The sequence below is a fragment of the Collimonas sp. GW821-FHT02H07 genome (assembly GCF_059421505.1).
In genome coordinates this window covers 503,085-618,427 of the sequence record NZ_JBWKVC010000001.1, presented here as the reverse complement: position 1 = coordinate 618,427, position 115,343 = coordinate 503,085, and the positions used below count along the sequence as shown (strand labels likewise).

Here is a 115,343-nt window from a genome sequence, read left to right as displayed (position 1 = left end):
GAACAGCGAGGTCGGGATCCCCAGCGCGGATTGCACAATGCCGGAGTAGAAGTCGACGTTCGGATAGAGCTTGCGGGAAACGAAGTATTCGTCTTCCAGCGCCACTTTTTCCAGCGCCATCGCCAGCTTGAACAACGGGTCGTCATGCAGGCCCAGTTCGTTCAGCACTTCGTAGCAGGTTTCACGCATCAGCTTGGCGCGCGGGTCGAAGTTCTTGTAGACGCGGTGACCGAAGCCCATCAGCTTGACGCCGGAGTTCTTGTCTTTCACCTTGGCGATGAACTCAGGGATCTTGTCGACCGTACCGATTTCCTTCAGCATGTTGAGCGCCGCTTCGTTGGCGCCGCCGTGGGCAGGCCCCCACAGGCAGGCGATGCCTGCAGCGATACAGGCGAACGGATTGGCGCCGCTGGAACCGGCCAGGCGCACAGTCGAGGTCGAAGCATTCTGCTCGTGGTCGGCATGCAAGGTCAGGATGCGATCCAGCGCGCGCACCAGCACGTCGTTGACCTTGTACTCTTCGCACGGCGTCGAGAACATCATGTGCATGAAGTTGGCGCTGTACGACAGTTCGTTGCGCGGGTAGACGAAAGGCTGGCCGACGTTGTACTTGTACGCCATGGCGACCAGGGTCGGCAGCTTGGCGATCAGGCGGATCGCCGATACTTCGCGATGGCGCGGATCGGTGATGTCCAGCGAATCATGGTAGAACGACGACAAGGCGCCGACAGTGCCGACCAGCACGGCCATCGGATGCGCGTCGCGGCGGAAGCCGCGGAAGAAGAATTGCATCTGCTCGTGCACCATGGTGTGCTGGGTCACGGTGGCGTCGAACTTTTCCTTTTCGGCCGCGGTCGGCAGTTCGCCGTTCAGCAACAGGTAGCAGGTTTCCAGGAAGTCGCAGTTGACCGCCAGCTGCTCGATCGGGTAGCCGCGGTACAGCAGTTCGCCCTTGTCGCCGTCGATGTAGGTGATCGACGAATTGCATGCTGCCGTCGACATGAAACCCGGGTCGTAAGTGAATTTGCCGGTAGCGCCGTACAGCTTGCGGATATCGATGACTTCGGGGCCGACGGTGCCCTTGTAAATAGGAAATTCTACGGATGGGCTGCCATCGGAAAACGATAGCGTGGCTTTTGTATCAGCGGTGGTCATGGCTCTTCCCTCAATCAAAAGGTGACTCTAAATCAAAAAAACAAAAGACGTGTTTGCAAGCTGCGCTGCGTCTTCAGCGGCTGTCGCCGCCTGTGAAGACACAAGCTTAAGCAGTGCGTATTCTCGCTAACAGGGCATGCACTTGCGGCAAATCAAGCAGGCCGTCCGGCTCTTTGCGGACTAGTAGCAAATCCATTAGTTCATTGTCTGACAATTCCATCAAACGCGAAAAAGCGTCGACGTCATCATCCGTCATGCTGGCTTCATTTGCATCCAGGTAACGGGTCAGGATCAAATCGTTTTCAAGCAGACCGCGTCTGGCACGCCAGCGCAGTCGCGCGCGGTTAGCAGGATCGGCTTGATGGGTGATAGTCATGGCGAATGCTTATTCTATTTGATATCTCTGTTCGCCGCTGCCGACGAACAGTTCTAAAACCAGGGCGGGAGATCGCTGCGCTACGCAACAGCCTCGCCGCCCTGCTCGCTTATACCGCGCGACGTACCATCAATTCCTTGATCTTGCCAATCGCTGCATTCGGGTTGAGACCCTTAGGGCAGACATCGACGCAGTTCATGATCGAACGGCAGCGGAACAGGCGATACGGATCTTCCAGGTTGTCCAGGCGCGCGCCGGTGGCTTCGTCGCGGCTGTCGGCGATGAAGCGGTAGGCTTGCAGCAGGCCGGCCGGGCCGACGAACTTGTCCGGATTCCACCAGAACGACGGGCAGGAAGTCGAGCAGCAGGCGCACAGGATGCACTCATACAGGCCGTCCAGCTCTTCCCGCTGTTCAGGCGATTGCAGACGCTCTTTTTCCGGCGGGATGTTGTCGTTGATCAGGAACGGCTTGATCGACTCGTATTGCTTGAAGAACTGCGTCATGTCGACGATCAGGTCGCGGATCACCGGCAAGCCTGGCAACGGCTTGAGGACTATGGGTTCACTCAGTTCGTTCAGGTTGGTGGTGCAGGCCAGGCCGTTCTTGCCGTTGATGTTCATGGCGTCGGAACCGCACACGCCTTCGCGGCATGAACGGCGCAGGGCCAGCGAATCGTCGACGTCGGCCTTGATGCGTTGCAGGGCATCCAGCAGCATCTTGTCGGTTGGCAGCAGTTCCACCGTCAGGTCCTGCATGTAAGGCTTGGCATCCTTATCGGGATCGTAGCGGTAGATTTTGAATTTCAAAGTACGTGATGACATGGCTATACCTTTTTATTAATTGTGCGGCAGAGTTGCGAGTCACCATGTGGTGCGCCGCCCTGCCGCGACAAATCAGAATGTGCGTGGCTTTGGCTTGAACGTATCAACTGTCAGCGGTTTGGTCACAACTGGCTTGTAGTCGAGACGATTGCCTTCGGAATACCACAAGGTGTGCTTCATCCAGTTTTCGTCATCACGCTTTTCATAATCGCGATGCGCGTGGGCGCCGCGCGATTCCTTACGGGCTGCCGCCGAAGTAATGGTGGCCTTGGCGGTTTCGATCAGGTTATCCAGTTCCAGGGCTTCGACACGCGCAGTGTTGAAGACCTTGGACTTGTCCTTGAACGAAACATGCTTGCGCCGCTCGTCCAGCACCATGATTTCCTTGTAGCCTTGCTGCAGCAGCTCGTCGGTACGGAACACGCCGCAGTAGTGCTGCATGGTCTTGCGGATATCGCCGGCCACGTCTTGCACGCGCTCGGAACCGGTGCTGGTTTCCAGCTTGGCCAGACGCGCCAGGGCGACGTCGGCTGCATCCGCCGGCAACGGCTTGTTGCTGCGCTCCTTGAGCTTGCTGTCGACAATGTGATTGCCGGCCGCGCGGCCGAACACCACCAGGTCCAGCAGCGAGTTGGTGCCCAGACGATTGGCGCCGTGCACCGATACACAAGCGCATTCGCCGATGGCGTACAAGCCATTGACCACCGCGTTCGGGATGCCGTTCTTCGGCACCACCACCTGACCATACACATTGGTCGGGATACCGCCCATTTGATAGTGGATGGTAGGCACGACCGGGATCGGCTCTTTCAGAGCGTCAACGTTAGCGAACTTGTGGCCGATTTCCAAAATCGAAGGCAGGCGCTTCATGATGGTTTCGGCGCCGATGTGGCGCAGGTCCAGCATCACGTGATCCTTATTCGGACCGCAGCCGCGGCCTTCCTTGATTTCCTGGTCCATCGAACGCGAGACGAAGTCGCGCGGCGCCAGGTCTTTCAGGGTCGGCGCATAGCGCTCCATGAAACGTTCGCCGTTGGCGTTGATCAGAATCCCGCCTTCGCCGCGCACGCCTTCAGTGATCAGCACGCCCGCGCCGGCCACGCCGGTCGGGTGGAACTGCCAGAATTCCATGTCTTCCAGCGGCAGGCCTGCACGCGCCGCCATACCCATGCCGTCGCCGGTATTGATGAAGGCATTGGTGGAAGCCGCCCAGATGCGCCCTGCTCCGCCCGTAGCCATCACGGTGGTCTTGGCTTCCAGGATCATGACATCGCCGGTTTCCATTTCCAGCGCCACCACGCCGATGACATCGCCTTCGGCATCGCGCACCAGATCGATCGCCATCCATTCGACGAAGAAATGCGTCTTGGCGCGCACGTTGCGCTGATACAGCGTGTGCAACAGCGCATGGCCGGTACGGTCGGCAGCGGCGCAGGCGCGCGCTACCGGCTTTTCGCCGAAGTTGGCCGAGTGGCCGCCGAACGGACGCTGGTAAATGGTGCCGTCGGCGTTGCGGTCGAACGGCATGCCGAAGTGTTCCAGCTCATAGACAGCCTTAGGCGCTTCGCGACACATGAATTCGATCGCATCCTGGTCACCCAGGTAATCCGAGCCCTTGACGGTGTCGAACATGTGCCAGTACCAGCTGTCCTCGGACATGTTACCCAACGAGGCGCCAATGCCGCCCTGCGCCGCCACTGTGTGCGAACGGGTAGGAAATACCTTCGACAGCACCGCAACGTTCAAACCGGCTTCCGCCAACTGCAGCGAAGCACGCATGCCGGATCCGCCGGCGCCAACGATAACCGCATCAAAGCGGCGTGTAGGAATTGTGGATTTGATTGCTGACACGATTACACTCTCCACAAAATCTGCGCCGCCCATCCGGCACAACCGACCAGCCACAGGATTGTGGCAACTTGCAAGACCAGGCGCACGGCGACCGGCTTGACGTAATCCATCCAGATATCACGCACGCCGATCCATGCATGAAAAAACAGCGCCATCAGCGCCACGAAAGTAGCCAGCTTGAACCACTGGTGAGAAAACAGACCCGCCCAGCCTTCATAGGTGAAGTTGCTGGCGGTCAGAAAAGAAACCAGCAGAATGACGGTGTAGAGCGCCATGACCACGGCGGTGACGCGCTGCGCCAGCCAGTCGCGCAAACCGTAGTGCGCTCCTACCACCAGGCGTTTACCGCCGATATTGTTGTTATCAGCCATTAGAATGCTCCGAACAATTTCAATGCAACGATCAGGGCCAGCGGCACGCTGATGATGAGAACGCCTGCAGCCGATTTGCGCGCGCTTTCCTTGGTCAGGCCGATATGGTTGTCCATGACGAGGTGGCGGATGCCGGCGCAGAAATGATGCAGGTAAGCCCAGGACAGGGCCAGGATGACAAGCTTGACGAACCAGCCCGACGTAAAGCCTTTGAAATATTCGAAAGAGCTTTCAGACACCAGGCTTTTATCCAGCATGAACAAGATGAAAGGCAAGAGCAAAAACATCAGCAAGCCACTAATACGATGCAAAATCGAAATAATGCCTGCCAGCGGCAAGCGGTAACCGACAATTTCGGTAATGTTTATATTACGAAACTGTGGCCGATTGGGTTTCGCGGCTTCAGACATAACAGGGTTCTCCTCAGTTTAAAAATTTACTGCAAGCGCAATCCCGCAATTTTCGCCGATTTTGTGCAGCACACCAATAGTTATTATTCGTTATTGCGAATAATCGCCCTGCGGCTCTCGAACTTTGCCATTTTGCCACCTCTCGGCCGCGCTCACACGCAACCGTCAATTCCGCTACGCCTTCAGCTCAATTCGTTTTGATAATGATGGCGGTTGGTGACATACAAGCCGCGCCGCACTTCCACCGGCTTGTCGCCATAAGTGAAAGACACGCGCTCGACACACAATAAAGGCGATGATTTTTCCACGGCCAGCAATTGCGCAGCATCCGCATCGGCGCTGGCGGCACGAATCTGCTCGGTCGCGCGTATCATGCGCGTGCCGAATTCGGTTTCAAACAGACCGTACATCGGGCCTTTGTACTCAGCCAGGCGCTCCAGCGTCAACGCCTTGAACAAGGCGCCTGGCAGCCACAATTCTTCGAGTATCGTCGGCACCCCGTCGAACGCCAGCACGCGCTTGACATACACCACCGAATCGCCCGACTTCATGCCGAGCTGGCGCGCGATATCCGCCGGCGCCCGCAGGCGCTTCAGCTCTATCACTCTTTTATCGGTAACCTGAGGTTGGTCGCTGTCCGGCATCAGGCGCAGGAAGCGGAATTGCGAGCGGGCTTCGTGATGGGTGGCGACAAAAGTGCCCTTGCCCTGGCGCCGCACCAGCAGGTTTTCCGCCGCCAGTTCGTCAATCGCCTTGCGCACGGTGCCCTGGCTCACCTTGAAACGGTTGCCAAGTTCGACTTCGCTGGGGATCAATTCGCCGGATTTCCACTCGCCGGACTGCAGGCGCTGCATGATCAGCGCCTTGATTTGCTGATAGAGCGGACTGAATGTCGGGGAGCTTGCCGCGGAAGCAGTCGGCGACGCTCCCGGGGCTGCCGCGCTCGGGCTGGCAGGGTCACTACTCGGATTGGACGGGATGGAGCTCATAACCTCGGATTTCACCATAAAACCCCCATTGTCGTCCAGCAAAAATTGCGCAATGATATGTCTTATATAAGACATAAGATATTGATTGACATACCATGTTGCCAAGCCTAAACTCGCGGGCATTAGGACTATTTGATGGCCTGCGCCGCGCGCCAACCGGCTTTCCCGGCTGAACCAGCCGAAGCCCCTGAAGTTGCGTGCTGCAATCCTGGCGACAATTTCAAGCCGCCGGATCAACGCGAAACAAACTGACGGTTGCGCTTTTCGCCGGTATCATTAGAGGTTGCATATAGAGTCGCCGCTTTTTATCTGGCTGGGACTTTTGTAATTTAACCGTCTTGTTTTTATTGAGATCAGACGGCCAGGGACAAGACCGTACGGAAGCGTAATCCGCCATGCTCTGCAGGCCCTTGAACGTATCCGCGCGACGCTGTTCCGCAAATATTTTTATCACCTCTCTGGAGATTCAACATGGCTAAGTCCCCTCTGCGTGTTGCCGTTACCGGCGCCGCTGGTCAAATCGGTTACTCACTGTTGTTCCGCATCGCCAATGGCGACCTGCTCGGCAAAGACCAACCGGTCATTCTGCAATTGCTGGAAATCCCTGACGAAAAAGCACAAAAGGCGCTGAAAGGCGTGATCATGGAAGTCGACGATTGCGCCTTCCCGCTGCTGGCCGGCATCACTGCCCACAGCGATCCAATGACTGCATTCAAGGATGCCGACATCGCCCTGCTGGTCGGCGCCCGCCCACGCGGCCCAGGCATGGAGCGCAAGGACCTGCTGGAAGCCAATGCCCAGATCTTCACGGTGCAAGGCAAGGCGCTGGACGCCGTCGCGTCGCGCAATGTCAAGGTGCTGGTGGTCGGCAATCCAGCCAACACCAACGCTTACATCGCCATGAAATCGGCGCCTAGCCTGCCAGCCAAGAACTTCACCGCCATGCTGCGCCTGGACCACAACCGCGCCCTGTCGCAAGTTGCGGCCAAGATCGGCAAGCCGGTTTCCGCTATCGAAAAGCTGTGCGTATGGGGCAACCACTCGCCAACCATGTACGCCGACTATCGCTACGCGACAGCCGACGGCGCATCGGTCAAGGACCTGATCAACGACCAGGTCTGGAACAAAGACGTGTTCCTGCCGACAGTCGGCAAGCGCGGCGCCGCCATCATCGAAGCGCGCGGCCTGTCGTCGGCAGCATCGGCAGCCAACGCAGCGATCGACCACGTGCGCGACTGGGTATTGGGCACCAACGGCAAGTGGACCACCATGGGCGTGCCATCGGACGGCTCCTACGGCATCCCTGAAGGCACCATGTTCGGCTTCCCAGTCACCACCGAAAACGGCGAATACAAAATCGTCCAGGGCCTGGAAATCGACGCCTTCTCGCAAGAGCGCATCAACCTCACACTGAAAGAACTGCAAGAAGAGCGTGACGGCGTGAAACACCTGGTCGGCTAAACGCCGCCGGGCAGTACCTGCATGGCAACACAGCCATTGCCATGCAGCGCTTGACCTTGTTTGCTTTTCCCTGTTTTCGTTTGTTCTGCATTTTTTTAAAAAACTTCGCAATGCACCCTACCCAGGTCTTATTCCTAGGCAAGCAACAACCGGTCTCGCTACCGGTCTGCGATCATTACGCCGGCGCTGAAAAGCTCATGCGCAAGTCGATCGCCCTGCAGCAGGAAATGGGCCCGGTCTTCGACATCACCCTGGATTGCGAAGACGGCGCCAGCGCGGGTAATGAAGCAGCACATGCAAAACTGGTTGCCGGCATCGTCGCCGGCGACGATAACCGCTTCGAACGCATCGGCGCCCGCGTGCACGACAGCGGCAGCGCTTTTTTCGAACAAGACATCAAATTCATCTGCGGCAACGGCGGCGCCGTCAGCCGGCTGGCCTACCTGATGCTGCCCAAGGCCGAAAGCCTGGCAGAAGTGCGCACCGCCATCGACCTGATCGAACACCACAGCAAGCACGCCGGCCGCATAGACCTGCCGATCCATGTCTTGATAGAAACCCACGGCGCGCTGGCCGATGTCTTCGCCATCGCCGCGCTACCACAGGTGCAGTCGCTGTCGTTCGGCATCATGGATTTCGTGTCCGCCCATTTTGGTGCGATTCCCAGTGCAGCGATGCACTCGCCGGGCCAGTTCAGCCATCCGCTGGTAGCCCGCGCCAAGCTGGAAATCGCCGCTGCCTGCCATGCGCACGGCAAGGTGCCGTCGCATAACGTCACCACCGACATCAAGGACAGCGCCAGCGTTGCTGCCGATGCCGCCCGCGCCAGGGCGGAATTCGGCTATACCCGGATGTGGAGCATCCATCCGCAGCAGATCAAGCCGATCCTGAACGCATTTACCCCGCCGCAGTCCGAGATAGCGACTGCGGCACAGATTCTGCTTGCGGCCCAGCAGGCGGATTGGGGACCGATACAACACGAGGGCACGCTGCATGACCGCGCCAGTTACCGTTATTACTGGAGCGTTCTGCAGCGGGCAAAAAATAGCGGCGCCGCACTACCTGAAAACACCAGTACCTTGTTATAACCGCGCCCTGCCGCTTACTCAAAAACAGTAGCGGGACGCACTACGGAGCAATAGAAATGAGAAAGATTCTGTCCACGAGCTTGTCAACCTTGGTCTTGCTGTGCGCCAGCCTGGCGGTTACAGCACCGCAGGCGCAAGCACAGACCACTACCAAGAAAACCACCAAGAAGGCGGCCAAGAAACCGGCAGCAAAAGCTGCTCCGGCCGAAGTGGACGACGGTGAAGACGAAGGCACGCCGGATGTCAAGGCTTCGGTTACTGTCGATTACAAATGCGAACTGGGCAACAGCCTGACAATTTTCACCAATGCAGAAGACGACAAGCACATCGCACTGCGCTGGGGCAAAACCCTGCGCCGCCTGACCCGCGTGCCGACCACTACCGGCGCCAACCGTTTTGAAAACCGCAAGTACGGCCTGCTCTGGATCGGCATCCCGGCCAAGGGCATTTTGCTCGATTCAAAAACCGGACACCAGCTGGCGAACGAATGCAAATCGGCAGCGCAGGAAGAAATGCCGGCGCCAGCGCCAGTTGACCCGGCACACAGTTTATAAAATTGCGGGACAGAGTTTAAGAGCCGCCGTAGCGCGGCGAATTACTCTGTACCCAACAAATTAACTTAGTTGAAATCTCAGGAGATATCATGTCCCGTAATACATTGAACACACTCAAGGAATTCAAGATTTCCGATTCCAAGAAAGGCAAGTTCTACTCCTTGCCTGCCCTGGAGAAAAAACTCGGCGTCAACATCTCGCGCTTGCCGGTATCGATCCGCGTCGTGCTGGAGTCCGTGCTGCGCAACTGCGACGGCAAGAAAGTCACTGAAGAGCACGTCAAGCAGCTCGCGAACTGGGGCGCAACCGCCGCCCGCACCGACGAAATCCCATTCGTCGTGGCCCGCGTAGTGCTGCAAGACTTCACCGGCGTGCCACTGCTGGCCGACCTGGCCGCGATGCGCAACGTCGCCGCCAGCCTGGGCAAGAACGCCAAGAACATCGAGCCGCTGGTGCCGGTCGACCTAGTGGTCGACCACTCGGTGCAGATCGACCATTTCCGTGAAAAGAAAGCGCTCGACCTCAACATGAAACTGGAATTCCAGCGCAACAACGAGCGCTACCAGTTCATGAAATGGGGCATGCAGGCATTCGACACTTTCGGCGTTGTTCCACCAGGCTTTGGCATCGTCCACCAGGTCAACCTGGAATACCTGGCGCGCGGCGTCCACAAGAAGGATTCGGTTTATTATCCGGACACCCTGGTCGGCACTGACTCGCACACCACCATGATCAACGGCATCGGCGTAGTCGGCTGGGGCGTGGGCGGCATCGAGGCGGAAGCCGGCATGCTGGGCCAGCCGGTCTACTTCCTGACGCCTGACGTCGTCGGCGTCAACCTGACCGGCCAGTTGCGTGAAGGCGTTACCGCAACCGATCTGGTGCTGACCATTACCGAACTGCTGCGCAAAGCCAAAGTGGTTGGCAAGTTTGTCGAATTCTTCGGCGAAGGCACCGCCTCGCTGAGCCTGACCGACCGCGCCACCATCGCCAACATGGCGCCTGAATACGGCGCCACCATGGGCTTCTTCCCGGTTGACGATGCGACTATCGAATACTTCGAAGGCACTGGCCGCAGCAAAGCGGAAATCGACGCCTTCGCAGGTTACTTCAAGGCGCAGAACCTGTACGGCATTCCAAAGGCTGGCGACATCGACTACACCACTGTCGTCGAACTCGACCTGGCTACCGTTGCACCGTCGCTGGCTGGTCCGAAGCGTCCGCAAGACCGTATCGAAATCGGCAACGTCAAAGCCAACTTCGCCGAATTGTTCAGCAAGCCGATCGCAGAAAACGGCTTCAACAAGAAAGTGGAAGACCTGGACGCGACTTACACCAACGCTGACGGCGTCAAGCTGCAAAACGGCGACGTCCTGATTGCTGCCATCACTTCTTGCACCAACACGTCCAACCCGAGCGTCATGCTGGCGGCTGGCTTGCTGGCCAAGAAAGCGGTCGAAGCCGGCCTCAAGGTGCCTGCGCACATCAAGACTTCGCTGGCCCCTGGCTCGCGCGTCGTCACCGAATACCTGGAAGCGGCCGGCCTGCTGCCGTACCTGGAAAAGCTCGGCTTCGGCGTCACTGCCTACGGCTGCACCACCTGTATCGGCAATGCCGGCGACCTGACGCCAGCCATGAACGAAGCCATCGTCAAGAACGACGTAGTGGCATCGGCTGTCCTGTCCGGCAACCGTAACTTCGAAGCGCGGATCCATCCGAACATCCGTTCCAACTTCCTGGCTTCGCCACCGTTGGTCGTTGCTTACGCAATCGCCGGCAACATGACGCGCGACCTGATGACTGAACCTGTCGGCAAGGGCAAGGGCGGCAAAGACATTTATCTGGGCGACATCTGGCCGACTTCGCAGGAAGTCGCCAAGCTGATGAAGTTTGCGATGAACGCCAAGACCTTCAAAGCCAACTACGCTGACGTCAAGGGCGCACCAGGCAAGCTGTGGGAAGCCATCAAGGGCGTTGCCGGCGGCGAAGTCTACAACTGGCCTAAATCGACTTACATCGCCGAGCCACCGTTCTTCCAAGACTTCACCATGGTGCCGAAGGCAGCTGCGACCGGCATCACCGGCGCGCGTGCATTGGGCGTGTTCGGCGATTCGATCACTACCGACCACATTTCGCCAGCCGGCTCCATCAAGGAATCCAGCCCGGCCGGTAAATGGCTGATCGCCAACGGCGTGTTGAAGGCGGACTTCAACTCCTACGGTTCGCGTCGCGGCAATCACGAAATCATGATGCGCGGCACATTCGCCAACGTTCGCATCAAGAACCTGATGATCCCGGCGACACCGGACGGTTCGCGGGTTGAAGGCGGCATCACCCTGTTCCAGCCGACCGGCGAAGAAACCTCGATCTATGACGCAGCGATGCAGTACGTCAAGGACGGCGTGCCAACCATGGTGTTTGCCGGTGAAGAATACGGTACAGGCTCGTCGCGCGACTGGGCAGCCAAAGGTACCCAGCTGCTGGGCGTGAAGGCCGTGTTTGCGCGTTCGTTCGAGCGTATCCACCGTTCCAACCTGGTCGGCATGGGTGTCTTGCCATTGCAATTCATCGGTACCGACAGCGTGCACACCCTGGGCATCACCGGCAACGAAACGTTCGACCTGAAGGGCATCGAGGGCGAAATCAAGCCACAGCAAGACGCTACCCTGGTGATCCATCGTGCCGACGGCGAAACCAAGGAAGTCAAGGTTCTGCTGCGCATCGATACGCCTATCGAAGTCGACTACTACAAGCACGGCGGTATCCTGCCGTTCGTGCTGCGTCAGTTGCTGGCAGCATAAGCAACGCAGATAGCAAGAAACAATAGCAGGCAGCAGTTTGCCTGAATGACAAACGCCGGCATTGCCGGCGTTTGCCGTTTCTGCAACCCGCATCGCCTGCTTGGCTGCCTTGAAACAGTTTTATTCCATAACCAATTAAATCCACTACAATAGGATCTTGCAGTCTTCCTGCCTCTGAGTCCCAGAAAAACTCACAGCAAACGGTCGTAGGCCAGAAGGCAGCGCAGAACAGCGGAGCATGTCCGGCAAGGATATGTGAGCATCTCGGTTGCCGGGCATTGGATGCAAGCATCCGCTACGGTCGCGCAGTAAGACATTGACCCTATGTTGTCAGCCCTTACTTTAATCACTATGCGCCGCCCGTCAAAAAAACCTTCCCGTAAATTTTCCGCCGACAGCCACCGCCTGGCCGAGCTGGCGCAAGCATTGATTCAAGCCTCCAGCCGCCTTGAGGAGCGCGCTTGGGAGCGCGAGATTGAAGTGTTGCTCAACAAGCATTTCAAGGCCCAGCACCAGGAACCCATCGACAGCGCCCTGGAACAGCTGTTCCCGGCCCAGCCAGACGCTTACGACGCCCTGATGGACGTGGTCGAAGCCTGCAGCGAATCCTGCAGCATCGACTACCAGGGCAAGCCGTACGACTGCCTGCTGATTGGCATTCCGCTGCTGGCATGGACCCGCTTTTCGATCGGCTCGGGACCGGTTGCGGCCGACACCATGACCGCCATCAGCGCCCACCTGCACGCCCACATCCTGGCGCCCGAGGTACTGACCGGCATCGTGCCCTCGCTGTACGCCATCGACCAGCTGCCGCGCAGCCATGCCGACACCTTCGCCCTGCTGCAGCAGCTGTCGCATGCAGCGCTCAGCGCCGCGCCGGTACGCAGCCCGGCCAATCCGCCGCAGACAGCGCCCTACCTGGCCGACACCCGCTACCTGCTGGCGGCCCTGGTGGTGCCAAGCGGCATGCCGCTGTTCCGCTGGCAGATGACGCGCGGACAAGCCGGCCACATCGCCACCGATAAGGAACTGGCGCTGGAACAATGGCGCAAGCAGGTAACGCCTAATGTGACGCGCCTGCTGCCGGGCTGCGGCGTCCAGCTGTTGCTGCCGGAAGCCTACTACGCCGCCTGCCGCGAAGCCGACCTGCAAATCCGCCCTGCCTCGCTGCGCGCCGCCAGCTACTACCTGTCGCACACGCTGGACATCGCTTCCAAGGACCTGCACGCCAGCATCGGCCGCTTCAGCGAGCAGCCGGAAAGCGGCCGCGTCGATGAATACCGCATCGGCTTCTCGCTTGGCCAGACCAACGAAATCATCTACGGCGTGGTATGGCCGCTGTACGGCCCGGAAGAAGCCAACGAAGAAATCATCACCCGCTCCAGCGACAGCGACGCCGCCGCGGCCGAACCGGAAACCCCGCTGGAACAGATCCTGAGCCTGCTGCGCGAGTGCGGCATCGACGATATCCAGCGCCACACCGACCTGTTCGCGATGGAATTCTGCGACGACTGCGGCACGCCGTTCTATCCGGACCGTGAAGGCGATCTGGTGCATCCGGAGACGCCGGAAGATACGCCGAGCGGGTCGGCGCACTTTCACTAAGCACTATTGAGAGTTTCATGAAACGCGACGCAACCAAACCCGGTTTTCGTCGCGTTTCACATATGCAGCTAACTGGGGTCGGAGTGAGGTTTTTGCGCGCTTTTTCCAGAAACTTCACTCCGACCCCACTTCGCGGGTTACGGAGTACATGCCGAAAAATAGCGTGAATTCAGCGCCGCGCCACCAGCAACATCATCGGACGGTCGCGCTCCTCCTCCAGCTCCGGCCGCGCCAGCAGCTGTTCGGCGCTCGGCCCCCATTCCTCGACATGGCAGATGGTGAAACCGCCAGCGATCAGCAGATTGAGCAAAGTACCGATGGTGCGATGCTGCTTGATCACGCCCTCGGCCAGCCAGTTGGTGCTGCGCGGCCCTTCGACCTGGTCGCGCAACGGCGGCAGCATTGCCTGCAGCGCCGGCCACTCAGGCGCGCCTGCCAAGCCCTGCAGCGAACGTCCGAGCCGGCTATAGCCTTCAAAGAAGGCCGGATCGTCGTAGATATTTTGCGTCATCGAAAAAACAATGCCTTCTTGAACCGCATTGCACCTGCATCATGAAAACGGCAGCCTTGGCTGCCGTTCATTACCGCATGATTATTCAAAGGCACGCAAAATTGGCTGCAGCACTACCTCGCCCAGCCGGGCGCTGCGCGCACCATCCCAACCCACCTGCGCATCCGGCAGGTTGGCGTTGTCCTTGAACGGCAATTCCAGCGTCAGCGAGACGCACTTGAAGGTGTGGCCGATATATTTGGACGCCAAGGTCAACACATCGCTGCTGTATTTGCTGGCCGAATAGCCGAACTCGGTCTGGAAATCCGGGCTGGCGCGCTGGAAGTCGTCGATGAACTTCTGCTGTTCCTGCGCCTGCTGCGGACTGAAGTCTTCCAGCATTTCCGAACCCGCCACGAAAATGTACGGCAAGGCTTCATCGCCATGCACATCGAGGAACAGATCGCAGCCGATTTCGTGGATCTTGTTTTTCACCGCGAACACTTCCGGGCTGCGCTCCAGCGACGGCGTCATCCATTCACGGTTCAGGTTGGCGCCTGCCGCATTGGTGCGCAGGTTGCCGCGCACCGAACCGTCCGGATTCATGTTCGGCACGATGTAGAACACCGCGTGCTGCAGCACTTTGGTGGCCAGCGGATTGGCGCTGTCCAGCAAGGCGTCGACCATGCCTTCGACGAACCATTCCGCCATGGTTTCACCCGGATGCTGGCGGGCGATGACCCAGACCTTCTTGGCCGCCTCGGGATTGCCGATCACCAGCACATTCATGTCGCGGCCATCGACCGTGCTGCCGATATCCAGCACCCGCGCCAGCGGCGATTGCTCAGCCTGCCCCAGCAACGCCAAGTGACGCTCCCAGGAATACGGCTCGAAGTAAGCGTAGTAGACGCTGTCGTAGTCCGGCGTGTGGCTGATGGTCATGACCTGACCGTCAAAGCTGGTCGGCACGCGGAACCAGTTTTCCCGATCGTAGCTGGCCACCGCCTGGTAATTTTCCCAGCCCTTCGGATAGGTCGTGGCGCCGGCGTTCAGGAAACGGATGCTGCAATCCTCATCGCGCGCGCCCTGCAGGCGGAAATAAAACCACTGCGTGAAATCGGCATGCGAATCGCTGCGGATTTTCAATTCGATTTGCTGAGGACTATCCGCGCGCACGACTTCAATCGCGGCGGCGTCGAACTGCTGGCTAATTTTTATTGACATAAGATTATTGGATGAGGATCATCGGCAAGATGTGCTGGCCAATCAAGCTGAATAATGACGCAAGGATCGGCAGCAACACAGGCCGGATAATCGGTGGAAAAATTTTTTAGATTCTTTGCATTCCGTTGGGAACAAAGCAACTAGGCCTGATATAATAACAGGCTTGTCGGGGCGTAGCGCAGCCTGGTAGCGTACTTGCATGGGGTGCAAGGGGTCGGAAGTTCGAATCTTCTCGCCCCGACCAATTGAATCAATGACTTAGGCCAATCTTCGGATTGGCCTTTTTCATTTTTCCGGATTTCCCCCCAACTTTGCCCCCAACGAAATGAGATGCTGCTGCACTGAATCTTCTCACTTTGCGGTCAAGTCAATAACGCCATCAGAAGAATTTTCGCTAAAAACGGACCACGCTTGGGAAGTAAACCTTCAATGCGCTACTGGCGGGTTTTAGTGCTCTTCGTTTTAACGGCATGCATGTGCAGTAGAGTTTCCCCTCGTGCCTCACCTAGGAACAATTCGTATCAAACCGACTGCGAGTGATGCTTCCTGCGGCCTCGGTCAATGCTCTCAAATTGCGACTGTTTGGAATCAACCCTCGCGAACGTGGCAATCAATTGCCGCTGCGTTCGCCAGCTTTCCCGAGTTGCTTAGGCTCTTGAGTGCTCGGTTGACCGAAGGAATGAGTCGTCGCGGATACGAGCTTCCCTTGTAGGTAAAATCTTGGAACTGCAGAGTAAATTGCTCTCGGTTTCTGTCTGTTATATCCAGCCACAATGCTGGCTTGATGGGGCTTCGATGTTTGCTATGATTGGCCAAAGCATTGAGGTAAGCGAAGTCGTCGCCTGTAGCGAGATTCTTTAAGCCTTGAGCGATATTATTATGCTCCGCTGTTTGCCCCAGTTTTTTCGTGACGCTTGTAAGGGTAATGTTTTGCTCTGGCATCTACTACAGTAACACCATTGATCATCGGAGTAGATCCGGCGGTACTATTTGTAGCATTACTCGAAGATGATGTCCCATTGCCACCAATATTCCCAGAATTCCCAGAATTATATATAACGCTTGGTCCTTGAGGTTGTGCGGATGGATTCACCAGCACGTTATTGCCTCCAGACTGGTCAACTGGGGTAGTTATCGGATTGCTAGCTTGCGGACCGGGGTTCGGCGTGAATATCGGCCCGCCTTTCACCAGAACACTGCTACTCGCCGGAGCGAAACGCTTCGAACCTGCACCATTGTGGAAAATCACCTGTAAAAATAAAAAAATCGTCAATATAAACAAGCCCATTTTTTTCAAGAGATCTCATGCAATCGTCAGCAGCATCTCCACCAAAAAATGGGCCAAGTGAAATAAAATTTTCGGACTCATCAAAATACCGATCAAAATGAAACTCGGTAAGTATCAGAGACAGATTTACAGATTTTTCTTTTAGCGCCTCTCGGCGAATGACGATCCCGAAATCAGAAGATATTCGCATATTCATGCTCCTATTTGGCCTTGGGGAGAACTACCCCATTTGGCACATTGATCTTTACGTTATAAGTCGGCGTACTCGAAGACGGCTGCAATATTTGAAAATTATTTGACGCATTCCCGGGCTGCAGCATGGCACCAGGCACAGCAAAGTCGATACGTATGGTCCCATTTGCTCCTGGTGGATATGCAGCACCAGCTGTCGTTACATACACCTGAGGAGTGCCGTTTTGCGGCACTGCTGACGGTATAGCCGTTCCTTGATTCTGCACCCAAAGTGCGGCCTCTGCCGGAGATACCCAACGTGAAACGGTGACATACCCGGGAGGTAATGGTCCGTTCGCAGCACCAGGACCGAGTGGATAAACTGTATAGGTATTAGGCGGTGCCGGTATATTATTTGCACCATTTGATCCGCCATTCGAACTACCAGAATTAAATATGACATTCGCCCCTTGACCTTGAGGCTGCGGTGCCGGATTCACCAGCACATTATTGCCCCCCCCAGACTGGTCACCTGGATTAAACAGCGGGCCGCTGGCTTGCGGATCGGGGTTCGGAGTGAATATCGGCCCGCCAGCTTGTGGCGTGGGATTCGGAGCGCCGCTAATAACCGTCGATCCTTGCGGAGCGGAAATCGGTTTTCCATTAACGCCGCTTGGCCCTAAAAGACTATTGGAGAGGTCGTTTAGCAAGCCAGAAGTGTTATCCACAAAATTACCAACTAAATTGCCAACCGCTGCCCCGCCTAGCCCCCCGAGCAATCCTCCAAGAGCCGTTCCCCCGGCGACTTCAGGCGCTATAAAAAAAGCATTTCCACCGGAGGTAAGAACAGTGGCTCCTGCTGCAGCCCCACTGGAAAGCACGGCGCCAACACCCATTCCCACAACGGTACCGACAGCACCGACGGCCTTGGCGTAAGCATTACCGCAGTTGGGATTTTCCGATCCACACGAATTATTCAGCGTCTCGTTTTGTGCGGCCGTCGCTGCCACCGTTGCGTTTTGTCCCAATGCGGCGGCCACACCACCACCAGCCAGCATTGAGAGCGCCGTGATCGCAGCAAGTTGGACGCTATCTTGCTTGCCATTGGCATCAAGAACACCTTGACCTCCTGTCACAAGATTTGCCATGAGCGGTGCAACCAATGCACTAGTTGCACCACCAATTGCCCCCGAAGCGCAGCTATTTCCGCCCAAGGCAGCAGCTGCACAACCCAGCAATGCATGTTCACTAACGTTTTGGAGCGAATAAGTATCAGTTGTGACACCAATAAAATTCGCTCCAGCCGCCGCTCCAGCCTGAATCAGGCTATTTTTGAACGCACTACCAAAGCTGCCGCCACCAATAATAGTTTGTACCCCGGCACTAATCGCGCTATCGGCGACGACAGCACCAATGCGTGTTCCTAGCGTAGTCGCAGTCGAAGCACCGGCTTGTGTCACCGTACTGCCGGTCAGTCCATTCCCTACGCTTTGCGCACCGCCCAGGTTAGCGAGACTGTTCGGATCCGTCAGACTGTTGGTCATACCTAAGCTGCCGCTGTCGTAGGTAATCCCCTGCGTTAATCCCGCCGTAATACCACCAATCGCGCCGGCCTCGAAGGTTGTGCCGAGATCCAAGCTACCGGTCGTAGCAAGCTGAGTAAAGGCACTGCTCGCCATTGCCCCAACCGCTGCAGCTACCGCTGAGCCGGTAACACCAGTTGCTCCGATAGCGCCGGCAAGGGCAACTCCGGCTGTGCCAGCAGTGACAATGCTCAATGCAATCGCTGCTGCAATGATTACGATGGTTGTCGTCGGATCGGCTTTCTTCGTTTGCACCCATTCCTGCTGAATATGGTTTGTCGCCGTCGATTGCGTGAAGTCGCCGCCGAGCTGCTGTTTCAGCCCGTCCAGCAACGCCTGGCTTCCGGCCTGGTTGACAGTACCATCGGCATTGAGCTGCTGGAACTGTCCACTAATGCTGTTGACGCGATCGACATTGAGCTGATAGTTGGCCGCCGACAGGAAGCCGCCCGGCTGGACTTCGTCGCCGGTGACCTTGGTATAGCCCTGCTTGTCGGTGCGGTAGGTCTGTACGCCAATATCGGCGTTGCGCGCCTCGTTGTTGAGCTGTTGCGCGTTGATGATCAGTTGCTGGGCGCTGATGAAACCGGTATTGGTCACCGTGCCGTTCGGATGGTCGGCGTCGCCGGTGCCGGTGGCCGTCAGGGTGACCTGATTACCCTGGATCACGCCACCTGCCAGCGCGCCTTGCGTGGCTTGCGGCAGATAGACCTGCGGCATCAACGCATTGATGGTGCCGCACTGGAAGGTGCCCGTGGCTTTGCAATTCGGATCCGGCACGGCCTGTTCGACGTACCACAGCATCGGCGCGGTCAGCGCATTGATCTGCTGTTGCGACAGCGCTTGTCCCAGCTGGATATTGTTTTCGGTCGCGTAGTTGATCGCGTTGCTGTACAAGACCGCCTTTTGCTGATCAGCCAGGCTCACTTGATTCTTGCTGTCCCACTGCACGCCGCTGACGAAGCTGGCGTTGCCGGTCTGCGCCAATGCGGCTTGCTGCAACTGCTGGTCTTCCGTAAATGGATCAAAGTAGAACGGTACTGAGCCGTTCGGCTGCAATGCCGCCGGCAGATTGTTCAGTAGGACTTGCGGCGTCAACCCACCCAGCACATTGCTGGCAGGATTGGTGATCACATATTTTGGATCGTTCTTGGTGCTCTGAGTCGGCAAGCCACCCTGCCCTGCTGGCGTGCCGGCAGTAAAGTGGAAATTGCCGTTACCCACAGTCGAGGTCAGCGCCGTCGCGAAACCCTGGCTGCCGATGGCCGCGGTGGATGTGGCACCGCTACCGTTGCTGGCAGTGGCAATCTGATCCGGTATCAATGCCTGCGGCCCCACATTCGGATTGGCGTTCACCTGACCTGTAGCACCACCCGCGCCGGCAGCCTGATTGGCGCCGTTCTGGGCGTTCGTCGCTGCAGTCGGCACACCAATCGGTCCCAGCGGAATGATGTTTTTCGGGGCAGAACCCGCCGGCGTCATGACTTGCGGATTGGTATAACCGTTAGTGATGTTGCTGCCGGTCAGGTTGACCTGGTAGCCAGTAATGGTACCGGTGTTCTGCAGGGAGGCGTACTGACCGCCCTGGCCGTTGACGTTCAGGCTTCCGGCTGCCTGAATGATGCTGTTGGATTGGTTCGGCGTATTGTTGTTGACCGGATCGTTCTCGCGCACGTGGTCGCACGAACCCAGGCTGCAATGGTTTTCGACATGGCTGTGGTAGCTGGTGACCGCCAGTACATCCGCATTGTTGTTCAGTGCGCTGGTGACGGTGATATTGGTATTCTGTCCGGCATTGATCAGGCTACCGTTGTTGTTCAAGGTGGCGCTGTTGATCGTGACATTGCGCGCGCCATTGATGACGCCCGCCTGGGTCGTTTCGGCTTGTTCCGTCACGCCGAAGAAATCCTGGTTCAGATCGGCGACGGTCTGCCCGGCAAATGTGGTCTGGCGTGATTGCAGGCCCACGGTGCCGCCGCTGCGCTCGTTATTCAAGGTCGCTGCATTGATGCTGACGTCGCCGTTCGTGGCCTGGATCGTACCCGACAGATTGCTGACCGTACCTGGGCTGGTGATGCTGACATTTCCCAGGGCTGCCAAATTCGCATTGTTATTGGTGACATTACCTGCAGTGATGCTCAAGTTACGCCCTGCCACAATCGTCGCCGGATCCTGCGTAATCACGATGCTCTGCGAAAGCGGATTGAAATTATCACTGGTCGAGAATGGCCCGGTCGGATTGGCCACCACCAGGCTGCCTTGCGTAATGACGTTGTAGCTGGTCTCGCCCTGGTTGGTCAGGCCGGCCACGTTGAAGGTGACGTCCCGGCCGGCGACGATATTGCCCGCATTGACCAGGTTGCCGCCGCTGATGCTCAGATCCTGGTTCGCCACGATCTGGCCGCGCACGCCCAGCGCCGTGGTGGTGCCGCCGGTGCTCGGCGCCACCACGCTGGCGGTCGGTGTCGGCGTCAGTGTCGGCGGCAAGACTGTCGAGGTACAACCGCCCTGCGCCTCACCCGGGCACGGCGCATCGTGCTGGCCGACGATGCTTGTTCCCAGCGCATTCAACTGCGTCATGAAACTGTTGAGTTCCCCCTGGTTGACGGAGGTAGCCGTCTTGGAGGTGATGATGGTGTCGGAACGGCCGTTATCGAGGCTCTGTACATTCAGCACCACATTATTGCCGCTGATGGTGCTGCCGCGGTTAGATAAGCTGTTGGCGGTAATGCTGGTGGTGTTACCGGCGGTGATCAGTCCCTGCTGGCCGTTGGTCTGGCTTTGTACCGTAGTCTGCACTGTCGGCAGTGTAAAAATCTGCTTGGGCGCGCCACTGTAAATGTAATTTGGATTCTCGCCGGCAAAGTACCAGGTGCCTGCCGGCCCTTCCAGAGCAACTTCGGTTGCCTGGATCGTCCCCGTCGTCAAGTTGGGGCTCAAGTCACCCAGGGTGACGTTTTGCTGCACGTAGGTATCGGGCTGGCAATTGTCGCCGCTGCAGCCGCCGGAAACCAGGACCGGCTTGGTGCCGACCACGGTCGACAGCAACAGGGTCGGATCGCTGATGGTGGTGGTCGTATTTTGCAGATCTACCGGCGCTGCGCGATTGTTGTTGACGGAGGCGGCGTTGATGTTGACGTTGTTGGCCGCGGTGATGCTGCTGCCGACGTTGGTCAGGCTACCTGCCAGCGTCGCATTCACATCGTGATTGGCCGTCGTAGTGCCGCCTGTATTGTCGTAACTCGCGCCCGAGAGATTCACGTCGCGCACCGCCTCGACCTTGCCGGCGTTGGTGACTGTGCCGCCCAGGTTGACGTCACGGTCGGCGTGGATCACCCCGCCGGCCTGATTGGTCACGACGCCGTTCAAGGTCACGTCGTTGCCGGCGATGACACTGCCGCTATTGGTAAAGGAAGCACCGCTGATGGAGATGTCCCCGGATTTCTGAATCGTACCGGTATTCGTAAACGCATTGGTCGCCTGCAGATTCAGGCCCGATCCAGGCAGATTCCAGTTGCCGTTCACATTGATCGTGTTGGCAATCAGGGTCAGCGTGCCGTTCAGGTCGACTTTGCCGAAGCTCGCCGCGGTCGGGTCGATGTTTTGGTTCGGCAGTTTCAGGGTAACGTTATTCGATGCGAGGATCTGGCCGCCAGTGTTATCGAAGCTACCTGCTCCGCCATTGACGGTCAGGCTGACATTGCCAGAGCCCGGCGGCGCAGTGGATACAGCACTGGTGTCGCCGGCAAACAGCAACCCGCCTTGATTGGCCGCGAAGGTGTTGGTCACCAGGTTCAGGTTGTCGCGCGCCAGCAATGCACCGTTGGTATTCACAATGCTGTTGGTCGCGTTGACGTTGGTGTTCACGCCATAGACCGTGCCCGCGTTGGTCAGGTCGGCGGCATTGATGGTGGTCGTGCCCAGGGATTGCAGGGCGGCGCCAGCACCGTTATTGGCTTGCTTGGTTGCGATATTGACGTCGCCAGCCGCTAACCAGTTGCCGTTGTTGGTGACGCTGTTGGCGCCGTTCAAGGCCGCGCTGCCCTTGACGACACCAACGTTATCCGTGGTGACGCTGTTGCTGGCCGTCGCGGTCAAGTTACCGCCGATGGCGTTCACTGGATGCGGGTTCGCCGCGGTGATGCTGGTCGCGCTCGCAGCGCCGCCCAGGGTGATATCTGTGGCCGTCAGATTGGCGTCATGGCCCACGGTCAGCAGGCCGCCTGTCAGGTTGAGACTGTTTTGTGCGGTGGCTTGCAACTTGCCGCCGACATTCAAATCGCCTCCGGTGGCGATGTTCGATCCGCTTAGGGTGCTATCGCCGAGACTGGTGGTCACACCGTTCAACGCCAGAGTCTGGCCGGCCGTCGCCGTCAAATTATTGCTGGCGCCGACTGTGCCTTGCGTCGTCAGGTTGCGGCCAGCGCTGAGGCTCACATTTTGCAAACTGTTGACGGCGCCGGCGGCCACCAGGTCCGTGCCTGCATTGGCTTGCAGGTTGCCGCCCGTTGTCGTCGCGCCGTTCAGGGCGACATTGCCCTGTGTGGCAGCCAAGGTTGCATTGCCCAGCACCGTCGTGGCGCCCAGGCCCAGGTTGTTACCGGCTGTTGCGCTCAAATTACCGCCAACACCGACCGTGCCGGCCAGCGCGATATCCTTGGCGGCCGTCAGTTTGGCGTCGTTGGTGAACTGGGTATTGCCAGCGCCAGCAATGTTGCCGCCGGCAGTCAGTGCGCCTGCACCGTGACCGGCCAGATTGCCGGCCAAGGTGACATTACCATTTTGAGCTGTGATCGTCGTGTCTTTACCGACCTGGGTATTGCCGCCCAAGGTGACGTTATTCGCCGCAACGGCTTGCAGGCTGTCTTGCGCATTGACGTCGTCGCCAACCGTCAGATTGCCGTGCTGGCTTTGCAGAACGGCTGCATTTTGCGCATAGACTTGGCCGCCAAGAGTCAAATCGCCGCCAGAGGTGGCGTTCAATCCAGACAAGGCCAACACACTGCCGGTCGTGCTCAACGTGCCGTTTTGTGCCGTCAGGTTCGTGTCGCCCAGGGCAATGACCGTGCCGCCGACGCCCAGATTGCGGGTCGCGTTCAAGGTCGTCGCGCCATTCGACAGCGTGCCGCCGGTGACCGCGATGTCGCGTCCGGCGTTGACTTGCAACTTACCCGTAGTCTGAGTCTGACCGCCCAGGGTAGCGTCGTTGCTGGCGGCAATCGTTAAATTGCCGCCGCTGGCGTTGCCGACCGTCGTTGGTCCCGACAAGCTGACGTTGGCGCCTTGCAAATTGGCGCTGCCGCCATTATTGCCGCCAGCGGTGACCGCTGCCAACGATACATTCTGACCAGCAGTCGCCGTTAAATTACCGCCCGTTTGCAGCTGGCCGCCAATCGCGATCGCCTGCCCTGCCGTCAAAATCGTGTCAGTGAGCGCCGTCAGCTTGCCGGTGCCGGTGATATTTTGCCCTGCCTGCACTAGCGCCGCGCCACCGGAAGTCAGGTCACCGTTGAGCGCGACACTGCCGCTGGTCGCGGTGATGCTGGTATTGCCGCCGGACTGCGTGCTGCCGCCCAGCGTGACGTTGTTCGCTGCAGTCGCGTTGATCTGCTGTTGCGCCGCCAGCGACCCGCCAACGTTGATGCTGCCGTGTTGGCTTTGCAGCTGGGCGCTTTGCGCCGCATAGACCTGGCCGCCCAGATTGGCGTCTGTGTTGGCCAGAACGTTGACGTTGCCACTGGAACTGACCACGTTGCCGGTGGTAGTGACGCCGCCTTGTTTGCCTTGCAGGCTCAAATCGCCCACCGCGCCGGCCGTGCCGTTGATGGTCAGATTGCGCGTGGCGGCCAGCGCCAGTGCCGTGGCGCTGGTGATACTGCCGTCGATCGTGATGTCGCGTGCTGCATTCAGTGTTGTCACGTTCGGCGCCGTCACGCTGCCGCCCAGAATAATATCGCCGGTACCGTCATGACCCAGCGCAGTCAGGCTGAGTGCATTGCCGGCCTGAAGCTTGCCGCCCAGGTTGATCGAATTACCCGCCGTGGCCGTAATACTGTTGTCCGCTACCGCCCCGCCGGCGCCTGTGATATTCCCGCCGGCCTGCAGGTTGACATTCTGATGGGACTGCAGGCTGCCATTGGCCTGTACATTGCCGTTCGCGGCAATCGTGACGCCCTGCTCGCCCAGGCTATCGCCGTTGGCCGTGACATTGCCAGTCGACGTAATGTCGACGGTAGTCTTACCGTAGGTGGTGCCAACCCGGATATCGCCATTCGCATCAATTGACGTTGCCCCGACACTCGAAGTGAGCGTGCCGTCATTACGTACTCCCAGCCCCTGGCTGGTTCCAATAATTTTAATCTGGCCTGATTGCATCGCGCCGAAGGCACTGGCATCGATTTGCAGAGCATTTTGAGCGGAGGTGTTGCTCGCAGCCGTGTTGGTGCCGTTGCTGCTGACCTGATAATCGCTACCGGCCCTCCCCTGTCCCGGCTGGGACTGCGCGACGACCTGCTGGCCGCTAATCAGATTAATCTGCTGGCCAGCATACAGTGGCGCGTTGACGCCGATGCTACCCGCGATCAGATCAATTGCGCCGACCGTTCCTTCAATGCCGGCGCCCGGCTTGCCGTCGGCGCCAGGCAGACCTTCGATCTGGATATGTCCGCCTTGCACGTTGTACGCCAATGCGCTGGCATTGTCGAACGATGTAGCCGTGCCACCGGGGCCGCTCAGGAACTGCGGCGTGCCAGTAGTCAAGGTGAAATGCGGCGCGTTCGTCACGCCGCAGCTGGTGCAGTTCACACCATTCGGATTGATCACGATCACCGAGGCGGGTGCGCCAAACACTTCGATGGTGCCAAAAATATTGCTCGGGCTTCCTTGCGAGGTCACCTGATTGATAATCTGGGTCGCGGTGCGGCCGCCCAAGAACGGATTGGCAGCGACATTCCCGCCCAATAAACTGCCCCCTGCCGTCAAGCTGTTATTCAAAATCAAGCCGACAGCATCAACATTAAAGGCGCTGTATTGATTCAACGAAATGCCGTTTGCGTTCGGCTGGGTGATATTGACCACCGGAACAGACCCATTTGGACCGGCGCTGCTGGTGATCTGCGGTTGAAACCGGATCGGCGCATTAGGGTCGGTAATCGGCGCTGCCATAGCGCTGTGCGGGCCGAATTGCACCGACGGCAAACCCGCTTCCGCTTTCGCCAACAGTGCGCGCGTCATCCCGGGTAGTTGCTGTTCCAGCTGCGCTTGCAGCGGCACCCAGTTGCCGCTGTGCTGTGCTTCCAGCACGTTCTGCTTCAACTGCCCCGCAAAAAATTGCCAGTCAACCGTTGCGTTCCTGGCCTGCTGCAGCTCCGCGCTGACAGCCAATTGACCCGCCGACTGCGTCGCGTTGTGCCAGGTCACCTGCAAGGGCGCCAGCCACAATATCGCAGCCAGGGTCGCGGCAACCGCACGCTGCCAGGGCTGCACTTGCGGTGCGCCATCCTGCGATAATCCAAGCGCGCCCTGCTCCATCGATCCAGATCGATTAACAGGTAGTTCAAGGCGTAGTGCGGTGGACAGACGCGATTGGTCCAGACGAGACAGCAATTGACGGAGCGAACGATGCATGGTTTCCCTGATTTCTTTTTTTATTGATGCAATATGATTGAGACCGTGCTTGCGCGGCAGAGACAACTGCCCATCAACACTGTCTGTACAGCGCTAGCGGCTCCGTGATGAGGAGCTGCTAGTCTTGAATCGTCGGCTTGCGAACGAGTTCGTTCAGCCGGGCAGCGCCCCGCTGATAAAGGTCCAGCACCAGCAAGCGCAACAGCGGGATGCACGACAAGGCCACCAAGACAAAATAGTTTTTCAATTTTTTCCCCTTGCTGCTGATGTTGTGCGGGATGATTATTTCTGAAAAACCATTTTACAAAGCGGTATCCGGCAGCACGAGGGAAGTTCCGCAAAAACTGGCCAAATTAACACTCGTTTGCAAATTGTTGCGCACCAGCCACCGCCGTGTTTGTCATAACTTGTTAAGCAATGACAAATCGTTCGCTCACTTCATACGCACCTGATGCGACGCGGCGGGAGGCAAAATAAAGTACAGAAAACCGTAGGTGAACAGCGCCGACAGCGTGATCGCTATGATGGCGATGCGAATGGTCCCGCGAGAACGCCGAGCTGCATTACTGTTCCGCCCTTCTTCCTCAGAACGCCGGACCGCCTCATAGGAATACCCATTGACGCCACGCAGGCCGGTTGGATCGTCTTTCTTCCTGGCGGTCATGCGATCTGCTCCCCCATTACTGCTCGATCTTGGCCTTTTTCACCAGGTCGCTCACAACGGCGACCGTCGCCTTTTCCAGCGCCGCCGCTTCCTGCTGCTGACGCAGCACCGCCTTCACATCTTCATACTTCGGCACCTGCGTCGGGCGCACCTGTTCCAGTTTGAGAATGAAATAGGCATTGTTCCAATTCACCGGCGTCAACGTCACGCCGCCGGCTGGCAAAGCAGTCAGCGCCTGGGCGATTGGCAACGGCAGATTCTGCGTATGCCCTTCCTGGGCTGGCGTCTTGAAACTAATCCAGTCAAGTTCGCCGCCGCGCGCCTTGTTCTGCGCCAGGCTGACCTGTTGCGCCAGCTGCGCGAAATCGGCACCGGCTTTCAGCTTGGCCAACACGTCGGCCGCTGCTGCCGCGTCAGCGACCTGGATCAAACGTGACTTGTATTCCTTGTCGCCCAGGCTGGCCACGATATTGTCGAACTGCGCGCGGACTTGCTGTTCAGTGACGGGCGCCGGTTTGATGACATCGCGGAGATACAGTTGGGTGACGGTCGCGTCCTTGGCCTCTTGCATGGCTTGTTTCACTTCGGGCCGGTTGTCGTAGGCGTGCGTCTTTTCTGCGTCCTGACGGAACAGCTCGCGAGACACCAGTTGATTTTTTAAGGCCGCACGCAGATTCGGGCTATCCGGCAGTCCGGACTGCTGGACAGCGCGCTGCAATTGCGCGTCGGTGATAGCGACGCCATTGACCTTGGCGATCACGCCTGGTCCGAGATTACTGGCCGGCGCTGGAGCACTCACAGGCACAGGGGCAGTTTGTGCATATACACCTGGTGCGACGACCACAGTAGCGAGGCTGCACGCTACTAACAAGGGTTGAATCTGACGATAGGTGGATGCGTAAAACATGACATTTTCCTCTTTGTGTTCAATCAAAAATTTCAGTATGACCAATTCAAACTAGCCAGCAACAATGTACTTTTTAGCGGCGAATTGTCCGGTTGCACCAAGGCACGCGCCAACAGCACTTCCCCTGTAAAACGTTGCTTGCCGACGGTTGCCTGCATACGCGCACCGAATCCGGCGCCGGCCAGCTGCTGATAAGCGCCTTGCGCGATCAGCTCAGTGCGACCTATGTCCAGGAATGCATACGGCTCAACATGAATTCCGGCGAACTCGGGTGCATTGACCCAGGCCACATCATTGCGCCAGGTCAGGCCGCGGTCGCCGCTGGCGCCGCTGTTATCCTGGAATCCGCGCACCGAGGACATGCCGCCGGCAAAAATCTGTTCAGAACCGAACAGCGCTTCCTTGCTCCACTGCGCATTCAATTGCGCGCGCCAGTTCCACGCCGTGGCGCCGACTTTTCCAATGGGTAGCGACAAGGTTGCCGTGGTATCGAGTTTGGTGAACTGGCTGTGCGCGTCGCTGCTGGTAATACCCGGCGCGTCAGAGCTGGCATCCAAGGCATGCAAGCCCTGCGACAGGCCGACATCGAGCGTCCAGCTGGCCTGCTGCTCGTTAAAGGCGAAGCGGTGCAAGGTATTGGCAGCAATACGCAAGACCGTCAGGCGCTGGGGATCCAGATCCAGGTCATTGACGTTGCGCGCGACCTTGCGCCGTGACAAGGTAACGTCGAATGCATTTTTGACCGCCTGGCTGCGCGACAAGACATAATTCCAGCCGAAAGTATGGCTCGTCGTGTTCCCGTACAGGAGCGCCGTATTGCCGACCAGATTCTGGTATTCGGAAATCGCCCCGGTATAGCTGAAGGTGCTGTAGCCGATCGGCAGTGTGACAGAGCCGACCAAGGCGTTCGTATCCAGACTGCCGCTGTAACTGATCGAGAACAGCTCTTGCAAACCGAGCAGATTGTCAGCTTCGGCGCTCAGGTTGGTGCGCACCAGGCCGGTTTGATTACTGCCGTAGTTATCGACGCCGACGTTGTACCAGAAGCGGTCGCCCGGCGGATTATTCAGTGCGACGATCGAGCTGCCAGGCGTGGTGCCCGGCTGGATCTGCATTTCCGCCTTGTTGCGGCGCAAGCGATTGATTTGGTCGACGCCCTGCTCCAGATCGGTCAAGTTCAGGGTTTCGCCAACGGACGTCGGCATGGCCAGCAATACGCCGCGATCAGTCAGCCAGCCTCCACCCTGCAAGGGACCAGAAGCGGCGTAACCCTGCGCAGTCGACAGCGGTTGACCATTCAGGGTGATTTTTTCGATCTTGCCGGGAATGACGGTGATGATCAGCTTGCCATCCTTGAGATTTTGCTCTCCCAGATAGGCGCGCGTGGTAATCATGCCGCGCGCGACAAACGCTTCCGTCAAGCGGCGCAATAGTAAATTGATGCGATTACTGCCCAGATGCTTGCCGATGAATGGCCGGGTGATTTCTTCCACCTGTGCAGCGGGCAGCACGGTATTGCCTGCCAGGTCGATATGATCGATCTTGAACGTCGGCTCGGCATCCGGCAGTGATTCAATATCGACGCCGACGGCGAGCGTTTGCGGTGGCGGTTGCTCGACTGTGATCTGCGGCGGCGGTTGGTTGATGGCGCGTTCACGCTCGCGGTCCTTCTGCTCCTGCAGCAAGCGCTGCCCCGGATCCTGCTCAACGCGGGGCGCCTGTTGCGCCCAGGCGTGTTGCATCGTGGTCGAACCGACCAACAATAAGACCGTCGCCAGCGCGATGGGCCGCATTTGCGGAGTAAAACGGGTTCGCATCATCTGACCTTAATGCCACAACCAGCTGATCAAGCCGAGATGACGGTTAATCGTGACCGGATCGTTTTGCGGATTCTTCAGGGTCAGCACACCGCCTGTCGCGGTGACGCCGCCGGCGCCGCTGAACGAGCCGCCATCAATGACTTCTTGGCCGTTGATGACGATCTTGCCGACATTCGCCATCCAGCTGCCGCCGACATCCATGGCATACAGCTGTGCCCAGGTGTCGCCGAACCAGGATTTGAAGCCGCGCGACTGTTCATAGGCGCGATAACCGAGCACGCCCTGGGCCAGGACGGTCGGCGCGGTCACGGTCAAGTTCCCACCTGATGCGGTGACGGTGCCGCCGATATTACTGGCCGAGGCGCCGGCGGTAATCTGGATATTGTTGCCGGCGCTAATGTTGCCGCCGACGCTCTGCACCGTGCTCGACGCGCTGCTGTGGCACACAATCAGACAGCTGCGCTGGAACTGCGCCTGTCCAGAAAACAGCGCCGAATTTTGAAACGACTGAGCTGCGTTGATCGAGATATCGCTGTTATTGTTGGCCAGGATCACGCCACCCAGATTCAACACATTGCGCCCGCTGATGGTGGTTCCCGCATAGGAAACCAGATAAGAGAGCTGATCGGGCCTATCCAATTGGCCGTAGTCGACAGAGAAATTACTGGTGCTTTTGGTCAGGATCAGCCAGCGCGTGCCCTGGCTCTGACTTGTTTGCGGTTGCTCGTTATTGCTGCCGGCCTGTTTGTCGACGATGTTGCTGACGTCGCCGGCTGCCGCAATGTGCAGAGCGCCGTTTGTCAGGATTCGGCCATAGTGATTTTTGATATTCCCCTTGGCTTGCAAGCTCACGTCGTCATTCACGCCGAACACAGCCGCCAGCGTATTGGCATCCGGCGATTCATTGAGTATATTGCCGCCGGCGGTCAGCGTGACCGCCCCTGGCGAAGCGCTATTGGCCGCGTTGCGCGTATTTCCTTGAACCAGGCTGCCACTATTGAGAATGTCCGCGCCGCTATTAATGATCACGCTGCCGTTGGTAGCGACGACTGTCGAACGCGCAGCGCCGTCGTTTTGTAGTGTAAAGCCGGCGCTATTGGTGGCGATATCTGTCGCCGCCAGCAGGTCCGAACCGGTGATGCTGATCGGCCCGGTCGTCTTGACGCTCACCGCACCGCCAGCCGATTGCAGGCTTGCCCGTTGCAAGACGCTGCCATCGGCGCTGTGCAGTGCCGCCAGTGTCAGGCTGGAGACATTCACGATGCTTCCCGCCGTGCCATTGACCTGAGCCCCGGACATTTGCAATGCCCCGGGCGAGCTGATGCTGACGGTGCCACTGCTTGAATTCACTTGCGTCGGCGCCGCCGCCTGTCCGTTCCAGCCTGATGCCAAGGTGACGCTATCGGCGTCCAGCAGCACATTCTGTTGCGCGTTCAAGGTGCTGGCGTTGACTTGCAATGCATGCCCCTGAGCGAACACGCCAATGCCACCGGTTGCTGTCAGATTGCTGTTGGCGATGGTCGTGTCAGCCGTGGCTGCATTACCCTGAACGCCGAGCAAGATGTCGCCGCCTTTCGTGATTTGCGGGTTGCCGGCCGCGACAGTGGCATTCGCCAGCTGAATCGCGGTCGAACGTATATCGATGTTGCCACCTGCCGTCAGCGATGGGTTGCCATTGACGCCAGCAGCGGCGCTCAGTCCGGGCGCTGCCACGATCAGATTGCCAGCCGCCGCAATCTTGCCGCCGGCGATTTGCACATCGCCACTGGCAGAGATCGAAAAATCGCCGACATTGGCGAGCATCTTGCCGGCATGCTGGACGCCGGCTCCCTGGTCGGTGACGATCAATTCAATACGCCCGGCGGTCAGACTGCCGAGCGGGGTGATGTCGATGGCCGTGACCGGGTTCTTTGTATTCGGGGAGGTGTAGCTGATCCAGCGTGTAATATTGTCCGTGGGCGATACGCTGCTATCGATTTCCGCATGGCTGTCACCGACAACAGCACGAATGCCGGCGGCGCTGCCGCTGAAGGAATTGGTGACTGGTCCATTGACCACCAGGTTCTTCGCGATCAGCTCCAGATTGAGCATCGCGCCGCTCAGGCCTTCCGGGCCGATGACGATCTGACCTTGATTCGTATTGAGGATGATATTGCGCTGGGTCAGACCCGGCGCCGGGATGAAATCGTTGAACGACACCTTTCCCGTGGTCAGGGCGACGTTGCCTGTATTGACGAACGATCCGCCATTCACCGTGATCCCGTTCGGATTTGCCAGAATCACATTGGCGCGCGGTCCGAGAACGGTAATGTCGCCCTGGATCAGGCTGGGATTCGTGCTGGTGACCTGGTTGACGATACTGCGGGCGTTGACGCCGATATTGTTGAGACTGGCGCCAGCCCTGCCTACATTGAACTGGCTGTAGGTGTTATTGGAAACGCCAGATATAGCAGGGGCAAGATTAACCGTCTGCCTGCCGTTAGCGGCGGTATTCACCGTAGTGGCTGTACCGCCATCGCTGACAATGCCCGTCGCCCCGGCCGTTGCGGACACGCCTAGCGACAAGCTGATTAACAGTACGAACGGTTTTTTGCGCGCAGTCCTGGACTGAGAGCCGCTCGTGAATTTCGCATGCCTTCCCATCTGCTGCCTTTTTATTATTTCCCCGAGGCGCGATTTTACAAAAAGAGCATCATGTTCTCCTAAAGAAACCTTCCAAATTGATATGGATTTTTCAATCCTTGACAAATTGTTGCAAATAAGCATCGTTAAATTTCCATGCGGGAATTTTTTATTTGTCGTAATTGCAACTCTCGTGTGTTTGGCATGCAAAAGAAAATGCAGCCACGCATCCGACATACTTTTCCGGCTGGTTGCGTGTTTGGAGGATTAGCAACCCATCCATCAATGGCCGCCTGAAAAACAACCCCAAATTAACATCCAAATATTTCAATGGAGCAATGTATTATTTGGTATAGTGACGAAAGAATCACAACTCTTTTTGACCTCTCTAGCCTCTACACACATTGATCTTCTGCATGAGCAAGATAATTTGCGCTGCCCCACTGAACGATATTTTTAAACGCTTTCGGCATTTACGGACAAGCCGGCCATGAAGCCAGTCACCGGCCGCGCTTTGGCCTACGTACTGGCTACCGTATTTGGCATTTCACTCACACTCTCCTTTGCTCCAAGCCATGCCTGGTGGTTTACGCCATATTGCTTGGCCAGTTTGCTCATTCTGCTAATCGGCAGCCGGCCGTCATACGCGGCGGCGCTTGGATTGTGCTTCGGCCTCGGCTGGTTCGGCGCCGGACTTTGGTGGGTTTTCACTGGGCTATATGCCTACTCGGACGCCGGCCTTCTGGCTTCCGCAGCATTGACCTTTGCGTTGCTGCTATACCTCAGCATTTTCCCTGCACTTGCGGCAATGTTGATTTCTATCCTGCAAAGAGTTCAAACGGCTTCATGGCATCAGAATGCTTTCGCAGCACTTGCCGTCGCCGCGGCCTGGACTTTATGCGAATGGCTGCGTGGCACCCTGTTCGGCGGCTTGCCCTGGCTGGCAACCGGCTATGCCCATAGCAATGGGCCACTGGCGGGTTTTGCGCCGCTCATTGGGGTGTATGGGCTGTGCTTTCTCAATGCGAGTGCTGCGGCCTTGTTGCAGCAGTGTTTATCCGCGCTAAACATGCCAATGCAACAGCGGGTTAAACAATTGGCAGCGCCAGCAGCCATGCTGGTCTGCCTCCTTGGCTGCGGCCAATTACTCTTGCAAGTCGGATGGACCGAGGACACTGGCCGCAAGATGACGGTTCGACTCATCCAGGGCAATCAGCCACAGCAAGAAAAATTCTCGATTGGCGGCCTCGAAAATGCGGTCACGACCTATGTCAGCTTTGCCGCAGCAAGTCCTGCGCATCTTACGGTGCTGCCGGAAACGGCATTTCCGATGACCTGGAACAGCATGCCCGAAAATGTAAGGCAGACCTTCCAAACCATCGCCGATGAACGCGCTACCGCCATACTGATCGGCACTGCGTTGGCCCCGGACCAGTCGTCACGCACGAAACTCCCTGACACCAACAGCGCCATTGTCCTGTCGCCGCATGCACAAGCCGAGAAGACCAGCTATCGCTACGACAAAGAGCATTTGCTGCCCTTTGGCGAGTATCTGCCCGCTGGAGCGCAATGGCTAGGACCGATTCTCAACCTCCATTTCAGCGCTCTTGGCGCTGGCGGCAGCAATCAGAAAATACTCACACTGCCACAGGGTAAGCTGGCGCTTAGCATTTGCTATGAAGACTTGTTTGACGTGGCGCTGGCGCGCAAGGCGAACGATGCGGAAGCGCAGCTGAATATTTCGAATTTTGCGTGGTTTGCCCATTCTTTCGCGCCGGAGCAACATCTGCAAGTTGCCCAGATGCGCGCGCTTGAAGCCGGGCGCTGGTTCATGCAGGTGTCCAATACCGGCATGACTGCCGTGATAGACAATCACGGCGCAATCCAGGATATCCTGCCGAAAAACAGGACAGATGCCCTGGATGCAGAGATAGTGCTGCGCGATGGCGTCACGCCATTCATGCGATATGGCAACACTCCCATCCTGCTGCTTTCGCTATGCGCTGTCCTGATCGGAGGCTTGAGACGCTATCGACAGGTTTAGCTGCCGGCAGCCTGGGGTAGTTCGAACAGCATGTGGTCGACCTTGAGCGGGCCAGCCAGCGTTGCATATTGCAGGCCGACCTGGAACCCCAGTTGCCGTGCCGCTCCTGCCTGCAATTCCAGGCACGAGTACCCCCCTTTCCCATAGACAAAGCGCCAGGGGCCGACACTTTCCGCTACGTGCGTCACCAGACCAGCTCGGTCGAAAAACACGACGTCGATCGAAAAGCGCATGAACCAGGTATGGATGCTGGGACAAGGAACAATCAGCAATCCCTCATTTCCGGCCAGGCTGCGTCGACTCAGCAATCCGACTGCGCGGCTAAGCAGAGTACGCGCAACGGTGATATGCAATGGCGAATTCATGCGGCGCTCAAAGAATTTTTCCGGATTCCGGCGGTTCGGTCATGCGGATCACCGCCTGCGACTTGATCGGGATGCCATAAGCGCCGCCCACGCCGCTGTAGCACGCGATATCCTTGGGGTCCAGGGAAGGCAGTAAAGGCAGCTCCTTGTCCAGCCCCAGCAATACGGTTGACACCATCTTGTCGATGATGGGAATCGGCATCGGGTAGCAGAACCTGGCTTCAATCTTCAGCAACAGCGCATCCGCCCGTGTCTGTCCGCCCAGAACCCTGTTGTCGTTCATGATATTCGTAGTCGGGATGATGCGTCCGCCGCCGCCAGGCTTGGGAATGCCAAAGTTGGTGAACGAGGCAGCTGTCGGATTCAATATTTCTACCGAATTCAGCGGCAGCAGCATATACGCGCGCGCCTTCACGTAAGCCTTTGAAACCACGGCGACATAGTTGCCGTTGCTCACATCGACCGTGGTATTGGCAAACAAAGGCACGATGGCCTTGGCAAAGTTATTCGCCATCACCGTCTTGTCGCCGCCGGCCGCGGCGCCGGCGCGGGCGGCGGCAAAGGTCGCCAGGTTGACCGTATTCTTGGCAACGAAGAACAAGCCTAGTTGCAGCACCGCCATGACCATTGGGATGAAAACAAAAAACGACACCACATAGAACTCGACCGATGCTGCACCCTTTTGCCGCTGCCATTTAAGTGATCGCTTCGCTTTCATCGCCCTACCTCATGTCGTTCTTCGGCGCTTCGAATTGCGCAGTGGCCGGCTCGACGGCATGATCGACATCAGCCAGCAGCTCTTTCAAGGTGACGCGGTTGCTCTCGCTGGTCTGATCGCTGGCGACCGCCTTGGTGGCAGCCTTGCGGAATTGCGCCAGGTGGGCAATCGCCAGATTGGACCAGGCCTTGGACATGGCCGGGTCGTAACGCAATGCTTCGCGATAGGCAATCACGGCCAGGTCAGGCTGGTCGTTGCGCAGATAGGTGGTGCCAAGGCGGAACCAGACTATCGAATTGTTCGGATAGGATTTGATGATGCTCGAATAGACTTCGCCGGCTCCGATCAGATTGCCGGCGGCGGCAAGCTGTTCCGCCTGTGCCATCTTCGATTGCAAGGCCGCCTCGCTCATCTTGCCGGACTCGGCATCTGCGTTCAGGCCAGTTGTAGCGCAGCCGTTGCACAATAAAATTGCCACAACTGCGACAAGCATCAGAATACGTTGTTTCACTACCAAAATATCACCTCGTTCATTGAAATGCGTTCATCATCTTCATGGCAATCGGGAACCCCAGCACCAGGAAAGTACAGGGGAAGATGCACATAATCAAAGGTCCCAGCATCTTTACCGGCGCTTCCATTGCCAGTTTTTCCGCGCGTGCAAAACGTTCATTGGTGCGCTGTGTGGATTGCGCCCGCAGCACGGTGCCGAGGCTGGCGCCGGTCTTTTCTGCCTGCACCAGCGCAGTCGTCATCGATGTTACTGACGAAATGTCCAGGCGCTCTTCCAGTGCACGCAAGGCATCGATGCGGGTGCGTCCCGAGCGAATCTCGCGCAACAGCCTGGCAAAGGCCCGCTGCAGAGGGTTGTCCGGTGATTTTTCGACCGCGATATTGATGCCTACCGTCAGGTTGCAACCGGACTCGATGGCCAGCGTCAGCATGTCTAGAAAATTCGGCAGATTTTTCAAGACCTGGATTTCGATCAGCTTGATGCGGTCGCGCATCCACAGTTCCAGATACATAAAGCCGAAGAATCCGCCCACCAGAGTCCAGACGACGCTGTGTATGCCCATCCACAATCCCATCAGCGTGACGAACAGGCCGATCAGGAAGCCGTACACGATCTTGGAAGAGACCCATTGCTGCGGACTCAAGGCGTAATCGAGCTCGGCTTTGCGCAGGCGGCGTATGGTCTTTTCCCGATACTCAACCGTCAGATGCGGACCAACGTAGTGCGACACGATCTCCACCAGGAACCAGATCTTGCGTAGCAATCCCGGCGGTTTGTCAGCATAGGTCCGGTCCTGCTCCGGGACCGCAGAGACAATCTGGTAGGTGACAAAGCAAAGAATCACAATCGAAATGGCGAATAACGCCGGCAACAGCAGTGAAATCATGGCGTCTCCAGTTTAAACGTCAATGCGGACAATCTTGCGGATCAGGACAAAGCCGACCAGCTCCAGCAAAAAAATCACGAACAGCACGCCATATCCAAGCCAGCTGTTGAACAGCGGGTGCATGGCTTCCGGCTCCATCTCGGACAGTACCCACATCAGGAACAATGGCAGGCAACCGACGATCAAGCCTTGCAGCTTGCCTTGCGATGTCAAGGCGTCGATCTTGTCTTCCATGGCCAGTTTCTTGCGCATGGTGTCGGCCAGGCGCTCCAGCGACTCAGTGAGATTGCCGCCCACTTCCCTGGCGATGCGCATGCTGGTGGTAAACATGGTGTACTCCTGCGATTCGGCGCGTACTTCCAGCTCATTGAGCACATCGTCCAGCCCCACGCCCATGCGCAGTTTGCGCACCACCAGGCCGAATTCCTGGCTGGAAGGTTTCGGCAACTGTTCCGCCAGCAAGCCGAGTGATTGCGTCAGGCTCATGCCGGAACGCAAGGCGCCTACCAGCGCATCCAGGCTGTCAGGGAGTTGCCGCACCAGCTTTTTATGGCGCTTCTTTTTGAGCCTGTTATGCACCAGGGTCGGACCGAACAGGCAAGCGGCCGCAGCCGCCAGCGCCATCAGCGGATTTCCGGTAATCAAAAAGACCAATAGCGGCAATATCACGGTCGCGCCTATACTGATTTTCAGCAAGCGTCCGCTATCCAGGAAAATGAACAGCTCGGACAGCTGGGCGCTGGTGGAGTCCAGCACCTTGTCACGATAGCTGTCCGCCATTTGCCGGCCGGCGGCAGACACGCCAATCACCAGCAGCGCCGCCGTCAGCGCAAAGCCTAGTCCGATGATTGCGGGAATCAGCCAGTTATCCATTTACCGAATGACCTGTTGAATGGCGTGCATCAGTGCCTGGCATCGGCCGTTCTTCAAAAATCGAAAAATCCGGATCGACGCCGTAGGAACGCAATTCTTCGTAGAAGGTCGGGACATAGCCGCATGGCGTGAAATATCCTCTGACCTTGCCGTTTTCATCGAAGCCCAGGCGCTGATAACGGAAAATTTCCTGCATCTGTATCATGCCGCGTTCCATGCCCGTCACCTCGGTAATGCTGGTGACCTTGCGGGTGCCGCATGCGAATCGGGTCTGCTGCACGATGATTTGCACGGCGGAAGCCATCTGCTCCCGGATCGCCGTGATCGGCAAATCCATGCCGGCCATCAGCACCATCACCTCAAGACGCGACAGCATGTCGCGCGGAGAGTTGGCATGGCCGGTAGTCAGCGAGCCGTCATGCCCGGTGTTCATCGCCTGCAGCATGTCCAACGCTTCGCCGCCCCGGCACTCGCCGACGATAATCCGGTCCGGCCGCATCCGCAGCGCGTTTTTTACCAGCTCGCGAATCGAAACCTGGCCGCGGCCCTCGACGTTGGCCGGGCGCGCTTCCAGCGTGACAAGATTGTCGTGATAAAGCTTCAGTTCGGCGGCATCCTCGATCGTCACGATCCGTTCGAATGGCGGGATGAGATTGGAAATCACGTTCAGCAGCGTGGTCTTGCCGGAACCGGTGCCGCCGGAGATAACGATATTCTTTTTCTGTTCCACGCAGATCTTCAGGAACTCAACCATGGTCGCATCCACCGAATCGTATTTGACCAGATCTTCGATCTGCAAACGGCGCTTGGCGAATTTACGAATCGAAATCGACGGTCCCTTGAGCGCAATCGGCGGAATCACGATATTCACCCGCGAGCCATCTTTTAGACGGGCATCGCAGAGCGGCGAGGATTCATCGACTCGCCGTCCGATCGGCGAAACAATCCGCTCGATCACACCCATCAACGCCTTTTCGCTGCTGAAGGCGATATCCGAACGGCGCGTCTGGCCGGAGCGTTCGATGAAAATGTCCTGTGCGCTGTTGACCATGATTTCTGTCACAGAATCATCTGACAACAGGCTTTCAAGAACACCCAGGCCGACCGCTTCATTCAGGACGAATTCCGCCAGTTCCTTTTTATTGGTCCCGGCCGGCAAGGCAACCTTCTCCATCAATTCCCAGATCAGCTTGCTGGCCATCGTCCTCAGCTCGAGGTCGGCCATCCGCGTCACGTCCTGGCGCCGCAAATCCAGCGTCTGGATCAGTTCGTTATGCAGCAGGCCGGCTTGTTTCGACAGCGCCAGCTGGTAACTGCGATCCTCTTCAAGCGCCCTTGATTGTGCCGTACTGACGGGCTCAGCATCATGCTGCGGATCAAGCGCGCCAAAGGCCGCAGGCTGATGAGCGGCCGCAGCCGGGCGTATCGTTTTTGGCGTCGCGGGAGGCGGCGCCTCCGCAACTGCGGCCCCGCCTGCCGCGGCCGGCATTTCCATAGCCGGTAGCGATTTGTGCACGCCGCCGTCGCCATGTTTTATCGCACCCAGCGATTTGACGCGCAAGATCTGGCCGCAGATGCTGATCGAGTCGTCGACTCTCAGCGGCCCATAGCGCACGATGCGTTCGCCATTGACAAACACGCCGGAAGCGCAGCCCATGTCAATCACGCTGACAGGACCGTCGCCGTCGAAAGCGATCTTCGCCGCCTTGCGCCCCGCCGCAGCTGGCAGCGGAATCAGCGAATCGCCTTGGCCGCTCAGAATGACCGTGGCGCTGACGATATGATCCAGGACGCGCCCATCTGGATTTTTCGATTCGATGACCAGCATAATTCAATCCGTCACGGTTAATTTGGCAGGCAGGTTCGGCATCGGCGCGTTGTCGCGCAACTTCTTGTCGAACTGGTACAGGTTTTCCGAATTCAAATCCTTCGGACCAGGCACGCGCGCCGGCGTCGGCGTGATCAACCGCGGCGTGATGATGATGGCTACTTCACGCGTTTGTTTGTCGTCATTCTTGTTGCGGAACAAGCCCCCAAGCAACGGCACGTCGCCCAGCAGCGGCACCTTCTGCGTGTCCTTCGACGTCTGGTACGAATACAAGCCATTGAGCACCACTGTCTCGCCCTCCCGGGCATTGAACTCTGCCGTGGTCTTACGTTTCAGAAGGCCTGGAATGTCGCGAATCGTCACCGACCGATCAATGCTGCTTACCTCGACATCAACTTTGGCATAAATAACGCCGGAGCTATCCGCAACCGGGGTTACCTCTGCAATGATTCCATACTCCTTGAATTCCACCGTGGCCTGGCCAAATGTCCCTATCACTGGCAGCGGTATCTCACCACCGGCGATGAATTTTGCCGTACTGCCGCTACGCGTCGTCAGATTCGGCGCTGCCAGCATCGTTGCTTCGCCATCCTGGACAAGTACGTTGATTTTCGACGTAATCACTGAGGCCATGGAAACGAATCCCTTCGGCGGCCACACTTTCAACGGGAAATTTTCGCCCAAGGAAACACCGGTGGTGCCCGGATCGGGGGTGTAACGGAACAGCGAATTGCCTATCGGATCGGCAATCACGCCTGCAGCCGGACCGTTTATCTTGGAATCCCAGGCGATGCCCAGCGAGCTTGACCCTTTGTTGGTCAATTCAAGCACCTTGAATTCGAGATAGATCATCTTTTCCCAACCGACCTTGCCGACAAAATTCACCACTTCCTTGTACATATCGGCAATTGCCTTGACCCGTTCCTGATTGGCGTCGCTCACCATGTCGCCTTCCAGCACAATCTTGTTGCCGGCGATCCGAGCCGTGACATTGTCGACATGGGTCAGCAGTTTGTTGATGTCGTCCAGCTTCTTTTTCATGCTGGAATCGATCACGTTGAAGGTACTGACCTGTTCGCTGCCATCCTTCAGCCACAGGTGCAGGGTGGACGAGCCTTCCTTTTCGGCGATCACCAGCAACTGCTTGTTGTCCATGGTGGTGACCGAGATGACGCTGCCGTTGCCGATGGCGATCCGGCTCACGTCAATAGGAAATACCTTGGCCTCCCCTGCAAACATTTCCAGATCGGCTGGCAACACGCCTTTGACGGCAGCAACTGAGAATACGGGCGCAAGCGCGCAAAGAAAACATACAAGAAATCTGATCACGTCGGTCTTTCGTTCTTATCGAGGAAATAGTTTTGTAGATTTGTTTGACGAAGCTTCAGGAACCGGCGCGATGCCAAGGCGGCTCCTTACATCATAGGATCGGCCGCTGCCGCCAGTCGACGCGGTGGTTGGACTGGTAGCGGCTGCCAGCATGCTTTGGCCGAACGCTTCCGCCTGCGTTTTCTGGATGCCATTGCCGGTTCCGCCGGTAATGATTTCAACGAAATTGCCGCGCCCCGCGATCGGCTGGTCCGCCACTTTCTTGAAAGTCACCTCATCCAGCGGAGTAGATGAAAAGGAAGCGGTATCGTCGGCATTGCGCAGTACAGCCGTCAGGTTGCCGAGTTTCTGGGCAATCAAGACTTTTTCCGCCTGGTCCGGGCTTACCTTGAGGGTTACGGTCGTGAAGTCCTGATTCTCTTCACGTTCCTTGCCATCTTCCGTTTTCACGATGCGCTTCTTGGTCATCTTCCCTGTAGCCAGCACCGGCACCGCCTGCAGCAGCGGCCTGACATGTGTCAGCTCCTTGGGGCCGGATTCGGCACCGGGTGCAGCGCCAGCGCTGGCCGATGAGGTTTGCGGCTGGTATGAGTTTTCGGTCAGTCCCTTCCCTGTGAAGATCAGGTCAATGATGTCGCCCGGCACCACCATGCCCGAGATCGAACTGATTTCATCCACCGGAAAAGTGATCGCGCGTTCGCCTTTCGCCACGGTGGTGGACAACGGCGGGCGGTCAGAGCGTTCCAGGGAACCACGGTCCACCGGGTCGCCCGGCTGCAGCGCGGTCACCACTCTCTGTCCGCTGACCAGGTCCAGGTCGTTCGGCTGCAGCACATTGCTCGACAGATAGCGCACCGGGATCTTGCGCACGGCAAGATTGTCCGACGACAGTACGCTGCCGGGCGCGATATCGACCGCAGCGACGATCACCTGCTTGGTTTCATATTGCCCCGCCAGTTTCTGTTCTGCCTGGGCCAGATAGTTACGTAAATAGTACTGAGCGCCGACGAAGCATAAAACTCCGAGAGCGACCGCACCGCCGAGCAGCATAGTGTTTTTTGATATCTTCAAGGAAGCAACTTCTTTTCAATAAAAAAATTAAAGGACGGAAGTCAGGAAACTGAAACCGCGAAAAAAATTTCTAAAAGCAAAAGCTAGAACTTCGGCCGGCGTCTTGCCCACGAATTGGGGCACGCCGACATCTGGCATCGGAATGAACATCACTATCGCTACCACGGTGACAATCAATATGTACTCCATGATCGCCTGCCCGCCTTGCGCCCGCGGCGAGCAACATTTATGAAATTTCATTTCCAGTCCAATAAAAAACAGCAGTGCAACCGCCTCGCGGCGTCGCTCATCGGTCTATCGGAAACCATGCCGGCCAAGCCGCCTGCGTTCAGCGCTTTGACATGGTGACGGTATTCATCATGACGACAGCGCCACCCTCATCCGGCGTCAGCGCCGCATCGAAATCCTGGTTGCCCTTGTCGGCCGCCAGGCGCGTGCCGGACGCCGTTTTACGGCGTTCCTGGACTTTCCAGCCATTGGCGCGCAAGGTGTTCTCCAGCACGCTGGCGGTGGCGTCTACCGAGCGTTTCGATACTGCCGTCACCTGCTGCGACTTCATCTCGGAGTCCGTCGATTCAAGCACCGAAAGAGTCTGCAGCCCGCTCGGCAGGCGCAGCTGCAGCACCGGCTCACGCATGCGCTGCGGCGAGGTCAGCGCAAGGTAGCCCTCAATCTGACCATCACCGGCATTGCGCACCTGGACGCTGCGGTGCTCATCGCCCAGCCCCTGGTTCAGTACAGTCCATGTGCCCAGCGTGCTCCTTTTTACGTTGGCGCCGCCAGGATTGCGCTCCCAGGCGTCTTGAAATTGCTTGAGCAACTGCTCGGCCGGCTGCGTGGTGATGAAGTAACGGATATTCATCGGAATGCCGTTCAGCCGCATTTCCGAGCCGACGCTTTGCAATTGCAGACTATCGGGCGAATCCAGCCATCCGGCATGTGCCGAGCTGCAGCACAGCAGCAGACAAAAGCAGCAACGCAGTAAATGATTTTTCATGATCGAATTAAAAGCAACCGGCGGTCGATTGATACATCGGTATATTGCGGGCGCCTGGCCCCAAGCGATCGGCCGGGACGATATCCGGGCAAATCTCTCCTGGATCGAATTTATTGAAGCTAGGCTCGATGATCGAGAGTGCCCATTTAAGCGGGTCAAGCACTGGCTTGATTTTTTCAAATATGGCAGTCGGGGCGAAACTGCGTGTCCGCATGGCCGCCTGCTGGGGACCGCTTGCGTCCCAGCTATCCGTGACCAGGGCATTCGATTCGCGCAAGGTCAGGTTGAGTGTATTCAGGGGGGCAGGAAGCGAACTGACATCGGCCAGCTTGACACTTACCTGACTGGTATAAAAACCTCCTGTATTCAGTTTTTCGCCGCCGGTCAGGGAACCGATTGCGCCGGTCAGCGAATTGAGCACGCTGTCGATGGTCGATGCCGCCTTGCCGGGGAGAGGTCCCTGAGAGGTGCTGACCGAAACGTCGCCCGGCCGGGCAATCAGCCGGCTTTGATTACGATGGTCAAGCCATTCCGAGCTTTGGCTCTGCCAGGCGGCATTGTCCGCCAGACCGTCAGTGGCTTTATATGCATTGCGATTCCAGCTAAAAAGACGGGCGCGAGTCTGTTGCTCTATCCTGGCGTCAGCATAGCCAGGTGGATGAACAGTACGCTCCCACGCCGCATAGCGTGCGGCTTGAATGGTCGATGCCTGGATATCGTGAAACTTGCCCAGGTACCAGATGCCCAAAAACAAGGCAATCATGACTCCTGACACAACGACCATCTCTACCATCGCCTGGCCTCGCTGGCCGTTTCGGCTCCGCGTTTTCATTGTGTGTAGCTTTCCGCCTTAAAGCGTTTGGAAATCCCCTCCGTCAGTTTGCGCACCGACACCGGTTCCGTGATCACGACATACTGAAAGCGCGGATCATTGCCAGCCGGACGCGCTTTTGAATACAGCGTGATGGCTTGCCGATCCGCTTCGGTCAGCACGCCATCCTTTTCATAGACACACATCTCCAGCAGGGAGCCGTCAGCCAGCATCGGATGGGATTTTGGCCAGCAGCGCAGGTTGACGCCGTTCACGGTGCGACGCTCGCTGAACTGCGACGTCTCGCCAGACGCCGAAGAAGCCGCAGCAAAACCACCTGCGCCTGTTGTATCGACAGTCGTCTTGCCATCCTCGCCAACATTGATATCTGTCTGCTTGCCGTCGTGCACAAGCGTGACGTTATAAGCCTTGCTCGGCGTAATACGGTATTCGCAACCCCGTTCCGGCGTGATCGTCGAGGTGTCGGCGCTATAAAGAGCTTCGGTTTTCCGCATGAATGATTTGCCGTCAGTGACGACGGTAATTCTCTGTGTTGCATAATCGGCCGGGGTCTTGGGAAAAGGCTTGACCGGAATATGCTGCAGTTCAGCTATCGTGGCGCATAATTTGTACGCTGTTTCCTTGACTACCTGGAACGGACCATCTGGCGGTTCCGGCCGCTCCAGCTGCACCAGCTCATAAGCACTGCCAGCCGCTATCACAGGTTCTCCGGCGGATGACGCGCTTTGTCCGCAGCCACCCAGAACCAGTGCAGCAACCAGCATGGATGCGCTCAGATGTGGCCAAGGCCATTTGGTTTTTTCGCTTAACTGCATGAACCACTCCCATCGACAATTGCTGCCACCGGCGCCAAACCTTTCAGACCGTCGACGATGCCCCGCGACAGCGCGCTATTTGTCGCCAGCGATGCTCGCCAGTAAGGATTGAATAGACTTGGATACTCGACGCCGCCCGGGCGGTCTGCGCCATAGGGACGGGAAAAGCGCACACAAGCGGTAGAAAGCGCATATACGCCAGTATTCCCACCCGCAAAATTAGGGGCTGGATCGACAATCCTGCCGTCATGCAAGATTGCCTTGCCCTGGATAGCTGGATCATCGGAAGTTTTTATTTGTGCTTTGTTGACGACGACCTCTACCACGAAAGGCACATGCAAATCGGCATCCTTCACCTTTGGATTCTTGATATCCCGATAATTGGGAAAGGGGCTTTGGATATTTTTTGCATTCTTGCCATTGGCTTCGGCTTGCGCAAGCCGTCCATCAATCGAATTCCAGTCGTTGGTTGTACCGTGCGCGCCAATCTTGCTAACCTTATTCGGGTTGTAGCCCTGCGCCCCTCCCCATCCCATCGGCACGGTAGCCAGCCAGCCCTTGGGCGTCCATCCTGTTTGCAAGCGCGACGAATCGAGTCCCTTCCAAGCATCAAAATCAATCAGATCGGTACCGCCCTGCTTGCGAAACTCGAAGATAAACGGAAATCCTGTGCCCCAGTCGCGCGACTGGGTAAACCCGTCGCGCGACGCCAGCGTTACTTCGCGCAAGCGCGTGCGCCTGTCGGTGTTGACTCTGCCGCCGCGCGTACCGATATAGCTATCGGTCAATGCGGTCCACGCCAAGGTATTTTTAGCGAACAGCTCAATCTCTGCATTGCTCACTTGCGCACCGTTTTTCAGGGCGACGTTTCTCGCAAGATCCTGCGCCACCAATGTCCCCGAGGCGTTCATCGCAACTTGCGCCGGATAATAAACCTGGTTAATACCACGCAACAACGTCTCTGCCAAAGGCAAACTGGACTGCACGGCTTGATTCACACTTTTGATCACATTGCCGACTGCATTGACCGCGGCACCTAGATATGGCACCAGCTTCAGCAGGGCTGCCGGCCCGTTATTGATGAAATTATTAACGTAAGAAACCCACGACCGCAGGCTGACAGACTGCGCAATCGCCACTTCATTGGCGACCATGGCCCGGTTCGTATAAGCCTGGAAATTCAGGGTACGCGCTTGCCATACTGCGCCGCTATAGGCAGCGGCATCGGCAGCGTTCATGGCGCGCATTTTGGCGTTGGTGGTTTGTCCGCTATTGAAAGCGACCAGAAGCACGCTGACCAGGGCTGCGGCAAAGCCAAGAAACAGCACCAGCGTCTGTCCGCGTTGCAAAAAAATCCTGATGCGCATGATTCAATGCCTTTTTTTCAATTGACAAGAACGCAAATAAACCGATGCAGCCTGAGCTGCTGGCCGCACCGGTTTCACTACGGGGGGGATTACTTCTCGAAGGACTTCAGATCTTTCGTCTTGCTACCTTCGTTTTGAGCGGTAGTACCTGCAGTTGTCACGGTAGTACGCACTCCGGCAGCAGAACCGCCTGCCAGGGTTTGAGCTGCAGCGGCAGTCTGACCGCGAACGACACCACCGAATGCTTGATAAACGCCGATGGCGGCGATTGCAATCAGTGCAACGATAATGATGTACTCAGTCATACCTTGGCCCAGCTGACGCGACAGCAATTTGCGTTGTTGCATAATTTCCCCTTGATTTTGAACTACAATAAAGTTGCTTAAAAAAAAGTTTCCCTGCGACAGCAAATGCATTTTAGCAATCATTTTTTGCGTAGTCATTACATACGTTTACATTTTCTTACATAAAAAAACATGTTTACAGGAAACTTTTCCGGGTATTTTTAGTCAGTCGATCATTGTTTTTCACTCTGAACATTAAGGTAACTTCTTAACAAAATAGTTAGCAAAAAACATAAAATATCAGCCTGTTATTTGTTGCAAAACAGCAACGCTGGCTATCAAATTTCTGCAATTACTGTTATCAATACGAAAATGCCTTCAAATTTAAAAATCGCCTTCGCCCTCTCCTTGTGCCTCTCCGTTTCCTTGTTTGGATGCAAACGCAAAGAGAATGCCCCGCAGGCCGGAGCGGCAAATGCCGCCACCATAGCGCCGTCACATACAGTCGATACACCGGTGGACACTGGTGTCGCCAAAGCCGGATTCAGCCTCGACAGTGTCCCGCTTTCCAGCATCCCGCTGCCGCCATTTCCTTACCTCGACTGGCCGCAGAATCTTGCCGAAGGCGGGCGTTTCAGCGACAAATCTGATTTCGACCGGACTTATGTGGTTGCCGGCGATCAGCTGCGCGCCGTGGAAGGACGCATAGAAAGCCGCCACTTCTCAGACGCCGACGCGCAATTGACCCCGCTGGCGTCGCAGCGCAACTATGAAACAGCCATCAAGGCTCTCGGCGGCGTCAAGGTAAACACTGTGCTGCCAAGCGATCCAGCCCTGGTCGCAGCGAATGGCGGCGATCTCGGCGACCTTATCGTCAACAAGCTGGGCCTCAAGGACTATGTCAATGCCTATGAGGCTTACCTGATCAGGACACCAGGGAAAAATGTATGGATTACGGTGACAACCAGTAGCAATTCAACCCAGATCACCGCAATCGAAGAGAAGGCAATGCAGCAGCAGGTCGCCTTTGCGACAGCCGACGCCATGCAAAGCGAATTGAATGCCAAGGGCCATATCGCCCTCTATATCAATTTCGACACCGACAAGGCTGTGATCAAGCCAGACGGATTGACGGCGGTGGACGAGATCGGGAAGCTGCTGACGCAAGCTCCAACCCTCAAGTTGTCGGTAGAGGGGCATACCGACAACAGCGGCAATGCTCAACATAACAAAACTCTTTCGCAGCAGCGCGCAGAAGCGGTCGTAACGACCTTGCTGTCCAAGGGCATCGCCAAAGATCGCCTGAGCGCCATCGGCCTGGGAGCAGACAAGCCGATTGCCGACAATAGCAGCGACGATGGCCGTGCCAAGAATCGCCGCGTGGAACTGGCCAAACAATAATTAGCCTGTTCCGATAACGATGCCATATTCCCTGCCATATGGCATCGTCACGCTATCCCCTTTTTTAACCAAAATGACTCTCGAAATGCACTCATATAAATTCAGCTTGCTCTGCCTGGCTATGGTCGGCGTTTTCAACTCCAGCATGGCAAATGCGCAGCAAACCTCTTTTCGCGTCAACGCTACGGAAGAAAAGAAAAATGCAATCGTGAACGTGGACCATGGCATGGTCGCAGCCCTCGGCCAGGCAACGACTCTTAACGGCATCGTCGGCACAACCAAAGACTTCAAGGGCCAGGAAATACCGGCCTATGTGGTATTCGACCACTCGGTACCGGAAGCCAAGCTGATGGCGCTTGCCTCTTTCCAAGGACACCTGGCCGGATCGATGAACTGTCAACTCATTCGCCTCGGAAGCAGCCCCGACATCCCGGCCGTCAAGGTCGCCGTGCTGGCGCAAAACTGCACGGTCAAAACGCTCAATCACTGATTCGCTTGTATTGATCCACCAGCTCCAAGCCCAGCCGTCACGGAAACAACGTGGCGGCTTCTCCCTTCTCACATTCGCCTGGATGCCGAATCCGTTAGTATCAGGAAATCCAATAGGAAGGGCTATTCTCAGTTTTAGACGCGAGTAATTTCCCCTACGCTGAGATCGCAACCATTCGCTAGTTTGCAGCTCATCGACTCGACGGTGAGTCTGGCAGCCACCGTTGAATGACCGCATTGTGGCGGCCTCTCGGTGGGGTTTGGGTCGTTTCCAGACGCTATCACATACAAAAAATGTCAGCTCGAATTTAATCCAATACAATTCAACGTCAGCAATCCGAATGGCGTTGCCGAACGCCTGTATCAATTACTTTTTCACGCGACGCCCAGCTTTCGGAGCCGCTTCTCGTTCAACGGCGCCACGCACCTCAAACCGGACCTGGTCCAGCACCGTCTGCTTGTCATCCAATAATTCCAGCACATGCCGCCCCGGCCATGGCATCCAGTCGAATGCAAGCTGCGGGTTTGGCGTATGCGCCTGCCGGCCATTCTTTTTCTTGCCGCCTTTAAGCGCCTCTTCCGGCATGGCCAGCAGCTTGCCGTCCAGCCGCCAGATGGCATTGGGCACGCCGCCTGCTTCAAACCGTATGCGCTGCCGCTCTGGCGGGATATCGGGGTCAAGCGCCACCAGCATGCCTGCCGTCGGATAGCGTATCGCAATGCCGATGTCGTCGGACTTCGCTGTCCTGATCAGCGCCTGCTCGGTGCCGGCCAGGAAATATTCCTGGCGCGGCGCTTCCAGCTTGTCTTGGTAGCTGATCTCCTGCGCTACCACGCCATCCGGCTTTTGCGGAATGGTCTGGCGCTGCTGGTCGCGTGTGTGCAGGTATTGCATGACTTCCTGCCAGATCGGCGCGGCGCCGGTGACGCCGGAGACGTCCCACATTGGCAGGCCAGAGGCGTTGCCGACCCAGACGCCGACGGTATAGCGGTCTGAATAGCCGACCGCCCAGTTGTCGCGCATGTCTTTCGAAGTACCGGTCTTGACTGCGGTCCAGACCCGCGTCGACAACGCATTCTCAAGGCCGAAGGTGCGGCTGCGGGCGCTGCGGTCGGACAGGATGTCGCCGATGATGAAGGCGGCGCCGGGGTCCATCGCCTTGCTCATTTTTACGGGCGGGTCGCTCAGCGAGGTCCGTATGCCGCTGTAGCGGCCCTGGTTGGCCAGCGCGCGATAGGCGTTGGTGAGCGCCAGCAGGCTGACGTCGGCGCTGCCCAGCGCCAGGCTGTAGCCGTAGTAGTCGCCGGATTCGCGCAGCTGGAAGCCGAGGCTTTGCAGGCGCTGGAAAAAAGCCGTCGGCGTCACCGTCACCAGGGTGCGCACCGCGGGAATATTCAGCGATGAACCGAGCGCGGTGCGCACGCTGACCAGGCCCTTGAACTGCTTGTCGTAGTTTTGCGGGATGTACAGGCCGCTGGCGGTCGGCAGGTTGATGGCGGCATCGTTGAGCAGCGAGGCGGCCGTCATCCATTTCTTTTCGATCGCCATCTCGTACAGAAAGGGCTTCAGGGTCGAGCCGGCCTGGCGCAAGGCCACCACGCCGTCGACCTCGGCGGCACTGGAAAAGGTGCTGCTGGAGCCGACCCAGGCCAGCACGTCGCCGCTGGCGTTGTCGATGGCGAGGATGGCGCCGTCCTGGATGTTGCGGTCGGTCAGCGCCGCCAGCTGCCGCTGCAGGGCGTCGGTGGCGACGCGTTGCACGCCGCCGTCCAGCGTCGAGCGCAGCGACTGTCCCGGCGTGCGCAGCAGCTTGCGCGCCAAATGCGGCGCCAGCTGCGGCGCGGTGGTGGTGACCACCACTTCGGAATTGGAGCCGGTGCGCGCCAAGGCCAGCAAGGTGAAGCTTTCCAGGTCCTTGCACTCCTGGCCGGCCTGCTGTTCCTGCAGGATGCGGCAAGCGCGTTCGGTGACCCGGGCCGGGGTGGCGTTGGGGCCGCGGATCAGGGCCACGGCGATCGCCGCTTCGCGCCGGCTCAGGCCGCCCGGATGCTTGCCGAACAAGACCCGCGACAAGGCATGGATGCCGACCAGTTCGCCGCGAAAGCTGACCAGGTTCAGATAGGCTTCCAGGATCTGGTCCTTGCGCCAGTTGCGCTCCAACAGCTGCGCCACCATCACCTGCGACAGCTTCTGGCTGAAGGAGCGCGGCGAATTGCGCCGCCGCAGGTCGTCGTCCAGCAAACCGGCCAGCTGCATGGTGATGGTCGAGGCGCCGCGGGTGCGGCTGTTCCACAGATTGCCCCAGGCCGCGGCCGCTACCGCATTCCAGTCGACCCCGCTGTGCTGGTAGAAGCGCCGGTCTTCCGAGGCCACCAGGGCGTTGCGCAAGGCGGGCGAGACGTCTTCCAGCGCCACCCAGGACAAGCGCCGCTCATGCGGATTCAGGCGGATCTGCTGCAGCAGCTGACCCTTGCGGTCATACAGGCTGGCTTCGGAGGAACGGAATTCCTGCTGGACGTCGGCGAATTTTTGCAGCGCGTGCGCCGGCGCGGCGCTCAAGGAAAGCAACAGCATCGCCGCAAGCGGCCAGCCTTTCAGAGATGGCAGACGGCCCCGGCTCCCAGGCGCCGCGATGTTTTTGCTGCGCGCGCCAGGAACCGTGCTTCGCTTCAATTTCACTTCACCGTCCATTTCGGATTAGGGAATTCGCCAAACATTTCCGGCGCATACATCGCCTCCACCCGGGTCGGCGGCAAGCTGAACTCGCCCGGATTGTTGAGGCGGAAGGTATAGGTCATGGTGAATTTCCCCTTAGGCACGTATTCATAGTAGCTGCGGAAAGACTCGAAGCTGCGCTCTTCATACGCCAGCCAGGCGCTGCCGCTGGGCCGTTCGCTGCTGGTGGCGATGGCCGAATCGCGGCCCAGGCCGGAGCCCAGCAAGGTGGCGCCAGACGGAATCGGATCGGTCGCCACCACCCAGGTCATGTCGGTCTGGGCGTCGATTTCCAGGTCGACCCGGTAGATATCGCCGCGGCTGTACTTGCCCTTTTCCTTTTGTTCGACCGGCACGATGTTCTTGGTGATCCGGTAACCGCTGGAGAACGGTTTCTTCAAAACCACTGCCGCCAGGCTTTGCACGGTCACCCATGGCGCACCGCTGCCGGCGTGGCTCAGCTTGAGCTCCGCCGGAGCGGCAGTAGCAGGCCATGGCAGTTGCAGCTTGCCGCCTTCCGCCGTAGCCGTCGGCCAGCTGAAGCTTTGGCTGTTGGCCACGGCGGCGCCCTGCTCCAGCGAGGCCTTGGTCACGCCGGCGACTTTTTCAGCCTCGAACTTCTGGCCGAATTTTTGCATGGCCAGGCTGCCCCAGACGTTGGCTGTGGTAGTCGCCCAGTGGCCGCGCGACTGCCGCTGGATGGCGCCGTTGATCAGCTTCGGCATGTCTTCCTTCCAGGCCGGATTGTCGAGCATGGTCAGCACCAGGCGGGTGGCGTTGACGTCGGCGCTGGCCATCAGCCACCACCAGTAGTCGTCGGTCTCGGTGGAGAAGCCCATGCGCGTGCCTTGGTAGTTCAGGCGGGCGCGGATGATCTGGTCGGCTTCGGCCAGGCGCTTGGCGCGGTCCGGGATGCTGGTGACCCGCTGCAGGATATTGATCCAGTCCAGCACAGCGGAGGTTGGCCACAGGTTGGGCGAGAGCTGGATCGAATCGAGCATGGCCGGGCGCACCCGGTCATAGCGCGACAGCGCTTCCAGCGCGGCCAGCTTGCGCACATCCAGATCTTTCTTCGGCGACCAGAAATCGCGTGTGATCTTGCCTTCGACGAAGGCAGCCAGGCCGTCCAGCATCTTGTCGCGGCTTTGCTGCGGTATCGCAAAGCCGGACTCTTGCGTGACTGCCAGCAGATAGGCGGTCAGGGTATCGCTGCCGCGCCTGGCATTGCTGGCGCTAGGCGGATAGTAGTAAGCCAGGCCGTCGCTGTCGAGATAGGTCGGCAGGTCGTTGGCCACCTTTTGCCAGGCGACGTCGTCGCGCAAGCCGATCGCGCGCGAGGTCTTTTGCTCCAGGCAGGAGAACGGATAGTTGACGAAATAGCGCCGCAAGCCCTCGCTGTTGCCGGCCAGCGAAGACGCCAGCGATACCGCCAGGCCGCCGCGACCCGGCAGGCCGTCTGCCGGCGGCGCCACCGCCATGCTGAACGGTTTGTCGAGCTGGAACATGGTGGCTTGCTGCACCGTCACCGGCACTGCCGGCACCACGCGCTGGGTGAACTTGATGGCGTCCTTGACCTTGGGCCCACCCTGCTCCTGCGCATTGATTTCCCACACCAGCTGCTTGGCGTCGGCCGGTACGGCCACCGCCCACACCAGCTCGCGCGATTCGCCAGCCGGGATGCTTACATCCTTGGCGGGCAGAGGCGCCGTCAGGCCGGCAGCCTGCGCGGTGGCGTTGACCTGCATGACGCGGGTGGTGGTGTTACGCACCGTCACCATGGCGCTGAAATCGTCACCCTCGCGCACCAGCGGCGGCAAGCCGGAGATCAGCTGCAGGTCCTGGGTGGAACGGATGCTGACGGCGCCGGTGCCGAACAGGCTGTCGCCGCTCTGCGCCACGGCGACGATCTTGAAGCTGGTCAGGGCGTCGTTGAGCGGCACATCGACCTGCGCGCGGCCATTGGCGTCCAGCACGATGACCGGCTTCCACAGCAGCAAGGTATCGAACAGTTCGCGGGTCGGCGACTTGCCGCCGCCGCCGCCGGCCGGTATCGCCTTGCGGCCGTAATGGCGCTTGCCCACCACCTGCATCTGCGCGGTTGAGGTTTCCACGCCGTAGCTGCGCCGTTGCAGCATGGCCTGCAGCAAGTCCCAGCTCTTGTTCGGCTCCAGTTCGAGCAAGGCTTCATCCACCGCCGCCAGGGCGATTTCAGCGCCGGCGGCCGGCTTGCCGCTCGGCAGGTTGACCTGGATGTTCACCTTGGCCGTCGTGCGGATGGCGTAGCTGGGCTGGTCGGCCTTGACCGTCACCGCCAGCTGGTTGGCGGCGCTGCCGACCGAGATTTCAGCGATGCCGAACTTGTAGGCCGGCTTGGCCAGGTCGACGGTGGCGCTTGGAGCCTGGTATTCCTTGAACTCATGCCACCAGTTCAAGGGCTCTTTCCAGCCCCAGGTAAAGAAGGAATACCACGGCACGTCGCGCATGCGCCCGCGCACCGCCAGCACCGAAACGAAGATGTTCGGTGCATAGCCGGCCTTGACCGGCAGGCTGAAGGTCGGGTCCTGGCCATTCAGCTGCAGCACCTGGGTTTCGACCACGCCTTCGCGTTCCACCGCCACCAGCACGGTGGCATAGCGGAACGGCATGCGCACCTGGAATTTGGCGGTTTCGCCCGGCTGGTAACTCTTCTTCTCCGGCAGGATGTCGATGCGGTCCTGGTTTTCGCCATCGAACCACAGCTCGCCCTGCTTGGTCACCCATACCGAGCTGGCGGCGACCGACACCTTGCCGCTGTCGTCCTTGCCCTTGGCCGTCAGTTCGATGTTGCCCGGCTCCGACAATTCCACGGTGCAGATCATCAAGCCGCGGGCGTCGGTTTTACCCGAGCACAATGAACCCAGGTCGGTGCCGGTGCTGGTGTTTTCATAGGCGTAGAAACCGCCGACCATGCGCTTGCGATGCGAGTTGGTGACCTTGGACGAACCGCTGATCTCAATCGGCACGCCGCTTTGCGGCTGGCCCGCGGCATTCAGGGCGACCGCAGTCAAGGTCAGCTTCTTCTTGACCGAGACCCACTCCCCGGCCTTGATGCCGACCACCACCGCCGCCGGCCAGACCGGGGTAACGCTCGACACGGTCTGGATTTCGCCATTCGGATCGGCGAAAGTCATTTCCGTCAGCAATTCCTTGGGCGCCGTGATCGCCGGCAAATCCTTCACCACGGTCTTGCCGCCGCCGTTCTTGTCCAGCGTCACCGGCAATTTGTCGGCGACGATCTTCTGGTCGTCGGCGCTGCTGTCTCCCTCGTTGCGCGCGGCGGAAAAGGAATAGCCGTCGTAGGCGGAAAAGCTCACGCCCTTGCTGCGCAGCAGGCTGGTGACGTGCACCGATTGGCCGGAAGCGCCGCCGCCGTTCAGGTAGTTCAACTGCACATCGAGCGGCACTTCCTTCGGCGCCACCAGGCTCTTCGGCGGCGTGATCCGGCCTTGCAGCAACGGCAGGCGGAATTCTTCGACCCGGAAGCTGCCGGTGCTGTAACTGCGGCGGCCGTGGCCTTCGTCATCGCCCTCGTCGGTACTCTCGCTGTCGCCATTCGCACTGCCGGCCTCGGCGACGTTTTTCGGCGTGCCGCTGTCGAGCATCACTTCATAACTGCCGAGCTTGGCTTCTTTCGGGATCTCGAACACGGTTTCCGCATTTTTCTGGCCGCGCCAGGTCAAGGCAAACTGGTACTCCTGGCCGCTGCCCTGATGGATGATGCGCACCCGGGTCGGCAGCTTGTCTTTCGCCAGCAGGCCGAAACCCTGCATGGTCTCGCTGCGGATCACGTGCTTCATCGACACCGTTTCGCCAGCGCGGAACAGGGTGCGGTCGAACACGGTATGGGCTCGCACGGTAGACGCCTTGTCGGTATCGGTCGGCAGGTTGAAGCGCCAGGATTCGATGCCGTTGTTCCAGGAAGTCAAGGCAAACGCCATGTCGGCGCGGCCCTTTTCATCGGTCTTGCGGGCGCTGACAAAGAAGCCGGAGATTTTCCCCGATTCGCCGTCGCCGCCGTTGCGGCAGACGTCGTCCGGAAATTCCGGCACCATGACGATGCCGGTCTTGTCGGTCTTGCCGCGCCACAGTTCGGTGCCGGTGCAATCGGAAATCCGCACATCGGCATCGCTCACCGGCTTGGCGTTATCGAGCGTGGTGACCCACACCGCGCCGTTCTGGCGGCCGATCTTGACATGCACCGACAAATTCGTCACCAGCGCGCTGGTGCGCACGAACATCGGCGCGGCCTTGCCCAGCAGTGCCGCACCCAGCTTTTGCGATTGCAGTTCGACCACATAGAAACCGGGATCCTTGAGCGGAATGCCGATCACTTCAAACGGCCGGATGCCGTCCTTGTTTTCCGGCGACTGCGGCAGCGCCAGGGTCTTGACCCCGGCCTGCTTGGCCAGGATGCCGATGCTGCGCGTTTCCACCGGCTTCTTGTTGATGGTGATGGTGCTCTCGTGATAGCGGTTGAGCTTGGTCAGCCAGGCGATGATGCTCTGGTCGTCCGTCACTTTGAGGTTGCTGACATTACCCGGATGGATCTTGCCGTCGGCGCTGCGCGCCACCATGCTGGCCTCGACGTTGCGCAGGGTGACCGGCAAGGTGGCGTCGGCGTTGAGTTCGATGATGCCGAACGGCGCCGAGGGGAATTTCGCCAGCGGCGGATAATCCGCCATGCGGGTTTTCATCGGGAAGGCGGCAGCGTTCGACAAGGGACGGCCGTTTTCATCCTGGAAGTCTTTCGGCAGCTCGATGCTGAGTTCCGACTTTTCCGCGAAAGGCGGATTGAAGGTCAGCTGCGTGACCGTATCTTCAGTGTCGGTCTTGTCAAAGAAAGGCTTGAGCTTGCCGTTGGCGCCGCTCAGCGTGACATTCTCCGCCAGCTTGCGCGGCACCGGCGAGGTAAACACCAGGCGCACAGGCAGAATCGGCGCGCAGGCCGCATTGGCATTTTCGCGCTCGCAGCTGAAGCTGGCGGTGAAGCTCGGCCGCACCTTGAACTTGAACACCTGCGGCTGTCGGCTGGCGATGCCGGAGGGAGTCGCCACGCCCTTGTCCCAGGTCAGGCTGACCGCGCTGTCGTTAGGCAGGCGCTGCTGGCACTGCAGCGTGCTGACACGCTCTGGATTGATTTTTTCGGCAAAATGCTCGAGCAGGTCCTTGCGCACCGTGCCGGCGATCAGTTTTACCGGGATCCGTTCATGCACGCCTTCCGCTTCGCAATACACATGCTGCAAGATGCTTTCGCTGGTCGCCGCGCCGTTCTGCACCAGGATGAAGATCTGCTCTTCCTCGATGCGCTCTCCCGATGGCATGACATTGATCACGGCAGGACCGCCGGTATTGAATTGAAAGCTGGTTTTACCGGACACCACGGCGCCGGACAATAACTTGAAGCCCGGCTTGAGCGTGAAGCTGCAGCGCGTGCCCGGCCCTATATCCTTGACGAAATCGTAGATCCAGTTGCGCTCATCGGCCCAGCGGCCGCTGCCGGCTTCGGCGCAGCTGATGTCGAAAGGCATCGGCGCCTTCGGATCGCCAAACTTGACGGCCGCCTCCGAAAAATTGACGCGCACCTGGCGCACCTGGGTGATGTCGCCCTGCGGAGAAAAGCTGTTGATGCTGGCGGCATGCGCCATCTGGCTGAACAGCATGGCTGCGAGCAGCGCAAGGATAAGCCGGCCGCTCGCTCGCAGGAAGCTGCGGGCGAAAAAAAACAGCCCCGGAAATTTCATGGCGCTGTTGCTTGCTGTTTTACGCTCGATTGCTTGTCGCATGGACGTCCTCAGACTAGGAAAACATGAAAACGGCAGCTTGCTGTGCGCTGCGCCGCTCTATTTTTAAAACCGACTGCCTCAGGACGAACGGCCCGCAAGCAGATTGACCAGCATGAACAGGCCGATCGCGCCGGCAATGAAGGCCCAGTACTGCATCTTGATGAAGAACAAAGAATGGTCCGGCTTCAAAATCACCTCGGCGCCAGTCTGCTTGTCGAGCAACACCCGGTTCTTCAGCGGCGAATTGAACTTGTTTCCGACCTGCCAGATCGCGCCTGCGGAAAGGAACATCCCGAGCACAGCGCCATAGGCTACCGATAAGCCGGCTTTTTCAAAAAGCACCGTCGTCAATACTACTATCAATGTCGTGATGGCTATCACCAACACGCCCCACCCCTTCCAGATCACAATCATTTCGTCGTCCTGTCTTAACGCTGTATTTAGGCGGATAAAAACTTCTGCCCCGAATAGGCGCAACGCAAAACCAGCCCTTTGCAGGCTGGCCCTGCAGTTTTGCGCCATTAATCTTGTTGCAATTTTTTTGTTGCGATTCTACAACTAATTACATGGGATCGCGACAACTATATTTAATAAAAATGATGGAAATCACTCTCAAGAGAATTTGCGGCCGCTATCTCTGCATACCTGGATATTGCAGCCGATGAACAGGGCCATGACGAGCAGCATGGTCGACGTCAGATGGATAGAAGGAATCGATTTTTCCAGCACGGCGCTGGCTACCAGGGTCACCAGGCCAAAGGCATACACTCTCATGCCGGTAGCGCCGCTGCCGAGATACACGTTGGCAATCGGAAAACTCAGCAAAGACCAGATCCAGGCCGCCACGGCAGGCACAATATAGTGCTCTGGCGTGGCTAGGGTCCCCAGGTAAAATACCAGCCCGGCGATGCCAAGCCAGGCTAGGCGAATCTTCCAGAGAGAACTGTCGGAAAAATTCGACAAGCCATAGTAGTACTCCCCGCCCCGCACCAGCATGGTCGCGATAGGCAGCGCGATCAGGCTGCACTCCCAAAATCCGAATCCCGGAAAAATGGAGAATCCGAGTCCGCCTATTCCTCCTAAGACACTGGCCAGCAGGATAACGATAATGAAGCCGACGACATTGAGAAAGCGCCACGCCGCAAACGAGGAAAGCAGCAGGCATACGAACAAGCCTGCATCGATCAGGCCATGCGCCCACTCGCTGCGGAGATCGAACATGGCGGCGGTCGAGCACAGCAGGAACAAAGGCATCCAGCCGACCTGCACCCGTTTCGTCAAATGCCTGGCGTACAGCCACTGCATTATGCGCTGCAGGATGCCGCGCTTGACCGCCAGGTAACCCAGCCAGAGCGCGCCTGCTTCGATCACGGCGAAGCCTGCCAGCGCGACCGCATCCTGCAGTTTTTCCGGAATCAAGCTGGCGCACAAGGCCCTGAGCAAACCGAACACCAGCGCGCCGCACAGCAAGGCAACCACACCCGAATGCACGCTCAGCCGCGGCGTCTGCACTTGCCGCTCCCACCATGAGAAGACCTCTGCATTGAGGCGATACGCCAGCAGTTCAGAGGAATGCCAGCGGATTCTCTGCAGCAGCTCCTTCATTTCAGCCACGAATTTGCGGTCGTACAATCGCATCGAACGCTTGGGAGCCTCGGTCTGGATCAATGCCAGCGCAGCCTTCGAGCCGACGATGGCGGAATTTTCCAGCCACTTGTATCCCTGGTCCGCCTGGTAGCGGGCCAGCGCCGTCCGCGCCAGTTCCGGATTGTGCTGGAACAGATGCTGCGCATTGTCGACCCAGCCGAAGTGCTCGACCATGGCGGCGCGCGCCGTCTGGTCGGTATTCTGGCTGGCGCAGTATTGCATTGCGTGGAATTCGAAGGCGTCGCGGACGTCGAAATTCTCGAAATCCTCGGTCTTCACGAAATTTGCCAGGATCGCCGAGGTATAGCGCAACTGCCCTGGCGTCATCTTCAGCATCAAGGCCTGCCACAGGGAGTCCGCCGCTGCCGCCGCATCAAACGCCGGCTGCACGGCCTCCAGCAAGCTTGCCTGGTCTTGATGCAAGGCCACGGCGCGCTTGCCGGCAGCGGGCTGGGAAAGCGCCGCGGTTTCCATTTCCACTTCCGCTTCCGCGTGCGCTGCCGTCTCGCCTGCCGCAGCTCCGTCTTGCGCGACGGCTGGCGGCCCCAGCTCTTCATCCTTGCGGGCAAACGAATGCTGGATCAGCGTCAAGGCGCGCTCATACGCCTGCCTCAAGGCTTGGAATTTTTCCGGATCGTCGTCCGGACGCACCACCTTCAGGCGCTTGGCGTAAGCGCGCTTGACGGTGCGTTCATCGTCGGAGGGCGGGATATCAAGGGCGCTCCAGATCCACTGGTTCCATTCAGAGTGCATCAGATATAGCTTTCATTTTCGACGTGGTCGAGATGCTTCTTCAACTCTGCGCGCGCATGCCGGATCTCATCCATCTTCTGCGATTCAAGCAGCGCCTGAAACGACGCGATGCGATGCGAAAGAAATGTCCTTACATCCCCGAGCGACTGTTCATACAGACGCTCCGCGCGCGCCATCAAGGCCCGGTTCTCGGCCTGGCTGCGCGGGTGGATCTTGAGGTGCTCCAGCTCCTGGAAACGCTGTTCGATCTGCTCGGGCGACATGACGCCGGGATTTTCCGCAATCACCAGCTTGTGCACCTGATCGGTCCCTGTCACGGTGGCTTCGGCTTCCAGGATGCCGTTCAGGTCGTAGGTGAAGCGCACATCGACCGCGATCTGCCCCGCCTTCTTCGGCGGCACCGGGAACTGGATCGTTCCAAGGTAGACGTTGTCTTTCACCAGGCGCGACTCGCCCTGGTAAATCGCCACATGCAGTTCTTTCTGGTTATCCTGGATGGTGGTGATGTTTTCGACGCGCGACACCGGCACCACCATATTGCGCTCGATGATCGGCAGGTAATGGCCAGGGATGTATTGGTTCGGGCCGACCTGGCGCGAAATCGCGATCCCCAGCGAATAAGGCGAAACGTCGGTCATGACGACTTCATCGAGCGCCGAATCGCGCATCTTCAGGCCGGCCTGCACCGCCGCGCCCAGCGCCACCACCTCATCGGGATTGAAATGCACCAGCGGGAAGCGGCCGAACATGCGCGACACCAGCTTGCGCACCATCGGCATCCGTGTGGCGCCGCCGGCCAGCACGATCTTGTCCAGCGTCGCGGCGCGGATGCGGGCATCGCGCAGGGCGCGTTCGATCGGGGCGCGCAAGCGCGCCAGCAACGGCTCCGCCAGCCTGGTGAAGGCTTCTTCATCGACGAGCCATTTATATTCCTGCTCGCCGTACTGCATGCGCATGGTGACGCTGGAAGCATCCGAAAGCTGGCGCTTGACCTTCTCGGCCTCGTCGCGCAGGCGCTGGTCTTGCTGGGGCGTGCGCAGCATGCCGTCCATCGATGCCCGCAAGCCGCTTTTTTCTACAAAGGCTTCAGACAGCAAGGTGGCGAAATCTTCGCCGCCGAGGAAATTATCTCCCGCCGATGCCCTGACCTCCATGACGCCTTCGAACATTTCCAGGATCGAGATATCGAAAGTGCCGCCGCCCAAATCGAACACCAGGAACTTGCTTTCGGCAGCGACATCCTGCATGCCATATGCCAGCGCCGCCGCAGTCGGTTCGTTCAGCAGCCGCTCTACCTTCAAGCCTGCCAGCTGGCCGGCGACGCGAGTAGCCTTGCGCTGGGCATCGCTGAAATAAGCAGGGACGGTGATGATCGCTTCTTCCACGGCTTCGCCGAGGAAATTCTCGGCGTCCGCCTTCAGGGAGCGCAACACCATGGACGACAATTCTTCGGGACGAAACTCCTTGCCGGCCAGGCGAATTTTCTTTTCACTGCCCATATAGCGCTTGAACAGGGCCGCGCTGCGGTTGGGATGCGTTTGCAAGCGCTCCTGCGCCGCCCTGCCGACCAGCACGCTGCCATCTTCGTCGATGCTGACGCAAGACGGCGTCAGGTTTTCACCCAAGGCGTTGGGAATGATATGGGATTGTCCATCGCGCCAAACTGACACCAGGCTGTTGGTGGTGCCGAGATCTATGCCAATAATCATCATTGTTCGATTCTAGTTTTGTGTTTTGTAATCGCTGCTGCTGTCACGCTCCCTTGGGCCAGATCCGATTCCAACAAAAAACCGGCGCCGGCGATCAACCGTCGATTGTAAATGAAACAAGTTGGCAAATTGCAATATCGCGCGATATTCCTATGCAATTCAGGCACTCTGTAGCGTTTTTGTCACTCAGCGCCCTGCCTGCCGCCACGAGACCGTAAATGCGCAAGATGCAAGCCCTCATGGCCAAGTACGCCGATCCGGGCCTGCATGGAAATCACGCGCCATCCGCGGCAAGGCGGTGTCGATGAAGGTGGTGTCCAGGTACTCGATGAGAAGGTGGCGGCGACAATCAAAGGTAAGCAACTGGCGTGCGATTTGGCGGATTCCGCCGACATGAAGTCTCTCGGGAAAATGGCTGGACCATTGGCCAATTCGTTCAACGCCGGAATTTTCAAAAGCCGTTGAAACCCGCTAGCAGCCTGGCGATCCGGCTTGATCGCACGTTTCTGGAAAGCGTTTTAGAGCGCCAAAAACAGTCGCTTAAAAAACAGACAGATCTTTCTGTTTTCAGTTACAACTCGTAACATTAGTTACAAAATAAAGAGCAGCACATATTGCCACGCAGAAATAATTCCTTTAGTCTGAATTCCAGAGAAGACTGAAGAAAATTTTAGAAACATTGTGCATAACAGTTGCAGCAGCGATGTTTTCCCGCGCATGTTGCCGGCGCCATGACGAAAGCCTTAGCTGCGGATGATCCTCAAGAGGAGCGCCTTATGCCTTGCCCTGGATTCGAATCAGCCATCCTGTTTCTCCCGGAATTGTCGGCCGACGATTCCGCTCGCAGCTCCGGCCTCTGCGCCTGCCGCTTGCCGGCATCCGTCGAGACCATGCTGCCCTCGCCCAGCTGAAGGGCGTAGCACCGCGTCACTGATCCAACCTTGATGTAGCACCAGTTCATGCGCCCGCAGCCAGCGCGCATGCAGTCTTTCTGTTCGCCGATTTTTTGTCAAGCCAGGCAGCCAGCAATTCGCCGCCGGGTGTTTGCGCCATGTCCGCTGCTTCCGCGCGGCAGGCAACAAGGCATTTCTCCACAGCGCCTGCAGTTGGGCGTTGCGGGAAATTGCGACTTCCCTTGAGAGCTTCACATTTCACGGGAATGCATCCACTGAGCAGATCCAGCCGACCACCGTCGACGGGATCACTTTATCCCTTAAAAACCGGAGTAAAGTAATGACATTCAGATCCAACTTTAAACTGCTGGCGCTCGCGGGCTTGACCCTTGCTGCGTTTGCCACGACCTCCCAGGCGGAGACTTGGGCGCCAACCGCGACCAAGGCAACTGCTGTCGCAAGCACGGCGCGAACCGCTGTGACGCATATTTCGGCAATGCAGTCCGGCGCACTGACCCACGTGGTGGTGGCGCTGAAACTGCGCAACAAGCCTGAACTGGATCAGCTCACTGCCGACCTGATGTCCGGCCGCTCGCACAAAACCTTGTCCAGCGCCGACTTCATGCGTCTGTATGCTCCAACCAAGGAGCAGGTGCAAGCTGTCGTCAGCCATCTGACTAAAAGCGGTTTCACCAATATCACGGTGTCCGCCAACAACCTGCTGATCAGCGCCAACGGTTCCGCCGGTTCGGTGAAGACCGCTTTCAATACCGAGCTGCATACCTATAGCGTGAACGGCCGCAACGCCTACGCCAACATCAGCGACGCTTCGGTGCCGCAGACACTGGGCGGCATCGTGCTGGCCGTGCATGGCCTGCAAACCGTGCACCTGCATCACACCATGCTGAAGAAACAGGATGCGCGCGTGGCCACAACAACCATGTCGGCAGTCGGCCACAACCCGACCGATTTCCCGACCATCTACAACGCCAGCAGCCTGCCTAGCGCCACCAACGCCACCATCGGCATCATCGCCCAGGGCGACGTGACGCAGACTATCGCGGACCTGAACACTTTCACGTCCAACTCCGGCTATCCGCAAACCAATGTCTCCACCGTGGTGATCAACGGCGCCAGCAGCGATACTGCCGGTGTCGATGAATGGAACATGGATACGCAAAGTTCGCTGGCAGCCGCAGGCGGCACCGTCAAGCAAATGATCCTGTATGTCGCCAACACCCTGAGCGATGCCGACTTGACCTCGGCCTACAACCAGGCGGTGACGGACAACAAGGCGCAAGCCATCAACGTCTCGCTGGGCGAATGTGAAAACGACGCGCAATCATCCGGTATCGAAGCCAGTAACGACCAGATCTTCCAGACTGCCGTTGCCCAGGGACAGATGTTCTCGGTATCGTCGGGCGACTCCGGCGCTTATGAATGCAACACCAGCACCACTGCACAGAGCTTTCCGGCGGTTTCTCCGTACGTGATGTCTTTGGGCGGCACACTGGTCAGCACTGACTCCAGCAACGGCTGGTCCTCGGAATCCGTATGGTCCTGCACTGACTGGCAGAGCTGCCAGCAAAGCGCAAGCGGCGGCGCCGGCGGCGGTCCTAGCCTGACTGAGGCAGCACCTAGCTGGCAAGTCAGTTCCGGCGTTCTCGGTTCATCGAGCCAACGCGGCGTGCCTGACATTTCGCTGGACGCGGATCCTTCGAGCGGCGCCTTGGTCCTGATCAACGGCTCCCCTACCCAAATCGGCGGCACCAGCCTGGCGGCGCCGTTGTTCACCGGCTTCTGGGCCCGCGTGCAATCGGCTAACAACAACAGCCTGCCATTCCCTGCAGCAGCGATCTATCAGAAAGCCGCAGCCAACCCAAGCATGTTCCACGACATCACTTCGGGTAACCAAGGCTACGCAGCCAAGGCCGGCTGGGATTACGCCAGCGGCTACGGCAGCCTGAATGTCGCCAACTTTGCCGCAGTCGTCGGTTCCGGCACCACGCCACCACCACCGCCGCCAGGCAATGTCCTGAAGAGCGGCGTGCCAGTGACAGGCCTGGGCCTGCCTACCGGTTCCAGCAAGGTCTACACTATCGTGGTTCCTGCCGGCCGCACCAGCCTGAGCTTCAAGACTTCCGGCGGCAGAGGCGATGCTGATATCTATGTCAGTTTCGGCTCCGCACCGACCACCAGCTCTTACCAGTATGTGTCGGATGGCTCGACAACTGCGGAATCCATCACTATCCGCAATCCGAAAGCAGGCACCTATTACCTGCTGCTCAATTCCTATGCAACCTTCAGCGGCGTCACGCTGATTGCCAACGATTGAGCAAGATTCGGCAACATAGCTAGAAACATCCATGCTTGAACGGGCGCGCAGCTGCGCCCGGGCGAGGAAGCGGCGGCAACGCCGTTTCCTCCGCCAGACTGCTTTATATCCCCCTTCTTCAGCACGCCGCCAGAGACCGCCAACGCGGGTCGGGAATATTGCCTGCCGGCGCCGCTTTTTGTATCAGACAGAAACCAGCGCATTGAACCGGACGCTGGCCTTCAGGCCGGGCAAGCGGCCGGCGCGTTCCAGGCAGACTTCGGCCTGATGCTGTTCCGTGACTTGCTTGACGATCGCCAGCCCGAGGCCGCTGCCGGCCGCCTGCGGCACCAGGCAGCGGTAGAAACGGTCGAACACGCGCTGCCGCTCTTCCGGCGGAATGCCGGGCCCGCTGTCTTCGATTTCCAGGACGATTTTTTGATTGCCGGCGCGGATGGCGACGTCCACCTGGCCGCCGCTGGGCGTGTAGCGGATCGCATTATCGATCAGATTGCGGACCAGGATGGGGATGTGATATTCCGATCCCATGATGATTCCCGCATCCAGCTGCTCTACCCCGAGATTGATTTTTCGGCTGTTGGCGTAGGGGATGAAATCGATGGTCACCTGGCGCACGATTTCATGCAGCTGCAGCGGCACGTGCGGATCGTGCATGCCGCCGAACTCCAGGCGCGAGGCCATCAGCAGCTGTTCGACCAGGTGGCTGCTGCGTTTCACCCCTGCTTTCAGATCGGCCAGCGCGCCGGCTTCGCGGCCACTGCCTAGCGATTGCTCCACCAGCTGGACCTGGATTTGCAGGGTCGCCAGCGGCGTGCGCAGCTCGTGCGAGGCATCCGCGATGAATTTTTTCTGGCTTTCGAGCGCCACGCCGAGACGCTGCAGCAAGGTATCGATGGCTTGCGTCACGGGCTGGATTTCCAGCGGCTGGCCCTTGGAGGTCAGCCTTTCCAGCTTGTCGGGCGTGCGCTTGGCCAACTCTTGCGACAGGCGCGTCAAGGACTGCAGGCCGGTGCCGACGCTCCAGTGGATCAGCAAGCCCATGATCAGCAGGAAAATCAGCAGCGGCACGAGCGAGCGCAGCGCATGGTCGAGGGCGATATTGCGCCGGCCGTCCAGCGACTGCGCCACCTGGATCAGGTTCTGGTCGGTCTTGCGCACGAACAGCTTCCACTCGTTGCCATGCCATCGCACTTCACTGTATCCGGGCACAGGAAACGGCGGCAAGGCGATGTCCGGATGGGAACGGTAAGTCTGCCTGCCGCTTTTATCCCAGATCTGCAGGATGCTGTCGTCGCCGTCGTATTTCAGCGCCGGCGTGTTCTTTTCCAGGTCGCCGCCGCTGAAATTGGCGGGGATGGCGAAGGCGATCTGGTTCATCTGGTCGTCATAGATATCGGCCAGCAAGGCGCGATCGATCAGATAGTCGGCGACCATGAAGCACACGCCGAGGAAGGCGAGGCCGGACAGCAACCAGAACAGCAGGCGATTCCTGATCGACACTGTCAATAGCCCCTAACCGACGCACAAGCTGTCGGCGCTGGACAGCATATAGCCCAGGCCGCGAATGTTGCGGATCACGCCGGGCGCAAGCTTTTTGCGCAATGCATGGATATGCACTTCGATGGTGTTGCTTTCCACTTCATCGTTCCAGCCATACACCTTGTCGACCAGCTGCGCGCGCGACAGCACTGCGCCCGGTTTCTCGATCAGCGCCGCCAGCACCATCAGCTCGCGGCTGCTGAGGCCGATATGCTTGCCCTTGTAGGCAACGGTATTGCTGGCCGGGTCGAACTGGATATCGCCGTGCACCAGCTGCGGGCTGGTGCGGCCGCCGCTACGGCGCAGCAAGGCGCGCACCCGCGCCGCCAGTTCATCCAGGTCGAAAGGCTTGTTCAGGTAATCGTCGGCGCCGGCGTCCAGCCCTTCGATACGGTTCAGCACGCGGTCGCTGGCGGACAGGATGATCACCGGCGTGCTGTTGCTGTCGGCACGCATTTTCTTCAGCACTTCCAGTCCCGACTTGCGCGGCAATCCGAGATCCAGCAAGACTGCCGAATACGACTCTGCGGCCAGCGCCGCTTCGGCGGCGATGCCGTCCTGGGTCCAGTCGACCGTGAAGCCATAGGGATAGAACCCTTTGCGGATGCTGTTGCCCAGCATGTAGTCGTCTTCAATCAACAGTATGCGCATCGCGGCGGAAGCCCGGTTTAGTCGACCTTACAAAATAGCAGCCGATTATGACGAGCGCGTGAAATCAAGCCGCGATTGGCATAAATCAGACAGATTGCGCACAGCTCATTTTCGCTTAATTTTCAAAGCTTATGCTTCGCCCCGAACTCGCGCCAAGCACGGCGCAACCCAGCAGGCGAGCGGCCGGAGCAGGGCTGCCGGATATTTTTCACCGATTTTTATAAACACGATTCGAAAAAAGGAAAACCAGCAATGAAGCGCCCAAGTTTGAAACCCGCCACCCTGCATGTCCTGCACGCCCTGGCCGTCATGTGCGTAGCCGCGCCGCAGCTCAGCCACGCCCAGCAAGCTGCCGACCTGGCAGCCTCCAGCGCGGCCGAGGCAATCAACACCGTCGAAGTGGTCGGCAGCGCCGTCAGCGCCAGCCGCAGCGCACCGGCGCAAAGCTCGTTGTCGGCCCGTTCCGCGCAATCGATCGTCAGCGACGAATTCATCCGCAACCTGACTTCGCCGGTGGCCGATTTCAGCCAAGTGCTGCAAATGACGCCAGGCATGTACAGCTACAGCCCGAACGGCGTCGGCCTGGGCGACACCAAGACCTATTTCCGCGGGTTCGCCGACGGCGACTACACGGTCAGCTTCGACGGCATCCCGTTCCAGGACACCAACAGCCCCTCGCATCACACCTGGGCATTTTTCCCCAGCCAGTTCCTGGGCGGCGCGGTAGTCGACCGCAGCCCGGGATCGGCGGCAACCATCGGCCCGGCCAATTTCGGCGGTTCGGTCAACCTGCTGTCGCGCATTCTGGAAAACGAGCAGCGCACCAGCGTCTTCGACTCCTACGGTTCGTTCAACACCAAGATCTACGGCGCCGAATTCGAGAGCGGCCAGTTCGGCGCCAACGGCGCCCAGAACCTGTTGCTGAATGCGCACCAGATGACTTCGAACGGCTACCAGAGCTACAACAAGCAGGCGCGCGATGCGGTGTCGCTCAAATACCAGTTCAACCTCACCGACAGCACCGCCCTGACCTTGTTCGGTTCGTATATCGACCTGAAAGCCAATACCCCGAACACCAAGGGAGCGACCCGGGCCCAGATCGCCCAGTTCGGAGACAGCTACCTGCTGAGCAACGACCCCAAGCAAGCCAACTACTATGGCTACAATTTTTACCACGTCACCTCGGATTTCGAATATGCCGGCCTGACATCCAACCTCGGCAACGGCTGGAAACTGGACGACAAGCTCTACACCTACGCCTACCATAACCAGCAGAACTACAACGGCAGCACCATCACCGCCACCAGCGCCACCGACAAGCTCAACAGCTACCGCACCTACGGCAACCTGCTGCGCCTGAGCCAGGAATCCAGTCTCGGCATCCTGCGCACCGGCCTGTGGGCGGAAAACGCCGACACCAACCGCTACCAGATCCCGTCCGACCCGCGCACCTGGGTAGACGCCGTCCTGCCGAATTTCCACGAACGCTTCAAGACCACCACCCTGCAACCGTTCGTTGAATACGAATTCCAGGTCGCCAGCGACCTGAAGATCACACCAGGCGTGAAGTACTCCTCGTATCGCCAGTCGCTGACGCAATATGCGGATAACGGCAAGACCGTCGGCAACCTGGGCGGCCTGCCTAGCATCGGGCATGCAGTCACCTACAACAGCGTGCTGCCGTCGCTCGACGTGCATTACATGCTGCAGCCTAACTGGTCGGTATACGGCCAGTACGCCACCGGCGACGAAATTCCGCCGACCAGCGTGTTCGATGTCAAGAACGCCAACGTGACTGCCCTGCCGTCGTCGATCAAGAGCAAGACCTTCCAGATCGGCTCGGTATGGAAATCGGACCGCTTCACCTTCGATATCGATGCTTACCACATCAAGTTCGACAACGCCTATTCTTCGTTCACCGACAATGCCGGCAACACCACCTTCTTCTCGAACGGCAGCTCTACTACCCAGGGCATCGAAGCGGAAGGCAACCTGGTGCTGGGCGCCGGCTTCAGCCTGTACGCCAACGCCACCTATGGCACCGCCAAATACGGCAACGGCCAGTGGGTCGCCAGCGCGCCCAGCGATACCGAAACGCTGGGCCTGAACTACAACCGCGGCGGCTGGGACATCGGCTGGCTGAACAAGCGCGTCGGCACCATGTACAACGACAACGGCAGCGTCCACCAGGCGGTCAAGATCGCGCCGTTCACGATCTCCAACCTGTTCGTCAACTACACCATCCGCCATCCTCTGCAATTTGTGAAGAAAGCCAAGATCCAGTTCGGCGTCAACAATCTGTTCGACAAGCACAGCATTGTCGGCGTCAATCCGGCCAGCACCGCCACTTCGGCGCCAGCCGCGGGCGATGTGCTGACGCTGCTGCCGGCGCGCGCCTTGTCGCTGACCGTCAGCCTCGATTTCTAAGGCCGGCCACAACCTTTATCTTGATCAGCCCAATATGAAAGTGAAACCCATGCGCAAATTCATCGCTCCTTTAATCGTCATGTCCTTCCTGGCCGCCGGCGCATCCGTGCAGGCGCGCGAAGAACATCCCTTCATCACTTCCAAGGAAATCGACCTGGTCAAGCTGCTGCCGCCGCCACCGGCCAACGATTCGCTGCAGACCAAGGCGGAGCTGAGCGAAATCCTGGCGCTGCAGGCGGCGCGCACGCCGGAAATGGTGGCGCGCTCGCAAGCCGACGCCAGCGAAGAAATCTGGCGCTTCGCCGATGTCATGGGCGTGAAATTCAAGCGCGAGCAGCTGCCGGTCTTCGCCAAGTTCTTCCAGCGCGTGGTGGATTCCGAAGGCGCGGTGGTCGACACCTACAAGGATGTCTGGAAACGTCCGCGTCCATTCATGGCAAGCGACATGGTCAAGCCGGTGGTGAAACTGTCGCGCTCCGGCGCCTATCCTTCCGGCCACGCGACCGCGGGCACGCTGATGGGCATCGTGCTCTCCAACATGGTGCCGGAAAAGCGGGCAGAAATCATGGCGCGCGCCGCCGAGTACGCCAACAACCGCATCATAGGCGGCGTCCACTACCGCTCTGACATCGAAACCGGCCGCATCACCGGCACCGTGATCGCCGCCAGGCTGCAGACCCGCGACGACTTCAACACCGGCTTCATCGCAGCCCGCGACGAGCTGCGCAGCGTGCTGGAGCTCGGCCCGGAGCCGGTTGCAGAAAAATAAGCGCCGATAAGCGATATCTCCGCATCCCGTCCCTGCAACGCCCTGACGCCCGTCAGGGCGTTTTCATTAGACGATCGGAATAGCGCTCAGTGACAGCTAAGTTTGCCTGGGTAAGCTTCCCCCTGACCCAAGGATAGTGTTGCGCCTTCCCGCTCTTTTCCCCTTTGGAAAGGGGCTCTCCATCAAATTCACGCATAGGAGTTTTTATGACTATTGCAACTGTCAGAGCCGGCCACGGCTGGATCAACAAGGTGCCTGAGGCCACGCTCCTGTTCTGGATCATCAAGATGATGTCCACCACGGTGGGCGAGACTGGCGCCGATTACCTGGCGACCGACCTGCATTTCGGCCTGGTCGGCACTTCGCTCACGACCGGGCTGCTGCTGGCTTGCGCCTTGCTGTTCCAGCTGCGCGCCAGGCACTACCTGCCGGCGCTGTACTGGATCTGCGTGGTGCTGGTGAGCATCTTCGGCACCCTGGTCACCGACATGCTGAGCGACCTGGCGGGCGCGCCGCTGGCATTCTCGACCGCGGCCTTCAGCATTGCCATGATTGCCACATTCGCCGCCTGGCATGCCCGCGAAAAGACATTGTCGATCGCAGCCATCGACAGCCCCAGGCGCGAGCTGTTCTACTGGACCGTGATCCTGTTCACCTTTGCGCTCGGCACCGCCGCCGGCGACTGGGTCGCGGAAGGCCTGAGCCTGGGCTACGCCAATTCGGCCCTGCTGTTCGGCGGCCTGATCGCGCTGGTCGCCGTGGCCCGCTATGCATTCAAGATCAACGCCACTGCCTGCTTCTGGATTGCCTACGTATTGACGCGCCCTTTCGGCGCCTCCTGCGGCGACCTGCTGTCCCAGCCGGCCGGCAACGGCGGCCTCGGCTTTGGTACGATAGCGACCAGCGCCCTGTTTTTGGCAGTGATCGTGAGCCTGGTCAGTTATCTCTCCTTTACTCAAAAACGTTTGACGGCGCTAAGCGCCTGATGAAATAGGAAACAATGATGAATAAAACAATACAGCTGGCGGTAAGCAAGGTGCCTGAAGTCACCCTGATGTTCTGGATCATCAAGATCGCCGCCACCACCCTTGGCGAAACCGGCGGCGATGCGGTTTCCATGTCGATGAACCTGGGCTACCTGGTTGGCAGCGTCATCTTCGGCGTGATCTTCCTGGTCGCGGTCGCCGCCCAGATCCGCGCCACCCGCTTCAGGCCCTTCCTCTACTGGACCACCGTGATCGCCACCACCACCGTCGGCACCACGCTGGCCGACTTTGCCGACCGTTCGCTCGGCATCGGCTATCCGGGCGGCGCATCGCTGCTGTTTGCGCTGTTGCTGATTTCCCTGTTTGTCTGGTACCGGACCATGGGATCGGTGGCCGTCGACAGCGTCCATTCACCGGCAGCGGAAATGTTCTACTGGGTCACGATCATGTTTTCGCAAACGCTGGGCACCGCGCTGGGCGACTGGGCGGCCGATACCGCCGGCCTTGGCTATGGCGGCGGCGCCATCCTGTTCGGCGCCCTGCTGGGGCTGGTGGCGCTGGCCTATTACCGCACCAAGCTGTCCAGAACGCTGCTGTTCTGGGCCGCATTCATCCTGACCCGCCCGCTGGGCGCCGTGGTCGGCGACTTCCTCGACAAGCCGCTCAACGCCGGCGGCCTGGCGTTGAGCCGCTATTCGGCGTCGGCGGCGCTGCTGTTCTTTATCGTTGCCTGCATCCTGCTGTTCCGCCAGCAGGCGGCGCAAGCCTTGAAGCGTGAGAGTATACGGGTGGAGCGCAGGCCCGAAACCATCAATCAATAGCGTAATAACGGAGGATGCATGCGGGTATTGCTGGCTGAAGACGATCCGATGATCGGAGAGGCCATCCAGGCGGCGTTGAAAGACGCCTCCTACGCCGTCGACTGGGTGAGGAACGGCAAGACGGCGCTGGATACGCTGTCGTGCCAGCACTATGACTTGCTGCTGCTCGATCTCGGCTTGCCCGGGAAAGACGGCTTCGAGGTGATGGATGCCATCCGGCGCCAGGACAATCCCCTGCCCTTGCTCATCATCACGGCGCGCGACGGCCTGGAGCACCGCCTGCGCGGACTGGATGGCGGCGCCGACGACTATATCCTGAAACCGTTCGACATGGCCGAACTGCTGGCGCGGGCACGCGCCGTGCTGCGCCGCAAAGGCGGCAGCGCCACGCCATTGCTGAGCAACGGCGTCCTCTCGCTCGACCCGTCCACGCGCCTCGCCAGCAGCCAGGACCAGCCGCCCCAGCAACTGTCGAACCGCGAATTCGCCTTGCTGCAGGCGCTGATGCTGAGGCCGGGAGCGATCCTGTCGCGCAGCGAGCTGGAGGAACGGATCTACGGCTGGGGCGAGGAAGTGGAAAGCAACGCCGTCGAATTCCTGATCCATGCCCTGCGCAAGAAACTGGGCAGCGCAGCCATCAAAAATGTCAGGGGCGTGGGATGGATGGTTTCCAAAGGAAGTTGAAAAATTCGATCCAGTTCTTCCGCCTGTCGCTCTGGCTGTCGCTGGCGATCCTGGCAGTAGCCCTGCTGGCCGGGGTGTTCGCCTTTATCTCCGGTTTCGACGAAGCGCATGAATTCCAGGACGACATGCTGCGCCAGGTGGCCGCTTTGTTCGACCAGGAGCATATTCCGGTTCCGCCGCGGCAGGATGCCGCCAAGGTCGCCATCGGCGACGAGGAAGCGCGCGTCATCGTGCAGTATCTGGGCGACGGCAACGGCAGCCCGAGCGCATCCCGGGCGAAAGGACTGAAGCTGCCGGCGACGCTGCCGGACGGCATGCAGACTTTGCACTCAGGCCATCATCGCTACCGGGTGCTGGTAAAAACCCTGGCGTCGCAGCAGCGCATCGCCGTCGCCCAGGAAACCGCGGTACGGGATGAAATCGCCCGCGACAGCGGCTTGCGCACGCTGATGCCCTTCCTGATCCTGATACCCCTGCTGCTGGTGCTGGTGGCCCACCTGGTGCGCAAGATGTTCCAGCCTATCGCCAGGCTGTCGGCCGAGATCGACGGCCGCAACGAACAAGAACTGCATGCGCTGGCAGCGGAACCGCTGCCGGTCGAAGTGCGGCCGTTCGTGGTCGCCATCAACCGCTTGCTGGAGCGCGTGGCGCAAGCCATGGAAGCACAGCGCCGCTTCGTCGCCGATGCTGCCCACGAATTGCGTTCGCCGCTCACCGCGCTGTCGCTGCAGGCCGAGCGGCTGGCCGATGCCGAGATGCCGGACGCCGCGCGCCAGCGGCTGGCGACGCTGCGGCAAGGGATTGAACGCGGACGGCGCTTGCTGGACCAGCTGCTGGCGCTGGCGCGGGCGCAGTCCGCGCCGCTGGCGCCCAGCGACACGGTAGCCGTCATGCAGGTCTATCGGCGCGTGCTGGAAGACCTGATGCCGCTGGCCGACGCCAAACAGATCGACATCGGCGTCGAAGGCGAAGCCGGCCTGCGGGTGCCGGTGGCCGAAGTCGACCTCATTACCATCGTGAGGAACCTGGTCGACAACGCCATCCGCTATACGCCATCAGGCGGACGCATCAACCTGTCCATGCACGGCAGCGCCGGCGGCGTCAGCTTGCAAGTGGACGATACAGGACCCGGCATCGCGCCGGAAGAACAAGCACGCGTGTTCGATCCCTTCTACCGCGTACTCGGCAACGACGCCACCGGATCGGGACTGGGCCTGTCCATCGTCCAGACTATCGCCAGCCGCATCGGCGCCCGCGTCACGCTCGCGCATGCCGACCGGAAAACACAGTCAGGATTGTGCGTCACCGTGTTCATCCCACTATCCCCGGCTAAAATAGGCGCCTGATTGCAGCTCTTCAATTGACGTCATCATTTCCGGATCCTTGCGCGCAACGGCATATCTGCGGGTGCCGCTGCGTGAGGCAAGCGCCGGAACAGAGGAAACCATATGAAAATCCGCGCCGCCGTACTGCGCCAGACCGGCTTGCCGCATCCCTACCGGGAATCCAAGCCGCTGGCGATCGAAGAACTCGAACTGGCGCCGCCCGGGCGCGACGAAGTACTGGTGCGCATCCGCGCCGCCGGCCTGTGCCACTCCGACCTGTCGGTCATCAATGGCGACCGCCCGCGCCCGCTGCCGATGGCGCTCGGCCACGAAGCCGCCGGCGAAGTCGCGGCGCTGGGAGACGGCGTCGCCGACCTGCAGCTCGGCGATCACGTGGCGCTGGTGTTCGTCCCCAGCTGCGGCCATTGCCCGCCCTGCTGCGAAGGCCGCCCCGCCCTGTGCGAGCCCGGCGCCCAGGCCAACGGCAACGGCACCTTGCTGTCCGGCGCGCGCCTGCTTGAAAGCGCGCATGGCGAAGCGGTCAATCATCACCTTGGCTGCTCAGCGTTCGCCGAATACGCCGTCGTTTCACGCCATTCACTCGTCAAAATCGACCCTGCTCTGCCGTTTGACGAAGCCGCGCTGTTCGGCTGCGCGGTCCTGACCGGCGTCGGCGCGGTAGTCAACACAGCCCAGGTCCGAGCCGGCCAGTCGGTCGCGGTAGTCGGCCTGGGAGGCGTCGGCCTGGCCGCAGTGATAGGCGCGCTGGCCGCCGGCGCACGCGAAGTGATCGCCATCGACCTCGCCGCAAGCAAGCGCGAACTCGCCACCCGACTAGGCGCAACCATGAGCTTTGACGGCGGCGCCCCGAACTGCGTGGAGGCGGTCAGGGACGCCACCGGCGGCGGCGCCGACCATGTATTCGAATTCGCCGGTTCCATCCAGGCCTTCGAAACCGCCTACCGCATCACGCGCCGCGGCGGCACCACCACCACCGCCGGCCTGCCGCCCGCCGCCGCCCGGTTCGGGCTGCCGCTGGTCAGCCTGGTGGCGGAGGAACGCACGGTCAAGGGCAGCTATATCGGCAGCTGCGTACCGGTGCGGGATCTGCCGCGATACATCAGCCTGTATCGCGGCGGACGGCTGCCGGTCAACCTGCTGCTGTCCCACCGTTTGCGGCTGGAAGATATCAATGCGGGTTTTGACCGCCTGCATACTGGAGAGGCGGTGCGGCAGGTGGTTGTGTTTGACTGATGGCCGTTATCGCCCCAAACCCGGCCGTCGACCAAAAAAGTGTGTAGGTCAGGTTTGCACGGGCAAGCGGACATAGCCGTTTCAGGCGCCACCGACAGTTCAATCCTCGAAGCCGCAACTCTGAATCGCCCGCAAAAAAATTGGATGCATCGAAATCGGATGTCCGCACCGCCCGTACCGACTATCTCTCGGCCACCCACTACGGCCAATCAACGTGCTCCAAACCGGCCATTCAAAGTAAGCAACGACTTTTAATTGAGGTCTATTTCATCATCGCCCATGCTTCGAGTCGGGTACCGAAAGGACCATAGTTGAGTGCCAATCGGGGTGATCACTAAGCGAAAATTCAACCGAATAGCCATTACACCGCCACGGAATATCACAACTTTACACTATTAATTTCGTTTCACCTCGTATTGCAGGCATACGACGCCCGACGGAAAAATTTTACTATTTACCAGCATGAGTGCGGTTTTGTCCTTGATATTTTTGAACAAGGGAATACCTTGCCCCAGCAGTATCGGATTGACGAATAGCCAGTACTCGTCGATGAGGTTTTCCGTCATCAGCGCGTGAGTGGCGGAGGGGCTGCCAAACATCAAGATCTCGCTGCCCGAGCTGTGCTTGAGCTTGTTGATTTCATCGCTTACATTGCTACTGATGATTTGCGTATTAACGTGACTTTTTTCCGACAAAGTTTTCGACAACACCACTTTGCGTGCGGATTTATACCAGCGTGAATGTTCATGGTCATGCGGGCTGGCGTCAGGCTTATCGGCAGCAGTTGGCCAGTACGACTCCATCATCTCGAAGGTGGTACGCCCGTATAATGCTGTGTCGGTCTGCTTAATCCGCTGCTCCACGTATTCAAACAAATCGGTGCTTATACTTATCCAGCCGAGGCCCGCCGGGCCCTTCGCAGTGGAAGCAACAAAACCATCCAGTGACACATGTACAAACGAAACGATTTTTCTCATGATTTTCTCCGTGTTCAAGTTTTGATTACATAGCCGGCAAGCCGCGCCAGAGTTTGGTTGCCGCCTTCAATCGCACCAATTCGCTCTACCGCCATATTGCGTGCCTGCGCAGTAGGAAAAAACAGACGGATCGTCACTTTGGTTTGTCCGCCCACTGCCTCGAACGTCCACATCGCCTCAAACATGGCCTTCGGGTCGCCCTTGTATGTGCCGCCGGTGCAAAACTCGATGTGGTGAGGTTTGTCGATCGCGGTATAGACGCTGCGGCTGGGGTAATCTCGTCCATCCGGCCCGTGCATGACATGGTGCCACTCGCCTCCCACGCGAAAATCCAGTTTCTCCAGCGTGTTAGTAAACCCATTCGGACCCCACCAATGCACGACATGTTCAGGTTTGGTCATCGCCTCCCATACCAATTCGCGCGGCGCGTCTATCAAACGCGACATGATGATTTCGCGGTCGCTGGCATCAGCATTGTTCGCCGCGTTATTTTTTCTTTCCTGCACTTTTCGTCTCCACAGATTGAAGGTTTTTAAGATACACATCCAGACGATCCAGAAAAGCGGCCGTTGGCGAGGGGATTTATTTTAAGTGTGAAGGACCCGCTGCGACAAACTCGTCTCGTGCTTCGAGTCGTTTGTGGCGATCGCAGCTTCGGCGCTGCGACTGAAGTGAGTGTCACAACACAACGCGCCCCGGCAGGCGGGGCGCGCTGCACTTGATCTGATTGTAGCCAGAGGCGATCAGATGCCGATGGTCGAATGACTCGGACTACTTCAGCCTAAGTCGAGCGATTGATTACATATAGCTATCAATTTAATGAAAATAATTAATTTCATATATCATCGAATTGAAATTACTATGAATGCGCTATTCGATAATCAGGAGACGCCGCATGAAAAATATTTCACTTCCCGGGCGCCATATCGGGCTGCCAGCTTTATGTCTAGCGGCCATCGCGGTGGCGGCCATTGCTATTGGCAGCGGTCCAAGCATTGCAGCAGATCCCACTCGGGATAAAGACGCAGCAATAGGCCATAATCAACGTTTACAAACTGTTGGCCCGAACGGCCTGATCAAAGAGATGTTGTAGTCACCTAACTTACCCACGACAAAGGAGATCCCCATGTCAACTGAAGCCAAATGCCCTTTCCACCCCGCCGGTGGCGGCACAACGAACAAAGACTGGTGGCCGAACCAGCTGCGCGTTGATGTGCTGAACCAGCATTCCAACAAGTCCAATCCCTTGGGCGAGAAGTTTGACTACGCTGAAGAGTTCAAGAAACTCGACTACAAGGCGCTCAAGGCAGATCTGATCAAACTCATGACCGACAGCCAGAGCTGGTGGCCGGCCGATTTTGGTCACTATGGTCCGCAGTTCATCCGCATGGCCTGGCATTCGGCCGGTACCTATCGCACCCTCGACGGTCGAGGCGGCGGTGGTCGTGGACAACAGCGTTTCGCACCGCTCAATTCGTGGCCGGACAACGTCAATATTGATAAATCGCGCCGCCTGCTGTGGCCGATCAAGCAAAAATATGGCCAGAAAATCTCCTGGGCCGACCTTTTCATCCTGGCCGGCAATGTGGCGCTGGAGTCCATGGGCTTCCGCACCTTTGGCTTTGCCGGCGGCCGTGAAGACGTGTGGGAACCGGACCTGGATGTGAACTGGGGCGCCGAGACCACCTGGCTGGGGACCGACAAGCGTTTCCACGGCGATCGCGAACTGGACAGCAACCTTGCGGCCACCCACATGGGCCTGATCTACGTGAACCCGGAAGGTCCGAACGCCAGCGGCGACTACATGGCTGCGGCCAAGGACATCCGCGCCACCTTCAACCGCATGGCCATGGACGATGAGGAAATTGTCGCCTTGATCGCAGGTGGACACACCTTCGGCAAGGCGCACGGCGCCGCGCCCGAATCGCACAAGGGCCCCGAACCGGAAGGCGCAGGCATCGAAGCCCAGGGCCTGGGCTGGAACAGCAACTTTGGCAGCGGCCACGGCAAAGACGCCGTGTCCAGCGGCCTGGAAGTGACCTGGACCAAAACCCCGGCATTGTGGAGCAACAACTTCTTCGAAAACCTGTTCAAGTACGACTGGGAACTCACCCATTCGCCGGCCGGCGCCAAACAGTGGGTGGCCAAGAATGCCGAGGACATCATTCCCGACGCGCATGTGCAAGGCAAGTTCCACAAGCCCACCATGCTGACCACCGACCTGACCCTGCGCTTCGACCCGGAATTCGGCAAGATTTCCAAACGTTTTTACGAAGACCCACAAGCCTTCGCTGACGCGTTTGCGCGCGCCTGGTTCAAGCTGACCCACCGTGACATGGGCCCAAAGGCACGTTACCTCGGCCCCGAAGTGCCGCAGGAAGATCTGATCTGGCAAGACCCGTTGCCGGCTGCGACGCACCAGCCATCAGCGGCCGACATTGCCGATATCAAGGCCAAGATCGCAGCCTCTGGTCTATCGGTAGCCGAGTTGGTGTCGGTGGCCTGGGCTTCCGCCTCCACCTACCGTGGCGGCGACAAACGCGGCGGCGCCAATGGCGCGCGCCTGGCTCTGGCTCCTCAGAAGGATTGGGCAGTCAACGCGACGGCAGTGCGTGTGTTGCCAAAGCTGGCCGACATTCAGAAGGCGTCGGGCAAGGCCTCGCTGGCTGACGTGATTGTGCTCGCCGGCGGCGTTGGTGTTGAACAGGCGGCCAAGGCGGGCGGGATCTCGATCGAGGTGCCCTTCGCACCCGGCCGCACCGACGCCAAGCAGGAACAGACGGATGTCGAGGCCTTTGCCGTGCTGGAACCGCTCGCCGATGGTTTCCGCAACTACAATACAGGCAAGTCCAGTGCTGCGACCGAAGCGTTGCTGGTCGACCGGGCCCAGTTGCTGACGCTGACTGCACCGGAGCTCACCGCGCTGGTCGGTGGCCTGCGGGTACTTGGCGCCAACTTTGATGGTAGCAAGCACGGTGTGTTCACCGACAAGGTCGGCGTACTCAGCAACGACTTCTTCGTCAATCTTCTGGACATGGACCTGGAGTGGAAAGCCGTCGACAGCGAGGCCGAATTGTTCGAAGGACGCGACCGCAAGACCGGCGCGGTCAAGTACACAGGCACGCGCAACGATCTGATCTTCGGTTCCAACTCGGTGCTGCGGGCTTATGCCGAGGTCTATGCAGCTGTGGATGCCAAGGAGAAGTTCGCCAAGGACTTCGTCGCGGCTTGGGTCAAGGTCATGAACGCGGACCGCTTCGATCTCGCGTAATGCCGGCTGCGGCCTTGTCTGGCTCAAGGACAGACAAGGCCTGCTGCGCTAGCGTCGCCGGTGCGTGGCGACGCTAGTCTTTCAACAAATATGCGGCCAAAAGCGGAAGTAGCCGTCCGCACTCAAGCATTGGCTGCGGGCTTAACCCAAAGCGAAGAAGCCAGGACCTACGCCAAAGAGGTCGACCGGACTAACGTTGACTACCGAAATCGTGCTCGCCCCCCCCGACTGGAATCTACCTCCCCGTGGCAGGTGATTTCGAGAGGGATGTGTGCAATGTATTGGCCGCTGGACCTGAGCGTAGCGCTTCCCTATGAACGTCGCTCATATCAGTACGTAAGCTCAGTGTTTTCCCGTATCGGAACTAAGAGGATACCCGGCGCGCACCGTCCGCCGGCAGCAGGTCCCATTCATCGCTGTTAAGCCAGCAAGGTGTTCGTCGGAAAGTGGGATCAGCTTCAACCGCTTCGTTTCGAGAGTAGTCATGATTTTTCAATATTGAGCGAGGACTTGCGACCGGCCGCTTCTGGCCGCGATGCGTCGGCCATTCATCAGCTTACAACTTGGCGCCTGGTGTTTTTTCCCCGGAAATAAATGTTACTTTGGCGATTTTTCCATCGTGAACTTCATAAATTGCAATCGCCTCCATGACGCCCGGTCCTTCAGGCAGCGTGACGCGAACGCGCTCGTGGTCGATGACGGTATTCCCCATGACAATGCGCTTTACGATGAGGCAATGCAAAAGCGTGTCGCTGAACCGTATCGTATAGCGCTTGCGCATTTCCTCCTTTCCCTTCGCCGACGGTGTGTTCGGAAATCCAAAAAGCTCGACCTCGTCCGCATACGTGGCAAGGAAGGCATCTATGTCGCGCGCATTGTAGGCATCGAGCTGTTTCTGGACGACGTCCTCGGCAGAGTTCGTCTCGACAGCCGATGCGGACTGAGGCATCGCTGAAGCGCGAAAAATCAATGGGGTGCAGATGAGTGATTTGAATATATCTTTCATGCCGTATTCCTTCTCGGGGTAAGTTGATCATCCATCGTGGGTTTTGTCGTCACCAAGCTACAAGCCATGTTCAATCCACGGCTTCCACAACTTGGCCACGCTCGATAAGGAATGCTTTCGTTGCTTTGTGTAGCTCGTTATCTTCGACAACCGTCCAGATAACTCTGCACCGGGCCGGTTCGAGCCGTGCCGGAATAAGCCGCCACAGCAGGTCGGCCGTTGTTGCTTACCGTTGTTGTGCTGCTTCAGGCTGGAGCATTCTGCCCATCAATTCGTGGATTTTGTTGACAGCCTTTAGCGGGCGGATCATCACCTTAAAGTGTGTAATCAGGCCCTCGTCGTTCCACGTGATCATGTCCACACCGTTGATCAGGATGCCGTCGCAGCTTGACTGGAACTCCAGCACCGCGGAATGCGGTCCGAGCCATTCATTCAAATATTCGAAGCTGCCGTTATTCAAGACATGCAAGCCGGCGGCAAGGTATTTGATTGTGATCGCATTGCCGTTTTGGGGCGTGTGAACAACCGGTGATTCGAAGACCACATCATCGGCGAGCAATGCTTTCAAGGCAGTGATGTCGCGCGACCTGACAATCTCGTGCCAGCGTTCAATGGTGGAATGTGCCATGGCTGTTGCTCTCTTATCTAGGACAGCGGTTTGTGGTTAAAGGCTCAGGAACTTGCCTTCGATTAAAGCAGATGTCACTGCTGGGTCAGTCAGGCGCCAAGCGCAACAACGTCCCGTTCCTGTCCTCGGTGATCACCAGGCTCCCATCTTCCAGCGTGGCCAGCGCCACCGGCGCGCCCATCGGATAGCCGCCGTGCCGGTAGTTCCATCCCGCCACCAGATCGCGCGGCTCGCCCACCGGCTGATAAGCCGCATCGAGAGCCAGGCTGACCAGCCGGTGGCCGGCGGCGCGGTAGCCGTGATAGCCGATGATCAGGTGGCCGTTCAGCGCCGGCAGGCTTTTGCCGTTGTAGATCAGCATGCCCAGCGGCGCCGCATGGGGCGGCAGAAGGCGGCCGGGCGGCGTCTTGGCGCGGCAGTCGAATCCTGGATATTCCGGGCTGGTCCTGAGCTTGTCGAAGCAATAGGGCCAGCCGTAATCGGCGCCGGCGCTGAGCCAGCTGAGGGTGTCGTGCGGCAGCTCGGCGTCGGATAGCTTGGGATCGGCGACAGTGATGTTGTCGCGCGAATTGGTGGCGGCCACCAGCGTGCCGTTGGCGGTGAGCGCCAGCGCCATGCTGTTGCGCAAGCCGCGCGCGTGCACCGGCAGCGCGCGCGCATCCAGCGGCAGATGGGCGTTTGTCAGGCTGGCGCGCAGCACGCTGGCGCGCGGCGGCGTCTCCTTGATCTCGGGGCAAGGCGAATCCGACTTGCCGGGCTGGTCGGGCCGGCTTTCGCAATTGTCGGTGGCGGAACCGACATTGATGTACAGCGCACCGTCGGCGCCGAGCGCCATCGCCGTCAGCGGATGGCGGCCGGTGGTTGGCAGGTTGACGACGATATCCTGGGCGCTGCCAAGCAGATTCCTGGCGGCAGGGTCGATGCGGACGATGCGGCCGTGCATGCCGATCAGCAGCTTCTTGTCCGGGGTAGCGACGATCCCATTCGGCATGTCAAGCTGGCTCAGCAGCACTTCCGGCTGGCCCTTCTGCTTCAGGTTCAGGTGCAGCAGGCGGCCGCGCTTGCTGGCCCAGCCGCCCATGTCCAGCACATAGATATCCTGAGCGATCGCGGCCACCCCGCGCACAAAGCCGAGGTGATCGGCGACCAGCCCCATGCACATGCCCTTGGCGACCTTGAGGTCGAGACGCGGAAAGCCGTCGCAGTTGCCGGCGGTGCGGTAAGTGCTTTGCGCCGACGCTGCTGCGCAAGCGAGCAGGAACAGCGCGCCAAGGAGATTGCGGAGAAAAGATGCTGCTCGCATGAAAGAAACCTTCTGTTCTGTAAGACGATAGGCTCAGCCCTGCCGCGTAAACGAGCCGATTGAGAAATATGTCGACAGGGAAATATCCGGCATATTGCCACACTCCGTCATTGGCGGATTGTTTTCATGACTGGCATCGCCTGCCCGGCAAGGATCCTCTGCAAAAGCCCTAAGACCACAAGCAAAAAAATGAAAAAGTGGTATTACACCTGTCTGTCGCCAAACAAGCGCGCGCTTTCTCCAGCGGTAAGGAAATCCATCGAAAGATTATCAAGAAGATATCTTCACAAAAACCCATTCATTGCCGAATAGAAATAATTTTACCTCGCCCAGCATGCCATTTGTGACTTAAATCGACACCCGCCACGAATGAAAGTCAATACCGCTTTGCAACTGGTATGGTCACTGTAAAAACCCGTGCAAACCACTTGACGCGCAATTTCACTGCCCTCATCCTCGGCCCGGATTAGTTGGCGTGCGGAAACTATCTGGTTTCACGCACTTCCCCATTCGACACAGGAGACATGCATGAAAACAAGAATAGTCAGCACCGTGCTGTGCACCGCGATCGGCAGCATGCTGGCAGGCTGCGGCGACGGCGGCTCGAGCGATGCCGGCGGCGCCAGCCAGAAGCAGATTGCCGCCACCGGCAAGGCCAGCGCATCAGCCAGCGCATCAGCCAGTACAGCCGCCTGCGCCCCCGCCTGGAACGCCAGCACCATCTATGTCGGCGGCAACAGCGCCAGCGCCAACAGCACCAACTACACTGCCAACTGGTGGACCCAGGGCAACGACCCGGTTACCGACAGCGGCGGCAGCGGCAGCGGCAAACCATGGACTTCCACCGGCGTATGCGGCAGCGGCACGCCCACCCCGCCGCCAGTCACGCCGCCTCCGGTGAATCCGCCGCCAACCACGCCTGGCAGCACCACCGGCACCATCAACTATCACCTGCTGCTGGGCGCCGGCAGCGCCCAGGACCAGCTGGTCCTGGATGGCGGCAACTACAATGACCTGATCATGTCGAACATCATCGCCGGCGTCATGTATGGCCACCTGGTGCAGCAGTACTACCCGGGCATGCAGTTCCAGAAGGACTACATGTACGGCTCGATCATGGGCCAGCTGCTGCAGGAAAATATCGAGACCGGGCTGTACGCCAGCAGCGGCAGCCTGATCGATCCGTCGCCGGACCAGCAAGCCGTGATGGGCGCCGGCCAGGGCGGCCCCTACCAGATCAACAACTACGCCGCCGACATGGTTTCCGGCTCCTATGCGCCGGCCGGCCATTCGCTGATCAACTACGTCGCCATCCAGAAAAACATCGGCTACACCATGGCCACCGCGGCCCAGCAATACACCAAGGTGACGCCGCCTTCGTTCAACAATAAATACTACGGTCCGATGCTGACCGCATATTTCCATTACAACGACTTTGTCGCCCTGATCCTCACCGGCAAGGGCGCCGGCGGCTGGACGACGCCATGGCAGCCTTACTATGACAATACGCTGGCCAACTTCACCAAGCTGCCTGGCAATTTCCTCGACGTCTTGCTGAATGTCGCCTACAACCAGGGTTACTACGGCACCCTGATGACCAGCTACAGCAAACTGGGAGCCACGGCGACCGCAGCGACGGTCAGCAGCGTCAACGCCTACAGCTCGGTGTGGGGCGCGACCGACACCTATCAGCAATATCCGTATCAGGTGCGCTATTACCTCGACCAGCTGTACGGCAACCCGATCCCGACCACCAGCGCCACGACCTTCACGACGCCGGCCAACCATGTCGCCTTCAGCATGCCGGCGCTGGAAACCGTGTTCTCGAACGTGTTCCAGACGCTGGCGTATGTCAACAGCACCGGGACTTCAGTCTACATTTCGGCCGCGCAGGCGCAAACCGCGTTCAACAGCGCCCTGGCCAGCGCCGGCGTGACCGCCAGCGCCACGCTGGACTTGAGCACCGCCGCCGACCGGGCGCAGATCTTCAGCATCCTGGAAAAAGCCATCGGCAACCTGGAAACCAATCTGAACACCAAGTTCAGCGCCACCACCAATTCCCAGTTGTAGTCGTTGGGAAGCACAGCCGCCGGGCAGAGTCATGTGGGGTCGGAGTCAACTTTCGCGGTGCTTTATCGCGAAACTTGACTCCGACCCCGCATGACGGATTCAGAGAAAGAAGGGGAGCATTCATCATTGCATTTTCTAACAACGAGGCATGCACTCCGTGGCCCGCTAAGTGGGGTCAGAGTGAAGTTTCTGCAAAAAGCGCGCAGAAAGTTCACTCTGACCCCAGTTAGCTCCTGACCCCAGTTAGCTATGTAGCTTAAGCGCGACGAAAACCAGGTTACGATTTTGCTCAGAACAAGGGATTGGAACGCAGATATTCCAGCCCGGTGAGCTGCATCTGCGTGCCTTCCGGCGCGCCTATCGCGTAAGGCAAGGAAGTCCGCAGGGAATTGGCGAAGTCGCCCGTGTACAGCTTGGAGCCCTGGTGGCTCAGGTTGGAATTGGCATCGATATAGATGGACTCGCCCAGCCCTGACCATAGCCGGCAGAAACCATAATCTTCCGACAGATAGCGGCGCGTCTCCGGATCGACCATGACGTCGAAGAAGCGGTAGTGCAGCCCGCGGTCGGGAACACCGATGCTGTCGGGCACATAGTTGAGCTCAGGGTAGCTAGCGATCAGCCGCTCGAACACGCTGCGCTTGATCACCATGAAGCCGGTCGGCGCTTCTTCCATGCGCATGAAACCGTCGGCCTGCACTTCCAGCCTGACCTGCTTGCTGCCGTCGGCAACCTTGGCGTTGACGGTGTAACGGGCATAGGTCGCTTCGAATTGCTGCCGGGTCGTGCCCTGCGGCAGACCTTCCTCAGGCCAGGTTTCGTGCTTGAGCGGATAGACGCCGGCGGCGATGTCGTAGCCTGAACGCAGCAAGCGGAACGCCGCCTCGGCGGAAAAACCGATGTCGGCGTCGATCCAGAACAGATGCGTCCATTGCGGGTTGGCGAGAAAATCGGCGACGCAGTTGTTGCGCGCCCGCGTCACCAGGCTTTCGCCCTGGTGCATGACCACCTGCATCGGCATGCCGCAGCGTTCGGCCTCCACCGTAAAATTCAATAGAGACATCACATAGTTGCGGAAAAATTTTCCGTCATGGCTAGGCGTCATGATCACCGGACAGATACGGGTAAGGTCTACTGCTTCAGGCATTTTTCTTTCCTTCTTGATAGGTGTGTGGTGCAAACCGGCAGACGCGCGATTGTAGCAAGGCGGCGCGGCGGCAGGCGCTACCAGGCCGCGATGCAGCCGTCGGTGCGCGGCTCGGTGCCGCCGCACAGTACGCCGTGGCGGTCGCGCCAGATGATCTGGCCGCGGCCGAAACCGAGCTGATTGGCCGACCACGACGCCTCGTGCCCGAGGCCGCGCAAGCCGCGCAGCAGATGCTCGGCGGTGGAATGCTCGATGCTGACGTTATTGCCGCTCTCCCATTCCCAGCGCGGCGCATCCAGCGACGATTGCGGATTGAGTCCGAAATCCACCGTGTTCATGACCATCTGCACGTGCCCTTGCGGCTGCATGAAGCCGCCCATCACGCCAAACGGCCCGACCGCCTCGCCATCCCTGGTCAGGAATCCCGGAATGATCGTGTGATACGGCCGCTTGCCCGGCGCCAGGCAGTTGGGATGGGATGCATCCAGCGTGAAATTGTTGCCGCGGTTATGCAGCGCAATGCCGGTTCCCGGCACCACCAGGCCCGAACCGAAGCCCATGTAGTTGCTCTGGATGAAGGACACCATATTGCCCTGGTCGTCGGCAGTGCTGAGGTAGACGGTGCCGCCGCGCGACGGCTGCCCGGCCTGCGGCCATGCCGCCCGCGCGCCGATCAGCTTGCGCCGTTCGTCGGCATAGGCTGCCGACAGCAAGTCCTGCACCGACACCCGCATGTGGCCGCTGTCGGCGATATGCGCCAGGCCGTCGGCATAAGCCAGCTTGATCGCTTCGATCTGGCGGTGGTAAGTCAGCAAGCTGTCGCGCTGGCTGAAGTCGAAGCCTTGCAGGATATTCAAGGCCAGCAAAGCCACCAGGCCATGGCCGTTGGGCGGAATTTCCCAGACATCGTAGCCGCGATAGTTGCAGCTGATGGGATCGACCCACTGCGGCCGGTACGCCGCCAGGTCGGCGGCATCGAGGCAGCCGCCGGCCGCGCGCACGAAGGCCGCGGTCTTGTCCGCCAGGGCGCCGCGGTAAAAGCCGGCGGCGCCGTCAGCCGCGATGGCGCGCAGCGTATCGGCATGTCCCTGCGAGCGCCAGATTTCGCCGGCGCGCGGCGCCCTGCCCTCGATGCTGAAAGTGTCGAACCAGGATTGAAAGTGCGGCTCCTTGAACTCCCGCCGGAACAAGGCGTGGGCCTGCTGCCAGGCAAAGGCGACCATCGGCGACAGCGGATAGCCGTCCTGCGCCAGCGCAATCGCGCCGGCCATGGACTGCGGCAAGGGCAAGCTGCCGAAGCGCTCGGCCATGTTGGCCCATGCGCCCGGCGCGCCAGGCACGGTGACCGGCAGCGGACCGTACTTCGGCATGCTTTGATGGCCGGCGGCGCTGAGCTTGGCGATCGAGATCGCCTGCGGCGCGGCGCCGCTGGCGTTCAAGCCATGCAGCTTGCCTTGGCGCCAGATCAGCGCAAAAGCGTCGCCGCCGATGCCGTTGGCGGTCGGCTCGACCACGGTCAGCGCGGCGGCGGTAGCGATCGCCGCATCGATGGCGTTGCCGCCGGCCTGCAGCACTGCCAGCCCGGCTTGCGCCGCCAGCGGCTGCGAGGTCGCCACCATGCCGCGCCTGGCGTAGACCGCGCTGCGGCGGGAGGCATAGGGATAGTGATTGGGATCGAAATTGAACATGGCTTTTCCTGGCGCATCGGCTTCAGCGGACAACGGCGTTTCGCGCCGCGCCCGCCGTGCGGCGTGAGGAATATGATGTCGCAAGTCCAATCCCATGTATACAACAAAATAGGCAAGCATCAGATACGCCTGACGCCTGCCATGCAAGGCATTGCGGATCGCGCCGGCCGGCGCCATGAAAAAAGCCGGCTCTTGCGAGCCGGCTTGACGACAAGGCAATCAGCAGCGGATCAGAGGCCGAGATCCGAGATGAAGCGGTTGGTGTAAGTCACGCCGGTGTCGCGGTCGAACGACCAGTGGTGCAGGCCGGCCAGGCCGTTGGCTTTGGCCCAGGCCGACAAGGTGTCGGTATCGGCCAGGGTAAAGGTTTCGCCCGGGGTATCGTTGGCGCCTATCATCGGCGTCAGCTCGATCTGGCTATACGGCACCTTGTAGAAACCGCGGAAGTCCATCGCTGCCTGGATCGCCGACTGCCCCATCTGACAGACGCCGCCGCTAAGCACGCAGTTGACCGCCGTGGCCGAACCGTAGTCCATCGTCATCAGGTTGACGTAGTAGTTCTTCAGGCCGGCCGACTGGATCGCCTGCATCACCGCTATCCCCATCGAACCGAGTGGATTAGGCGAAGCCGAGCCCATGTCCACCGCCACCGAGGAACCGCTCTGGCTGGTCGCCAGCGTGGCGATGGTGAAGCTGAAGCGCAGGTTCGGATACTTGACCTGGGCCGCCTGCACCCGCGCCACCAGGTTGTTGATGTCGGACTGGCTCTGGCCGTCTTCGATATCGAAATCGATGCCGACCAGGTTGGCGGAACTGTACGTATTGATGAAGGTATCGAAACCGGCATCCGAGGTACAGGTGAATGAGCCTGCCGCGCCGCCGGTCGAGACAATGTATTTCTTGCCGGCGGCGACAAAGGCTTGCACATTGGTGGCGATCATCGCCGGCGTGATGCCGGCCCAGGTCTCGGCACCGCAGCCGCCGGTGGCGAAGGCCCAGGTCAGCGTGCTGTTATGTGCAGGCATGGCGGTGGTGACTGGCTGCGAAGTGCCGGTAATCGTGCTTTGCATGGCGCCGGTGTTCCAGTTGGCGTCGGCCGTGACGTCCTTGTATGCGCTGAACACAAAACCTGGCGTTGGCGTCGGAGTCGGTGTTGGGGTAGGCGTCGGAGTTGGTGTCGGGGTCGGGGTCGGGGTCGGTGTGGGAGTCGGAGTCGGGGTTGGCGTAGGAGTCGGCGTTGGGCTGCAGGCGCCGTTCGAAGTCCACGGCTGTCCGCTGCCGCTGCCGCCATTGTTGGTGGAGGGATTGTTCCCCTGAGTCCACCAGTTGGCCGTGTAGTTCACGCTGCTGTAGCTGGCCTGGTTGCCGACGGTGTAGACGGCGGAAGCGCTCCAGGCGGGAGCGCAGACCGGCACGCTGGATTTCACGGTGGCTGAAACCTGCTTCAGGCTGGTCGCCGTCGCTGCTCCCGACGAACCGCCATCGCTACAGCCCGCCAGCAGGCCGCCTATCAATCCCATCAACAAGGTATTGCATACAGTTGTTCTCATGCGCCACTCCTCCTCTATCAAATGACAATGTGCGAGAAGCAGGTCGTTGCGACCGGCGCCTGCGCACTCCCTAAGCTGAGTCCGTTATATGTTTAACTGGCAGCTGGGCTGAGGATGGAGGTCTGAAAAATCAGCGTCAAGTGGTTTAAAAGTATTACCGTATATACCATACCACTTGCAAACAACCTGGAATTTTCAATCGGAAAATTCTATCGCTTTTCAAAATCGAAAAGAAAATTCCATCTGCATTTTGATTCCGTACAGCAATGCAAATCTTCTAAAGATCCTCGCTTTTCTCATATGGAAAAGGGGCTTTGCGGCGACGCCGGCAAAGCGGTGCAAAAAAGTGTGACAGCAGCTGCGATACCACTTTTTCAGATGTATGCATGTGGTCTTAGATAGGCAAACGCCATGTTCGCCTTTTTCCCCGCAAAAGCGATACATGAGACGACGCTAGGGCCTGTCCCCATTTGATTTGGGAGATGCGTTCAAGCCAAAATGTGTGCTGGCAAGGCGCGTGGCGTAGCTGGGGCTGAAGCCCCAGCAAGCCATGCAACGCGGCCAGCGCACGTTTTGGCTTGAACCCTCCGGGAACGGCTGCCGGCATCACATGCCGGCCGCGCGTTCGCACTCCCAAATCAAATGGGGACAGGCCCTAGAGCTCGTCGTAGGTCGAATAGAAAGCGCCGAAATTATTATCCGGCTGGAAGTTGATCAGCGACACGGTGATGCTTGCCTCCAATCCTTCCACGTAGTGCCAGCAGCCGACCGGCAGGAACAGCAGTTCGCCTGCGGCCAGTTCGCATTCGAGCAGCTGCGCATTGCGCATCAGCGGAAAGCGCTCGTAGTCGATGGCGGCGCCGTCGACCGGCGAATAGCAATGATGGTGGTTATAGACGTACGCCAGTTCGCAAGCGGGAATCAGCCTGACGCGCTTGCGGCCGGCCACCTGCGCCATGAAGTTATTGGTCAGGTCGTGGTGAAACGGCGTACGCGTGCCTTTCGGCCCCAGCCAGAGAAAACCGTCGTCCACCGAATCCGGGTTCAGGTATTCCGGCAGACGGCCGATGTCCTGCCACAACTCCGCCAACGCCTGGCGATTGGACGACGAATTATTCGCCGTCATGTAGAAATCGTTGCTCTCCTGGGCGCCCTCGATCATGTCCAGATAGCTTGCCAGCGGCATCTTGCGCTTGTGCTGGCTGGAATTGATTTCATAGTTGGCGTCCTGCGAACGCCCCATCTGCACTTCGACTTCGCGCGCGCCGAAATGGGCGCGCAGGAAATCGAAATTCCATTTCGTCAGCGCCGGCCAGTCATCCAGCATGCCAGTGATGATCACTGGCTTGTTCAACAGATAATACTGACGATAGAACTCCTCGCGCGACAGGCGGTGGCGGCGTTCAATCACGCCGCTGCCGGCAGTCTGCCGGTTCAGGGTGCGATAGATGTCGAGCACCCAGTCATGCTTCTTCAGGCGGTTCTTGAGGCGCTGGCCGGCCTGGCGCGCGCCCAGCAGGTAGGGACTGGCCAGCGCAGCCTGCACTTCGCGCTGCGCCTCGCCTGCAGAGACGCCTTGCGCGACCAGGACGTTGAACAGGTCTTGCGGCGTGGCGTCGAGCGCCAGGTTTTCGCCGATCCAGCGGCGCCAGTCGTCGTTGATGATGATGCTTGCACTCTGCTTCGCTTGCGCCATGACTCGTCTCCCTATGCCGCGCGCCGGTTGGCATTTTCAATCACGCTGTTGCCGCTCTCTGCTGTCAGGCGGCAGAGAGCAACATTGGGATAATACGGATCAAATTGCAAGTGGTTTTGAATTTGGAGGCAGGACGCCGCGGCGGAGCTGGCGCAGCCCCGGAGTGGTATTGATACCGGCTGCGCCTAGCGCGCCTGGCCGCAAATCAGCCGGATGCCGGCGGCGGCGGTCGCCTCCAGCGAGGCGCGGCTGTCGCCCGCGCGCGAACGCAGCGCCAGGGTATGCAGGACCGCCGACGCCACCTTTGCCAGCAGCGCCGGCTCCATGGCGGCAACCGCTTCGCCCTGCTCCAGCGCACGCTGGAAACGCGCTTCGAAAACCTGGTCGAAACAGCGCAAGCCGTCGCTCAGGCGCTCGCGCACCTCGGCATCCACGACCGCCTGGGTGGCAGCGGTGCCGATCAGCAGGCAGCCGCGCGCAGCGCTGCCGGACGGCAGATACATGCCCAGCGCCAGCTGGTATACCCGCAGCAGCGCCTGCGCCAGCGGCAGATCGCCGGCCATCGCCTCGATCATCCCGCGACGGCCAAGCTCGATGTAGCGCTCCAGCGTTTGCAGGTAGAGCGCATGCTTGTCGCCGAAGGCGGCATACAGGCTGGGCCGGTTCATGCCGGTGGCCGCGCTGAGGTCGTCCAGCGAGCTGCCGCCATAGCCCAGCTGCCAGAACACGTCGCGCGCATTGTCCAGCGCCTGTTCCGGATCATAGGCGCGCGGCCGGCCGCGGGCACGCTTGTTTTCTTTTTGTTCCATACAGTATAAAAATATTGACCAAGGTATTTTTGTGCATTATAGTACAAAAACAAACCACCCATGGAGATTCCAGATGAAACTGTACTTTTCCCCGCTGGCCTGTTCGCTCGCCACCCGCATCGCCCTGTACGAAGCCGGCGCCAAGGCTGACTATATCCAGGTCGACACCAAGTCGAAAAAATTGCCGGATGGTTCCGATTTCTACCCTGTCAGCGCGTTGGGACAAGTGCCGGTACTGCATACCGACGATGGTTATCTGCTCACTGAAAACACGGCCATCCTGCCCTATGTTGCGGACCTGTTCCCGCAAGCGCAGCTGGCGCCAACGGACCGTCCGCAGCGCGCCAGGATGCAGCAATGGCTGGGCTTCGTCAGCACGGAACTGCACAAGGCCCTGTTCGTGCCGCTGCTCGATGCGCACGCCGCCGATGCGGTAAAAGCCTATGCGCGCGACAAGGCGGCCTTGCGCCTCGGTCTTCTGGAAAAGCATTTCGCCAGCCACGAATTCCTGCTGGAGCGCTTCAGCGTGGCCGATGCTTATCTGGCTACCGTGCTCAACTGGGCTGCGTATGGCGGCATCGATCTGGCGCAATGGCCGCGGGTCAAGGAATACTATGGCCGGCAGCTGCAGCGCCCGAGCATGGCGAAAGCATTGGCCGAAGAACTGGCGCTGTATCGGGCGCAATCCTGAGAACAACGAAAGGCAGATGCAGTACAACAGGCCGGCAGCAGGCATCCGGAGCTGCCCCTGGGCGTCGCGCCTGGGGCTTACATATCGTGGACACGCTTTCTCAAGCTTCATTCCGCCAACCCGTACCGATTCGACCGCGATCGCGTCATCCTCTCGGCGGGACATAGCTCCGCGCTGCTGAGCCGCTAGCCAGCCGCCAGCCAGCCGCCGGTAAAACCTGCGCACTTCAGGCCGTTGACGATATACGGGCAATTGCGCATCAAGCGCCACAGCATTTCGCTGCGATAATTCTCGATCATTAAAATGATCGGCCCCTGGTCGATGCCGAAATGCCAGGGAGAGACCCAGCCGTAAGGGTTATCGCAGTTGCAGGGGAAACTCGGATTGAAGGTGGACTTGAAGCCATACGGATTGCCTGCCTTCAGCGCGACCTGATGGATAAAGAAATCGATGGTCGGCAGCACGATTTCCGGCGCAAACGGCAGCGACGACACCACCACCCACGGCGCGATGGTGCCGTCGTCAGGGCCAAGCGGCACGCCGCGCGCCACATAGTCGTAGAACTCGCGCTGGCTGCCGTTGACCTCAAGCACGGCCGGTCCCGGTCCGTCGCTGGCGGTGATGCCCCAGCACAGTTCGCTGTAGCCGGCGAAACCGCGGGGATTGTCTATCGCATATCGCTGCTGCACCAGGGTGGCGCGGCGGCTGTTCTCGAAATAGTCGATGCCCTTGGCGCGCATGGCACTGTCCTGGATACCGCGGAAATCGACCCAGATATGCGACAGCTGGTGGGTGAACAGCGAGCCGGCGTAGACGTATTCGATGCCGTAGCTCTGCTGCCATTGGTAGGCCGCGGCCCAGTCGCCATAGCTATCCTGCGCCAGCGGATGCGAAGGCGAACCCAGTCCCAGCACATACAGCAGCAAGGCCTCGTCGTAACCATTCCAGCGATTCGGCAAGAAGCCGGATTCCGGTTTCCAGCCCATGGAGACCGCGCCGCCGCCATCCTGCGCCCAAGCCCAGTCGACGCGCAGGTACAAGGCGTCGGCCAGCCGGCGGCACTCGACCTCGTCGGCGCCCGCTCCATCGAAATAGCAGCCGGCGGTCAGCGCGCCGGCCAGGAAAAACGTGGTGTCGATGGTGGATAGTTCGCACTGCCAGGCGCGGCGCCCGCTTTGCATGTCGAGGAAATGATAGTAGAAACCCTGATAGCCGCTGGCATCCGGTTCCGGCCCTTGCGGGCTGTTCCAGAAAAACCGCAAGGCAGCCAGCACCCGCTTGAGCGCCGCAGCGCGCGTGATGAAACCGCGCTCTATCGCCACCGGATAAGCTGCCAGCGCCAACCCCACGGCGGCGATGCTGGCCGGCCAGCCGGGCGCGGTCTTATCGATCACCAAGCCGTTGTGCGGATTGGTTTCATGCATGAAGTAGCTGAACGACTCGCGTTGCAGCAGGTCCAGTTCAGCCGTTTCGCTCAGCGCTCTGCGACTCATTTTGCGGCAGGCGATTGCGGCGTAGCTGCCAGGGCAGCGTCGACGATCGCCTGCGCCTCTTGCACGATGCGCTGCAGGTGTTCAGCGCCCTGAAAACTCTCGGCGTAGATCTTGTAGATGTCTTCCGTGCCGGAGGGCCGCGCCGCAAACCAGCCGCCGTCCGTCGCCACCCGTACGCCGCCGATGGGCGCATCGTTGCCGGGCGCCTTGCTGATGATGCTGCGGATTTTTTCTCCGGCCAGCTCGGTGCTTTGGATCTGCTGCGGCGACAAGGCGGCCAGCAGCTTCTTTTGCGCCGGCGTGGCGCTGGCTTCCACCCGGGTCGCCAGCGGATCGCCCAGCTCGCCGGCCAGTTGGCGATACACCTCGCCAGGATCGCGGCCGCCGCGAGCGGTGATCTCGGCTGCCAGCAAAGCCGGCGCCAGGCCATCCTTGTCGGTAGTCCAGACCGCGCCGTCCAGGCGCAGGAAGGCAGCGCCGGCGCTCTCCTCGCCGCCGAAGCCGAGTGAACCGTCGCTCAGGCCCGGCGCAAACCATTTGAAGCCGGCCGGCACTTCGTACAGCCGGCGCTTGAGCCTGGCGGCGATGCGGTCGATGATCTGGCTGCTGACCACGGTCTTGCCGACGCCAGCCGCCTGCGGCCACTGGCCGCGGTGCTGGAACAGATAATCGATGGCTACCGCCAGGTAGTGATTGGCCGGCAGCAGGCCGGCGCTCCGCGTGACGATGCCGTGGCGGTCGTGATCGGTGTCGCAGGCAAAGGCGATGTCGTAACGATCTTTCATTCCGAGCAGGCGCTGCATGGCGTAGGACGATGAGGGATCCATGCGGATGCGGCCATCCCAGTCGGCCGTCATGAAGCGGAAGGTCGGATCGACCTCTTCACTGACCACGCTCAGGTTCAGCTGGTAGCGCTCGCCGATGCGCTGCCAGTAGTGCACTCCGGCGCCGCCCAGCGGATCGACGCCGAGGTGGATGCCGGCGTCGCGGATCAGCGCCATATCGATCACCTGGTCGAGCTCGTCGACGTAGGTATTCAGATAGTCATAACGGTGCGTGCTGTCCAGCCGCAAAGCCTTCTGCAGCGGCATTCTCTTGACGTCCTTGAGGCCGCCGCGCAGCAGCGCGTTGGCAGCGGCCTCGATCCAGCCGGTGACATCGGTATCCGCTGCGCCACCATTCGGCGGGTTGTACTTGAAGCCGCCGTCTTCCGGCGGATTGTGCGAAGGCGTGATGACGATGCCGTCCGCCAGGCCGCTCTTGCGGCCGCGGTTGTATTTGACGATCGCATGCGATACCGCCGGCGTCGGCGTGTACTCATCGCCTTCGGCCAGCATGATGCCGACGCCGTTGGCCGCCAGCACTTCGACCGCGCTGGCGCAGGCAGGCACCGACAGGGCATGGGTATCGATGCCGATGAACAGCGGCCCGCTGATGCCCTGCTTGCCGCGGTAAGCGCAAATCGCCTGGCTGATGGCCAGCACATGCGCTTCGTTGAAACTGCAGTCGAAGGATGAACCGCGATGACCCGAGGTGCCGAACGCCACGCGCTGCTCGGCCACCTCCGGATCGGGGATATTGCTGTAGTAGGCCGAGACCAGCTTCGGCACATCCACCAGCAATGCCGATGGCGCCGGCTGGCCGGCCAGAGGACTGATTTTCATGATAGGGCTCCTGGCGGGTCGGACAGCGCAGCGCAACCTGAGGGTTGCCGCGCGCTGTAATTAATCGCCCTGCGGCTTGACCGGCTTTTCTACATGGCCGCCGAATCCTTGCCGCATGGCCGACAGCACTTTGTTGGAAAAATCGTCCTCGCCGCGCGAACTGAAGCGCGCAAACAAGGCGGCGCTCAGGATGGGCACCGGGACCGCTTCGTCGACCGCTGCATTGATGGTCCACCTGCCCTCGCCCGAATCGGCGACATGGCCGGCGTAGTTTTCCAGCGTCGGATCTTTCTGCAGCGCGCCGGCGGTCAGATCCAGCAGCCACGAACCGATCACGCTGCCGCGCCGCCACAGCTCGGCAATCTCCGGCAGATCGAGGTCGTACTGATAGTGCTCAGGATGGCGCAGCGGCATGGTTTCGGCGTCAGCCGCGCTGCCCTGCTTGCCGACATTGGCGTGGCGCAGGATATTCAAGCCTTCGGCGTAAGCACCCATGATGCCGTATTCGATGCCGTTGTGAACCATCTTGACGAAATGCCCGGCGCCATGCGGACCGCAATGCAGATAGCCTTGCTCGGCGCTGCTGCCGCTTGCGGTGCGGCCGGGAGTCGGCGCCGCCGCGCCGGCGCCGGGCGCGAGCGTAGCGAAAATCGGCGCCAGATGGTCCACCACTTCCTTTTCCCCGCCTATCATCAGGCAATAGCCGCGGTCAAAGCCGGCGACGCCGCCGCTGGTGCCGACATCGACGTAATGCAGCCGGCGCGCTTTCAGTTCGGCGCCGCGGCGGATGTCGTCGTGGTAATAGGAGTTGCCGCCATCGATCACGATGTCGCCGGCTTCCAGCAAAGGCAGCAGCAGCGCCAGGTTTTCATCCACCACCGCAGCCGGCAGCATCAGCCACAGCACGCGCGGCGCGCGCAGCTGGCTGACCAGGTCCTGCAGGGATGAAGCGCCGGTCGCACCCGGATGCACCGCAGCCTTGACGGCGTCCGGGTGCAAGTCATAGACCACGCACTGGTGATCACCTTTGGTCAGGCGCCTGACCATATTGGCGCCCATGCGCCCCAATCCAATCATGCCAAGTTGCATCCTGCTCTCCTCGCTGAATAAATATGACAACGACAGCCATGTTACCCGCTGCCGTTTTTTATGTCTTTTATTATGTCTTTTATTCGGTCGATTATTGCGTTGTCCTTGCTTAGTGGACTTCCTTCTTGCGGCCTTTTTCTATCAGCGCGATGGCGCAGGCGCGGGCCTCGGCTTCCGCTTCCTGCTCGCTGGCGAAGACGGTGTCGACCGCCACCCGCTGCGACGGGAAGATATCGTTTCTATGCATGGGATTGCAGGAAGGCGCGTAGATCACCAGGTTGGCGACCCAGCCTTCGCTGTCAGGCAATGGCAGCCCGGAACATTCTATTTCGTACTCACCAATTGTTTCTGAATGCATGGCAGTCTCCAGACGGTAGCAGGGAAAATCCGGGCGGCAGATAAACGCCAAAGTGCTTCCGATCAGATCACGTTTTTCCAGTCTTCACCACTGTAAACAGTTGCAGCGCAATCGCGTGTCCGACAACCTCGCATTTGAAAGCAGGAAAAGCGAACCCGCGCGCCGATCTTCCATAAAATTCCTTTGCTCCTCGGCCAGTGTATATGAAGTCGGCGCAGGCGTTGCCACTCAGTGCGGCAGCGCACAGACTCCGCCGTTTTTTTGCCTTAAGGTGAAAATACACGGAAATCCGGACTATCCATTCCAAGCACATGCATCAAGACGATGCCTGCCTTTTTCGAACTTCTAAACTATTATTTCTACAAGGAGCACAGCATGGGCACCATCTTACTGATCATCCTGATCCTCATCCTCATCGGCGCCTTGCCGACCTGGCCGCATAGCCGCAGCTGGGGCTATGGGCCAAGCGGCATCTCCGGCCTGATCGTCGTCATCCTGATAGTGATGCTGCTCACCGGCCATCTATGACCTCGGCCTGCTGCCGGCAGCAATGAAAAACGTGGCGCCATATATTACCGGCGCCACGTTTTCTTACACCTGTTTACCTGATCATTTCTTCGTCATGATCACGCCGACCAGAAATCCCACGCCCGCCGCCGCAGCCAATGCCTGCCACGGATTTTCCTTGACATACTGCTCCGCCGAATCCGCCATTTCCTTGCTGGCGTCGACAGCGACGGTTTGCGCTTCCTGCGCGGCGACCAGAGCACTGTCCAGCAGGCGCATGGCGCGTGCGCGCAGCTCCTCGGCCTTATCGCCGGTCAATGCCGCGGCCGCCTGAAACAAGGCTTGCGCATCCTGGACCAGCACCTTTACATCGCGATTGACCGCTTTCAGATTTTTCTCTAACAAGATGAACTCCTTGAAATTGATGATGAACAGGGCCGTCTGCATTTCAACCCAACAGGTCACGCATATCGTCAGCGTGTTCTTCTTCCTTGTCCATGATGGCCGCTGAGCTGCACGATACGTTCGGCGATTCTGGATGGGAGTACAAAGCTCTACAGTAGATTTATATGACTTATGCGCTGCAAGATCGGTACGCTGACGCACATAGCACTGGTTTTAACCTTGATTCAGGGTAACGGCCAGACATCGGCAAGCTGTGTGTGCTGACCATGTTCATGACACTTGAACAATAACGCGACTCCTCTATGCAGCGGCGGCATAAAGCAAAATCCCCCGCGCTCAAATGCGTGCGGGGGATTTTCTCGGGGCTGCTGCTGAAAAGCGCGTTGCTGTATTTGTCAGTTACCCAACAACATCTGCAAGATGATGCCGGTGGATATCGCCACCAGCACATAGTCGCCGCCGGTCTGCACCCAATGATAGCCGCGCGGCGGCGCATTCAGGTGGTGAGCGCGCCAGTCGTCGACCACGTACTGGCGGTCGCGGTATTCCGGCGGCAGCCGCTGGCCGCGATAGAAAGCGTGGTCGGGACCGGCCCCGCGCTCGTCGCGGCGCTGCTCACCGTAATCGCGGCGATCCGGCTGACGACGCTGATCGTTGTAATTGCCACGATCCGGCTGGCGGCGCTGATCGTTGTAATCGCGGCGATCCGGCTGCCGGCCCTGATCGTTACGCTGCTGGTCATCGTTGCGCTGCTGCTGATCGTAGCGCTGCGCCGGCCTGTCACGTTCCTGGCCGAACGCCAGGCCGCCCGCGAGCAGCGACATTGCCATGACGGCGGAGACAACTGTTTTCGTTTTCATGCTGGGCTCCAGTAAATTGCGACGGCTCAATATTCTTGCGCCTGATGCCGAATCATGCTCGGCTATATGCAGGATAGGCCCGCAAATGCCCGCATTCAGTACGGCAGCGCACACAAGCAGCTGCTCGTCTGCAAATAGTCTTGCCGTGTCCGCAATACACCAGACGACGGCGCTATGTGTCCCAGCGCACCGAAACGCCAGGCCAACTGCCGTAGCCTGACCGACATACATAGTGCGCCGGAAACTTTCCCGGGGCTATGCGTGCAGGTCGGCAGAAATGCGGTCTTGCAGTAGCGCTGGCTTGATCCGCCGACGCGATCCTGGTCGCCAGAGACTGATCAAATCTGGATCACTGCACACAATACCGTGGGTAGTTTCGATAGGCTACACAAAGGAAATCATCATGAAATATCCAGCATACTTTATCGCCGCCCTGTCGACGTTCGCATTAGCGGGCTGCTTTACCATGCCGGCAGGTCCTGCCGGTCCTCCGGGAGCAACCGGCGCCACCGGATATACCGGCGCTACCGGCTACACCGGGCAAACCGGCCATACCGGCGCCACCGGCGGCACTGGGGCCACAGGCGATACCGGCGCGACCGGCGACACAGGCGCTACCGGCTATACCGGTGCAACCGGCAGCACAGGAGCCCGAGGCAGCACCGGCGCCAAGGGCAGTGGCGAAACCGTGGTGGTGGTGCCGGCCCGCTAACCGCTTCCGGGCGAACTCCAGGCGCTTGCTTGGAGCTTCGTCCGAGAATCTGCTAATCTGTAAAACGTAGGACGGTCCGCAGGTCAGCAATCCGCGCTGCAACAGCCAGTACTTACGCATATCTCCCACGGGCCAAATCTCTACCGCCCCCTGTCGAACGTCTTCTCCTGACGCGGCGCCCTGCCGCTTGCCAGAAGCGATATCCAGCAGGGCCAGAACCAGATCACTGCAAACTCTTCCGCGCCCTGCGATCCGGTTCCCTTTCGTTATAAAAATAGAAATATCCAAATTGAAAACAGACCACAAATCCGTATTCGATTACCTGCTCGGGGTTAAAACCGCGCTGCGCTCGGATAATGGCGGCGGCCGGGACGATGACGAACTGCCCTTGCGCGCCGAATTGTTCAGCGCCTTGCAAATGGAGCAGCACGGCCGGATCCTGGCCAATGCGCACAAGCTCAGCCCTGAACGCGGCCGCGACCAGTTGCTGGCGCGCCTGGCCGAGAACGAAACCGTCATCATCGATGCCTGCAGCCAACTGACCGAGGCCATCAAGAGCAGCCGCCAGGTGACGCCGGCGGCGGAATGGCTGCTCGACAATTTCTATCTGATCGAAGAACAGATCCGCACCGCAAAACGGCACCTGCCGAAAAACTACAGCCGCGAATTGCCACGCCTGCTGCGCGGCAACTCCGCCGGCCGCCCGCGCGTGTACGATATCGCGCTGGAAACCATTTCGCATGGCGACGGCCGCGTCGATCCGGAAAACCTGAGCCGCTTCGTCGCCGCCTACCAGCAGGTGACGCCGCTGACGCTGGGCGAGCTGTGGGCGATTCCCATCATGCTGCGCCTGGCCTTGATCGAGAACCTGCGGCGGGTCGCCACCCACCTGGCGCAGACCCGCCTCAACCGCAATCTGGCAGAATCCTGGGCCGACGCGATGGCGGAAAGCGCCGAGAACGATCCCGGCAACCTGATCCTGCTGGTGGCCGACATGGCGCGCTCCAATCCGCCGCTCGACAGCTCATTCGTAGCCGAGCTGGTGCGGCGCCTGCAAGGGCAAAGCCCGGCGCTGACGCTGCCCATGACCTGGCTGTCGCAGCGCCTGAACGAATCCGGCCACACCATTGAACAGCTGGTCCAATCCGAAACCCAGCATCAGGCCGCCGACCAGGTCTCGATCAGCAACAGCATCGGCAGCCTGCGCTTCCTGAGCGCCATGGACTGGCGCGAATTCGTCGAAACCATGAGCGTGGTCGACCATATCTTGCGCAAGGATCCGGGCGATATTTATGCTCGCATGGATTTCGCCACGCGCGACTGCTACCGCCATGTGGTTGAAAAGCTCGCCAAGCACAGCCGCATGTCCGAAATCGAAGTAGCGCAGCAGGCGTTGCAGCTGGCGGCAGCCAATATGCAGCCCGGCGACAGCGAAACGCGCAGCAGCCATGTCGGCTATTATCTGATTGACAAAGGCTTGCCGCAGCTAGAGGCGGCAGCCGCTTACCGGCCACCGTTGCCGGAACGGCTGCGCGGCGCCGGCCGCGATTCGCCGCTGGCGGCGTACCTCGCCAGCATCCTGCTGCTGAGCCTGCTGGTGGCTGGCCTGGTGCTTGCCAAGGCTTATACCGACGGCGCCGGCGACTGGCTGCTGGCAGGGCTGGCGATCATCTCGCTGCTCGCCGCCAGCCAGCTGGCGCTGGCCATGGTCAACTGGCTCGCCACGCTGATCACGGTGCCGCGGCCGCTGCCGCGCATGGATTTCTCGGAAGGCATACCGCGTGAGTCGCGTACGCTGGTGGTGGTGCCCACCATGCTGTTCACCCGGCAAAACATCGACGAGCTGACCGAAACGCTGGAAGTGCGCTACCTCGCCAATCGCGATGACAACCTGCGCTTTTGCCTGCTCACCGATTTCGCCGATGCCGACAGCGAAAATCTGGCGGGCGAAGACAGCCTGCTGGAACATATCAATAACAATATTACCGAGCTGAATCAGAAATACCGCCAGGAATATAGCAAGGAATACAACAAGGAATATAGCAAAGCCCATGACGACCGCTTCCTGCTGCTGCATCGTCCGCGGCGCTGGAACCCGCAGGAAAAGACATGGATGGGCTATGAACGCAAACGCGGCAAGCTGGCCGACCTGAACGCCTTCCTGCGCGGCGGCGAAGCAGATACCTATTCGCTGATTGCCGGCGATACCGACGGCCTCAGCAACGTCCGCTACGTCATCACGCTGGATACCGATACGGAATTGCCGCGCGACGCCGCCAGGCAGTTCGTCGCCACCATGGCCCATCCGCTGAACCGGCCGCTGTACGACGCCAGCCGCGAACGGGTGGTCGACGGCTACGGCATCCTGCAGCCGCGGGTGGCGGTCAGCCTGCCGAGCGCCTCGGCGTCGCGCTATGAACTGCTGTGCGGCGGCGAGATCGGCATCGATCCCTACACCCGCACCGTATCGGATGTCTACCAGGATGTGTTCGGCGAAGGCTCTTTCGTCGGCAAGGGGATCTACGACATCGACGCCTTCGAGCAGGTGCTGGGCAACCGCATGCCGGAAAACCGCGTACTCAGCCACGATCTGCTGGAAGGCTGCTATGCCCGCGCCGGCCTGCTGAGCGACGTCCAGCTGTATGAGCAATATCCGTCCCGCTACAGCGCCGACGTCCGCCGCCGCCATCGCTGGATACGCGGCGACTGGCAGATCGCCTCCTGGCTGCTGCCCAGCGTGCCGGGCGCGCGCGATGCGGCGAGCGGCAGGATCCTGCGCCACCGCAATCCGCTGTCCGCCTTGTCGCGCTGGAAGCTGTTCGACAATCTGCGCCGCAGCATGGTGCCGTTTGCGCTGACGGCCTTGCTGCTGGCCGGCTGGCTGCTGCCATCGGCCTGGTTCTGGAGCTGCGCGGTGCTGGCGATCATCCTGATTCCATCGATCTGCGCCAGCATCATCAGCCTGCTGCGCAAGCCTGCCGACGTCTTGCTGCGCCAGCATTTCTCCGCCACCCTGAAAGCCGCCGGTCAGCATTTCAGCCATGCGGCGCTAACGCTGATTTTTCTGCCCTATGAAGCCGCCGTCAATCTCGACGCCGTGATCCGCACCCAGTGGCGGATACTGGTCTCGCACAGGAAACTGCTGGAATGGCAACCCTCCAGCGAAACCAGCCGCCAGTCCGGCAACGGCCTGCTGTCCTATTATCGCGACATGTGGATCGCCCCCGCCATCGCCGCGGCGGCGGGCGTCTACCTGAGCGTGGCCCGGCCGCTGGCGCTGCCAGCCGCCGCTCCTATCCTGCTGCTATGGCTGGCGTCGCCCTTCATCGCCTGGTGGATCAGCCAGCCTGTCGGCCGCCGCCAGGCGCAGCTGACTAGCGAGCAAACGCAATTCCTGCGCTCGCTGTCGCGCAAGATATGGCTTTTCTTTGAAACCTATGTCGGCCCGGAAGACAACTGGCTGCCGCTGGACAATGTCCAGGAACACCCGGTCGCCGTGGTGGCGCGGCGCACCTCGCCGACCAATATCGGCCTGTCGCTGCTGGCCAACCTGGCAGCCTACGACTTTGGCTACATCCCGGCGGGACAGCTGATCATACGCACCCAGAACACCTTTCAGACCCTCGCCGCCCTGGAGCGCTACCAAGGCCATTTCTACAACTGGTACGACACCCAATACCTGAGACCGCTGCATCCCATCTATGTCTCGACTGTGGACAGCGGCAATCTGGCCGGGCATCTGCTGACGCTGCGCCCCGGCCTGGAAGGCTTGCTGGACAGCGCGATCATCGGCGCGCGCGTCTTTCCGGGCTTGCGCGATACGTATGAAATCCTGCGCGACACCGCCGGCGGCGGTCCGCTGGCCAAGCTGGTCCAGTTCGAAAAGGATCTCGATTCGGCCTGCCAGTCCACTCCTGCCACCTTGACCGTGGCCCACGATTTCCTGCAACGCCTGAGCCATTGCGCGACCAGTTTTGTTGCCGGGCTCGACACCGTGCCCGATACCCAGCTCAACGTCTGGGCGCGCGCACTCGCCAGCCAGTGCCGGGAAGCGCAGGAAGAACTCGATCAGCTGGCGCCATGGAGCCGGATGCTGGCGCCGGCGGAGTGGCTGGACGACTTTCCCGAGCTCGACCAGATCCCGACCCTGCGCCAGCTGGCGCGCATGCATACGGAGCTGACCGGGAAATTTGAAAGAAAGCTGGCCGAGCACGGCAACGCGCTGCAGATCGAACGCCTGTCCGCGCTGCAGCGCCTGCTGGCCGAAGGCAGCCGGCGCGCCAGTGAAAACATCCTGCTGATCGAGCAGCTGGCGACCCAGGCCGAAGAGTTCGCCAGGATGGAGTACGGTTTCCTGTACGATCCCGCCACCCATCTGCTGGCGATCGGCTACAACGTCAGCGAACGCCGGCGCGACCTCAGCTTCTACGACCTGCTGGCCTCGGAAGCCCGCATGACGACCTTCATCGCCATCGCCCAGGGCCAGCTGCCGCAGGAAAGCTGGTTCGCCCTCGGCCGCCAGCTGACCATCGCCGGCGGCGAGCCGATCCTGCTGTCGTGGAGCGGTTCGATGTTCGAATACCTGATGCCGCTGCTGGTGATGCCGACTTTCGCCAATACCCTGCTGGACCAGACCTACGACTCCGCCATCAAGCGCCAGATCGAATACGGCGCCCAGCGCAACGTGCCGTGGGGCATTTCGGAATCGGGCTACCACACCTTCGATGCCAGCCTCAACTATCAATACCGCGCGTTCGGCGTGCCGGGCCTGGGCTTCAAGCGCGGCCTGGGCGACGACCTGGTGATCGCTCCCTACGCCTCGATGATGGCGCTGATGGTGGCGCCGGAACAGGCCTGCAGCAACCTGCAGCAACTGGCGGCGGAAGGGTTCGAAGGCGAGTACGGCTTCTTTGAAGCCATCGACTACACGCCATCGCGCCTGCCGCGCGGACAGAACAATGCCGTGATCCGCTCCTTCATGGCGCATCACCAGGGCATGGGATTCCTGGCGCTGGCCTACCTGCTGCTCGACCGCCCCATGCAAAAGCGCTTCGAATCCGATCCCCTGTTCCAGGCCACCATGTCCCTGCTGCACGAACGCGTGCCCAAAGCCAGCGCGACTTATTCCAACACCTCCGACCTGGCCGATATCCGCACCGCGGGCGGCGACCAGGGCATACAGATGCGCGTCTTGCAGCGTCCCGATCCGCGCACGCCGGAAATCCAGCTGCTGTCGAACGGCCGCTACCATGTGATGGTCACCAGCGCCGGCGGCAGCCGCAGCCGCTGGAACGACCTGGCGGTCACCCGCTGGCGCGAAGACAGCACGCGCGACAACTGGGGCGCCTTCTGCTACGTGCGCGACGTCGACGAAAGCAGCAACGAAGACAGCGCCTACTTCTGGTCGACCGCTTACCAGCCGACGCTGGCGCCGCCCAGGAATTACGAGGTGATCTTTTCCGAAGGCCGGGCGGAATTCCGCCGGCGCGACAACAATCTCGACATGCACACCGAGATCGTGGTGTCGCAGGAAGACGATATCGAGTTGCGCCGGACCCGCATCATCAACCGCTCGCGCACACAGAGAACCCTCGACATCACCAGCTATGCCGAGGTGGTGCTGGCGCCTGCGCCGGCCGACGCCACCCACCCGGCCTTCAGCAACCTGTTCGTGCAGACCGAGATCCTCGGTCCGCAACGCGCCATCCTGTGCACCCGCCGGCCGCGTTCCATGAACGAGAAAATGCCCTGGATGTTCCACCTGATGGCGATCCACGGCGCGGAACTGGATGCGGTATCGTACGAGACCGACCGCATGGCATTCATCGGCCGCGGCAGCACCGTCACGGCGCCGCAAGCCATGCGCAAGCCCGGCCCCCTGGGCGGCAGCGCCGGGCCGGTGCTCGATCCGATCGTGGCGATCCGCTGCCAGATCACGCTGGAGCCGGAACAGGTGGTCACCGTCGACATGGTGACCGGCATCGGCGACTCGCGCGATATCTGCCTCGGCCTGATCGAAAAATACCAGGACCGCCATCTGGCCGACCGCGTGGTCGAACTGTCCTGGCCGCATAGCCAGGTGGTGCTGCGCCAGCTCAACGCCAGCGAGGCCGATGCCCAGCTGTATGGCCGCCTGGCGAATTCGGTGATCTTTGTCAATCCGCTGCTGCGCGCCGACGCCAGCGTGCTGATCCGCAATCATCGCGGCCAGTCCGGCCTGTGGGGCTACGCCATTTCCGGCGACCTGCCGATCGTGCTGGTGCAGATCAAGAGCCAGGAAAATATCGAACTGGTGCGGCAGCTGGTGCAAGCCCATGCCTACTGGCGCTCGAAAGGACTGGCGGTCGACCTGGTGATCTGGAACGAAGACCATGCCGGCTACCGCCAGCTGCTGCAGGAACAGATCATGGGCTTGATTTCCTCGGTCACCGGCGCCAATGCGATCGACCGCCCAGGCGGCATTTTCCTGCGGCTGGTGGACCAGATTTCCGACGAAGACCGGATTCTGTTCCAGGCCGTGGCGCGGGTGGTCCTGACCGACAGCCGCGGCACGCTGGCCGAACAGATCAGCCGCCGCGACCTGATGGAAATCCGGGTGCCGCGCCTGACGCCGACACTCAGGCCGCAAGCGCTCAACGTGCCCGACGGGCTGGCGCTGGCCAACCGCCCATTGCTCATGGCAAACGGCCTCGGCGGCTTCAGCGCCGACGGCCGCGAATATGTCATCGCCACCTCGGCCACGCAAACCACGCCGGCGCCATGGAGCAACGTGATCGCCAATCCGCAGTTCGGCACCGTGATTTCCGAAAGCGGACAAGCCTACACCTGGGGCGAGAACGCCCACGAATTCCGCCTGACTCCATGGGCCAACGATCCGGTCAGCGATAGCGGCGGCGAAGCCTTCTACCTGCGCGACGAAGAAAGCGGCCACTATTGGTCGCCGGCGCCATTGCCGCGCCGCGGCGCCGGCGAGTATGTGACGCGCCACGGTTTCGGCTACAGCGTCTTCGAACATATCGAGGAAGGCATCGTCTCTGAACTGACGGTCTATGTCGCTATCGATGCCCCGGTCAAATATTCGGTGCTGTGCGTGCGCAACGAATCGGATGGGGTGCGCAAGCTGTCCGCTACCGGCTATGCCGAGTGGGTGCTGGGCGAGTTGCGCCCCAAGTCGGTGATGCATATCGTCACCGAAATCGACCCTGCCAGCGGCGCCCTGCTCGCGCGCAATCCCTACAACACCGAATTCCCCGAGCGCACCGCCTTCTTCGATGTCGACGCCGCCACCCGCAGCGTCAGCGGCGACCGCTACGAATTCATCGGCCGCAACGGTTCCCTGCAAAGTCCGGCGGCGATGGAACGGATACGCTTGTCGGGCAAGGTCGGCGCCGGGCTCGATCCGTGCGCCGCGATCCAGCAGCAGTTCGAGCTCAGTCCCGGCCAGCAGCGCGATATCGTGTTCATGCTCGGGGTCGCCGATAGCCGCCACAGCAACCTGGGCGAGCTGCTGCAGCGTCACCGCGGCGCAGCTGCGGCGCAAACGGCATTGCAAGCGGTCCATGCGTTCTGGGAGCGCACCCTGGGCGCAATACAGATAGAGACGCCGGACCCGGCGCTGAACCTGCTGGCCAACGGCTGGCTGATGTATCAGGTGATTTCTTGCCGCATGTGGGCGCGCAGCGGCTACTACCAGTCGGGCGGCGCGTTCGGCTTCCGCGACCAGCTGCAGGACGCCATGGCCCTGGTGCACAGCCAGCCGCAGCTGCTGCGCGAGCATCTGCTGCTGTGCGCCGCCCACCAGTTCATCGAAGGCGATGCCCAGCACTGGTGGCATCCGCCCACCGACCGCGGCGTCCGCACCCATTGTTCCGACGATTTCCTGTGGCTGCCGCTGGCGGTGCATCGCTATGTCAGCAGCACCGGCGACACTACCGTGCTGGACGAAACCGCGCACTTCCTTGAAGGACGGGCGGTGAACCCGGATGAAGATTCCTACTACGACCTGCCGGGCCGCTCCAGCGAAGTGGCGACGCTGTACGCCCATTGCGTGCGCGCCATCGAACACGGCCTGCGCTTCGGCGTGCACGGGCTATCGCTGATGGGTTCATGCGACTGGAACGACGGCATGGACAAGGTCGGCGAAAAGGGCAAAGGCGAAAGCGTCTGGCTCAGCTTCTTCCTGTACGAGGTACTGACCAGCTTTACCGAAATCGCCGCCGGCCGCCAGGACCAGGCCTTCGCCGAGCGCTGCCGGGCTGAAGCCGCGAAGCTGAAGAAAAACATCGCCGCCAACGGCTGGGACGGCGCCTGGTACCGGCGCGCCTATTTCGACGACGGCACGCCGCTCGGCTCGGCCAAGAATGTCGAATGCCAGATCGATTCGATTTCGCAAAGCTGGTCGGTGCTGTCAGGCGGCGGCGATCCGCAGCGCAGCCTGATGGCGATGCAGGCGGTAGACGAGCGCCTGGTGCGGCGCAAGGACGGCATCATCCAGCTGCTCGATCCGCCGTTCGACAAATCCGACCAGAATCCCGGCTACATCCGCGGCTACGTCCCCGGCGTGCGCGAAAATGGCGGCCAGTACACCCACGCGGCGATCTGGACCGTGATGGCCTTCGCCAAGCTGGGCGACCAGAAACGCGCCTGGGAACTGATGCGGCTGATCAATCCGCTCGGCCACGGCAAGACGGCAAGCAAGATCGCCAGGTACAAGGTCGAACCCTACGTGGTTGCCGCCGATGTCTACGCCGGCGCACCGCACGTCGGCCGCGGCGGCTGGACCTGGTATACCGGATCGGCCGGATGGATGTATCGCCTGATCGTCGAATCGCTGCTCGGCCTGCGCCTGGCCGGCGACAAGCTGCACATAGCGCCCTGCCTGCCGGACAACTGGACATCCTGCCGCCTGGCCTACCGCTATCGCGACACCATCTATCAGATTGTGCTGCACCAGGGTGTCGCCGATGGCGTCGCCAGCTACATCAAGGTCGACGGCGCGATACAGACGGAGGCCGCGGTTGCGCTGGTGGACGACAAGCGCGAGCATGCGGTGGAGATATTGCTGCCGGCGCGGCCGGCAGCGGCTGCGTAGTCTCGATGCAGCGGGTGGGCAGCTCAGGCAGCGGGACGCATGGCGGCGACAATCGGCTGGTAATATCCGGTCGCAGCCGGCGGCAGGATTTGCACTTGCTCAAACCCGCCGCCGCGGTGATTCGTCAATACCTAGAAGTTCGCCCCATTGGCGCGCATATAAGCCTTGACGTTGTCGAAAGTGACCCTGCCGGCGTGATTGACATCGATCTGCTCGAAATTGTTGGCGACAAAGCCGAAGCCCGCCTGCTGCGCCTGGGCCTTGGTGACGGAACCGCTGTTGCTGCTGTCGGCTTCGCTGAACTTCGCTTGCAGTTTCTGCAAGGCCCGTTCTTGCAGCGAGGCGCCGGCCACGGCCGGCTTGGCGGCGATGCGGGCGGCGGCCTTGACGTGCGCCGGCACGTAGGGATCGCCCAGTTGCGCCATGCCTTGGCGTGCCGGCGTGGTGGTGGCGTTGACGGTGCTTTGCGCCAGCGCCGCGGCAGGCAGGATGATGGCGAGAGACGAGACTGCCAAGAGTGTCAGGAATGATTTCATATCAGCTCCAGTACCTATCAGATTGAATGGCCAGCAGGATGTGCGAAATATCCGCGTGCATCACGAGCGGCTGCCGTAATACCGCACCAGATCGCTTTTCATCATCAGGCGCGACGGATCGAACAGGTAAATCATGTGGCCGCCGCGATAGTGCGTGATCTGCAAGCCGGAAATCGGACCGAGACGGCCCAGGTCCAGTTCCGTATTGTAGAAAGGCGTGGCGAGGTCATGGTAGCCATTGGCCGACAATACCTTGAGCTTGGGATTCTGGTAGATGGCTGCCGCCAGGTCGGGAATCGTATCCGGCAGAGGCAGGCCATCGTGGGTCCAGACCCAGTTCTGGATGGTGTCGCCGTTCTCTATATTGTAGGCCGAGACCGCGGTGTATTTCAAACCGTGCGGCAGATAGTCATTCATTCGGTCGGTGAACGGCTGCGTGATCAGGGTGCTGGAAGGATCGCCATCGGCCGCCAGCGGGCTGCCGTTGACCGCCACCACCCGGCCGTCATAGCGGCCGATCACGGAACCTGGAATCAGGTTGGCGCGGAAAGTGGTTTCATCCAGGTTGAAATCGGCCTTCCATTGCGGCACCGTATAACCGCTGTTGAAGAACAGCTGGTTCAGCAGGTCGGCCGAGGGTTGCGTATTCGAAGCCAGGAAGGCATCCACAGCAGGCTCATAGCTGCCGGCCACGAAGGTGCGCATCTGTTTGGCGAACTTGGTGAGATTGGTCGGCGGCGGCGTCACCAGGTTGAAATAGGCTCCCACTGCGGCATAGCCTGGGAAGTACGGTCCATACGAGCCGCCGTTAAAGTCGGCGTTCGAGTTGTAGTTCAGGATCGCCGATTGCAGCACCACGCCGGTCAGCTTGGTGCCGGCCATTTCCAGCAGGTTGGCGAGGACGTCGGTGCGCGGCGTGCCATACGATTCGCCAAACAGGTACTTGGGCGATTCCAGCCGGTGATTGGCATTGAGGTAGCGCGTGACGAAATCCCGGAACACCGCCGCATCGCTGTCCACACCCCAGAAAGTCTGGTTGGTGTTGGGGCTGATGGCTTCGGAAAAACCGGTGCCGACCGCATCGACGAACACCATGTCGGTGGTATCGATCAGGCTTTGCTTGTTGTCGACAAACGGGAAAGGCAGCGGCTCCGTGGTGGCTGGATCGCCGGTGACGATGCGCTTGGGGCTGAAGGAGCCGAGGTGCAGCCATACCGACGACGAGCCCGGGCCGCCATTATAGAAAAAGGTGACCGGCCGCTTGCCGGCGTCCTGTTTGTCAGCGGTATAGGCAACGTAGAAAATCGAGGCCTCCGGCTTGCCGGTTTTCGGATCGGCCGCAGTCAGATGGCCTGCGGTCGCCGTGTAGTGGATGGTCCTGCCGTTGATCGAAATGCTGCTGTGGGTGACCGCGGCGTTTTCCGTCACCTGCGCGGCAGCGAGCGCATCACCGGCGCCGAAGCCATACAGCGTCTTGTCGTTATAGGGCTGGTCGGCTGGCGGCCGCGCCGCTGCCGCCTCGCTTTGCAGCGTCTCCTGCGCCAGCGCCTGATGGGCGGCAAATGCCAGCGCGCATAATTGTAGGGAAACGGCCAGGCCAAACAGTAGTTTTCGTTTAATCGACATGTAGTCCTCGCAAGTTGTATTCACCGATGCTGCCGGCGGCAAACAATAAAAATCCCACCTGTGACAAGCGGCTGATGCTGGTCACGGGAATTCGACATCGACACAGGACCGGGGCCTGAGTCAGTCATGCATATGCAAGTTGTATTTTTACGGACTGAAAGGAAGTGGTGAAACGGGTAAAAATTTGTTGTCGTATGACAATATATGCAAAGAACGCGAGGTATTCAAGGTGGAGGCCAGCAAGTTCGTGAAATTTATTTCCTGCCGCCGCACAGCCATATACAGACCTGTATGTACTGATACCCTATACGCAAATATTACCAGTTGCGCAGGCAGGCTTGCATGCGACTTGCGGTGCAGTCGCTGAAGGCATGCCGGCGTCAGCAGCAAGCGCTTTGACCACGATCAAGGCTCGCGCCGCTTCGATCCGTCCGTTGCTGACGGGACCTCGGTAGAGCCGCTCCGCCGCGCAAATGCCAAATTGGCGACAATGCTGATCGCGACGCCGCTCGCGCCAATCACGATGAGTAAAATTTCGGACATAGATTCCCCTTATCGTCCTGGTGAAAGCACCAGCGATTTTTGTGTTGACCACCTCGAAAAGCCAAGGTAAAACAGCTTGGCGGCAATGCGCCGAACACGATATCGGCAAGCACCGCATGCCTTCACTGTAGCGTTACAGGCAAGGCCAGCGCCAATACCGAATATGGCGTGCATCTATCTCGAAACGGCATAGCAATGATTTCACTCAGACAGCTCAAGTATTTCGTCGAAATTGTCGACGCCGGCAGCTATACCCGCGCCGCCGAGCACCTGTTCATCGCGCAGTCGGCCTTGAGCCGGCAGATGAAGGAACTGGAAACCGACATGCAGGTCAGCCTGCTGCAGCGCGATTCGCGCCATATCGAGCTGACCGAGGCGGGACAGCTGTTCTATGAAAGAAGCAAACGGATCCTGGAAGATATCGAAGACGCCATTGTCCAGGCGCATCAGGTCGGCAAGGGCGAACAGGGACGCATCCGCGTGCTGCATTCGAGTTCGGTCACCTTGTCCGCCGCCATGGGCAACATTTTCAATACGCTGCTGACGCAGTTTCCCGGTGTATCGCTGGATTTTTCCCGCGCGCCCTCCGAACACCAGGCGCTGGACATCGACGAAGGCCGCGCCGATTTCGGCCTGGTGCGGCTGCCGATATTGCGCCAGCTGCCGAATATCCAGATCAAGAAAGTGTTTTCTGAAAAGCTGGTGGTAGCGCTGTCCAAGGACCATCGCTTTGCGCACAGAAGCACAATCGGCATCGCCGAGCTATGCGACGAACACTTTGTGTCGGTACCGCACAAGGATCGCGGCGGCCTCAGCTACCTGGTGGCGGCGCTGTGCATGCGGCACGACTTTTTCCCCAAGGCTTCGCGCGCTACCTCGCGCAAGGCCTCGCTGCTGAATCTGATTGAGGCCAACCTGGGGATTGCGATCGTGCCGGAAAGCATGCAAGAGATCGCGCCGGCCGGAATCCGTTTCCTGCAACTGCCGCCGCAGGATGCGCAATCCGACGTTGCCGTGATTTACCGGCGCGACGCCGCACCCATGGTGGCCGCATTCATCGCCGCATTCTTGCAGTTGATGCCGCATGCGGAGCAGGCCTGAGCGGCCTGGCCGTCACAAGCGCTGCAGCCAGTTGACGATACCCTGCAACGAACGGAATTCACTCACCGAGCGGCATGCGATATGCGGATGGCGCGCCGCCAGCATGCGCGACAGCGCTGCCCCCGGTCCCAGTTCCAGCGCCGCCGTGATGCCGCGCTCGGCGCAGGCATCCATGCAAGCGCTCCAGCGGATGGTGTGCGCCATCTGTCGCGACAGGGTCTCCTCCGCTTGTTCTTTTCTTGTCAGGATACGGGCATCAAGGCCGGATAGCAGCGGCAGCAAAGGATCGCATGACAATTGCTGCTTGAGCTGCTGCGCAAACGGCGCGACCGCGGCTGCCATCAAGGGAGTATGCGAAGCCACCGTCACCGGCAGCAGCGTTATTTTTCCGCCCTGTCTTTCGATGTCGGCGGCAGCGCCCGGCAAATCCTGCTGCAGGCCGCCCACGATGCAGCTGTCGGCATCGGTCTCTATCGCCACGTACAGCTGCCGCGCCGCCAGCAAGGCTGCCAGCGGCCGCAAGGCGATGCCGCTGACGGCGAACAAGACTTGCGGCGATCCCGGCAGCAGGCACGCGTCCATCAGCTGCGCCCGCGCCTGCGCCAGGGCGATCGCCTGCGGCGCGGACATGGCGCCGGCGACATGCCAGGCCGCCAGCTCGCCTATGCTGTATCCGGCCACCAGTTCAGGGGGCGGCAATTGCGCCTGCAATGCGGACCAGATGGCGGCCGTCGCAGCCACGATCAGCGGCTGCGCCAGGCGGTTGGAGAACAGCAGATCCTGGTCCGACAGGACCGCCGGCAGCGACCGGCCGGGTGTTACCGCCGCCAGCCACGGATCCAGCAACTGCGCCAGCAACCGCGCGCTAGCGGGATCGCTGCACGCCAACTCGAACATAGACGCATGCTGGCCGCCCTGTCCTGAGCATAGCAGCGCCAGCCGCGGCGTCATGACTGACTCGCCGCGGTTTGCTGCGATTGCGGCTTAGCGCAGTACGTAGCCATCCTTGCCGATCACGGTCAACTCGATGAAATTCAGGCCGTCGCGGCTGTTCGGGCCATATTTGAGGGCCATGCCGCCGATATCGTAACCGCCCATGCTTTCCAGGCCGCTGACCAGGCTGTCGCGGGTCGGCTTGTTGCCGGCGCGGCGCAAGCCTTCCACCAGCACCTTGGCCGAGATGAAGCCTTCCAGCGTCGGGTAGGAGTCGGACAATTCGCTGCGAGTCTTCAGCGCAGTCATGAATTCCTTGGAAATCTGCGTGCTGGAGCTTCTCGGATTCGGAAACACTTGCGTCATGCCCAGGCCGCGCGCGTCTTTCCCCAGGCCTTGCAGGAACACCTGCGAGCTGACGTTGGACAAGGTGATCAGCTGCTGCTGGCCGCCGGCTTCGCGATACTGCTTGATGAAGGCGGCGCACGGCTTGGCGGTGCAAATCATCAGGACTGCCTGCGGCTTGGCGTCGAAAATCTTCTTGACCGCGCCTTCCACCGCCACGGTGTTGCGTTCATAGTTGGCGACTACCGGCTCCGGCAATTTATTCTTCTTGATCGCCTGCTTCAAGCCTTCCAGCGCGTCATTGCCGAAGGAATCGTTGGACACCAGCACCGCATAGCGCTGCAGGCCCATGCCCGACAGCTGCTCGATCGCGGTGCCGACTTCGTCGCGGTATTTGGAACGCACATTGAACAGATAGTGCTGCATGGGCTCGTGCAGCGAAGTCGCGCCGCTGACTGGCGCAATCAGCGGCACCTTGGCATCGTTGATGGCGCCCAGGATGGATTCGGTGGTCGGCGTGCCGCGATACAGGAACAGCGCGAACGCATTCTTTTCATTGAGCAGCTTGCGGGTATTTTCGACGGTGCGCTTCGGCTCAAAACCGTCGTCCAGCGATTCCAGCACGATCTTGCGGCCAAACACGCCGCCTTGCTTGTTGACGATATCGAAATACAGCTGGGCGCCGGCAGTGGCTTGCTTCACTTCTTCCGCCGTGGTGCCGGTAAAACCGGCAGACTGGCCGATCACGATGGTGTTGCTGGTGATGCCCGGTTCCGCGATAGCGCTACCAGCCGCAAGCAAGCCAAACAGGCCCAATGCGCTGATGCTGACAGCCAAAGACAACTTCTGATGCACTTTCATTTGTTCTCCAGAGATATTCGTCGACGCAGTATCTGCATGGGAGGCCGGCCGCGCTGAACCAGTTCACGATCTGTAACCTCAGCAAACTACGCTGACGGGGACGCGGTAAGATCGTGGGCAGGTTCTCAGCGCAGGTAGCTTAATCCATGCAGCAAATAGGTGGCTGCCAATAAATCGGCAGCGCCACCGGGCGACAGCTTATCCTGAATAAATACTTTATGGCAACTAATTGCTTGTTCACGCCAATCTTTTGTCGCACTGCCTCCCATTTCCAGGAAAGCCCGCGCGCATGTTTTTACCTTGTCGACCGCCGCCGGACCGCCCCGGTGGTAGAGATTGGTGTCGCTGATGCTGGTCATGAGGACGAACAAGGCATCCACTGCGGCGGCGTCGTAGCCACGGCCTGCTCCCAGCGTCGACAGGAAGCGCGGCAAAGCCGCCTCGAACAGCGATGGAAATCCCAGCGCCGCTTCTTCGCTGGCGCCGCTGACCGCATATTTTTCCGCCGCCAGCCGTCCATGCGAAGGTTCGGCGCAATGCGCGCTGACCGCCCTTTCCTGCATATGCCGGGTCAAGGCATCGCCCCACTGTATCAGCAATGTGGCGCGGATGGCCGGCGCCGACAAGGACATGCCGCGGCCATGGCAATAGCCGGCCGCCGCGCACAGCAGGCCGAGGCAAAAAATCGCGCCGCGGTGGGTGTTGACGCCCGCGGTCGCCTTCAGCATGGTCTGTTCGGCGCTAATGCCAAGTTGCCGCAATACGGCGAATTCCTTGCCTGCCATGCCAGCCTGCGTGATGCGAACGAAATAATGACGCAGCGAAAACAGGCTGCGCATGAATGTGCCGGCATCCATGTCGCTGTGGCTGCCGCTATCCACCAGGGACACCAGGCCGGGCTTCGGATACAGCTGCAATTCGCGATACAGGCTGCGCAGGGTGAGCCGCGCGACTTGCTGGCAGAAGGCTTGCTGCTGGCGCGCGCTTTGTTGCGGCAGGCCGTGCCGGCGCAACTGCGGCGAGGCCGGCGGACGCGGAGCGGGATGGCAGGCTGCGCCTGTCGCGTCGGTTCTTACGTCGGTTCTTACGTCGATTCTCATGCCGATTCTCATGCCGGTTCCAGGCTGGAGATCAGGCTGGCCAGCGTGTTCAGCTGTACCGAGGCTGCCGTCTTCACCAGCACGCGCGCTGCAGTGCCGCCTTCCGCGCCGGCCGGCATGGCCTGCCAGCACTCCTTCCAGGCCACGGCCCGGCCGTCCGGAAAGATCACTTCGCCATCCAGCGGCAAGCGTGCCGCGTGCTGCGCCAGCAAGGCCATGCCGCGCGAAAATTCCGGCGCGCCCGTAGGCGCAAACAACAGGTCGATATCCGAAGCGGCGGTGACATAATTTTGCCGGGTCAGGATTTGCCAGGCCCAGGAACCGTACAAGCGCAGCGCGATGCCGCTATGCAGGCAATCGCCGGCAAACGCGCGCAGCGGGCCGCTCCAGCCGGCCGGCATGTGCGCCAGCGCTTGGCGCAGCGTCAGCGGCTCTTCAATCCGTTCGATATCTGCCAGTTGCGCCCGCAGCGGAATCCTAAGCTTGTCGCCGTTGCCGTCCGGCGGCAGCGCCAATCCCAGGCACAACTCATGTTCCGGCGTATCCGCTTCGCGCCGCCGCAGCACCAGCGGCCAATCCTCCTGCTGCCAGCGTTCCAGCGTCGCGCGGCAATCCGCCGCCACTGTCAGCGCCGCCCGCTGCCAGCCGTCGGCGCTGAGCCAGACCAGGCTATGGCGCGTTAGTGTAGTGTTTCGCATGTAATGGCGCTTAAGAAATGGTGTATTTTCGTGTCAGGCTAGGCACAAACCGGAGCGATAGCGAGCTATCGCGAGGATTTGCAACGACGCATGGCGCGAAAAGGCGCCGTTTATTAAGTGTCATTATGTGCGAAACACTACACTAGCACTCAGCACCGCCTGTGCTACTGGAAAAGCCTGGCTGCGGCCGCCGCGCTGCAAGCCTGCGGCACTGCGCCGGTCCTGCGGGCTGGCGTCGCGCAGGGCCTGCGCCATTTGCAGGGCGAGATCGCCATCCCAGATCGCTTCGATGCCGCCCATATGCAGGTAATTCACCGGTCCCGGCGCAAACACCGGATTGCTCTTGGCCAGTTCCGTCAGGCGCTCCAGCGGCACCTTGGTGATGCGCGCCATGGCCGGCAAGCCCATCACGCGGATGGTCGCCTGCGGCAGGGCAAAACAGGCGTCGGCCATCAGGCCGCTGGTGATGAAGCCGCCCGACAGCGCCTGGTCGTACACCAGGCCGATGATCTTGTGTCCCTGGCTGCGCGCCAGCGCGATGCATTTTCCAAGATGCGCCATA

At 59.8% G+C, this 115,343-nt stretch carries 87 protein-coding genes, 1 tRNA gene and 1 pseudogene (2 of these 89 cut by a window edge); 27 read left to right on the top strand and 62 right to left on the bottom strand.

Annotation, left to right across the window (positions count from 1 at the left end):
- The 7 genes from gltA to AC07V8_RS02545 all read right to left on the bottom strand — a co-directional run.
- On the bottom strand, window positions 1-1,155 hold the 5' portion of the coding sequence (gene gltA / locus AC07V8_RS02575) for a citrate synthase (RefSeq protein ID WP_211440875.1). 150 nt of this gene lie to the left of the window's left edge; the window shows 1,155 of its 1,305 coding nt (coding positions 1-1,155); the start codon lies at window positions 1,153-1,155; its stop codon lies beyond the left edge, outside the window.
- A 106-nt stretch (window positions 1,156-1,261) separates the two neighbouring features.
- Window positions 1,262-1,531 (bottom strand): FAD assembly factor SdhE, encoded by a 270-nt coding sequence (locus AC07V8_RS02570; protein ID WP_098497790.1) that lies wholly within the window; start codon window positions 1,529-1,531, stop codon window positions 1,262-1,264.
- A gap of 109 nt (window positions 1,532-1,640) precedes the next feature.
- Window positions 1,641-2,354, bottom strand: coding sequence for a succinate dehydrogenase iron-sulfur subunit (locus tag AC07V8_RS02565; RefSeq protein WP_211440873.1), 714 nt, complete (start codon window positions 2,352-2,354; stop codon window positions 1,641-1,643).
- A gap of 72 nt (window positions 2,355-2,426) precedes the next feature.
- Window positions 2,427-4,205 carry a succinate dehydrogenase flavoprotein subunit gene (gene sdhA / locus AC07V8_RS02560; RefSeq protein ID WP_494676787.1) on the bottom strand — a complete coding sequence of 593 codons (1,779 nt, stop codon included), beginning with the start codon at window positions 4,203-4,205 and terminating at the stop codon, window positions 2,427-2,429.
- 2 nt (window positions 4,206-4,207) lie between these two features.
- Window positions 4,208-4,576 carry a succinate dehydrogenase, hydrophobic membrane anchor protein gene (sdhD, locus tag AC07V8_RS02555; protein WP_494676788.1) on the bottom strand — a complete coding sequence of 123 codons (369 nt, stop codon included), beginning with the start codon at window positions 4,574-4,576 and terminating at the stop codon, window positions 4,208-4,210.
- Window positions 4,576-4,986, bottom strand: a complete 411-nt coding sequence (gene sdhC / locus AC07V8_RS02550; protein WP_494676789.1) for a succinate dehydrogenase, cytochrome b556 subunit — start codon at window positions 4,984-4,986, stop codon at window positions 4,576-4,578. Before sdhC ends, sdhD begins: the two co-directional genes overlap by 1 nt.
- Window positions 4,987-5,168: 182 nt before the next feature.
- Entirely contained in the window at window positions 5,169-5,975 is an 807-nt protein-coding gene (locus AC07V8_RS02545) for a GntR family transcriptional regulator (RefSeq protein WP_494676790.1), read from the bottom strand.
- A gap of 471 nt (window positions 5,976-6,446) precedes the next feature.
- Between AC07V8_RS02545 and AC07V8_RS02540 the strand changes: the two genes are divergently transcribed.
- The 5 genes from AC07V8_RS02540 to AC07V8_RS02520 all read left to right on the top strand — a co-directional run bounded on the left by AC07V8_RS02540 (window position 6,447) and on the right by AC07V8_RS02520 (window position 13,484).
- Window positions 6,447-7,436 (top strand): malate dehydrogenase, encoded by a 990-nt coding sequence (locus AC07V8_RS02540; protein WP_061939993.1) that lies wholly within the window; start codon window positions 6,447-6,449, stop codon window positions 7,434-7,436.
- A gap of 110 nt (window positions 7,437-7,546) precedes the next feature.
- Window positions 7,547-8,524, top strand: a complete 978-nt coding sequence (locus tag AC07V8_RS02535; protein WP_494676791.1) for an HpcH/HpaI aldolase/citrate lyase family protein — start codon at window positions 7,547-7,549, stop codon at window positions 8,522-8,524.
- A gap of 56 nt (window positions 8,525-8,580) precedes the next feature.
- Window positions 8,581-9,078: a hypothetical protein gene (locus AC07V8_RS02530; protein ID WP_494676792.1), complete on the top strand. Its 498-nt coding sequence runs from the start codon at window positions 8,581-8,583 to the stop codon at window positions 9,076-9,078.
- Window positions 9,079-9,167: 89 nt separating this feature from the next.
- On the top strand, window positions 9,168-11,879 hold the full coding sequence (gene acnA / locus AC07V8_RS02525) for an aconitate hydratase AcnA (protein WP_494676793.1): 2,712 nt from the start codon (window positions 9,168-9,170) through the stop codon (window positions 11,877-11,879).
- Between the two features lie 324 nt (window positions 11,880-12,203).
- Entirely contained in the window at window positions 12,204-13,484 is a 1,281-nt protein-coding gene (locus AC07V8_RS02520; RefSeq protein ID WP_494721445.1) for a DUF2863 family protein, read from the top strand.
- A gap of 169 nt (window positions 13,485-13,653) precedes the next feature.
- Here AC07V8_RS02520 and AC07V8_RS02515 read toward each other — a convergent pair whose 3' ends face one another.
- Window positions 13,654-13,995, bottom strand: coding sequence for a hypothetical protein (locus tag AC07V8_RS02515; protein ID WP_494676795.1), 342 nt, complete (start codon window positions 13,993-13,995; stop codon window positions 13,654-13,656).
- 81 nt (window positions 13,996-14,076) lie between these two features.
- Window positions 14,077-15,198, bottom strand: coding sequence for a M14 family metallopeptidase (locus tag AC07V8_RS02510; RefSeq protein WP_494676796.1), 1,122 nt, complete (start codon window positions 15,196-15,198; stop codon window positions 14,077-14,079).
- A 167-nt stretch (window positions 15,199-15,365) separates the two neighbouring features.
- On the opposite strand from AC07V8_RS02510, the gene AC07V8_RS02505 reads away from it, so the two are divergent.
- Window positions 15,366-15,442: transfer RNA gene (locus AC07V8_RS02505), tRNA-Pro, on the top strand.
- Window positions 15,443-15,786: 344 nt separating this feature from the next.
- Here the strand turns inward: AC07V8_RS02505 and AC07V8_RS02500 are convergent.
- The 8 genes from AC07V8_RS02500 to AC07V8_RS02465 form a co-directional block, all read right to left on the bottom strand.
- Complete coding sequence (locus AC07V8_RS02500) at window positions 15,787-16,140, bottom strand: hypothetical protein (RefSeq protein WP_494676797.1); 354 nt, start codon at window positions 16,138-16,140, stop codon at window positions 15,787-15,789.
- Between the two features lie 257 nt (window positions 16,141-16,397).
- Complete coding sequence (locus AC07V8_RS02495) at window positions 16,398-16,676, bottom strand: hypothetical protein (RefSeq protein ID WP_494676798.1); 279 nt, start codon at window positions 16,674-16,676, stop codon at window positions 16,398-16,400.
- A 10-nt stretch (window positions 16,677-16,686) separates the two neighbouring features.
- Entirely contained in the window at window positions 16,687-25,866 is a 9,180-nt protein-coding gene (locus AC07V8_RS02490; RefSeq protein WP_494676799.1) for a two-partner secretion domain-containing protein, read from the bottom strand.
- Window positions 25,867-25,984: 118 nt separating this feature from the next.
- Window positions 25,985-26,113, bottom strand: coding sequence for a hypothetical protein (locus AC07V8_RS02485; RefSeq protein WP_494676800.1), 129 nt, complete (start codon window positions 26,111-26,113; stop codon window positions 25,985-25,987).
- A 186-nt stretch (window positions 26,114-26,299) separates the two neighbouring features.
- Entirely contained in the window at window positions 26,300-26,530 is a 231-nt protein-coding gene (locus AC07V8_RS02480) for a hypothetical protein (RefSeq protein WP_494676801.1), read from the bottom strand.
- Between the two features lie 16 nt (window positions 26,531-26,546).
- Window positions 26,547-27,437: a peptidyl-prolyl cis-trans isomerase gene (locus AC07V8_RS02475; RefSeq protein WP_494676802.1), complete on the bottom strand. Its 891-nt coding sequence runs from the start codon at window positions 27,435-27,437 to the stop codon at window positions 26,547-26,549.
- A 32-nt stretch (window positions 27,438-27,469) separates the two neighbouring features.
- Window positions 27,470-29,257: a ShlB/FhaC/HecB family hemolysin secretion/activation protein gene (locus tag AC07V8_RS02470; protein ID WP_494676803.1), complete on the bottom strand. Its 1,788-nt coding sequence runs from the start codon at window positions 29,255-29,257 to the stop codon at window positions 27,470-27,472.
- A 6-nt stretch (window positions 29,258-29,263) separates the two neighbouring features.
- Window positions 29,264-31,810, bottom strand: a complete 2,547-nt coding sequence (locus AC07V8_RS02465; protein WP_494676804.1) for a two-partner secretion domain-containing protein — start codon at window positions 31,808-31,810, stop codon at window positions 29,264-29,266.
- A 559-nt stretch (window positions 31,811-32,369) separates the two neighbouring features.
- On the opposite strand from AC07V8_RS02465, the gene lnt reads away from it, so the two are divergent.
- Entirely contained in the window at window positions 32,370-33,923 is a 1,554-nt protein-coding gene (lnt, locus tag AC07V8_RS02460; protein ID WP_494676805.1) for an apolipoprotein N-acyltransferase, read from the top strand.
- Here lnt and AC07V8_RS02455 read toward each other — a convergent pair.
- From AC07V8_RS02455 to AC07V8_RS02385, 15 genes are all read right to left on the bottom strand, one after another.
- Window positions 33,920-34,288 (bottom strand): DUF192 domain-containing protein, encoded by a 369-nt coding sequence (locus AC07V8_RS02455; protein ID WP_494676806.1) that lies wholly within the window; start codon window positions 34,286-34,288, stop codon window positions 33,920-33,922. The genes lnt and AC07V8_RS02455 overlap by 4 nt on opposite strands.
- Before the next feature lie 7 nt (window positions 34,289-34,295).
- The gene (locus AC07V8_RS02450; protein WP_494676807.1) at window positions 34,296-35,006 is read right to left on the bottom strand and encodes a TadE family protein; all 711 of its coding nucleotides are present in this window, start codon (window positions 35,004-35,006) and stop codon (window positions 34,296-34,298) included.
- 4 nt (window positions 35,007-35,010) lie between these two features.
- Complete coding sequence (locus AC07V8_RS02445) at window positions 35,011-35,517, bottom strand: tetratricopeptide repeat protein (protein ID WP_494676808.1); 507 nt, start codon at window positions 35,515-35,517, stop codon at window positions 35,011-35,013.
- Between the two features lie 19 nt (window positions 35,518-35,536).
- Window positions 35,537-36,406, bottom strand: a complete 870-nt coding sequence (locus AC07V8_RS02440; RefSeq protein WP_494676809.1) for a type II secretion system F family protein — start codon at window positions 36,404-36,406, stop codon at window positions 35,537-35,539.
- A 12-nt stretch (window positions 36,407-36,418) separates the two neighbouring features.
- The gene (locus tag AC07V8_RS02435; RefSeq protein ID WP_211440851.1) at window positions 36,419-37,279 is read right to left on the bottom strand and encodes a type II secretion system F family protein; all 861 of its coding nucleotides are present in this window, start codon (window positions 37,277-37,279) and stop codon (window positions 36,419-36,421) included.
- Window positions 37,272-39,107 carry a TadA family conjugal transfer-associated ATPase gene (locus AC07V8_RS02430; RefSeq protein WP_494676810.1) on the bottom strand — a complete coding sequence of 612 codons (1,836 nt, stop codon included), beginning with the start codon at window positions 39,105-39,107 and terminating at the stop codon, window positions 37,272-37,274. The genes AC07V8_RS02435 and AC07V8_RS02430 overlap by 8 nt, the downstream gene beginning before the upstream one ends.
- Before the next feature lie 3 nt (window positions 39,108-39,110).
- On the bottom strand, window positions 39,111-40,367 hold the full coding sequence (locus tag AC07V8_RS02425; RefSeq protein ID WP_494676811.1) for a type II and III secretion system protein family protein: 1,257 nt from the start codon (window positions 40,365-40,367) through the stop codon (window positions 39,111-39,113).
- 84 nt (window positions 40,368-40,451) lie between these two features.
- Window positions 40,452-41,507, bottom strand: a complete 1,056-nt coding sequence (cpaB, locus tag AC07V8_RS02420; RefSeq protein ID WP_494676812.1) for a Flp pilus assembly protein CpaB — start codon at window positions 41,505-41,507, stop codon at window positions 40,452-40,454.
- A gap of 27 nt (window positions 41,508-41,534) precedes the next feature.
- The gene (locus AC07V8_RS02415) at window positions 41,535-41,747 is read right to left on the bottom strand and encodes a hypothetical protein (RefSeq protein ID WP_211440847.1); all 213 of its coding nucleotides are present in this window, start codon (window positions 41,745-41,747) and stop codon (window positions 41,535-41,537) included.
- Window positions 41,748-41,835: 88 nt separating this feature from the next.
- Window positions 41,836-42,504: a hypothetical protein gene (locus tag AC07V8_RS02410; protein WP_494676813.1), complete on the bottom strand. Its 669-nt coding sequence runs from the start codon at window positions 42,502-42,504 to the stop codon at window positions 41,836-41,838.
- Between the two features lie 7 nt (window positions 42,505-42,511).
- Entirely contained in the window at window positions 42,512-43,297 is a 786-nt protein-coding gene (locus AC07V8_RS02405; RefSeq protein WP_494721444.1) for a TadE family protein, read from the bottom strand.
- 35 nt (window positions 43,298-43,332) lie between these two features.
- Window positions 43,333-44,151, bottom strand: coding sequence for a hypothetical protein (locus AC07V8_RS02400; RefSeq protein ID WP_494676815.1), 819 nt, complete (start codon window positions 44,149-44,151; stop codon window positions 43,333-43,335).
- Entirely contained in the window at window positions 44,142-45,518 is a 1,377-nt protein-coding gene (locus tag AC07V8_RS02395) for a pilus assembly protein TadG-related protein (protein WP_494676816.1), read from the bottom strand. Before AC07V8_RS02395 ends, AC07V8_RS02400 begins: the two co-directional genes overlap by 10 nt.
- Window positions 45,519-45,607: 89 nt before the next feature.
- Window positions 45,608-45,865, bottom strand: coding sequence for a hypothetical protein (locus tag AC07V8_RS02390; protein WP_211442153.1), 258 nt, complete (start codon window positions 45,863-45,865; stop codon window positions 45,608-45,610).
- A 275-nt stretch (window positions 45,866-46,140) separates the two neighbouring features.
- Window positions 46,141-46,326 carry a hypothetical protein gene (locus AC07V8_RS02385; protein WP_494676817.1) on the bottom strand — a complete coding sequence of 62 codons (186 nt, stop codon included), beginning with the start codon at window positions 46,324-46,326 and terminating at the stop codon, window positions 46,141-46,143.
- Here AC07V8_RS02385 and AC07V8_RS02380 point away from each other — a divergent pair.
- Both AC07V8_RS02380 and AC07V8_RS02375 read left to right on the top strand, forming a co-directional pair.
- Window positions 46,319-47,203 carry an OmpA family protein gene (locus AC07V8_RS02380; protein WP_494676818.1) on the top strand — a complete coding sequence of 295 codons (885 nt, stop codon included), beginning with the start codon at window positions 46,319-46,321 and terminating at the stop codon, window positions 47,201-47,203. The two genes, AC07V8_RS02385 and AC07V8_RS02380, sit on opposite strands and share 8 nt — an antisense overlap.
- Before the next feature lie 19 nt (window positions 47,204-47,222).
- Complete coding sequence (locus tag AC07V8_RS02375; protein ID WP_494676819.1) at window positions 47,223-47,693, top strand: hypothetical protein; 471 nt, start codon at window positions 47,223-47,225, stop codon at window positions 47,691-47,693.
- 366 nt (window positions 47,694-48,059) lie between these two features.
- On the opposite strand, the gene pbpC is transcribed toward AC07V8_RS02375, so the two are convergent.
- The 5 genes from pbpC to AC07V8_RS02350 form a co-directional block, all read right to left on the bottom strand.
- Window positions 48,060-50,267: a penicillin-binding protein 1C gene (gene pbpC / locus AC07V8_RS02370; RefSeq protein WP_494677227.1), complete on the bottom strand. Its 2,208-nt coding sequence runs from the start codon at window positions 50,265-50,267 to the stop codon at window positions 48,060-48,062.
- Window positions 50,268-50,368: 101 nt separating this feature from the next.
- Entirely contained in the window at window positions 50,369-56,188 is a 5,820-nt protein-coding gene (locus AC07V8_RS02365; RefSeq protein ID WP_494676820.1) for an alpha-2-macroglobulin family protein, read from the bottom strand.
- A gap of 120 nt (window positions 56,189-56,308) precedes the next feature.
- On the bottom strand, window positions 56,309-56,752 hold the full coding sequence (locus tag AC07V8_RS02360; RefSeq protein ID WP_494676821.1) for a hypothetical protein: 444 nt from the start codon (window positions 56,750-56,752) through the stop codon (window positions 56,309-56,311).
- Between the two features lie 90 nt (window positions 56,753-56,842).
- Window positions 56,843-58,630, bottom strand: a complete 1,788-nt coding sequence (locus tag AC07V8_RS02355; protein WP_494676822.1) for a J domain-containing protein — start codon at window positions 58,628-58,630, stop codon at window positions 56,843-56,845.
- Window positions 58,630-60,339, bottom strand: coding sequence for a molecular chaperone HscC (locus AC07V8_RS02350; protein ID WP_494677228.1), 1,710 nt, complete (start codon window positions 60,337-60,339; stop codon window positions 58,630-58,632). Before AC07V8_RS02350 ends, AC07V8_RS02355 begins: the two co-directional genes overlap by 1 nt.
- 267 nt (window positions 60,340-60,606) lie before the next feature.
- On the opposite strand from AC07V8_RS02350, the gene AC07V8_RS02345 reads away from it, so the two are divergent.
- Together AC07V8_RS02345 and AC07V8_RS02340 are read left to right on the top strand one after the other, a co-directional pair.
- Window positions 60,607-60,804, top strand: a complete 198-nt coding sequence (locus AC07V8_RS02345; RefSeq protein ID WP_494676823.1) for a hypothetical protein — start codon at window positions 60,607-60,609, stop codon at window positions 60,802-60,804.
- 768 nt (window positions 60,805-61,572) lie between these two features.
- Window positions 61,573-63,567 (top strand): protease pro-enzyme activation domain-containing protein, encoded by a 1,995-nt coding sequence (locus tag AC07V8_RS02340; protein WP_494676824.1) that lies wholly within the window; start codon window positions 61,573-61,575, stop codon window positions 63,565-63,567.
- 183 nt (window positions 63,568-63,750) lie between these two features.
- Here the strand turns inward: AC07V8_RS02340 and AC07V8_RS02335 are convergent, their stop codons facing one another.
- Window positions 63,751-65,067, bottom strand: a complete 1,317-nt coding sequence (locus AC07V8_RS02335; RefSeq protein ID WP_494676825.1) for an ATP-binding protein — start codon at window positions 65,065-65,067, stop codon at window positions 63,751-63,753.
- 12 nt (window positions 65,068-65,079) lie between these two features.
- Window positions 65,080-65,757, bottom strand: coding sequence for a response regulator transcription factor (locus tag AC07V8_RS02330; protein WP_494676826.1), 678 nt, complete (start codon window positions 65,755-65,757; stop codon window positions 65,080-65,082).
- 252 nt (window positions 65,758-66,009) lie between these two features.
- Here AC07V8_RS02330 and AC07V8_RS02325 point away from each other — a divergent pair, with 252 nt between their 5' ends.
- The 7 genes from AC07V8_RS02325 to AC07V8_RS02295 all read left to right on the top strand — a co-directional run bounded on the left by AC07V8_RS02325 (window position 66,010) and on the right by AC07V8_RS02295 (window position 74,023).
- Complete coding sequence (locus AC07V8_RS02325; RefSeq protein WP_494676827.1) at window positions 66,010-68,184, top strand: TonB-dependent receptor; 2,175 nt, start codon at window positions 66,010-66,012, stop codon at window positions 68,182-68,184.
- A 34-nt stretch (window positions 68,185-68,218) separates the two neighbouring features.
- Complete coding sequence (locus AC07V8_RS02320; RefSeq protein ID WP_494676828.1) at window positions 68,219-68,953, top strand: acid phosphatase; 735 nt, start codon at window positions 68,219-68,221, stop codon at window positions 68,951-68,953.
- A gap of 206 nt (window positions 68,954-69,159) precedes the next feature.
- Window positions 69,160-69,939 carry a COG4705 family protein gene (locus AC07V8_RS02315; RefSeq protein WP_494676829.1) on the top strand — a complete coding sequence of 260 codons (780 nt, stop codon included), beginning with the start codon at window positions 69,160-69,162 and terminating at the stop codon, window positions 69,937-69,939.
- A 17-nt stretch (window positions 69,940-69,956) separates the two neighbouring features.
- Complete coding sequence (locus AC07V8_RS02310) at window positions 69,957-70,760, top strand: COG4705 family protein (protein ID WP_494676830.1); 804 nt, start codon at window positions 69,957-69,959, stop codon at window positions 70,758-70,760.
- A gap of 18 nt (window positions 70,761-70,778) precedes the next feature.
- On the top strand, window positions 70,779-71,444 hold the full coding sequence (locus AC07V8_RS02305; protein WP_098497820.1) for a response regulator: 666 nt from the start codon (window positions 70,779-70,781) through the stop codon (window positions 71,442-71,444).
- A complete protein-coding gene (locus tag AC07V8_RS02300) occupies window positions 71,420-72,790 on the top strand; it encodes an ATP-binding protein (protein WP_494676831.1) in 1,371 nt (456 codons plus the stop codon). Before AC07V8_RS02305 ends, AC07V8_RS02300 begins: the two co-directional genes overlap by 25 nt.
- Window positions 72,791-72,892: 102 nt before the next feature.
- Window positions 72,893-74,023, top strand: a complete 1,131-nt coding sequence (locus AC07V8_RS02295) for a zinc-dependent alcohol dehydrogenase family protein (protein ID WP_494676832.1) — start codon at window positions 72,893-72,895, stop codon at window positions 74,021-74,023.
- 395 nt (window positions 74,024-74,418) lie between these two features.
- On the opposite strand, the gene AC07V8_RS02290 is transcribed toward AC07V8_RS02295, so the two are convergent.
- Both AC07V8_RS02290 and AC07V8_RS02285 read right to left on the bottom strand, forming a co-directional pair.
- Complete coding sequence (locus AC07V8_RS02290) at window positions 74,419-75,000, bottom strand: dihydrofolate reductase family protein (protein WP_494676833.1); 582 nt, start codon at window positions 74,998-75,000, stop codon at window positions 74,419-74,421.
- 14 nt (window positions 75,001-75,014) lie between these two features.
- Window positions 75,015-75,545, bottom strand: coding sequence for an SRPBCC domain-containing protein (locus AC07V8_RS02285; protein ID WP_494676834.1), 531 nt, complete (start codon window positions 75,543-75,545; stop codon window positions 75,015-75,017).
- 350 nt (window positions 75,546-75,895) lie between these two features.
- Here AC07V8_RS02285 and AC07V8_RS02280 point away from each other — a divergent pair, with 350 nt between their 5' ends.
- The gene (locus AC07V8_RS02280) at window positions 75,896-76,093 is read left to right on the top strand and encodes a hypothetical protein (RefSeq protein ID WP_494676835.1); all 198 of its coding nucleotides are present in this window, start codon (window positions 75,896-75,898) and stop codon (window positions 76,091-76,093) included.
- A gap of 33 nt (window positions 76,094-76,126) precedes the next feature.
- Window positions 76,127-78,271: a catalase/peroxidase HPI gene (katG, locus tag AC07V8_RS02275; RefSeq protein ID WP_494676836.1), complete on the top strand. Its 2,145-nt coding sequence runs from the start codon at window positions 76,127-76,129 to the stop codon at window positions 78,269-78,271.
- Window positions 78,272-78,827: 556 nt separating this feature from the next.
- On the opposite strand, the gene AC07V8_RS02270 is transcribed toward katG, so the two are convergent.
- The 3 genes from AC07V8_RS02270 to AC07V8_RS02260 form a co-directional block, all read right to left on the bottom strand.
- Window positions 78,828-79,277: a nuclear transport factor 2 family protein gene (locus AC07V8_RS02270; RefSeq protein ID WP_494676837.1), complete on the bottom strand. Its 450-nt coding sequence runs from the start codon at window positions 79,275-79,277 to the stop codon at window positions 78,828-78,830.
- Window positions 79,278-79,503: 226 nt separating this feature from the next.
- Window positions 79,504-79,905, bottom strand: a complete 402-nt coding sequence (locus AC07V8_RS02265) for a nuclear transport factor 2 family protein (protein WP_494676838.1) — start codon at window positions 79,903-79,905, stop codon at window positions 79,504-79,506.
- Between the two features lie 85 nt (window positions 79,906-79,990).
- The gene (locus AC07V8_RS02260; protein WP_494676839.1) at window positions 79,991-81,208 is read right to left on the bottom strand and encodes a PQQ-dependent sugar dehydrogenase; all 1,218 of its coding nucleotides are present in this window, start codon (window positions 81,206-81,208) and stop codon (window positions 79,991-79,993) included.
- A 528-nt stretch (window positions 81,209-81,736) separates the two neighbouring features.
- On the opposite strand from AC07V8_RS02260, the gene AC07V8_RS02255 reads away from it, so the two are divergent.
- On the top strand, window positions 81,737-83,278 hold the full coding sequence (locus AC07V8_RS02255) for a chitin-binding protein (RefSeq protein ID WP_494676840.1): 1,542 nt from the start codon (window positions 81,737-81,739) through the stop codon (window positions 83,276-83,278).
- A gap of 289 nt (window positions 83,279-83,567) precedes the next feature.
- Here AC07V8_RS02255 and AC07V8_RS02250 read toward each other — a convergent pair whose 3' ends face one another.
- From AC07V8_RS02250 to AC07V8_RS02230, 5 genes are all read right to left on the bottom strand, one after another.
- The gene (locus tag AC07V8_RS02250; RefSeq protein ID WP_494676841.1) at window positions 83,568-84,425 is read right to left on the bottom strand and encodes a hypothetical protein; all 858 of its coding nucleotides are present in this window, start codon (window positions 84,423-84,425) and stop codon (window positions 83,568-83,570) included.
- A gap of 77 nt (window positions 84,426-84,502) precedes the next feature.
- Window positions 84,503-86,113, bottom strand: a complete 1,611-nt coding sequence (locus AC07V8_RS02245) for a gamma-glutamyltransferase family protein (protein ID WP_494676842.1) — start codon at window positions 86,111-86,113, stop codon at window positions 84,503-84,505.
- Window positions 86,114-86,343: 230 nt separating this feature from the next.
- On the bottom strand, window positions 86,344-87,663 hold the full coding sequence (locus AC07V8_RS02240; protein ID WP_494676843.1) for a carbohydrate-binding protein: 1,320 nt from the start codon (window positions 87,661-87,663) through the stop codon (window positions 86,344-86,346).
- Between the two features lie 655 nt (window positions 87,664-88,318).
- Complete coding sequence (locus AC07V8_RS02235; RefSeq protein WP_494676844.1) at window positions 88,319-89,359, bottom strand: cupin-like domain-containing protein; 1,041 nt, start codon at window positions 89,357-89,359, stop codon at window positions 88,319-88,321.
- Window positions 89,360-89,544: 185 nt separating this feature from the next.
- Window positions 89,545-90,168, bottom strand: coding sequence for a TetR/AcrR family transcriptional regulator (locus AC07V8_RS02230; RefSeq protein ID WP_494676845.1), 624 nt, complete (start codon window positions 90,166-90,168; stop codon window positions 89,545-89,547).
- Between the two features lie 73 nt (window positions 90,169-90,241).
- Between AC07V8_RS02230 and AC07V8_RS02225 the strand changes: the two genes are divergently transcribed.
- Together AC07V8_RS02225 and AC07V8_RS02220 are read left to right on the top strand one after the other, a co-directional pair.
- A complete protein-coding gene (locus AC07V8_RS02225; RefSeq protein ID WP_494676846.1) occupies window positions 90,242-90,859 on the top strand; it encodes a glutathione S-transferase C-terminal domain-containing protein in 618 nt (205 codons plus the stop codon).
- Window positions 90,860-90,883: 24 nt separating this feature from the next.
- Window positions 90,884-91,048: pseudogene (locus tag AC07V8_RS02220) on the top strand (thiamine pyrophosphate-binding protein); the annotation flags it as partial.
- Here AC07V8_RS02220 and AC07V8_RS02215 read toward each other — a convergent pair.
- The 4 genes from AC07V8_RS02215 to AC07V8_RS02200 form a co-directional block, all read right to left on the bottom strand.
- Complete coding sequence (locus tag AC07V8_RS02215) at window positions 91,045-92,352, bottom strand: glucoamylase family protein (RefSeq protein ID WP_494676847.1); 1,308 nt, start codon at window positions 92,350-92,352, stop codon at window positions 91,045-91,047. The pseudogene AC07V8_RS02220 and the gene AC07V8_RS02215 overlap by 4 nt on opposite strands.
- Entirely contained in the window at window positions 92,349-94,016 is a 1,668-nt protein-coding gene (gene pgm, locus AC07V8_RS02210; RefSeq protein WP_494676848.1) for a phosphoglucomutase (alpha-D-glucose-1,6-bisphosphate-dependent), read from the bottom strand. The genes AC07V8_RS02215 and pgm overlap by 4 nt, the downstream gene beginning before the upstream one ends.
- Before the next feature lie 60 nt (window positions 94,017-94,076).
- A complete protein-coding gene (gnd, locus tag AC07V8_RS02205; RefSeq protein WP_494676849.1) occupies window positions 94,077-95,105 on the bottom strand; it encodes a phosphogluconate dehydrogenase (NAD(+)-dependent, decarboxylating) in 1,029 nt (342 codons plus the stop codon).
- A gap of 109 nt (window positions 95,106-95,214) precedes the next feature.
- Window positions 95,215-95,463, bottom strand: a complete 249-nt coding sequence (locus AC07V8_RS02200; RefSeq protein WP_098497841.1) for a hypothetical protein — start codon at window positions 95,461-95,463, stop codon at window positions 95,215-95,217.
- A 375-nt stretch (window positions 95,464-95,838) separates the two neighbouring features.
- Here AC07V8_RS02200 and AC07V8_RS02195 point away from each other — a divergent pair, with 375 nt between their 5' ends.
- Window positions 95,839-95,991, top strand: a complete 153-nt coding sequence (locus tag AC07V8_RS02195; RefSeq protein WP_494676850.1) for a DUF3309 domain-containing protein — start codon at window positions 95,839-95,841, stop codon at window positions 95,989-95,991.
- Between the two features lie 81 nt (window positions 95,992-96,072).
- Here AC07V8_RS02195 and AC07V8_RS02190 read toward each other — a convergent pair whose 3' ends face one another.
- Both AC07V8_RS02190 and AC07V8_RS02185 read right to left on the bottom strand, forming a co-directional pair.
- Window positions 96,073-96,375: an ElaB/YgaM/YqjD family protein gene (locus AC07V8_RS02190; protein ID WP_494721443.1), complete on the bottom strand. Its 303-nt coding sequence runs from the start codon at window positions 96,373-96,375 to the stop codon at window positions 96,073-96,075.
- Window positions 96,376-96,770: 395 nt separating this feature from the next.
- Window positions 96,771-97,235 carry an RcnB family protein gene (locus AC07V8_RS02185; RefSeq protein ID WP_494676852.1) on the bottom strand — a complete coding sequence of 155 codons (465 nt, stop codon included), beginning with the start codon at window positions 97,233-97,235 and terminating at the stop codon, window positions 96,771-96,773.
- 403 nt (window positions 97,236-97,638) lie between these two features.
- Here AC07V8_RS02185 and AC07V8_RS02180 point away from each other — a divergent pair, with 403 nt between their 5' ends.
- The gene (locus tag AC07V8_RS02180; protein WP_494676853.1) at window positions 97,639-97,947 is read left to right on the top strand and encodes a hypothetical protein; all 309 of its coding nucleotides are present in this window, start codon (window positions 97,639-97,641) and stop codon (window positions 97,945-97,947) included.
- 289 nt (window positions 97,948-98,236) lie between these two features.
- Window positions 98,237-107,038: a glycoside hydrolase family 94 protein gene (locus AC07V8_RS02175; protein WP_494676854.1), complete on the top strand. Its 8,802-nt coding sequence runs from the start codon at window positions 98,237-98,239 to the stop codon at window positions 107,036-107,038.
- A 131-nt stretch (window positions 107,039-107,169) separates the two neighbouring features.
- Here AC07V8_RS02175 and AC07V8_RS02170 read toward each other — a convergent pair whose 3' ends face one another.
- Entirely contained in the window at window positions 107,170-107,574 is a 405-nt protein-coding gene (locus AC07V8_RS02170; RefSeq protein WP_494676855.1) for an EF-hand domain-containing protein, read from the bottom strand.
- Between the two features lie 60 nt (window positions 107,575-107,634).
- Complete coding sequence (locus tag AC07V8_RS02165; RefSeq protein WP_494676856.1) at window positions 107,635-109,200, bottom strand: S10 family peptidase; 1,566 nt, start codon at window positions 109,198-109,200, stop codon at window positions 107,635-107,637.
- Between the two features lie 738 nt (window positions 109,201-109,938).
- Here AC07V8_RS02165 and AC07V8_RS02160 point away from each other — a divergent pair.
- On the top strand, window positions 109,939-110,844 hold the full coding sequence (locus AC07V8_RS02160; protein WP_494676857.1) for a LysR family transcriptional regulator: 906 nt from the start codon (window positions 109,939-109,941) through the stop codon (window positions 110,842-110,844).
- Between the two features lie 12 nt (window positions 110,845-110,856).
- Here the strand turns inward: AC07V8_RS02160 and AC07V8_RS02155 are convergent, their stop codons facing one another.
- From AC07V8_RS02155 to mdcE, 5 genes are all read right to left on the bottom strand, one after another.
- Complete coding sequence (locus AC07V8_RS02155; RefSeq protein ID WP_494676858.1) at window positions 110,857-111,795, bottom strand: ACP S-malonyltransferase; 939 nt, start codon at window positions 111,793-111,795, stop codon at window positions 110,857-110,859.
- A gap of 33 nt (window positions 111,796-111,828) precedes the next feature.
- The gene (locus tag AC07V8_RS02150; RefSeq protein WP_494676859.1) at window positions 111,829-112,983 is read right to left on the bottom strand and encodes an ABC transporter substrate-binding protein; all 1,155 of its coding nucleotides are present in this window, start codon (window positions 112,981-112,983) and stop codon (window positions 111,829-111,831) included.
- Between the two features lie 125 nt (window positions 112,984-113,108).
- Complete coding sequence (mdcB, locus tag AC07V8_RS02145; protein WP_494676860.1) at window positions 113,109-114,083, bottom strand: triphosphoribosyl-dephospho-CoA synthase MdcB; 975 nt, start codon at window positions 114,081-114,083, stop codon at window positions 113,109-113,111.
- A gap of 8 nt (window positions 114,084-114,091) precedes the next feature.
- The gene (gene mdcG, locus AC07V8_RS02140) at window positions 114,092-114,781 is read right to left on the bottom strand and encodes a malonate decarboxylase holo-[acyl-carrier-protein] synthase (RefSeq protein WP_494676861.1); all 690 of its coding nucleotides are present in this window, start codon (window positions 114,779-114,781) and stop codon (window positions 114,092-114,094) included.
- 123 nt (window positions 114,782-114,904) lie between these two features.
- On the bottom strand, window positions 114,905-115,343 hold the 3' portion of the coding sequence (gene mdcE / locus AC07V8_RS02135; protein ID WP_494676862.1) for a biotin-independent malonate decarboxylase subunit gamma. Its footprint extends 278 nt past the window's final position; 439 of the gene's 717 nt are visible here — the last part of the coding sequence; the start codon falls outside the window, past its right edge; its stop codon occupies window positions 114,905-114,907.

Excerpts from the sequence above, each read along its gene's own strand:
- AC07V8_RS02150 (WP_494676859.1), bottom strand. The coding sequence starts at position 112,983 with ATGAAAGTGCATCAGAAGTTGTCTTTGGCTGTCAGCATCAGCGCATTG.
- AC07V8_RS02470 (WP_494676803.1), bottom strand. The coding sequence starts at position 29,257 with ATGATGCGAACCCGTTTTACTCCGCAAATGCGGCCCATCGCGCTGGCG.
- AC07V8_RS02180 (WP_494676853.1), top strand. The coding sequence starts at position 97,639 with ATGAAATATCCAGCATACTTTATCGCCGCCCTGTCGACGTTCGCATTA.
- AC07V8_RS02240 (WP_494676843.1), bottom strand. The coding sequence starts at position 87,663 with ATGAGAACAACTGTATGCAATACCTTGTTGATGGGATTGATAGGCGGC.
- AC07V8_RS02405 (WP_494721444.1), bottom strand. The coding sequence starts at position 43,297 with ATGGTAGAGATGGTCGTTGTGTCAGGAGTCATGATTGCCTTGTTTTTG.
- AC07V8_RS02170 (WP_494676855.1), bottom strand. The coding sequence starts at position 107,574 with ATGAAATCATTCCTGACACTCTTGGCAGTCTCGTCTCTCGCCATCATC.
- sdhD (WP_494676788.1), bottom strand. The coding sequence starts at position 4,576 with ATGGCTGATAACAACAATATCGGCGGTAAACGCCTGGTGGTAGGAGCG.
- AC07V8_RS02290 (WP_494676833.1), bottom strand. The coding sequence starts at position 75,000 with ATGAGAAAAATCGTTTCGTTTGTACATGTGTCACTGGATGGTTTTGTT.
- AC07V8_RS02255 (WP_494676840.1), top strand. The coding sequence starts at position 81,737 with ATGAAAACAAGAATAGTCAGCACCGTGCTGTGCACCGCGATCGGCAGC.
- AC07V8_RS02330 (WP_494676826.1), bottom strand. The coding sequence starts at position 65,757 with ATGCGCATACTGTTGATTGAAGACGACTACATGCTGGGCAACAGCATC.
- AC07V8_RS02200 (WP_098497841.1), bottom strand. The coding sequence starts at position 95,463 with ATGCATTCAGAAACAATTGGTGAGTACGAAATAGAATGTTCCGGGCTG.
- mdcB (WP_494676860.1), bottom strand. The coding sequence starts at position 114,083 with ATGAGAATCGACGTAAGAACCGACGTAAGAACCGACGCGACAGGCGCA.
- AC07V8_RS02195 (WP_494676850.1), top strand. The coding sequence starts at position 95,839 with ATGGGCACCATCTTACTGATCATCCTGATCCTCATCCTCATCGGCGCC.
- AC07V8_RS02400 (WP_494676815.1), bottom strand. The coding sequence starts at position 44,151 with ATGCAGTTAAGCGAAAAAACCAAATGGCCTTGGCCACATCTGAGCGCA.
- AC07V8_RS02355 (WP_494676822.1), bottom strand. The coding sequence starts at position 58,630 with ATGCACTCTGAATGGAACCAGTGGATCTGGAGCGCCCTTGATATCCCG.
- AC07V8_RS02325 (WP_494676827.1), top strand. The coding sequence starts at position 66,010 with ATGAAGCGCCCAAGTTTGAAACCCGCCACCCTGCATGTCCTGCACGCC.
- AC07V8_RS02245 (WP_494676842.1), bottom strand. The coding sequence starts at position 86,113 with ATGTTCAATTTCGATCCCAATCACTATCCCTATGCCTCCCGCCGCAGC.
- pgm (WP_494676848.1), bottom strand. The coding sequence starts at position 94,016 with ATGAAAATCAGTCCTCTGGCCGGCCAGCCGGCGCCATCGGCATTGCTG.
- AC07V8_RS02475 (WP_494676802.1), bottom strand. The coding sequence starts at position 27,437 with ATGTTTTACGCATCCACCTATCGTCAGATTCAACCCTTGTTAGTAGCG.
- AC07V8_RS02450 (WP_494676807.1), bottom strand. The coding sequence starts at position 35,006 with ATGAAAGCGAAGCGATCACTTAAATGGCAGCGGCAAAAGGGTGCAGCA.
- AC07V8_RS02160 (WP_494676857.1), top strand. The coding sequence starts at position 109,939 with ATGATTTCACTCAGACAGCTCAAGTATTTCGTCGAAATTGTCGACGCC.
- acnA (WP_494676793.1), top strand. The coding sequence starts at position 9,168 with ATGTCCCGTAATACATTGAACACACTCAAGGAATTCAAGATTTCCGAT.
- AC07V8_RS02540 (WP_061939993.1), top strand. The coding sequence starts at position 6,447 with ATGGCTAAGTCCCCTCTGCGTGTTGCCGTTACCGGCGCCGCTGGTCAA.
- AC07V8_RS02315 (WP_494676829.1), top strand. The coding sequence starts at position 69,160 with ATGACTATTGCAACTGTCAGAGCCGGCCACGGCTGGATCAACAAGGTG.
- AC07V8_RS02500 (WP_494676797.1), bottom strand. The coding sequence starts at position 16,140 with ATGCCAGAGCAAAACATTACCCTTACAAGCGTCACGAAAAAACTGGGG.
- AC07V8_RS02340 (WP_494676824.1), top strand. The coding sequence starts at position 61,573 with ATGACATTCAGATCCAACTTTAAACTGCTGGCGCTCGCGGGCTTGACC.
- AC07V8_RS02295 (WP_494676832.1), top strand. The coding sequence starts at position 72,893 with ATGAAAATCCGCGCCGCCGTACTGCGCCAGACCGGCTTGCCGCATCCC.
- AC07V8_RS02250 (WP_494676841.1), bottom strand. The coding sequence starts at position 84,425 with ATGCCTGAAGCAGTAGACCTTACCCGTATCTGTCCGGTGATCATGACG.
- AC07V8_RS02390 (WP_211442153.1), bottom strand. The coding sequence starts at position 45,865 with ATGCAACAACGCAAATTGCTGTCGCGTCAGCTGGGCCAAGGTATGACT.
- AC07V8_RS02360 (WP_494676821.1), bottom strand. The coding sequence starts at position 56,752 with ATGGCGCAAAACTGCAGGGCCAGCCTGCAAAGGGCTGGTTTTGCGTTG.
- mdcG (WP_494676861.1), bottom strand. The coding sequence starts at position 114,781 with ATGCGAAACACTACACTAACGCGCCATAGCCTGGTCTGGCTCAGCGCC.
- AC07V8_RS02430 (WP_494676810.1), bottom strand. The coding sequence starts at position 39,107 with ATGCTGGTCATCGAATCGAAAAATCCAGATGGGCGCGTCCTGGATCAT.
- AC07V8_RS02375 (WP_494676819.1), top strand. The coding sequence starts at position 47,223 with ATGCCATATTCCCTGCCATATGGCATCGTCACGCTATCCCCTTTTTTA.
- AC07V8_RS02455 (WP_494676806.1), bottom strand. The coding sequence starts at position 34,288 with ATGAATTCGCCATTGCATATCACCGTTGCGCGTACTCTGCTTAGCCGC.
- AC07V8_RS02530 (WP_494676792.1), top strand. The coding sequence starts at position 8,581 with ATGAGAAAGATTCTGTCCACGAGCTTGTCAACCTTGGTCTTGCTGTGC.
- AC07V8_RS02350 (WP_494677228.1), bottom strand. The coding sequence starts at position 60,339 with ATGATTATTGGCATAGATCTCGGCACCACCAACAGCCTGGTGTCAGTT.
- AC07V8_RS02565 (WP_211440873.1), bottom strand. The coding sequence starts at position 2,354 with ATGTCATCACGTACTTTGAAATTCAAAATCTACCGCTACGATCCCGAT.
- AC07V8_RS02165 (WP_494676856.1), bottom strand. The coding sequence starts at position 109,200 with ATGTCGATTAAACGAAAACTACTGTTTGGCCTGGCCGTTTCCCTACAA.
- AC07V8_RS02480 (WP_494676801.1), bottom strand. The coding sequence starts at position 26,530 with ATGACCGCCAGGAAGAAAGACGATCCAACCGGCCTGCGTGGCGTCAAT.
- pbpC (WP_494677227.1), bottom strand. The coding sequence starts at position 50,267 with ATGCTGTTGCTTTCCTTGAGCGCCGCGCCGGCGCACGCGCTGCAAAAA.
- AC07V8_RS02365 (WP_494676820.1), bottom strand. The coding sequence starts at position 56,188 with ATGAAATTTCCGGGGCTGTTTTTTTTCGCCCGCAGCTTCCTGCGAGCG.
- AC07V8_RS02410 (WP_494676813.1), bottom strand. The coding sequence starts at position 42,504 with ATGAAAAATCATTTACTGCGTTGCTGCTTTTGTCTGCTGCTGTGCTGC.
- AC07V8_RS02415 (WP_211440847.1), bottom strand. The coding sequence starts at position 41,747 with ATGAAATTTCATAAATGTTGCTCGCCGCGGGCGCAAGGCGGGCAGGCG.
- gnd (WP_494676849.1), bottom strand. The coding sequence starts at position 95,105 with ATGCAACTTGGCATGATTGGATTGGGGCGCATGGGCGCCAATATGGTC.
- AC07V8_RS02510 (WP_494676796.1), bottom strand. The coding sequence starts at position 15,198 with ATGTCAATAAAAATTAGCCAGCAGTTCGACGCCGCCGCGATTGAAGTC.
- AC07V8_RS02300 (WP_494676831.1), top strand. The coding sequence starts at position 71,420 with ATGGATGGTTTCCAAAGGAAGTTGAAAAATTCGATCCAGTTCTTCCGC.
- AC07V8_RS02520 (WP_494721445.1), top strand. The coding sequence starts at position 12,204 with ATGTTGTCAGCCCTTACTTTAATCACTATGCGCCGCCCGTCAAAAAAA.
- AC07V8_RS02570 (WP_098497790.1), bottom strand. The coding sequence starts at position 1,531 with ATGACTATCACCCATCAAGCCGATCCTGCTAACCGCGCGCGACTGCGC.
- lnt (WP_494676805.1), top strand. The coding sequence starts at position 32,370 with ATGAAGCCAGTCACCGGCCGCGCTTTGGCCTACGTACTGGCTACCGTA.
- AC07V8_RS02155 (WP_494676858.1), bottom strand. The coding sequence starts at position 111,795 with ATGACGCCGCGGCTGGCGCTGCTATGCTCAGGACAGGGCGGCCAGCAT.
- AC07V8_RS02545 (WP_494676790.1), bottom strand. The coding sequence starts at position 5,975 with ATGAGCTCCATCCCGTCCAATCCGAGTAGTGACCCTGCCAGCCCGAGC.
- AC07V8_RS02320 (WP_494676828.1), top strand. The coding sequence starts at position 68,219 with ATGAAAGTGAAACCCATGCGCAAATTCATCGCTCCTTTAATCGTCATG.
- AC07V8_RS02225 (WP_494676846.1), top strand. The coding sequence starts at position 90,242 with ATGAAACTGTACTTTTCCCCGCTGGCCTGTTCGCTCGCCACCCGCATC.
- AC07V8_RS02185 (WP_494676852.1), bottom strand. The coding sequence starts at position 97,235 with ATGAAAACGAAAACAGTTGTCTCCGCCGTCATGGCAATGTCGCTGCTC.
- AC07V8_RS02305 (WP_098497820.1), top strand. The coding sequence starts at position 70,779 with ATGCGGGTATTGCTGGCTGAAGACGATCCGATGATCGGAGAGGCCATC.
- AC07V8_RS02265 (WP_494676838.1), bottom strand. The coding sequence starts at position 79,905 with ATGGCACATTCCACCATTGAACGCTGGCACGAGATTGTCAGGTCGCGC.
- AC07V8_RS02395 (WP_494676816.1), bottom strand. The coding sequence starts at position 45,518 with ATGCGCATCAGGATTTTTTTGCAACGCGGACAGACGCTGGTGCTGTTT.
- AC07V8_RS02215 (WP_494676847.1), bottom strand. The coding sequence starts at position 92,352 with ATGAGTCGCAGAGCGCTGAGCGAAACGGCTGAACTGGACCTGCTGCAA.
- AC07V8_RS02435 (WP_211440851.1), bottom strand. The coding sequence starts at position 37,279 with ATGGATAACTGGCTGATTCCCGCAATCATCGGACTAGGCTTTGCGCTG.
- AC07V8_RS02515 (WP_494676795.1), bottom strand. The coding sequence starts at position 13,995 with ATGACGCAAAATATCTACGACGATCCGGCCTTCTTTGAAGGCTATAGC.
- AC07V8_RS02260 (WP_494676839.1), bottom strand. The coding sequence starts at position 81,208 with ATGCGAGCAGCATCTTTTCTCCGCAATCTCCTTGGCGCGCTGTTCCTG.
- AC07V8_RS02285 (WP_494676834.1), bottom strand. The coding sequence starts at position 75,545 with ATGTGTATCTTAAAAACCTTCAATCTGTGGAGACGAAAAGTGCAGGAA.
- sdhC (WP_494676789.1), bottom strand. The coding sequence starts at position 4,986 with ATGTCTGAAGCCGCGAAACCCAATCGGCCACAGTTTCGTAATATAAAC.
- AC07V8_RS02230 (WP_494676845.1), bottom strand. The coding sequence starts at position 90,168 with ATGGAACAAAAAGAAAACAAGCGTGCCCGCGGCCGGCCGCGCGCCTAT.
- AC07V8_RS02235 (WP_494676844.1), bottom strand. The coding sequence starts at position 89,359 with ATGGCGCAAGCGAAGCAGAGTGCAAGCATCATCATCAACGACGACTGG.
- AC07V8_RS02440 (WP_494676809.1), bottom strand. The coding sequence starts at position 36,406 with ATGATTTCACTGCTGTTGCCGGCGTTATTCGCCATTTCGATTGTGATT.
- AC07V8_RS02270 (WP_494676837.1), bottom strand. The coding sequence starts at position 79,277 with ATGAAAGATATATTCAAATCACTCATCTGCACCCCATTGATTTTTCGC.
- katG (WP_494676836.1), top strand. The coding sequence starts at position 76,127 with ATGTCAACTGAAGCCAAATGCCCTTTCCACCCCGCCGGTGGCGGCACA.
- AC07V8_RS02310 (WP_494676830.1), top strand. The coding sequence starts at position 69,957 with ATGAATAAAACAATACAGCTGGCGGTAAGCAAGGTGCCTGAAGTCACC.
- AC07V8_RS02345 (WP_494676823.1), top strand. The coding sequence starts at position 60,607 with ATGGAAATCACGCGCCATCCGCGGCAAGGCGGTGTCGATGAAGGTGGT.
- AC07V8_RS02280 (WP_494676835.1), top strand. The coding sequence starts at position 75,896 with ATGAAAAATATTTCACTTCCCGGGCGCCATATCGGGCTGCCAGCTTTA.
- AC07V8_RS02495 (WP_494676798.1), bottom strand. The coding sequence starts at position 16,676 with ATGCGAATATCTTCTGATTTCGGGATCGTCATTCGCCGAGAGGCGCTA.
- AC07V8_RS02490 (WP_494676799.1), bottom strand. The coding sequence starts at position 25,866 with ATGCATCGTTCGCTCCGTCAATTGCTGTCTCGTCTGGACCAATCGCGT.
- AC07V8_RS02535 (WP_494676791.1), top strand. The coding sequence starts at position 7,547 with ATGCACCCTACCCAGGTCTTATTCCTAGGCAAGCAACAACCGGTCTCG.